Consider the following 115,343-nt stretch of genomic DNA (forward strand, 5'->3'; position numbering starts at 1 on the left):
CACGCTGCGGTTCGACGTCCGCGACGGTGCCGACACCGAACAGTGGCTGCTCCGGTTCCAGGACGGGCGGGTCGCCGCAGCGCCGTCGGCGGCGCCTGCCGACTGCGTGGTGGTCGTCGACCGCTACCTGTTCGACCGGATCCTGCAGGGGGCGGAGAGCATCGAACCGGCCTTCGTCCGGCATGCCTTCACCGTCGAAGGGCTGCTTCCGCTGCTGCTGTCGTTCCGGTGGCTGCTGCCTGACGCGGCCGGAGCGCGACGGCCCCGGGACCTGGCGTCGGGCTGGGCCAGAGCCCGATGAAACGCCTCGCCTACACCAGCATCTTCGACGGCAACCTGTTCATGCTCAGTGACGCCAACGGCGACATCCTGCCCTCGGCCGAGCTACCGACCGGGCTGTTCAACGACGACATGCGGTACCTGTCGCGGTGGAACCTCACCGTCGACGGTCAGCAGCTGCACGCGCTCTCCGTCGACGATCTGCAGTACTTCGAGTCCCGGTTCTTTCTCGTTCCGGGCGAGCCCACGCACTACGTCGACGCGAACCTCACCATCATCCGCCAGCGGTCGGTCAGCGGCGGGGTCTTCCTGGAGCACCTGACGGTGCTGAACCACCAGAACGTCCCGGTAGAGATCGCGATCCGCCTCGACATCGGCACCGACTTCGCGGACATCACCGAGCTCGGCGACGTCCGGAAGCTGGGCAAGATCCATACCGAGGTCGAGGACGGGACCCTCCGGCTGATCTACCGTCGGGAACGCATGCGCCGGGAGGCGGTCGTCTCCAGCAGCACGGCCGGCGTCGTGGACACGCACGGAATGACCTTCACCGTACGGATCGCGGCGCACGGTGCCTGGGAGACCACCGTCAAGGCGGTGTTCTGGACGAGAAGCACCGAGGGCCGGGACATCCGGGAAGCAGCGTCGGTCTACGACGCTCCCGGTGTGGTGGAACTGGGCCAGGTGCTCGACGAATGGCTGGCGTCCGCGCCCATCCTCACCTGTGACTCGGCGGCGCTGGCGCAGGCGTACCGGCGCAGTCTGATCGACCTGGAGGCGCTGCGGTTCATCGGCAACGCTCGCGGTGAACTGGTTCCGGCCGCCGGACTGCCCTGGCTGATGAACCTGTTCGGTCGGGACAGCATCATCACCTGCCTGCAGGCACTTCCGTTCACCCCGCAGATCGTCCCGGGCGTCCTGCACGCGCTCGCCGACCTGCAGGGGACCCGGTTCAACGACTTCGGCGAGGAGGAGCCGGGCAAGATCCTGCAGGAGTTCCGCTACAGCGAGCGGGCCGGCTTCGAGGACATCGCGGCCTGCCCGTACTACGGCGGAGCCGACACCACCCCGCTGTTCGTCGTGCTGCTCGACGAGTACCACCGGTGGACCGGCGACGACGAATCCGCCCGGGAGATGGAGTTCCATGCCCGGCGGGCACTCGACTGGATCGACGCATACGGCGACCTCATGGGCGACGGCTTCCTGTGGTACGCCCGGCGCAACGAACGACTGGGCCGGCCGAACCAGTGCTGGAAGGACTCGGCCGACGGCGTCTCCTACCGCGACGGCCGACTCCCGACCGGTCCCCGCGCGACCTGCGAACTGCAGGGCTACGCCTACGACGCCAAACGACGCGGGGCCCGGCTCGCCCGCGACGTGTGGGGCGACCCCGATCTGGCCGAGCGCCTGGAGCGGTCCGCCGACGCGCTGCGGCGGCGGTTCAACGACGAGTTCTGGATCGCCGAGCGGGGGTACTTCGCGCTCGGGATGGACGCCGACGGCGGACTGATCGACGCCTGCGCGTCGAACATGGGCCACCTGCTGTGGAGCGGGATCGTCGAGGAGGACAAGGCCGGCCAGGTGGTCGGCCACCTGATGGGGCCACGGCTCTTCTCCGGCTGGGGCATCCGCTCGCTGGCCGAGGGCGAGGGTCGGTACAGCCCGGTGGGATACCACAACGGGTCGGTGTGGCCGTTCGACAACTCGTTGATCGCGCTGGGCATGCGCCGGTACGGATTCGACGACGAGTCGGCCTGCCTGGCCGGTGCGATGATCGACGCCGCCAGCTTCTTCGAGGGCCGGCTGCCGGGTTCGTTCGCCGGCTACGACCGGAGCCTGACCAAGTATCCGGTGCAGTACCCCGCGGCGTGCAGTCCACAGTCGTGGTCGGCGGGTGCGGTGCTGATGCTGCTGCGTACCCTGCTCGGACTGCAACCGAAGGGCGACCGGCTGATCGTGCGTCCGCACCTGCCCGCCGGCATCGGTCGGATCGAGCTGCTGGACATCCCCGGCCGGTGGGGGCTGATCGACGCCTTCGGCCTCGGCCACGACGGCTGACCGGCGGGGTCCGGGGCGGTGCGGGCCCGCACCGCCCCGGACCCCGCGACTGTCAGGCCGGGCTGCCGGTGACCGTGGCGCCGGACTTCGTCAGCTGGTAGGCGATCTGCGTACCGCTCCAGAAATGGAAGGTGAGGGTGACCGTGCCGTCGGCGACCTCGGCGAAGAACTCCGGGGTGAGGAAGATGGTGTTCGCGCCGTAGTCGGGTCGGAAGCTGGACCAGAATTCCTTGTACGGGGTCCAGTTGGCCGGCCCGGCGGGACTGCCGTCGGCGTACGTGGCCGTCATCGTCGCGAGCTGGTCACCCCGGAACTGGGTGGGCACGGTCAGCCCGCTCGTGGTCCCGGTCGCTGCGGCCTGGACCGGTGGGTCGTAGCTGATGATGCTGATCTGCCAGGGCACCCCCTGGGAGAAGCGGGCTTCGATGGTGGCGTTGACACCGGTGGCCCGGTTGCCGGCCAACCGCGTCATGGCCGCCTGGGTCAGGGTGAGCGTGCTGCCGGAGACGGTGTAGTCCGTGCCGTTGGCCAGCCGGGTACTGCCCTGCCAGAGACCCCGCAACGACGTGCCGTTGAGGTTGAGGGTGAGCGACCTGCTGGTGACGCCGCCGGTCCGGGGCACGTAGATCTGGTCCGACGAGGCGGTGGCCGAGCGGGTGGTGAGGCTTGCCTTCATCATCTCGTAGATGCCCTGGTCGCGCCAGCGCAGCTCCGGCCGGTGCAGGAACGAGCCGGCGTCCCACAGCATCGTGGTGAGTTGCCGGGTACGCGCGTGGTGGCCGACGGCTTCGAAGAACTTGAGCAGTTCGCCCCGTTGGATGATCCCGGGACGGGTGTAGTCGTAGCTGAGCAGTGCCCATTCACCGATGATCACCGGGATGTCGCGGGACACGAAGGTGTCGTAGGCGCGGCCGAAGGTGTCGACGATGTCCTGCTCGACGTTGCTGTCGAAGTGCGTACCGCCGGCGATGTTGACGCTGAACGGCCACCAGCCGTAGAAGTGGATGGTGGCGACCAGGTACGGGTCGTCGAGTGCGTCGAAGGTGTTCAGCAGCGCGTCCATCCGGGCCTGCTCACCACTGGTGTGCAGGGTGGGCAGGACCAGCAGCCGGGTGCTGTTGTTCCCGCCGGAGCGGCGGACCAGCTCGACGAACTCCCGGTTGAGTTCGTCGAGTACCTGGTCGCTCTCGGCGTCACCGGACGTGCCGGTGAACTGCGGCTCGTTGATGCTCTCGAAGACGAGTTTCGCCGAGTGGTTGCGGAACGTGGTGGCGATCTGACTCCACAGCGCGGTGTACCGGGCCAGCACGGCCGTGCGGTCGGTGGGGTAGGTGTTGATCCACTGCCAGGAGTCGTGGTGCAGGTTGATCATCACGTAGAAACCCTCGGCCAGTGACCAGTCCACGACCTCCCGGACCCGGTTCAACCAGGTCGGGTCGAGGGTGTAGTCCGGTGCCGGGCCGTGATGGTTGCTCCAGGTGACCGGAATCCGGATGCTGTTGTATCCCTGGGACCGCAGGTGGTGCAGCATCTCCCGGGTGGTGAGCGGATTGCCCCAGGAGGTCTCGTCCGGGATGGCGTCGAAGGTGTTGCCGAGGTTCCAGCCGGGCTGCATCGCCGCCACCATCGCCATCCGGTCGCCCGGCGGCGGAGGCGTGGGTGAGACCGATGGCGACACCGACGGCGAGACCGACGGCGACACGGAAGGGGAGACGCTGGCGGTCGGGCTCACCGTGGGGCCGACGGCGCCGGTGCAGGTGACCCCGTTGAGCGCGAACGACGTCGGGGCGGTGTTGACCCCCGACCAGGATCCGTTGAATCCGAAGTTGACCGTCGCGTTGGTGCCGATGCTGCCGTTGTAGCTCATGTTCGTCGCGGTGACCTGGGCACCGGACGTGGCGACGGTGGCGTTCCAGGCCTGGGTGACCCGCTGGCCGGAGGGGAACGACCAGGTCAGGTTCCAGCCGCTGACCGGGTCGCCGAGGTTGGTCACGTCGACGTTGGCGGTGAAACCACCCGGCCATTGGGCAGCTACGGTGTAGGCCACCCGGCAGCCGGTGGCCGCCTGGGCGCTGGGCGCTGCCAGGCCGGCGGCCAGCAGCAGTGCGGCCATCCCGCCGGCGACCGTACCGATCCGCCAGCGCGTCGTGCGTGTCTTTCGCGAACTCATGGGCAACTCCTCGCCGTCGTGGCGCGTGTCGTCGACCAGCCGTCCGGCCGGGATGCGCCGCGCGGCCACGCGGGAACGGCGGGTGCCGGTGCGTGCCGGAGGCGCAGGTGGACGGTTGGCGGGGATGCGTGGACGCTGCCCGGGGCGTCCGCGTCGAGCTGTCGTGCTCCGCGTGGATACTTTCTGGCTCCCAGCCTGGAAAGTTTCTCGGTCGGATGCTATGACTTTCCATGATGGTCGTCAATGTGGTGTGCTGCGGACGGCGGCTATCCTTGCGGCCAGCAACGAGATCGCGGCGGCGGAAGGGGGGGCGGACCGGTTGACGCGTGCCGATCCGAGCGAGCCGGCCGTCGACCTGGCGTCACGTCGTGGTGATCCGTCGAGGCCGGTGACGATCGCCGCGATCGCCGAGTCGGCCGGGGTGTCGGTGCCGACCGTCTCGAAGGTCATCAACGGCCGGTCCGGGGTGGCCGCGCAGACCAGGGCCCGGGTCGAGGCGGCGATCAACCAGTACGGCTACCGTCGGCCGTCGCCAACCACCCGGACCAACCTGATGGAGCTCGTCTTCGACGAGATCGAGGACATGTGGGGGCTGCAGATCATCCGGGGCGTCGAGCGGGTGGCCCGACAACACGGCGTCGGCGTGGTCCTGACCGAGTTCGGGCCGGACCGCAACGCTATCCGGTACTGGATCGACGACACCCTCGCCCGCCGACCGGACTGCCTGGTGACGGTGGCCCAGTTGGACGCCGAGCAGCATCGTCAGTTGCGGGCGCGGGGTATCCCGTTCGTCGTCTTCGACCCCACCGTGGAGCTGCCCGACGACGTACCGTTCGTCGGCGCGACGAACTGGGCCGGCGGCCGGGCCGCAGCCCGCCACCTGATCGGGCTGGGCCACCGGCGGATGGCGATGATCGCCGCCGACGAACGGATTCTGTGCTGCGGAGCCAGGCTGGACGGCTACCGCTCCGGCTGCGAGGCCGCCGGTCTGACCCTCGAATCCGAGCTTGTCCGGCGCACCGGACTGACCCGCGAGGGTGGCGAGTCGGCCGCGCTGGAACTGCTGAGCCGCGCCGACCGTCCCACGGCGATCTTCGCGGCCAACGACCTGCAGGCGCTCGGGGTCTACCAGGCAGCCCGGCGGCTGGGGCTGCGGATCCCGGCGGACGTGAGCGTGGTGGGCTTCGACGACCTGCCGATCGCCGCCCTGGTCGAACCCGCGATGACCACGGTCCGTCAGCCGCTCGTCGAGATGGCGGTCTTCGCCACCGAGTTGGCGCTGTCGCTGAGTCGCGGCGAGCCGACGCCGCAGGTCGGGGTGGAGCTGGCCACGACCCTGACGGTCCGGCAGAGCACCGCACCGCCGTCGGTCTGAGCAACGGGGCGCGCCGGCCCGGGACCAGCGACGGGTGCCGACTCGGACCAGGGGACGCCCTGCGATGAAACCTGGCCGTAACACTCTTGACATCGAACGTCGTGCCCCGCCAGACTATCGATGCTAATTCGATTTAGCGTTTCCTGCGAATCCAACGGATTCGGGGACGGGGGCGACCTCCTCGCCGCAGGGCGGAGGTGTCCACGTGGGCCCCGGAGGAGGGCCGAGATCTTCCATCCGATTCAGACAGAACGATTCCCAGAGGCCACGAACAGTGGCTGCAGAGGAGTGCTCCCAGATGAGGAAGTCGACAGGAAGACACCGGATCAGGCGGGTGGTCTCGCTGCTCGCGGCGGTGTCACTCGGCGCAGGTGGCGCGATCGTCACCGCGCCGGCCGCCCTCGCCGGCCGGCACCGGACCGCGGAGGGCGCGACCGTCGTCGCCGACCGCGGCTCACCGACCGGCTACACCGTCAGGTTCGTCTACCGCAACCCCAACGCCACCCAGGTCCGTCTCGCCGGGGACCTGACCCTGCTCGACGTCGACACCGGCGCCACCCGGTACCAGCCGGAAGAGTGGCAGCCGGGCCGGTACCACGCTGGCGGAACCGAGTTCCTCAGGGACATGACCAGGGACTCGAAGGGCTACTGGTCGGTCTCGGTCCCACTGCACGCCGGCGGTCTCAGCTACTGGTACCGCGTCTGGGACCCCACCCAGGGCTGGGAGAACAAGCGGATCTGGGATCCGGCGTCGACGAACCCCCGACCCCCGGGCGATTCCTCGTTCCGGGTCCGCAACAACGACGTACTCGACACCGTGTACGTGCCGTACTCCCGGAAGCAGCACGATCCGGTGCTCAAGGAGCGGGCGGAGTACGAACTACCGGTGGCCGACCGGAAACAGCGGGGCACCGTCCAGTACGTCCCGTACACCACGATCCTCGGCGACGATGGCCACTACCTGGGGGTCTACCTGCCGGCCGGCTACGACCCCGACCGTCCCCAGCCGTACAAGGTGGCGTACCTCGCCCACGGCATCTTCGGCGACGAGACCGACTTCATGGTGCCGGCAAACGTACCGAACATCCTGGACAACATGACGGCCAACGGCGAGATCGAACCGACGGTCGTCGTCACCATGGGCAACCACTTCACCGGTACGGGACTCAACTTCGCCTCGTACAACCAGACCAACGCCGCCAACAACCTGGTGCAGACGATCCTGCCGCTCATCGAGACCAGGTACAACGTCTCGACCGAGCGCGACGGACGTGCCTACGCCGGCTTCTCCTACGGCGGGATGACCGGTGCCCACGTCATCAGGGGCTACCCGACGACGTTCGCGTTCTACGGCCACTTCTCCGGTAACCCGTCCCTGACGACGCAGGACTACGACGCCGTGGCGGCTGCGGTCGGCGACGACGACCTGTTCGTGTTCCTCGGCAACGGTGTCTTCGAGGGCAGTCTCGCCGCCCACGAAACCATCGCGAACAACTTCCGGACCCGGGGGTACACCGCCGAGACGACCCAGGTCCCCGGCGCGCACGACGGGATGACGGCGAGCCAGCTGTTCACCATCTTCGCCCGCGACCACCTGTGGTCGGGCGTGGACACCGTTTCGGTGACGCCAGCGTCCGCGACGCTGACGAAGGGCTGGAGCTGGGCCAGGCAGTTCGCCGCCCAGGTGACCACGAACGACGGGGTCAGCGACGCGGTGAACTGGTCGGTGACGGGAGCGGCGTCGGCGGGAACGACCATCTCCGCCGACGGTCTGCTCTCGGTGGCCGCCGACGAGACCGCGCCGTCGGTCACCGTCACCGCGACCTCGGTGGTCGATCCGACCAAGTCCAGCTCGGCGACGGTCACCCTGGTGGACCCGGGTACGGCACGCGTCAAGGTCACGGCGAAAGTCACCCCGGCCTCGGTCGAGCAGGGCCGTACGGTGACCCTGCGCGTCGACGTACGGGCGCAGTCGCGGCACAAGAAGCCACCGACGGTGACCGGCGAGATCGCCGTCACCATCGGCGGTGTCACCGAGGCGGTGGCGTTGGCCGACGGTAGGGCGGTGATGAAGCTGCCGACCGCCGATCTGTCGCCAGGGGTGTACCCGGTCCACGTCGCCTACTCCGGTGACCGGTCCTACGCACCGACCTCAGCGGTTCATCGGCACCTGCGGATCCGGTAGCCGAACGCCAGCGGAGCCCGGCACCAGTTCGGGTGCCGGGCTCCACCGATGCCTGCCACGTCCACCAGCGGTGGCGGACGCCAGCGGGTCAGGTCGCGGTGCAGGTCAGGGCCGGGGTGGCGTTACTGCCGTTCCAGGTACCGAGAAAACCGAAGGTGGTGCTGGCCCCGGCACCGAGCGCGCCGTTGAACGAGACGTTGGTCGCCGTCACCGCCGAACCACTGGCGTTGATCGTCGCGTTCCAGGACTGGCTGATCGTCTGGCCGTTGGCGAAGGTCCAGGTGACCCGCCAACCGTTGATCGCCGACGAGCCGGCGGTGACCCGTACGTCGCCCTGGAAGCCGCCCTGCCACTGGCCGACGACGGAGTAGGTCGCCGTACAGCCGCCACCACCCGGTGGTGGGGTCGTCGGGTTCGGCGGCGGGGTCGTCGGGTTCGGCGGCGGCGGGGTCGGCGTGGGCTGCGGCGGCGGGGGCCAGCCGGGGCCGGGCGGCCAGCCGACCAGGCCGCCACGGTACTGCCCGGCGGTGACGGTCATCAGCCGGGTGGCTCCCGCGATGCTGCCACCGGTGGTGGCCATGCCGGCGATCGTCGAGCCGGTCAGGCTGCCACCCAGATAGACCTCGTAGGTCTGGCCGTGCTGAATCCGGTTGGAGGAGAACACCACCTCCCGGAAGTTCTTGGGCGACCGGTACGAGGCGAGCACCTGGCCGCCGGAGACCAGGTGGAGCAGGGTGTTGGCCGGCTGACTGCTGGACAGCTGCGGAGCGACCCAGCCCTGACCCGACGTCGGCGGCAAACTCAGCACCGCCAGCGCGGTCGACCCGGCACCGAGCATCGTGCCGCCGGTGAAGTGGACCGCGCCGTTGGAGTCGATCGCACCCTCACCGGGGCTGCCACTGCTCGGGCCGCTGACCACGACGGTGCCGCCGGCGAAGGTCACCGTACCGTTGGAGTCGACGCCGTCGATGCTGGAGCTGACGATGGTGGTCCCGCCGGTGAACCGGACGAACGCGTTCGGCGCCACGTCGAAGTCGCCGTATCCGTCCTCGACGGCGTTGATCGCGTCGTCGCGGGCGGTGACGTTGACCGTGCCGCCGCTGATGGTGACCTGCCGGCTCTCGATCGCCTCGTAGGAGTTGGTGACGGTGACGGTGCCGCCGGAGATGTCGACGGTGTTCTCTCCCTTGATGGCGTCGTCGCCGGCGTCGACCCGTACGGTGCCGTTGGTGATGGTGAGCCGGCCCCGGTCGGCCTCGGTGTCGTCGGATTTGATGCCGTCGCCGCCGGCGGTGACGTCGAGGTTGCCGCCGGTGACGTCGAGGAAGTCCTTGCCCCGGATGCCGTCGTCGACCGCGTCGACGGTGATCGTGCCCGAGTCGATGACCAGCCCGTCCTTGCTGGTGATGCCGTCGTAGGCGTTGCCGCGCACGGTCAGTGCCCCGGAACCGGTGATCCGTAGGTCGGCGCGGCTGAACAGCGCGGCGTTCGGTTCGTCGGTGCTCGGATCCGGATAGACGTAGGTGGCCGCGTCGGTGAGCCGGCTGGTGGTGCCGGCGGCGAGCGTGATCACCGCCTCGTCGGCGTCGGTGACCTGTAGCGGCGCGTTGCTGGAGTTGGTGATGACGGCACCGTTGAGGATCAGGTTGACGATGCCTGAGGCGGAGGTGTCGACGTTCAGGTAGCCGTCGTTGAGGGTGCCGGTGATCTCGTAGGTACCCGGGGCGGTGATCGTCACGGCCCGTCCGGCGATGGTGACGTTGGCACTCGGACTGGTGGCGCTGGCGCCGGTCAGCGTGATCGGGACGGTCGCCTGCGCGACGGCTGGTGCCTGCAGCGGGCCGGCGATCAGGGCGATCGCGAGCCCGGCGGGCAGGACCGCTCTCAGCGGGATGCGTCTCATGGTCTGTCCTGACTCGGTGGATGGGACGGGACGCGCGCGTGAATACATCGACAACTATAGATGAACGTCGATGGTTCCGGCGACCGGCGAGCCCAGCGTCTGCGTCCCGCCCCGTCCCGCCCCGTCCTGGCTAGCGCGAACCCAGGCGCTCGGGAAGCTCCGGGTCGTCGAGCAGCACCGTCAGATCGGTGGCGAGATGCAGGCTCAGCCCGAGCAGGGTGAGGCCAGTGAGCACGTTGAGCGTACGGGCGGCCACCGGCTGCCGGAGGAAGCCGCCGGCCCGGTCGACCGTCACCGCCAGTGTCGGATACCAGATCACCGCCAGGAGCACGATCAACAGAGCCAACATGGCGGTGGGCGGTCCGACCGGCACTCCGGTGGGAACGAATTGTGGGATCAGGCTGGCGAAGAAGACGAACACCTTGGGATTCGTCACGTCGGTCACCAGCCCCTGCCGGTACGCCCGCCAGACGCCGCTACCTTGGATCCGTCGATGACTTCGTACATCGATTCGAGTGTGGACGGACTGGTCGGGCGACGGTTCGGTCCCCGGCCGACTGCACAGCAGTCGGATGCCCAGATAACAGAGATAGCCCATGCCGACGAACTGGATCACCCGGTAGGCGGTCCCCGACGCAATCATCAGCGCCGCGATTCCGAGTGCAGCCAGTGACGAGTGCAGAAGCAGCCCACTGACGACGCCACCGGCGGTGGCCAGCCCGAGCCTGCGGCCATCGAGTGCGTTGCGGACCACCATCGTGAAGTCCGCTCCGGGCAGGACGACCATCGCGGCCGCCACGCCGATGAACGTGACGAGTTCGCCGCTCAACAAACGCGGAGCCGCTCGGCCAATTTCGACAGGTGCATCGTGGGGGTGCCTCCTGATGGGTGCGGTCAGGCATGCATCGATCTGCGCGTGGGGACGAGTCGCATCCGGGTGTGCGACGCTCGCCGCACCAGACCCCGGGTAGAGATCAACATGACCATACACCGACCGGTGCATGCCCAGAAGAGGGAAAAGTCAGGTAATCGGATCCGGAGTGCGGCACCACTCGTCCGACCTATATGCACCCCGCACAGGCAGGTCGGCTGTCCACTGTCGCAATGCGAATCCGTCACCGCCCACGTCGGTCACGTACTCCGGTAGCGACGAACCCCCGCCGCGCCGCGGGGGGCCGTGCGTAGTCGTGGCGCATTGGTGTGATCACGGTATGTCGATGTCGTATCCGCTGGCGACGTCGCCGCATTCGATCGCGGTGACCCCGGCGGCATGCCGACGCAGGTAGGCCCGGGCGCCCTGATCGCCCCGGGCGGTCGCGACGATCTCCGGCCAATGGTCGCGACCCAGCACCACCGGGTGGCCCGGCTCGCCGTCGTAGCTGGCGCGGATCAGGCAACCCGGATGTGCCGGGGCCCGCAGCCGGGCCACCGCCGCCGCGGTGACCCCGGGCATGTCCACCAGATGCACCACCACGGCCGACACCTGCGGCAGGCGGGTGACGGTGGTGAGCCCGAGCCGGAGCGACGAACCCATGCCCTCGGCCCAGTCCGGGTTCTCGACGACGTCGACACCTGCCAGGTCGATGCTGGCGCGGACCTGGTGGGCGCCGGCGCCGAGAACCGCGACGACCGGATCGCAACCGCCGCCGCGAAGCGCGTCGAGCGCCTGCCCGAGAAACACCGGTGCCTTGGGGCCGCCGTATCGGCGTCCCGCGCCAGCGGCCAGGACCAGGCCGGCGACGCCGTGCCCGGCGGCATCGGGCGGGTTCATCTCGGCCTCCGACCGTGGCTGACCAGGACAGGGTACGGCCCGGTGCGATGCGCCACATGGTGGCACGCCGGCCACCGGGACCCCCGACGCGGTGCGGACTCCCGGTGGTCGTTCGTGACCGACCACCGGGAGCGCCGGTCAACTGGCGCGGTACGACAGGTAATAGCCCTCCGGCCAGCTGTGGAAGTTGTTGAGCTCGGACGCTGGACCGCTGCAGTCGGCGGTCCGGTAGCCGGGGACGGAGCGGAATCCGCCGCTCCAGGCGAGCAGCCACGTCGCGTCGGCCGGGACGGCTCGGCAGACGCCGTCCGGTGCGTCCTGCCTGCCGACGACCTCGGTCGGGTAGCTCGAGTAGAAGACCAGACCCTTGTCGGGGCTCTGGACGGGTTCGCCGGCTGCTGCGGGCGACGCCGGTAGGGCCACGGTCAGCGTAGCGATCAGAGCGGTGGCGAGACCTGCAGCGACGCTGCTGGCGGAAGTGCGCATGAGTGTCCTTCCGGGACGGCGTGCGAGGACGGGCCAGGGCTGGCTCCGGCCGGAGCAAGAGTGGCCTGCATCGATGTAACGATCGACCCGGAAAATTGCCGTGTCAACCAAATGGCGTCGGGGTCTAGGTATCAGCCCAAACCTCCCGATCGTTGGCCGGATCATTCCGGGTATCGGCTCCCAGTCCTGCTCCGCGAGGTTCGATGTCGATGAATGTCGATGTAGAGTCTCCTCATCGTGTAGTTGCGGGTCGCGGTTGACCGGCCGGGGCAACGCCGCCTCCACACCGTGGAACCGACGATGTCTGGGAGATCAGGACATGAATGAACACCAGGAGGGCTGGCTGCGGACGCGATGGCGGCGGGCAGCCCGGACCGCCCTCGCTGCGGTGGCCACCTTCGGAACTACCGTGGTGGCCGTCGGTGCCACGGCCGGCGCGGCGATGGCGGGCGTCAGCCCCGCTGTCGCGGGCATGCCGAACGGATCGTTCGCCGCCGCGCCGGTGTCCCAGGTCTCCGCAGGTGACCTGCACTCCTGTGCGGTCAGTACGGACGGGACGCTGTGGTGCTGGGGCAACAACTTCTACGGCCAGCTCGGCGACGGGACCAACACGAACCGGACCAGCCCGGTGCAGGTCGGCACCGCCACCACCTGGGCAAGTGTCGACGCCGGCAGCGGCACCACCTGTGCCACCCGTACGGACGGGACGCTCTGGTGCTGGGGCAACAACTCCGGCGGACAGGTCGGCGACGGCACGACCACGCGGCGGAACACCCCCGTGCAGGTCGGCTCCGCCGCCACCTGGGCCAGCGTCAGCGCCGGCAGCAACCACACCTGCGCGGTGCGGACCACCGGCACCCTGTGGTGCTGGGGCCTGAACCGGCACGCGCAGCTCGGCGTCGGCACGTCCGTCTACCAGGCGACCATCCCGGTGCAGGTGGGTACGGCGACCACCTGGGCGAGCGTCACGACCGGGTACGCGCACACCTGCGCCGTCCGGACCGACGGCACCCTGTGGTGCTGGGGCAGTAGTTCGGACGGGCAGCTCGGTCTCGGCATCCTCAGCTACCAGGCGACCCCGGCGCAGGTGGGCACCGCGACCACCTGGTCCGGTGTGACGGCCGGCTACGTGCACACCTGCGCGGTTCGCAGCAACGGGACCTTGTGGTGCTGGGGCGAGAACGGGTACGGCCAGGTAGGCGGTGGCACTGGTCACCAGACCACCCCGCTGCAGGTCGGCACCGCCACCACCTGGGCGCGCGTCCAGGCGAGCGTCGACTCCTCGTGCGGGACGCGGGCCGACGGCAGTCTGTGGTGCTGGGGGAGCAACGTGTTGGGGCAGCTGGGCGACGGCACCACCACCCACCGGTCGACCCCCACCCGGGTCGGGACCGCCACCGACTGGACGGCCGGCGTCGCCGTGTCGTACCACGGCTGCGCGCCGCGTGCCGACGGCAGTCTGTGGTGCTGGGGCAACAACTCGTTCGGGCAGCTGGGCGACGGCACCACCACCCAGCGGTCGATCCCGGCCCTGGTGAGCCTGCCGGCCTGACCCGCGTCGGGTGCGCATCGGGCCGCGTTGCTGATGGTCGGCGGCGCGGCCCGGTGCCGTGCGCGAGGGCCTCCCGGTGGCCCTTGCCGAAATCATCTTAGTCATTAAGATAATCGGATGAGCGTATCGACCGACTTCTCAGTGGCGATCGCCGGTGCCGGCCTGTCCGGACTCTGCCTCGCCCAGTACCTGGCGCGCGCCGGCATCGACGTGCACGTCTACGAACGCGATCCGGGCGCCTTCGTCAGACGGCAGGGTTACCGGATCATCCTCGACCGGTACGGGCTGGAGGCGCTTCGCGAGAGCCTGCCCCGCCCGCTGTACCGTCTGGCGCTGGCCACCGGCGACGAACCCGGCGGGCACCTGCGCTTCACCGACAGCCGACTACGGGACGCGTTCACCATCACCTTCAAGGACGAGCCGCACGCGACCCGCCAGGTCGACCGGCTCACCCTGCGGTCGATCCTGCAGTCCGGGATGGACGGTCGCATCCACTACGGCAGGTCCGCCGTCGCGGTCGACAACGGCGGCCCGACCGGGCTGCGGCTGCGGTTCGCCGACGGCGGAGCCGCCCCGGCGACCGTCGTCGTCGGCGCGGACGGTGTCCGCTCGGCGCTGCGCGGGCAGCTCATGCCGGACGCGGACCCGTCGACCACCCCGATGGTGGGCATCTACGGCCGGTCTCCCCTGCGGCGCGACGGCGGGAGCATCATCCCGGACGCGCTGCGTACCAGCGGGGTCCTGGCCATCGCCGACCGACCCGGCCGCGCATTCTTCTTCACCTCCATGCGGTTCGGCGAACGCCCACCGGAGGCGTTCGCCCGCCTGGCCCCGGGCAGCTACGCCCCCACCGGCGACGACTACGTCATGTGGGGCATGCTGCTGCGGCAGGAGGACGTACCCACCGTCGCCCGCGGACACCTCCTCGCGCTCTGGAAGCTGGCCGCGCGGGCGAGCGCCGACTTCCACCCGCTCATCCGGCGACTGGTCGACACGGCCGAGGTCGACGCCACGGTGCTCAACGTCTTCGCCACCGGCCGGCGCCCCCGCCGGTGGGCGGTGCCCCGAGCGACGATGATGGGCGACGCCGTACACGTCATGCCGCCGTTCGGCGCCCAGGGCGGCAACACCGCGCTACGCGACGCCGCCCTGCTCGGCCACCGACTCGTCCAGGCCCGGACGAACGGCACACCGGTGGAGGAGGCGATCGCCGCCTACCAGGACGAGATGGTGCCCTACGCCTTCCGCGCGGTGGACACCGCCGCCGCGCTGATGCGCCGCCTCACGGGGAGCGCGGCCGCCCCGCACTGGGTGCTGACCCGCCTGTTACCTCGGCTGCACCGGGTGACCGTACCGGAGGCATGATTGCGGGCATGTCCGACGAGCCTGCCCGTGCCTCCGCGATCGCCGACCTGATGCGCGCCGGCCGGGAGATGTCGCGGCTGTCCATGGTGTTCCGGTACGCCATCGCGGAGCGACTCGGCCTCACCGTGAGCGACCTGGAATGCCTCGACCACCTGGCGGACACCGGACCCGCCACCGCCGGACAGATCGCCGAGCGCACCAACCTCACCACCGGGGCGGTGACCAGCATGCTCCGCCGGCTCCAGCAGGCCGGCTACGTCAGCGCCGAACGCGATCCGACGGACCGGCGGCGGGTGATCGTCACCCTGCGGCCGGAGCGGGTCGCCGACCTGGAACGACCGTACGAACGGTTCGCCCAACGGACGGCGCAGCTCATCGAGGACTACACCGCCGAGGAGATCCGGCTGCTGGCCCGGCACTACGAGCGCATGCAGGCGATGTACCACGAAGAACTGGACCACCTCCGCGACAGCGACACCCCGCCGCGGTCGGCCTGAGGAGCCGTCGCGCCGCGGTCGGCCTGAGGAGCCGTCGCACCGCGGTCGGTTGACAGTGGCGTCGCACAGCGGTCGGCCGGACAGTGGTGTCGCATCCAGGCTCGGGCCCGGCTCGACCACTGCCATGGGCTTGGCCGATTTGGCGCGTTGTGGCCTGTCTGCACCGGGTGGGCTCAGGGAAATATATTGATGATCTTGACTATTGAGCAATGACTATCTAGTCTCTTGGTGTCTCGCGCTTCACGGCTGCGCAGGCCCGCCGGCCACGCGAACGACGGATCGGAGTGACCATGTCCAGACGGAGATCCGTTGCCGGATCTGTCGCGACAGTGGCGGCCATCACCCTCGCACTGGGTGCAGTGATGGTCGGCGGTGGCCTCGGTGCAACCGCCTCGGCCACCGATGTCGGCGTACTCGCCGCGAGTGCTGGTTGCGGCAAGAACCCGACGCTGACCAGCGGCACGCGGACGATTCAGAGCGGCGGCCGGACGCGCACCTTCACGCTGCGGCTCCCCGACGGGTACGACAGGAACCGCCAGTACCGGTTGATTTTCGGCTTCCACTGGCTCAACGGCTCCGCTGCAGACGTCGTCAACGGCAACTACTACGGATTGCTGCCGCTGTCGAACAACAGTGCCATCTTCGTTGCCCCCCACGGGCTCAACGCCGGCTGGGCCAACTCCGGCGGCGAAGACGTGACCTTCACCGACAACATGATCCAGACCATCGAGAACGATCTCTGCGTCGACACCTCGCAGCGCTTCTCGTTGGGCTTCAGCTACGGCGGGGGCATGAGCTACGCGCTCGCGTGTGCCCGGGCGAACGTCTTCCGTGCCGTCGCGGTCTACGCCGGTGGCGTCATCAGCGGATGCAGCGGCGGCAACGACCCGATCGGATACCTGCACGCCCACGGCATCAGCGACAACGTCCTGAGTATCGCCGGCGGGCGTTCCATGCGGGACAGGTTCGTCAGGAACAACGGCTGTAACGCCCAGAACGCTCCGGAACCGTCGCCGGGCAGTGGAAGGTACATCACCACCACCTACACCGGCTGTACGGCAGACCACCCGGTCGTCTGGCACGCGTTCGACGGCGGGCACACCCCCACCCCGGGGTCCTGGCTCCCGCAGGCGACGTGGCAGTTCTTCGCCCAGTTCCAGGGCGCCACTCCCGGTCCGACGACCCCTGGCCCGACGACCCCTGGCCCGACCACTCCTGGTCCGACGACCCCTGGCCCGACCACTGCTCCGCCGGGCGGCGGAGCCTGCCGGGTCACGGCGACCGTCAACGCGTGGAACACCGGCCTCACCGAGGACATCACCGTCACCAATACCGGTACGGCCACGATCAACGGCTGGTCGCTGGCCTTCACACTGCCCAGCGGGCAGAGCATCACCAACGGGTGGAACGCCACCTACTCGCCCAACTCCGGACAGGTGACGGCCAGAAACGTCTCCTACAACGGCACTATCGCACCCAACGCGTCAGTCAGCATCGGCTTCCAGGCCACCCACACCGGCAACACAGCCAAGCCGACATCCTTCAGCCTCAACGGCGCGCCCTGCACCGTGACGTGACCGTGCGGGTGCGGCAGCCGGGTCGGTGACCTGGCCGCCGAAGACTGGACCAGCTGATCACGGACAAGCAGTGGGTCGGATCTCGACAGGGATCCGGCCCACTGCTTGTCCGCCAGCATTCTCGGCAGGTCGACGGCCGACGACCGCCGTGAGACCGATTGCCGGCCCTGCCCTACGTCGACCGTTCACACCCCTGACGATCCTGGTACGGGCTGAAGGACCCGAGCCCTCATCGGCGGCCACCCGAGGCGGAGCGGTGCCACGACCTGCGTCCTCCCGGTCGGATCGGCGAAGCCGCAGGTCAACAGGGCGAAAGGCGATCTCACGCGCCCGAAGGGGCCCGAACCCCTGATGTCTGGGCTGTCACGTCAGTTCGTCTAGGTCGCGAACTCCGGCTTGGGTCCTGGTGGATCCGGGGTCCGGTTCCGACGTTCGAGCATCCGCCGAGCACCGCGCCCGCTGCGGCCGATGCTCGGCCAAACCGCTGAACTGCCCGCAGCCTCGTGTCTTCTGTCGGCGTCGGCGAGACTCCTTGCGATGCTGCTAGTCAGTGTTACTATGTACCGGTAGTCAGTGATGCTCAGTACCGATCGGTGGGGTGGTGGTCTGTGGGTAGGCAGATGACGGAAATGCTCAAGGGCACGCTGGAGGGCATCGTTCTCGCGGTCCTGTCCAGGCGGCCGGCATACGGGTACGAGATCACCGCGTGGCTCCGGGAGCAGGGCTTCTCCGACATCGCCGAGGGCACTGTCTACGCCCTGCTGGTCAGGGTCGAGCAGAAACGCCTCGTCGACGTGGAGAAGGTCCCGTCCGAGAAGGGGCCGCCGCGCAAGGTCTACTCGCTGAACGCCCAGGGGCGGGAGTACCTCGACGAGTTCTGGAAGACCTGGGCCTTCCTCGCCGAACGACTTGAAACACTTCACAAAGGAGGCAAGGAATGACGTTCGACACCGAGAACGGATTCCTCGGCAAGGTGATCGGCCCCAAGCGGCGCTGGCGCGCGTACAAGGCACGGGTGCGGAAACTCCCGCCGCCGTACCGTGCTGCGGTCGACGCCATCGAGCGGTACCTCATGCACTTCGGGGCGGTGGACGGCGACAGCGCGGCGTCGCTGTTCGAGGACGTCGCCGACCTGTTCGAGCGGGCTGCGGCGGACGGCACTCCGATCCGGGACGTCGTCGGAGACGACCCGGTGGAGTTCGTGGAGGCGTTGATCGCCAACTACGACAAGGGCGGCTATGTGGCCCGGGAACGCGGCCGGCTGGCCCGTGCCATCGCGCTCGCCGCCGGTGAGGACCCCGGGAACGCCGAGGAGCCACGATGACGGCACAGCAGGCCCCGGCGATCCGGGTACGCGGGCTGGAAAAGTCGTACCAGCAGCTGAAGGTGCTGCGGGGCGTGGACTTCGAGGTGGCACCAGGCAGCATCTTCGCCCTGCTCGGGTCGAACGGAGCTGGCAAGACGACGCTCGTGCGAGCCCTCGCCACGCTGCTCAAGGCGGACGCGGGCACGGCCACCGTCAATGGCTTCGACGTCGCTACCCAGGCCGGGCAGGTACGGGAGTCGATCAGCCTCACCGGACAGTTCGCGGCGGTCGACGAGGTTCTCAGCGGTCGGGAGAACCTTGTGCTGGTGGCCCGGCTGCGGCATCTGCGGAACCCGGGCAAGGTCGCCGACGAGCTGCTCGACCGTTTCGCACTGACTGATGCCGCGGCGCGGAAGGTGTCGACGTACTCCGGCGGTATGCGCCGTCGCCTCGACATCGCCATGAGCCTGGTCGGGCGCCCACCGGTCGTCTTCCTCGACGAGCCGACGACCGGACTCGACCCCCGGGCGCGCATCGAGGTGTGGCAGGCCGTCAAACAGCTCGCCGACCAGGGCACGACCGTACTGCTCACCACACAGTATCTGGACGAGGCCGAACAGCTGGCCGACCGGATCGCGATTCTCCACGAGGGCCGGATCATCGTCGACGGCACCCTCACCGAACTCAGGCAGCTGCTCCCGCCGACCAAGGTCGAGTACGTCGAGAAGCAGCCGACCCTCGAGGACGTCTTCTTCGCCATCGTCGGCGCCGGCACCGACGACCAGGCCGGGCCGCCAGCGACCGTACCGTCATCGCAGACAACCAGGAAGCAGCCATGAACCGACACTTCCCCGGCGACACCGCCGTCCTGCTGGGTCGCTCCCTGACGCACGTCAGACGTAGCGCGGACACCATCGTCACGACCGCGATCACGCCGATCGCCATGATGCTGCTGTTCGTCTACGTGTTCGGCGGTGCGATCGACACCGGGTCAGGTGCGTACGTCAACTACCTGCTTCCCGGGATCCTGCTGATCACGATCGCTTCCGGAGTCGCCTACACCGCGTTCCGGCTCTTCCAGGACATGAGGAGCGGCATTGTCGAGCGATTCCAGTCCATGCCGATCGCACGATCGTCGGTGTTGTGGGCGCACGTGCTGACCTCCGTGGTCGCCAACCTGGTCTCGCTCGCGGTCGTCGTGGGCGTCGCACTGCTCATGGGATTCCGCTCCGACGCGGGAGTGCTGGCCTGGCTCGCGGTCGCCGGCATCCTGATCCTGTTCACCCTCGCGCTGACCTGGCTCGCCGTCATCCCCGGGCTCACCGCGAAGAGCGTGGACGGCGCGAGCGGCTTCTCCTATCCGCTGATCTTCCTGCCGTTCGTCAGCTCGGCGTTCGTGCCCACCGACACGATGCCGGTCCCGGTACGCGCGTTCGCTGAGCATCAGCCGGTGACCGCCATCGTCGACGCGATCCGCAACCTGTTCACGCAGCAGCCGGTCGGCACCGACATCTGGATCGCCCTTGCCTGGTGCGTCGGCATCCTCGTCGTCGCGTACGCCCTCGCCATTCTCACCTACCGTCGCATGATCTCCTGAGCCGCATGCCGCAGGTCGATGGGGCCCGGGTTCGCCGTCTGGTCGCTGTCTCGCCGCTGGATCTGGAAATGCCCCCGGTGGCGGCGGGTCTACTTGGCGTTGCTGAAGGCTTCGCCGACGAGGCGTTCGACGTCGTCGGGTCGGGTGCCGCTGGCGCGGATGATGTCGCTGGCGGTGGCGCGGATCTGGGCTACCACGACGCTGTCGTTGAAGCCGAGTCCGGCCTCGTACGCAACGCTGGCGTGTCGGGCGGCGTCAAGGGCGTGGCGCCGGGCGCGTTTCGGCTCGGTGCCGGTGTCGAGTTCGTGGCGCATCGCGTGTACGGCTTCGCCGAGTTGTCGGACGGCCTGCGGCAGAGCTGCGGGTACGGGTTCGTCGTCGGCGAGCAGGGAGACCGCGCGACGGGTCAGGACCCGGGAGTTGCGAAGTGCGCGTGTGAGGTGTTCGGCGATGGCGGCGTACTGCGCGAGTGGGCCCCGGGTGCGCCACCGGACCGGCGCGAGGACTGCGGTTTCGTGGCCGGCGTCGACCCCGTCGCGGAACTCGGCGAGTTCGTCCTCGGCCTTGTGCAGGCGGCGTGCCGCCTTGCCTGCTCGGTGGCGGTCGCGGTCGGTGAGTGCCGCGCTGCTGAGGAAGAGCATGTCGGTGAGGACGTCGAGGGCCGGGTCGGCGGTGCGGCGGACGATGGCCAGTGGATTCAGTGGCAGGAGCAGGACCAGGACGATGAGGCCGACCAGCCCGCCGATCAGGGCGTCGATGAACCGTTGGGGGTAGAGGGCGCCGGTGGCGGGGGTCAGGGTGGCGACGAGGACGCCGGAGGAGGCGGCCTGGGTGACGAGCGCCGCGCCGCCGCAGAGGAAGACGGCGGCGATCACCGCGAGGGGCACGATCAACGCGAGTTGCCAGGTGCCGGTGCCGATGGTGAGGATGATGGCGTCGCCGATGGCGATGCCGAGGGCGACGCCGACGACGAGTTCGGCGGTGCGTTTGAGGCGTTGCCCGATCGAGGCGCTGAGGATGACGACGGCGGAGATCGGGGCGAAGATCGCGGGGGACCGGACCGCGCGGCTCCGTGGCGGCTCCCATGTGAAGACCTTACCGATTTGTCAGCCTTTATTGGCTGATTTGTACCGGCCGCGCCCTGCGATGAGCGCTCAGGAGTCCGTCCGGAGCCGTCGGAGCTGCGCACGCCGTCGGCGTACCCGCACCTGTCGGGGGGTCCTTGCTGGTGCACGGTAGGACCGGGGTGGCGATGGGAGCCCGCCAGTCGAGTGGAGTGGGATCCGTCCCGGTTCAGCGTGCGATGGCGCCGCTGGTGCGCGGGGGGACCGTCGGGGCGTCCAGCGCGTCGAGGTGTGCCGACAGGTCGGCGCTGAGTTCCCTGATGGTGGCCAGTTGCGCCTTCAGCACGGCGGCCCGCGCCTGTGCCGCCGCGTGGTACTCGCGCAGCTTGGCCAGCAGGACGGCCTGGTCCGCCTGGTCCGGCTGGTCGCCGTGATCGGTGAGCCGGTCGAGGATGCTCAGCAGTTCCCGGGTCTGCTCCAGGGTGAACTCCAGCGGCTTCATCCGCTTCACCACCCGCAGCCGCGCCACGTCCGCCTCGGTGTACAGCCGGAAGCCACCCTGACTCCGGGCGGACGGGACGACGATGCCGACCTCCTCGTAGTAGCGGATGGTCCGCAGGCTCAACCCGGTCCGCTCCGCCACCTCGCCGATCTGCATCAGCTCACGGGAACCCATCGCCGCAGGCCCGCCTCCTCCGTTACCGCCACGAACGTGATCCCACAAAGGGTATCGCTGCGCCGGACCGCCCGGTGATCGGTCGGGATCAGGGCCCTTTCTGCCACCACGGTCGCACCGTTGCTCACCATGCGCCGTTGGTGACGATTGCCACTCTGCGCCGTCTCTACCCTTCCGCGACGGTAGATTCACCCCTGCCGCCCGTGCCGGGCCGACCAGCACGGCGGGGGATGGTTTCCGAGGCGACGACGCCAGGAAACAACCAGGTCATCTTCTCGGGTCACCGTGATCGTGACGGATCGTGCCGTCACGGCCACCGGGATCGGTGCTGGTCCGCGAATCCCGACACGAGACCCAGCGCGCTACTGCGCGCCCTGATCGGAAAAGGCTGTATGTCTGCGTTCTCCCCTGCGGCGCTCCGGCCGCATCTGTCCCGCCCCTCGTGGTTGTCGCCGAAGGTGTTCCGCACCGAGGTCCTCGCCGGCCTGGTCGTGGCCCTCGCGCTGATCCCCGAGGCGATCTCCTTCTCGATCCTGGCCGGAGTCGACCCCCGGGTCGGGCTGTTCGCCTCGTTCACCATGGCCGTCACCATCGCGATCTGTGGCGGCCGGCCGGCGATGATCTCCGCCGCGACCGGCGCGATCGCGCTCATCGTCGCCCCCCTCGCGCGCGACCACGGGCTCGGCTACCTGCTGGCGGCCGTGATCCTCGGCGGGGTGCTGCGGGTGCTGCTCGCCGTGCTCGGCGTCGCCCGGCTGATGCGGTTCATCCCACGCAGCGTGATGGTCGGCTTCGTCAACGCCCTCGCGATTCTGATCTTCGCCGCCCAGGTTCCCTATCTGATCGGCGTGCCATGGCTGGTCTATCCGATGGTCGCCGTCGCATTGGTGATCATGGTCGGCCTGCCCCGGCTGACGAAGGCGGTGCCGGCACCACTGGTCGCTATCGTCGTACTGACCGTGGTCACCGTCGCTGCCGGGTTCGCCGTACCGACCGTCGGTGACCAGGGCGCGCTGCCGGACAGCCTGCCGTTCCTCGCGTGGCCGGAGATCCCGTACACCGTGGCCACCCTGCAGCTGATCGCCCCGTACGCACTGGGGATCGCGCTGGTCGGGTTGATGGAGTCGTTGATGACCGCCAAACTGGTCGACGACATCACCGACACCCGGTCGAACAAGACCCGCGAGTCGTGGGGTCAGGGTGTTGCCAACATCGTCACCGGCTTCTTCGGCGGCATGGGTGGCTGCGCGATGATCGGTCAGACCATGATCAACGTCAAGGCGGCGGGGGCCCGGACCCGGCTGTCGACCTTCCTGGCCGGCGTGTTCCTGCTGATCCTGGTCGTATCCCTCGGTGACATCGTCGCCCGCATTCCGATGGCCGCCCTCGTCGCCGTGATGATCATCGTCGCGGTGTCGACGTTCGACTGGCACAGCGTCGCTCCCGCCACTCTCAAGCGCATGCCGTGGGGTGAACTAGCGGTGATGACCCTCACCGTCGCCGCGGTGCTGATCACGCACAACCTGGCGATCGGCGTGATCTTCGGAGTGCTCACCGCGATGGTCATCTTCGCCCGACGGGTGGCGCACATGGTCGAGGTGACCAGTGTGCTCGACCCTGACGGCACCACCCGGATCTACTCGGTGCACGGAGAGCTCTTCTTCGCCTCCAGCAACGATCTCGTCTATCAGTTCGACTACTCCGGCGACCCCGACCGGGTGATCATCGACATGACCCACGCCCACGTCTGGGACGCCTCGTCCGTCGCCGCCCTCGACGCCATCACCACCAAGTACGCCAGCCGGGGCAAGACCGTCGAGATCATCGAACTCAACCAGCCCAGCGCCCGCATCCACGGGACACTCGCTGGTCAGCTCGGGGTAGGCCACTGACCTCTTTCCTCCCTGCGCCAAACGTCCCGTGCACCGGCTGCCCATCCTGGTCGGCGCTGGCCGCGTCGCCCAGAAACCCACAACGTATTCTGGGCTGGTTCGACCGCCACCTGAGCTGACCGCCAAGGACTCGGACCCTTGACCTGCTGATCCGCAGGCCGCCTGTTTCGTCCGGCGCGTTGGCTCGACAGGGAACGCCTCCCTCAGCACTATGGCGACAATGGAGCCGCTGACCAGAACACGCGTCCGACTGGGCCGAACGATGGGTGCCGCAGCCCTGATCGGGGTGGGACTGATGGCGGCGGTCGATGAGATCGTCTTCCACCAGATACTCGGCTGGCATCATTTCTATGATCGGTCCACCCCGGCGATCGGCTTGTTGTCCGATGGGCTGCTGCACGCGGGGGAGTTGGTCGCACTGGTCGCGGGGGTATTTCTGCTTGCAGATCTGGTACGGGAGGGCACGGTGACCCGGGTTGGCGCGGCCGCCGGCGTTCTGCTCGGCGCAGGTGGTTTCCAACTGCTCGACGGGCTTGTCAACCACAAGGTGCTACGGCTGCATCAGATTCGCTACGAGGTGGATCTGCTGCCGTACGATCTGATGTGGAATGCCGCCGGGGTCGTGCTGCTGGTCGCGGGGGCCGTATTGGCCGACATCGCTCGTCGCCGGCTGCCGTGACCGTCACGCACGGCATCGCCGGCGCGGGATACTGGTCCCTGCTGCTGTTGCTGCTGGGGGCGGTAGCCGTCGGCTACCTGGTGGCGGCGTCACGGACCAGGCACGGGTGGCATGACGGACGGGTCGCGGCGCTGCTCGCCGGTGTGCTGCTGGTCGCCATGGCCACCGGGCCTGGCCTGTCGGCGTGGGCGATGCACGACCCGCGTGGCCACATGGTGCAGCATCTGCTTGTCGGGATGTTCGCACCGTTGGTGCTGGTCTTCGCCGCGCCGGTCACCGTCCTGTTGCGTGCGGTGTCGCCGGTTCGGCGGCGCGGGCTTGCCCGGCTGCTGAGTAACCGGGTCGTGCACCTGATCGGGCATCCGGTGACCGCACTGGTTCTGGCCACCGGTGGCATGTATCTGGTCTACCTGACGCCGATCTACGCCCTGACGCACCGGATGCCGTTGCTGCAGCTCGCGCTGCACGCGCACTTTTTCATCGCTGGCTACCTGTTCGTCTGGTCGATCGCTGGACCGGATCCGGCACCGCGCCGGCCTCGGCTGTGGGTCCGGGTGACCGTACTGACCACGTCAGTCGCTGCCCACGCCTACCTGGCCAAGTTCCTGTACGCCCATCCTGACGTTCTCGCTTCGGGTTCGGGCGCTGATCTGGTGGCGGCCCGGCAGGCAGCTCAACTGATGTACTACGGCGGTGATGCCGCAGAGCTGCTGCTGGCCGTGGCGTTGTTCGTCGGCTGGTACCGGCGCAGGTCGCGGCGGGCCGGCGTCGGTGTCGGTGGCGCTGGCGGCCATCACCGCCAGGGTCGAGCCGAGACCGCTGCCGGGCGGGCCCGCACCGGCGCCGACGACGAGGCGCAACAGCGCCCCCGCGAGTGGGCTGAACGCGGCGTTCTCTGACGGTAGGCCGTCGACTTCACGGTCCGGGGCGATGTCCCTGGAAACATTCATACTCATCGGCGGTGTGGGGAGGCTGCTCCGGGGTATGCGGTCAGGCATGACGGACAAGGACGACGACGCTGTGCTGGTCGGTGGCCCACGGGACCGGACAACTCTGACGGCTGGTGACACCGCACTGGTCGAGCTGGACATCGACGGCCTGATACACCGCTACATTCGGACAACGAAGCAGCGCGACGGCGGACTGCGGGTCTACAACTACGACGGCGAGGTGGCCCCCGGCGGAGCGGAGTTCGGCACCGAAAACTCCGCAGAACGGGTGGCTTCTCCGCTGAGTTCCGGGCAGGCGGGCCGGCCCCGGGACAGCGGCGTCGAGGGGACGTCTGCTGTCGGTATGTCCTGATCTTTCTCCGCGTGTCCCCACCTCCATCTTCACCGCCCCGGGCGCGAGGTGGCCGGGGTGCTGTGGACGTGGCCGGGCTGCGTCGATCGGTATGGCGATCCGGGAGGCAGTTGATGCGAGCAATGGTGTACCGCGGACCGTACCGAATACGGATGGAGGAGAAGGAACGTCCCAGCATCGAGCATCCCAACGATGCGATAGTACGGGTGACCCGGGCCGCTATCTGCGGATCCGACCTGCATCTCTATCACGGCATGATGCCCGACACCCGGGTCGGTTCCACCTTCGGCCACGAGTTCATCGGCGTGGTCGAGGAGGTCGGTCCGTCGGTCCGCAACGTGCAGGCCAACGATCGGGTGATGGTCCCCTTCAACGTGTTCTGCGGGTCGTGCTTCTACTGCGCCCGAGGGCTGTTCAGCAACTGCCACAACGTCAACCCGAACGCCACGGCTGTGGGTGGGATCTACGGCTACTCGCACACCTGCGGCGGCTACGACGGCGGCCAGGCTGAGTACGTCCGGGTACCGTTCGCCGACGTAGGCCCGAGCCTCATCCCCGAATGGCTGGACGACGATGACGCCGTCCTGCTCACCGACGCGGTCGCGACCGGCTACTTCGGGGCACAACTTGGCGACATCGTCGAGGGTGACGTGGTGGTGGTCTTCGGGGCTGGACCGGTGGGCCTGTTCGCGGCGAAGTCGGCCTGGTTCATGGGAGCCGGGCGAGTCATCGTCGTCGACCATCTCGATTACCGGTTGGCGAAGGCTGCCTCGTTCGCCCATGCCGAGACGTACAACTTCACCGAGTACGACGACATCGTCGTGGAGCTGAAGCGGACGACCGGCCATCTCGGTGCCGACGTTGCCGTCGACGCGGTGGGCGCCGAGTCCGACGGCAACCGCCTGCAGCACGTGACCGCCACCAAACTGAAACTGCAGGGCGGCTCGCCGATCGCGCTCAACTGGGCCATCGACTCCGTACGCAAGGGCGGGACGATCTCGGTGGTAGGCGCCTACGGGCCGATGTTCAGCGCCGTCAAGTTCGGTGACGCCATGAACAAAGGGCTCACCTTACGGACCAATCAGTGTCCGGTGAAGCGGCAGTGGCCGCGGCTGCTGGAACACATCCGCGACGGATATCTGAAGCCGAGTGACATCGTCACCCACCGCGTGCCGTTGGAGCACATCGCCGAGGCCTACCACATGTTCTCCGCCAAGCTCGACGGCTGCATCAAGCCGTTGATCGTGCCGAACACCGCCTGACCGGTCGGGAGCCGAGCATGCCGTACACGCCGGACAAACCGCTGCTGCCGCGATCCAGCGACGAACTTCGAACCGACATTCCAGGGTGGGGGGTGGATCTTGATCCTAGAAATCGGCCGTCGGTGCCGAAAGAACGCTTCGACCCAGACCTCAACGGCGCGCACTGGCGGTTCCCTGAGCGGCAGACCGAGCGTTGGCCACGGGAGAGGTCCATCGAGCACAGATTTCTCACGCCGGTGTTCGGCACATCGTGCCCGCCCAGGGGGCTGTCCGGAAAGATCCGTCGGTACTCGTACGGCAAGTACAGCGAGGCACGCGCAGCCCACTGGTTGCTCCTGATCGCCGCCGACCGGATCGACACCGTCGAAAGCGCGCTCCGGTCATCCCTGACGAATCGCGCCAACCGCTCGATCATCGCCGTGGCGCCCTGGGTCCTGGCGCTAGGGATCGGCTACGCCGTCGGCTCGTGCTTCGTCAACGGCCGGGCGGGGTCGACGATGCCGTTGGCGACCAGCCGCAGCGGCTCGCGGATGCGCCTGCGACGGCGTCGATGACCTTGTCGACGCCGATTCGGTCAGCCTGCGGTCGGTATGTCGATTCGGCTGACGGGGGCGACGACGAGGTCATGCATCCGCCAGTCGAAGTCCCGGGCGAAGGCGCCCAGTTCCTCCAGTCGTTCGACGAGCCGGTCGGTGTCGGCGACCGGTACGACGAGCAGTTCGCCGACGAAGACGTGGCCTTCTTCCCTGATCCGTAGCCAGGCGTCGGCGACCCAGTCGTGGTCGCGTACGGCGGCGAGCAGGCGTTCGTGCAGGGGATGCGGTCGGCTACCGTCGACGACGCGAGGACGGTTGTCCATCAGGTTCGCGACCGCGCTGCGTGACGTCCGGGTGCCGTCGCGGACGATGTCGCCGCCGATGACCAGGGCAGCGACCGCGTCGGCCCACCACAGGCCGGCGCCGATGCCGAGAATGCCGAGGACCGCCGCGCCGGCGGTCAGCCAGTCGGCGCGGTTCATCTGCGCGTCGGCGTAGAGAACCTTGTCATGCAGCTGCCCGGCGATGCGTTGCTTCACCCGGCCGAGGAGGATCGCCGGCACCATGGTGACGATCAGTACGGCGATCATCAGCCAGCCCAACCATATCTGGTGACCGAACATCTCGATCAGCCCGATCGGGGGCCGTTCCCGGGCGATCAGCCTCGTGAGGGAGTCGTACACGACGTAGCCACCCAGGCCGAGCAGCGCTACCGAACCGGCCAGGAACGCCACGCTCACCGAACGGTGGTAGCCGTACGGGAACCGGTCGTTCGGCGCGCGGTTGCGGAACCGCGCGGCGACCAGAAACGCCACCGGCGGCACCAGGCTGAGCATGTCCTCGATCCAGGCGGCCTTCATTGCCTGGGACTGCCCGAGGGTGAGCGCCAGCGCGGCGATCGCCACCACGAAGAAGCCGATCGTCCACCACTCCAACCGGATCGCGCGCCGATGCAGCTGCGCCATGTCGGGCGGCAACTCGAACCGGTCGTACACCCTCACGCCGTACCCTCACCCCGCTCGGCCGCGACCAGCAGCGCTTCGATCTCACCGTGGGACAGGGCCAGCAGGAACCGTTCCACCTCGACCTGCCAGCCGTTCTCCCCGGGCGGCACGGCCCACACGTGGTCGTGCTTCGCGAGTTCGTGACCGGTGTCCCGCAGACCCAGCTCGGCCAGGCGCCACTGGCCGACGACCACCGGTAGACCTTCGCGGCCGGTCACCTCCGTCACCGGTACGGGCACCGCGTCTTTGCCGCGCAGCGCCGCGATCTGGACGGTGCCGGCCGGTACGGCGACCCGCGTTCGCGCCAGGTCGTCGAGGTGCGGTACGTCGGCCGGCACCGCCACGACCGTGCGCATCGTGACGTACGGGCGGGTAAGCGAGGCATGCTCGGTCCACGGCACCGACGCGTCGAGACCACCGATCACCAGGTCGAGAACCCGGTCCTTCAGAGCGGCCATCAGTGTCGATTCCGACCCGGGGTGCCACTCGACGCGTGCGTCCAACCGCTGCGCCAGGCGTCGTACCAGCATCGCCTCAGCCCCGCTCACGGTACCGTCATCGGCGATCCGGGTCCACGGTGGCGCTTCGCTCACGCCGACCCGCAGAACTCCGCCCTGGACGTCCCGCGCCGTGGTGCCCGCGTCCTGGGGCCACTGGCAGCCGGCCAGCAGCAGGAGAATCACCCCGGCCAGTAGAGCCGTTCGCCGCATCGATCTCCCCCCCAGGGGCGTCGCAACTGATGGACCCGGAATGCGTCGACCGACTACCCGACCTATGGGTACTCGCCTCGCCAACCCACCAGCTGTCAGGTCGCGGGATACGGCTGCTTCGCCAGCAGACGTGCCAGATGTGCCGCGTTGGCGGCAGCCGTCTTCGTCGCTCTACCGGTGGTCTGCGGCTTGGTGCCGGCGTCGCGGTAGTCGACGCCGCCCATCGCCTCGCCGACCCAGTAGGTGGACGCGGTGGCGGGGATGGTGAATCCGACGTCGCCGAGGGCCTGAAGCACCTCAGCGGTGACGTGGTGGGCGCCGTCCTCGTTGCCGACCACCGCCACCGTGGCGACCTTGCCGTAGGTGAGCGGCCGGCCCTGGTCGTCGGTCTGCGACAGTTCGGCGTCCAGGCGTTCCAGCACCATCTTGCAGATGCTCGACGGCTGACCTAGCCAGATCGGGGTTGCCACTACCAGGATCTGCGCGTCGAGCAGCTTGGCCCGGATGGCGGGCCACTCGTCGCCGTCGCCCTCGTCGACGGAGACCCCGAACCGCACCGTGTGGTCGGCGATGCGGATCACCTCGCCGTCCACGTCATGGTCGGCCAGCGCGGCGAGCACCTCCCGACCCAGCAGTTCCGCACTCGACGGGGCGGGAGAGGGCTTGAGTGTGCAGCACAGCACCAGCGCGCGGAGGGTTCCCACAGCTTCGCTCCTGATCATCGTCGATGTCGGTGACCCGGATGCTCCTACCCCGGCGTCTGCCAGCCGAACCGCGGCCGACGCCACCTCGGGTAGCCCGAGCCGGTGTGGCATGTCGTCGTTGACCGAACCGGTGTTGACGATGGAAGCGCCCGGCGTTGTCGACCAGCTTCGCGGACTCCCGGGCGTCGTCGTGCTCACCGACGTAGGTGATCGCCGCGTCCGCCCCTTCGCGCGTGGGTGCTGTCGCGATTCTGGGCTTGATGTGCACGCTCGTAGCGCTGGTGGCCACGTCGATGGCAGGGGCAAGTGACCGGCAGACACCACGGGTTGATCGTTTCCGGCTTCGCTCTTCGGTCGGCGTGGCTGTTTGTAATGTGCGGAGGGGCCGATCGCCGCCTGTACACGAGGAGGAGGTGGGGTATGCCTCGTGTGGTGACTGTCGCACTGCCGTCCGACCGGACCGAGGATCTCGTCGGCGAGCTGCAGGCCATCGAAGGGCTGCTGGCGCTGCGGGTGTTCCCTGGCGGATCACGTCAGCCGCCGGGCGACGTCGTGGATGCGGAGATGACCGACCGGTGCCTGCCGACAATGATGCACGTCATCGACCGATACGTCAGGGCGGCGGGCTCCGGCGTGTCGGTGACGATGAGCGAGCCGACGGGAATGGTCACGACGCCTGGCTCGGATGCGCTCGCACGTGATCCCGCCTCCTCAACGCTGGAGGAGATGGAGTTCATGATGGCCCGCGAAGCGACGATGGGCCTGAACAAGATGCTGGTGATGGCGATTTCCGGAGCTATGGCGGTCGTCGGTGTCGCTACCGACTCGCTGCACATCGTGATCGCCGCGATGGTGATCGCGCCCGGCTTCGAACCGCTGATGCGGTTGGCGTTGGCGACGGTGGCCAACCGCCGGGTCTGGTGGCGCGGGGCGTCGGACACGGGCAAGGGTTATGGTGCGCTGGTCGTCGGTGCTGGACTGGCCGGGCTCTTCCTGCCGGTCGTCGGCGTGGCGGTACCGGTCGGCGAGGGCGGCTACCTGGCAGCGGGGGCGCTTGCCGCGTACTGGGGCGGTGTGAGCGTGAGCGCGACGTTGGTCACCGTGCTGGGTGGATTGGCGGGAGCACTCCTGGTCGCGGCGAGCCGATCTGTCCTGACCGCCGGTGTCATGATCGCGCTGGCTCTCGTGCCGGCGGCCGCTCTGACCGGTGTCGGTGTAGTGGTCGGTGACTTCTCCATGGCGGGAGCGGCGGCGCTGCGGTGGCTGCACGATGCGGCCATCGTGTTCGTCTGCGGCGTCGCCGTGCTCGGTGGCAAGCGTGCCCACCGCCGACGCGGACTGAGTAGCTGACGAGGCCTGCCCGCGCCGGTCGGCTGCCCGGTGTCGACCAGTCCGTCGGACATGGCGGTAGACGGCCGTTCCGCGAAGTCTGCCGATCTTGGTGACGTTTCAGTAAGAGAGTCGGGTCCGGAGGTTACTCGTGGATGTTCCGGGTAGGAGGCACAGTGCCTCCCGACCGGAACGGAGAGATCATGTTCAATCCGCTGGACCACAAGGGCATCCCCTTGGAGAGTCAGATCCGCAACTGGGCCGAGCTGAACGTCACCCCGATCGACCCAGAGGCGGTCGATCCCTACACCCGCTGCCGGATCATCACGATGAACGGCATCGAGATCGAGGCCATCACCTTCCAACACCAGTTCGCCCGCAACTGTCCGGACCAGGACGTACGGCGGCAGCTCGCGTACGTGCGGTACGTCGAGAGCCAGCAGCAGCGGGTGGTGAACTGGCTGCTGCCCGGCGTGGCTAGTGTGCTGGAGACGACGCTCGGCTACGAACAGGTGGCGGTCGACCTCACCGCCTGGGTGGCCCGCCACGAACCCGATGCCTATCTGAAGCAGGCGTACGAGTTCGGGGTGCTTGAGGACTTCGATCACCTCTACCGGTACGCCAACCTCTACGAGATGGTCGAGCGGCGGAAGGCCGAGAAGATCGTGGACGGACTCACCGAGGTCATGCCTGGCCGTCCCACCGTCCGCGAGCACCGCCATCCGTTCGACGAGGTCCGCACCCCGTACGACCGCGACTCGGTGGATCCCCGGTCCAAGCTGAACGCGCTGACGATCCTCTCCGCAGAGCAACAGGTGATGTTCTACTACATGAACGTCGGTCCGCAGTACATGGAGCCGATCGCGCGTCAGCTCTACCAGGAGATCAGCCTGATCGAGCAGGAACACGTCACCCACTACGAGTCGCTGCTGGACCCTGGTGAGAACTGGTGGGAACGGCTGCTCACCCACGAGTACAACGAGTGCTGGCTCTACTACTCCTTCCTCCAGCAGGAGAGCGACCCTCGGATCAAGGCGATCTGGGAACTGCACCTGCAGATGGAACTGGCGCACCTCCAACAGGCCGCAGATCTACTGCGCCGACACGACGGCCGGGAGCCAGAGGAGATCGTCGGTAGCGCCGGCCTGCCCGAACCGCTGACCTTCGAACCCAACAAGGAGTACCTGCGGCACCTGTTGGCCACCCAGATCGACCTGACCAAGCTCGGCGAAGGGTACGTCACCGAAGCACACGAGCGCTTCGAGTGGATGCAGCAGCAACTGCACGACGGCCGGCAACCACCGAGCGAACAGGTCATCGACCTGCACCGGGAACGCTTCGGCGACGAGTACCGCATCGAGACCGAGGGCCCGCACCCGGTCGAAGGGCTACGTGCCAAGGGAGGCAGCCATGCCTGACGACACCGACGCCCCGGCCACACCCGGCCCCCAGGAGGACGTCGTCGACTTGCTGCTCGCCCAGCACGCCCGCATCGAGCAGCTTTTCCTGCTGGTCATCGGCGGCACCGGTGACACCCGACGCGACGCCTTCGACGAACTGGTCGAACTGCTGGCAGCGCATGAAACCGCCGAGGAGGAGATCATCCACCCCCTCGCTCGAACCCTGCCCGGCGGGGGCGGCGACGCCATGGTCGACGACCGCCTCGACGAGGAACGACAGGCCAAGGAGACACTCCAGACTCTGATCGCCGACGGCGTCGACGCCACCGGCTTCGGGACCGGCATCATTCTGCTCCGCGACGCGGTACTTGCCCACGCCCGCTACGAGGAGCGCTACGAGTTCCCTCGACTGCGCCAACACGTCCCGGCGCACCGGTTGCGTACGCTGGCCGGCGCCGTCCGCGCCGCCCAGGCTGCCGCACCGACGCGGCCGCACCCTGGTGCGCAGACAGCCAAAGGCAACCTGGCCGCCGGGCCCGCCCTCGCCGTCATCGACCGGGTACGCGACGCGATCCGAAAACCATCGAAGCGGTGACATGACCCTGGCGACCGACGCACCGGTTGCCAGGGTCACCGCCAGCCCGAACCGGCGCGGCCGCCCACCTCAGCAACGGGCCTGCTGGGGTGGGTACCGCGCGGCGAGGCGGGAACCCCGCCCGGACGCCGCGCGGTCCACCCGCAGCATGGAGGGAATCTCCGTCCATCAGGGCGGAGAGGAGGTCGACTTCGCCACCTACCGCTCGTGCTCGTCGTCAACCTGCTCGGTACGCCCGTCGCGCGTGACAGTCGGCTCCAGGTGCTCGTCCGGCTGAGGCGCCTGTGCCACAGTGTGATGCGGATCTCCGTCCGGCGAGAACAGCACCCGGTCCGTCTTCGGGCTCTTCTCCCGGCTCTCCTCCGGCTCAGTCACGGCGCTGCTCCCTCCAGGCGGATGTCATCTCCACGTTATGCCCCGAACCGGCGGCCCGAATCCCGTTCGCGGGAGTACGGTGCGACGGGATGACCAGGCCTGCCTCCCGCCGCCGACCGATTACCTCGTCGCTGTCGGGCGGGCCATCCACACCCTGACGTCGCCTTGTGCCGGGAGGGCGGCTGGTGGGTTTCGCCCAGCGGAGCCGTATCAGCAGTCGCCCAACGCCGGTGGGCCCTTGTGAGTCCACTGGTTGGGGCCGGGTACGCGCTCGTCGTGGTTCTCCGTCGCTGGTCGCTGCCGGCGGGCGAGGGACGAGTGGCTGGCCGTGACAGTGGCCGGCGGAGCTGCGGGCCAACAACCCGCAGCGGAACCGAATTTCACGGAGTGTGATGACACTCGGAGGGCGCATACGTGCATCCACCATCCGCACGGTTTGGACGGCGAACCGGGCCTGGCTGTCGTTTCGGCAGTTCAGGGCCCGGCTGATGGCGCGCTCCCGAAGGGACTCGAGCTCCTGGCATCCTGATCCGTATCGCCCCAATTGCGTCACCGCCCCGTGGGTACGGAAGAATGCTCCCATGACCGAGGACCGGGAGCTCCCCTCAGACTCCAAGCTGGACACGACGGTTCCGCACTCAGCGCGGATCTGGAACTACTGGCTCGGCGGCAAGGACAACTTCGCGGTCGACCGGGCCGTCGGTGATGAGGTGATCGCGCACATACCGGACATCCCCATCGGGGCGAAGTCCGAACGCGCGTTCCTCAAGCGCGTGGTCAGATTCCTCGTCGAGGACGCCGGCATCCGTCAATTTCTCGACGTCGGCACCGGGCTCCCTACAGCGGACAACACCCACGAGGTCGCGCAGTCCTTCGACCCACGCTGCCGGGTGGTCTACATCGACAACGACCCGCTGGTCATGGTGCATGCGCGTGCGCTCCTGACCAGCACGGCGGAAGGTAGCTGCGACTACGTCGAAGCCGATCTGCGGCAGCCGGACACCATACTCGCGTCAGCGCGGCAGACGCTTGACTTCTCCCAGCCGACCGCTCTCATGCTCCTCGGCGTCGTCAACCACATCATGGACGACGACGTGGCGTACGGCTCCGTCGCGCAGCTGGTGCAGGCGATGCCCACCGGTAGCTACCTGGTGCTCACCCATTCCACCGCAGAGATACACGGCGAGCCGATGCTGCGCGTGATGCGGGAAACCACCGAGCGCGGCGGCACGCCGATCCGAGCCAGGACCAAGATCGAGTTGGAACGCTTCTTCGACGGATTGGATCTGCTGGAGCCCGGTGTCGTTACCTGCTCGCGCTGGCGCCCCGACCCGAACTCCGACGAGCCGGAGGTATATCTGTTCGGCGGCGTCGGCCGCATCGGCTGAGTCGAGCCGCTCGACGTCGGTCAGCATGAGGGCAACCTGCTCACGGCGAAAACCTCGTCCGTTCGCCTGGTAGAGCTGCGAATCCGCTGCGACCGGCACCGGCACCCGGACGGTCTTCGACCAGGCACGTGCCGGCATAGCGGGTTGGAACCCCTCGAGTTGGCGGCTTACGGAGAACCGGCCGACGACAGTTGTATTACCATCTGAAGTGGCCCCGCTGGCAGGTATCTCTGGTGCTGATAGTGGCGGCAAGTAGCGGTCCTATGCCGATGGTCACCTAGTTCAGCCACTCTCGCTTCGAGGCTCTGATGAATGGCGGCGGTGCGGATGTAACGCATGCGTGACCGTACGATGATCGCCGAGCCGTGTGGAGCCTTTTCCAACCAGGTCACCTCGTCGCTGTTGACACCATCACTGGCGGCAGGTTCGAGCTCGCGTTTCTGGTTGTCGGTGAGACTCAGAATTTCAGGAGCTATCCGTTCTGGAGTCCACAACCAGCGGTTATTGGACCCCGAGGACCGCTCCTCTGAGAGTGGAGTACTTGTGGTACTGCATGCTTGGTCTCTATTCTGGAAGATGTAGTCACCGGCCTGTATGTAGAAATTGAAGCTGTCGGGTGCAAAGAGTGAGGAGAGGTCATGCCGGAGTACGAGAAGGCGATGCGGCCCGAGGACATCACCAGGCTCTTCGTCGAGCGATCCAACGCGGGTGACGCGGCCGGCGTCGCCGCGCTGTACGAGGAGGACGCCGTGATGGCTTATCCTCCCGGCGGTCGTACGGTTGGCCGTGAGGCGATCCGGGAGCTGTGGGAGAAGGTGCTGGCCAACCGGCCGCACTTTGAGCCCGAGGAGCCGCTGCCGACGTTGGTCAGCGGAGACATCGCGCTCACCTCGACGCCGCCGAAGGACGGAGCCGGGGCGCGCGCCCAGGTCGTCCGGCGGCAACCGGACGGCAGCTGGTTGCGCCTGCTCGACCAGCCCGAGTTCGTCCAGCCGGGCACCTGACCGAGGTCGTCTGCGGCGGCGTGCGGGTACCGAACTCAACGGAGTGTGTTGACCCCTGAGTGGTACCCACGTGCACCCGCCGTCCACACCGACCGAACAGCAAGAAGGGCCTGACCGCCGGTTCGGCAGGTCAGACCCTCGTTGATCTCGCGCGCCCGACTCGAACCCTAACCTTCCGATTCGTAGCTACGACCGTAGGATGTTCTTGACCTCGCTGGCGGCTTTGTCCACGCCGTGCATCACCTTCTGCGCCGAACCGCTGTTGAGCTGCAGGAGCATGCTGGCGCTCAGCGCCTTCTCGACCTCGGACAGGCCCTTCTCCGCGGTCGAGGTGAGTCGCATCGCCGCCGCCTGCAGGACCTGCTTGGCCTGACCGTCGTCGGCCTTCTCGGCGCAGTTCGTCAGCGACTGGGCGTTGAGCACGTCGAGTGACAGGGTGGCGAAGGCGGCGTTGAGACCGGCTGTTTCGAAGGTCAGTTCGTCTCCCGAGCCGCTCAGCAGGAACGAAGAGATGATTTTCCCGTCCATGCCGCCGGTCATCCGGGCCGTCGGGCTGACGTACTTGGGATTGCCGCCGAGATCGCCGATCAGCTCCTCCCATGTCTTCATCTGCTCGGTGGCCGACGCCCTGAGCCTGTCGTACAGTCCTGCCAGGATCGGATTCGGGGTGCGTCGGGACAACATGCTGAACAGGCAGACCCCCATCAGGTCATGTGTCATCCACCCGGAGAGCTGATCGGCCAGGAAAGACCCGTTGAATCCGCTGCCAGCGGCGAAGACGGCGAGCTGGTCGTCGTCGACCGTCCGTTCGGGCACCGCCGTCACCATCGGGCCGGGTTTGATCATCGCGCCGGTCTCGGCGCGGACGGCACTGCGTGTCATCGCGACAGCTCCTCTCGGACTTTCTCGTGGGCGTACTGCTCGGCCGGGTACGGGCCGTCGGTCAAGCTGCGGTACTCCTTGCCGTTGCGCAGCGCGTTCTCTTCGATGACCCGCTCACTCGGCGCGCCGTCAGCGTTGACCGTGGCCATGTGCTTGATGTATCGCTCCGGCCACTCGGCGACGAACCCGGTGCCGAAGGTGGTGATGTCCACCTGTTCGGCGATCACCTCGCGGATGTAGTCCTTGTTCGGCTGGAACTTCGTCGGTTGCGGCATCTCGGCGGGGAGTATCTGCTCCGGCTCCCGGCCGTCGTAGCGGCGTAGCAGGTCGGCGGCTACCTTGAGCTGCTCGATCTCCATCGCCAGGTGCAGCTCCCAGACCTGTTTGATCCGCCGGTCGTCCTCGTCCTGGGCGAACGACCAGTACATGTAGCACTCGTTGTACTCGTGGTGGACGAGCTGCTCCAGCCAGCTTTCCGCCGGGTCGAGCATCGACTCGTACTGCGTGACGTGCTCCTCCTCCACCATCGCGATCTCCAGGTAGAGGCTCCGGGCGATCGGTTCGACGAACTCCGGCCCCACGTTCATGTAGTAGTTCATCGTCTGTTGCTCGGCGGCCGTGATGGTGATGGCGTGCATCCGTGACAGCGGGTCCACGGTGTGCTTGTCGTAGTGCTTGCGGATGTTGTCCGCCGGATGGCGGTGGTGGTGCGACGTCGGCCGTCCCGGCATGACCTCGGTCAGGTAGTCGACGATCGCCTGCGCCTTCTTGCCCTGGGTCAGCTCGTACAGGTTCGAGTAGCGGTAGAGGTGGTCGAAGTCCTCCAGCAGTCCGAACTTGTAGTTCTGCCGCAGGTACGGGTCGGGCTCGTTGCGGGCCACCCAGGCGGTGATGTCGGTCGCCACCTGCTCGTACCCGAGCACGACCTCCAGCACCGATTCCTGGCCGGGAATCAGCCAGTTGACGGCCTTCTGCTGCTGTTGCTCGATGTAGCGCAGGTAGGCGAGCTTCTGCCGTAGCTCGAGGTCGTCGATGTGCCGGTTCATCTGGTGGCTGAACATGATCGCCTCCACCTCGATCCCGTTCATCACGATGACCCGGCACCGGGTGTACGGATCGACCCCGTGTGGCTCGTACGGCTCGACGTTCAGCTCCGACCAGTTCCGCAGCTGCTTCTCCAGTGGGATGCCGGTTTCTTCGAGCGGGTTGAAACGCACTACCTCTCCTCTCGGACATCAGGCGCCGCGCCGTCAGCCCGGATCGGACACGCGCGAATGCCGCCTAACTGAATAAATCACACCATTTCTTACCCGCCGTCGCAGCGGATCCGCGAGACGGCTGAGACCTGTGTGTCGATCAGGTGCCGGAGTTGCCGACGCGGCAGACCGGTACGTGAGCGGTTCGGCTTGCTCGCCGACCCCACCGCTCCTTCGCCCGGGACCGGTTCCAGCCGATGCTCTTCGACGTGCTCTCCCGTTGGCGCCGCCGGCGCTGTTCAGTGGCGGGCACCCAGCGTCACGTAGGGTGGTGCGGCCGGTGCGGTCGCGAGTCATGACGGTGAAGTTCGATCAGGCGGGCCGCTTCGGACAGAGTTTGGGCCAGGCCGCACAGGCACTCGAGGTGCGCCTCGACCGGCTCGGTGTAGGAGCGTCCGTTTACGGGATCATCGTCCACGAGCCGGGCGATTGCCGCTCGAACCCTCGTGGCGTAGCCGCCGTCACCGACCGGCGGGCGTTGGTGTCGGACGACTGAAGATGAGCTACATACGCATCGCCAGGTCCGTTGGGCGCACGAAGGGCTGAGGTCAGTCCCCTTCGCCGTAAGATTCAGTGTTCTCGATTCTGATGATCGGCGGTGGTGGTTCGACGGCCACCAGAGGAGCAGCGACCGGCGCTGGGCCGGTGATGCGTTGTCCGTTACCGAAGTCGAATGTGATGAACGCGTTCTGCCCTGAACGTAACGACTCGTCCAGGCCGCGGAGTTGGAGATACCGGCCGGCTTGTTCGTTGAACCGGACAAAACTCAGCGGGGGGAGGAGTATACGCACGGGCTCGGGCTCTGTCGCCGGTTCTTGAGGGGATGGGGATGCGCCTGCGGAGGTGTCCTCCGGGACAGGCGGGATCTGGTCGGCGCTCACGATTGCGATGTCGCGGGCGTCCTCGGTGGTGACGGTCACCGTGACGGAGCGCTTCGAGTCGTTGTAGATGACGGCGCTGAGCGGGGCGTTCCCGCCAGCTCGGTAGCCGGTGGCACCCGGAAATCTGATCGTCAGGTCCCGTACCTTGTACTCGCCGCTGTCGGTCTTGAGGTTGACGCCCTGGATGGAGGGTTCCTTCTCGGCCGTCTCAGCGATCTGGCCCGCACCGCAGCTGAGCAGCAGCAGGTTCGCCAGCGCCGCTCCAGACAGAATCGCGGATCGCTGGAAGCCCTTGGACGATCGTGCCACGCTAACCTCCACGCCGCTTGTCCCGTGCGGCCTCAGCGCTCCTCAAGATGCGATCCTTCGGCTCTCACACCAGCTCGGGGGAAGAACCACGGCTCGGGACCGCAGTGCAAGAACAGGGCGGTGAACGCGGCTGGATGTTCGCCGTATCGGCAGGGCTTTCGAGGCAAGGGCAATGAAGGCTTCACGGGCGCTCCCAGAAGTCGGGGCCGATGGGGGCGTGGTAGTCGGAGGTGGCGACGAAGAACCTTCGTCGTCGACCTCGATGGGTAGTTGCGGCAGCGGCCTGCTTGCGGGCCCGAAGACGGGCCGGGCGTTGTCAGTGATGAGGAACTGGGACTGGTGGCACGGACAGAGCAGCAGGTTGGTTTGTTGCTCGTAGAGGCTGGCGGGGCAGCCGGCGTGCGTACAGATTTTGGAGTAGGCGATGAAGTCCCCCCACATCCAGTCCTGCTTGCCGGCTTCCTGGTTGTTCTTCCGGGCATCGAGGGCGTCCTGGGCGCGTAGCCGGATGAGCAGAGTGACCGAGTCGGCGTACTGGTTGCTGACTCCGTGCGGGATCCCCGGGAAGACGGTGACCTGACCGCCGGGCAGGACATCCAGCGGCCGTACCGGTCGTCCGTCTTCCCTGACGAGGCGGATCTTGGTGATGGCGCCGTTGTCGTCGGCGGGGGCGAAGCCGGTGCGGAAGAGCTCCCCGTTGTCGTGGGGGTCCCTGATGAGACCGCCGATCAGGGGTGCGACGGCCACCGCCCCGACCGGAACCAGGCCCGCGAGCAGAGACACCCCGAGCAGGGGACGCCGTTTGACACCGAGTTCGTCGGCCATGTGTAGCAGGGTTTGACCGGTGATACGTCGGTCAGCGGCGGAGGAAGGCTGGTCATGCCGTTCCTGGACCGACACCTCTCTCGGTAGAAGCTTCTTGCCCCAGGTCAGTATGCCGAACCCCATCGCGAGCAGCGCGATGCCGAGAGTCAGGCCGAGCAGCGGAGTGTAGTACTCTTCGATGCCGCCGACCAGCTGGTAGCGCCACGGCCACCAGATGAACACGACCAGGAATCCGGTCGCGGACAGTCCGGCGATCAGGAAGCACGCCGCCACGACGCGGGCCAGTCGCCGTTCAGCCTTGGAACCGACGGCGACCTGCGGCTCGTAGTAGACGATCTCGATGTCGTCGCGGCGTGCCCCCTCTCGGATCACGTCGAAGCGGTTCAGCTGCTGGCCGTTGACGTCCACCGGCTCCCGACCCTGCTGCTCGATGTCCGGGCGATCCTGCTGCTCGATGTCCGGGCGATCCTGCTGCTCGGTGTCCGGGCTCACGACTTACCCGCGATCCACAGGCTGGCGAACACCAACGCGACGACGCCAACCAGGAAGATCGCCAGCCCCTCGGTGGATGGGCCGTAGCGGCCGAGGTTCAGGCCGCCTGGATCGCGGTCGTCCTGCACCACCTGCTGGATGTAGGCGATGATGTCCGCCTTTTCCTGCGGGGTGAGCTGACTGTCGCCGAACACCGGCATGCTCTGCGGGCCGCTGAGCATCGCCGCGTAGATCGTTCGCTCCGACGCCGAACGCAGTCCCGGCGCGTACTTGCCGGAGGACAAGGCTCCCCCGCCGCCACCGAAAGCATGGCACTGCGCGCAGTTGAGCCGGAACAGCCTCCCACCCAGGGCCAGATCCGCATCCGCCAGCGGGCCTTCAAGGGCGGGAACCACCGGTCCTCCACCAAGTTCCTGGACGTACGCCGCTAGGAGAAGGATCTCCTCGTCGCTGTACTGCGGCGGCTTGGGCAACGCCTGCGCCTCCTGCCGCGCCAGAGGCATCCGCCCGGTGCCGACCTGGAACTCGACCGACGCCGCGCCCACCCCCACCAGGCTCGGGCCCCGCCCCTCGACGCCACCGGCGTTGCGCCCATGGCAACTGATGCAACCGACCTCGAACAGCTCCTCGCCCGCTGCGGCTGCCCCGCTGAACCGAGGTTCATCCTCCTGTGCCCGCGCGGAGGGCACGAAGGCCGCGTAGAACCCGCCGGCCAGTACCAGCGCCGCCAGCAGCCTGGCAGCGGTGCCCAGCCGGCGCCGAACCCTGCTCCCCGCACCTGCCGACGGTCGGCCCCGCAGCGTTCCAGGGTCGAGTCGGCGACGGCGTTCAGAAGCCATACGGTCTCCTCGTGTCCTGCGTGTGGGGTGACAGGCGCATGCGGTTCTCAACCGATGTATCCGCGCGGGCGGCGCCCGTCCAACCGCAGCCTATGAACTCGACAGGAGCTATGCGGCAGATTCTTCTAATCCAAGCCATATGCTTGTATGAACCGACATAGCGGGTTGCCTGGCAGCTGAACCGCTTTCCGTGCTGACACCCTGAAGGGGTGGAGCAGTACCCGGATGCAGGTGCGTACCAGAGTCGGCCGTGGGCAGGCGACGAGGCGGCACGACCTGACCGACCCGCAGTGGGTGGTCCTGGAAGCCTCTCCTGCCACCGCGCGGAGGCCAGGCCGACCGTCCGCATCAACGAAACGGCAGCTCATCGACGCGATCCGGGTGGCGGGCCCGGACCGGCACGCCCTGGCGGGACATCCCGGACCACTACGGCTCCTGGGCGGCGGCGTACGCCCTGTTCCGCCGATGGCAGCGCGACGGCACCTGGGTGCCACTCCTGACCAGGCGGCAGGCCATGGCCGACGCGGCGGGCGCATCGTCTGGTAGGTGTCCGTGGACTCCGCGATCATTCGAGTGCACCGGCACGCCGCGCGGACACCGACCCTCTACATCGGCTGGACAGTAGGCCGGGCCTGACCGTCGGTTCTGCATCGGACCCTCGTTGATCTTGCGCGTCCGAGGGGACTCGAAGCCCTCAACCCTTGTCTGCAGCTACGTCTGTCGATTCATGCAGTGTTCACCTGTGGGTCAGTTTGATCGCCCGTGTTCCACATTGTGCGCATCTAGCCTGCGACAGGTCCACATCGATCGGACGACGCATCCATCCTGAGCACGCGTGGCGAGTTTGTCTTGGGGCAAGGCTGAGAAGGTTGGTGGCCAAATGGGCATGTCGACCAGGATTCGCGGCCGGGCGTTCATGGGGGTGGCCCTGGGCCTGGTCGCGATGGTGACCCTGACCGCCTCGTTGGCACCCAGCCCGGCCGATGCGAGGGAACCACTACCCGGCACCCCGATCTCCGACGCCGATGTCCAACTGCTGACAGAGGCAGCCGACTCATGCCCTACCTTGACCCCGGCGCGGCTGGCCGGTCAGGTGATGGCCGCGTCCCGGTTCTCGGCGACTCCGGTCGAGGCAGTGCAGGCCGTCGGTGGGCAGGGCACCGCCGGGCTGGTGCCGACCGTGTGGCAGAAGTGGGCTCCGTGGGACGGGGCGCGGCCGGGCGACAAGCAGGCCAGCGTCACCGCGCTCGCCCACCACATGTGCCAACTGGTCGGCCAACTCCGGGTGCTCGAGCTCGACGGCGACCGGTGGCAGCTGGCCTTGGCGGCGCATCGGGTCGGCGTCGAGCCGGTCGTCGAGGCCGGCGACGTGCCGGCCGGTGCCCTGGAGTACGTCGACACCGTGGAGCGGTACACCATCTGGTATGCGTCGCAGCCGGCCTTCGGCGGGAGCGGAGAGGCCGCACCCGAGGCCACCGAACCGGCGGTTGCGCAGCGGATCACCCGGGCCGCGCCGTTGCCGGTGCCCGACGCGTACCTCGAGCTGATCCTGGCCGCAGGCGCAGTCTGCCCGCAGATGCCGCCGGCTCGGGTGGCCGCGCAGCTCATGGCCACCTCCGAGTTCGACCCGCAGCGGCTCGGCCCGACCGGCGAGCAGGGCATCGCGCAGTTCCTACCCGAGGTGTGGGTGGCCTACGTACGGCCGTCGGCGGAGGCCTCACCATGGACCCCGGCCTCGGCGGTGCCGGCCCTCGGCGAGACCATGTGCGCGCTGCTGGAAGCCGTGCCCGGCACCGGCCCGGACGACTACCCGCTCGCGCTGGCCGCGTTTCTGCGCGGCGACCCGACGATCCGGTCGCTGGCCGACGTGCCGGGCGGTGAACGGATCGTCGCCCTGACCGAGCAGGTGGGCCACTTCGAGACCGAGTACGCCAAGGATTCTCGGTTGGCCCCGCCGGCCGGTCCGTCGCCGTCGGCCGCTCCGTCGACGAGCCCGACCACCGGGCCCGAACAGTCACCGGAGGCGAGCACCGCCCCGACGACCGCACCACCCACGCGACCTTCGCCGACGGCGACGAAGCCGAGCACCCCGGCGCAGACCGACTCGGACCAGCCGCCGGTCAAGGCCGCGGACGCCGATGGAACCAACCGTTCGTACGGGCCCTACTTCATCTACAACCTCGGCACGAAGTTGTGCGTGGATGTTCCAGGGGCCGGGGCCGGGCCGCGCGACGGGCCGGTCAACCAGCACCGCTGTTACCCGGACACCCCGGACAACCAGGAGTACGCATTCGTCCCGCGGCGGGTCGACAGCTCGGGGAACCAGCTGTACTGGATTCGCAGCGTCACCTCCCAGTACTGCCTGGACCTGCCTGGCAAGGGCTCGGTGTCGCCGGCGACGCCGCTGAACGAGACCGGCTGTTTCGACGACGAGAACCAGTACTGGCGGCTGCAGCCCACGGTGAAGTCCGGGGACGTCCAGTACTACTGGATCGTCAACACCGCCTCGAACCTCTGTCTCGACGTTCCCGGCTACGCGACCGGTGGCCTGGGCGTACGCCTCGAAGTGTTCGGCTGCCGGTCCAAGGACGATCACGACTGGGCACTGGTCCGGAAGGCCAACTGGTGACCGGGCCTCGGGCCAGGGCGGCCCTGGCCGGTCTGGTGACGCTCCTGGCGGTGACGGCGGCGACCACGGACGTGGTCACCGAGCGTCGGCCCGCGCAGGCCGCGCAGGCCGACCCGCAGGAGCAACCGTACGTCCTCTACTACACGGTGATGGCGTCGTACCAGGGCAAGCCGGAGACCCTCTGGTCGATCGCCGAGCGATTCCTCGGCGACGCCGAGCGAGCCGGCGAGATTCTGGAACTCAACACCGGGCGGCGGCAGCCGGACGGCGGCTGGCTGACCGATCCCAGGCAGCTGAACGAGGGCTGGCACCTCGTGCTGCCCTGGGACGGGATCGGCACCGGTCTGCGGCACGGCCCGCTACCCACCGCGACGGCGGCTGTGACACCCGGCGCGACCTCATCACCCGAGCCGACAAACCCGGTCGTCGCCGGAGCGGATCCCGCCAACGGCGACGCGGACCCGGCCAGCGAACCGGCGCGCAGGGGTGTGCCCCTCGCCGGTCAGCCGGCGGGTTCCGGCTCTGCGGCTTCCGACCGCTCTGCCTGCCGGCCGACCTCCGTCGCAGCCCCACCAGCCGATTCGAACTGGGGGCAGCGCCTGGTGGCGCCGCAGCGGGCGTGGCGGACCACCACCGGTGCCGGCGTCCGGGTGGCCGTCGTCGACTCGGGTGTCGCTGGGGGTCGACCGGAACTCGACGACCGGCTCGGCCGAGGCGCCGACATCGTCTCCGGGAACGGCCTGGGCGACACCGACTGCGTCGGCTCGGGCACCGCGCTGGCCGGTATCGTCGCCGCCGACGACGGGAAGGACGGCGAACTGGTCGGGGTGGCGCCGGAAGCCGTGATCATCCCGGTGCGACTGGTGGACCGGGCCCTTCCGGCCAGCCCGCCGGCGGCCGTGACCGCCATCGAGGTCGCCGTGGCCACCGGCGCGAAGGTGATTCTGCTCGGTGCCTCCGTCGACGTCACCGACCAGACGATTCGTTCGGCGGTCGACGAGGCGGTCGGCTGGGGCGTGCTCGTGGTGGCGCCGGCACCGTCCGCCGGACCGACGATCGCCCCGGGGGACGGCCTGCTCCGCGTCGGCGGCCTCGGCCCCGACCAGCGACCGGTCAGCGACTACCCGACCGGCTCGGTGGACCTGCTCGCGCCAGCGACCGGGATCCGCAGCATCGGCGCCGCCGACGCGGGGGCCTACGTCGGCACCGGTACGGAGTACGCCGCCGCGTTCGTCGCGGGCGCGGCTGCCCTGGTGCGATCGGCCATGCCGGGACTGTCCCCGGGACAGGTCGGCCAGCAGCTCACCGCGACCGCCGCCGATCGGGCGACCGACGGCCGGGAGAGCGTCGGGCGGCTCGATCCGTACGCGGCGGTCACCAGCCGGCTGGTCGACGGCGGGCCGCCCGCAACGGTAGCCGAGCCGGTGCAGCGGCCCCAGCCGGTCTCCTGGCCGGTGGTGCTGGCGGTGTTGACCGCGCTCGGGGCGCTGCTTGCCGGCGGACGCCTCTGGAGCGGGTACCGGGCGAGGAGCCGGCGTCGCCGGTCGGCGGTGGAGCAGGCGGACGATCCGTTCGGCGACCGCGCCGAGGGCGCAGACCAACTCGTGCACAGCGGAAAGCCGTGAGCACCGGGACCGACCGTGCCCGGCGAGGGTGAAGATGGTACGACTCAGAGGCCGCCGGGCGGGTGCCGACTCGGACGTCGTCCGGGTGGCACCTGGCGAACGGGGTACCGCACAGAGCATCGCGGCCGGCTTGCGGGCAGCCTCGGCCGGGCAGACCGTGCTGGTGGCACCCGGCCGGTACGACGAGGAACTGCTCATCGACACCGCAGTGCGGGTCCGGGCCGAGCGAGGACCGGGCACGGTGTCCTTGGTGCCGCGGACCCCGGTGCGGATCGCCGCTGAGGTGACGCTGACCGACCTGATGCTGGCCGGTGCCGACTCCGGTGAACCGCTGCTCCGGGTCGAGGACGGCAGCGCCGAATTCGTCGGCTGCGACCTGCGTGGCGGCAGGATCGAAGTCAGCGGGCAGGCCCGCTCGGTGCTGCGCGACTGCCGGCTGACCGGTGCCCGGCTGGCCGGCCTCTACGCCACCGGCGGCGCGATGGTCCTGCTCGAACGCTGCGTCATCACCGATGTCGACGGCATCGGCGTGGTGGCCGGCGAGTCGGCGCAGGCCACTCTGCGCGACACCTGGATCGACTCGGTCACCGGATCCGGCGTACGGGCACGTGGCACCGCCCGGATCGAGCTGGCCCGCTGTACGGTCGTCGCAGCTGGACGCAACGGTGTACGGGTCGAAGAGTCGGCGACGGTCATCGGGCTGGACGTCACCGTGAGCCGCAGCGGCGGAGACTCGGTGTTCGCCGTCGGGGCGGCGCGGATGGAACTGACCGGGTGCCGGCTGATCGATCCGGCCGCCGCAGGCGTGGTCGCCGCCGACCGGTCGCAGCTGGTCCTGACCCGTTGCGACGTGGACCGGGCAGGCGCGACCGGCGTGGTGTGCCGGGACGAGGCCGAGGTCGGCATCTCCGCCGGATCGGTGCGCGGCTGTGCCGGCAACGGGATCTTCGTCACCGATCGCGGTGCGGTGACCCTCACCGACACCGTCCTGGCTGATTCGACGTACAGCGTGCTGCACGTCGGCGGCACCGGCCGGCTGATCGCTACCGGGGCCCTGGTGGGGCCGTCGGCGGAGCACGGGCTGCACGCCATCGGGGCAAGTAGCGTCGAGCTGACCGGCGGCTGGGTGCGCGGCTGCGGGCTCGCCGGTGTGAGTACTGCCGACAGCGCCGGGGTGACGGCCACGAGCACCGTGCTGGCCGCCAACCGCAACGGGGTGGTCGTCGGTTCGGACCGGCCGGTGCGACTGACCGGATGCGTGGTCGACGCCAGCGGCCGGGCCGGCGTTCAGGTCGGCGCCGGTGCCACGGTGGAGCTGACCGACTGCCGTATCGACCGGGCCGGCACCGCCGGGATCGTCTTCGAGCAGGACAGCAGGGGCACCGTGGAGCGGTGCGCGGTGCGCGACGCCGAGGGCTCCGGCATCGTGGTGTGGACGGGTGCCAGCCCGCAGGTAACGGCCACGTCGTGCGCGGCGGGCGCGAAGAACGCGCTCTTCGTCGCCGAGGGCGGTGGCGGCCGGTACGTCGACTGCGTCTTCACCGACAGCGCGTATCCGGCGATCCACGTCGGTGCCGGGGCGACACCGGCAATCGTGCGCGCCCGGATCCGCGACACCGAACTCGACGTCGATGTGGACCCGCAGGCCAAGCCGGTCTTCGAGGAGATCCGGCTGACTGAGGTGGCCAGGTCGTTGTTGCCGCCGGCTGCGCTCGCCGCCGGCGGCGGACCCGGTGTCCCGGCGATGGCCGGCGCTTCCGTGGCCGACGAAGCCCCGATCGAGGAGGCTCGACCTACCGAGGCGGACCTGCCGGATCTGCTTGCCGAGTTGGACGCGCTGGTCGGCCTGGAGCGGGTCAAACAGGATGTGCAGGCTCAGATCAAACTCATGCAGACGGTACGCCGTCGCCGAGAGGCCGGGTTGGCGGCGCCGCCACTGAGCCGACACCTGGTCTTTGCCGGCAACCCCGGTACCGGCAAGACCACGGTGGCCCGCCTCTACGGCCGGCTGCTCGCCGCGCTGGGCATGCTGGAACGCGGCCATCTCGTCGAGGCCGATCGGACCATGATGGTTGGCGAGTACGTCGGGCACACCGGACCGCGTACCCAGGCCGTCTTCCGCCGGGCACTCGGCGGCGTGCTTTTCATCGACGAGGCCTACTCGCTGGTTCCGCCCGGGCACAGCAACGACTTCGGGCAGGAGGCCATCGCGACCCTGGTCAAGCTGATGGAGGACTACCGCGACGAGGTGGTGGTGATCGTGGCCGGTTACCCGCTTGAGATGAGCCGCTTCGTCGCCTCGAACCCGGGCCTGGCGTCCCGGTTCTCCCGGACGCTGACCTTCGAGGACTACGGGTCCGCCGAGCTGACCGACATCGTAGAGGCCCAGTGCCGGCAGCACGAGTACCAGCTCGCCGACGACGCACGTGTCGCCGTACACGATCTGTTCGCCGCGACCGCCCACGGTCACGGTTTCGGCAACGGTCGCGCCGCCCGCCAGGTCTTTCAGCGGATGACCGAACACCAGGCGCAGCGGGTGGCGGATCTCGCCGACCCATCGACCGACGACCTGCTGCGGCTCACCGCGGCCGACGTGGCCGCCGCCGGTTCGGTTGCCTGACCGGTTCGTACGGCCAGAGATGAGGTATCCGATGGAGACCCTCGAGTGCGATCCTCAGCTGAACCAGGCCGATCTGGTCAGCTGGTACGAGCGGGTGCTGGTGCCGCAGAGCCGGCCCGCGCTGCACCGGTACGCCCGGCGCCTGGTGCCCGGTGACCCGCACCGCGCCGAGGACCTGGTCCAGGAGACGCTGCTGCGGGCCTGGCGCAACCTGGACTCGGTGGCCAGCTCCCGGTCGCCGCAGGCCTGGCTGTCGCGGGTCGCCCACAACCTCAGCATCGACCAGGCCCGACGGGTGGCGGCCCGCCCCACCGAGGTCGCCGAGGATGTCACGGCCATGGTCTGGCAGCCGGCGGAGAGCCTGTACGACGCCGCTCTGGACTGGGCCGTGCTGGAGCCGGCGCTGCGTAGCCTCTCGGCGGTGCACCGTGAGGCCCTGCTCCTGGTCTACTACCAGGACCGTACCCACCGCGAGGTTGCCACGCTGCTGGGCGTACCCCCAGGGACCGTCAAGTCACGCACCCACAACGCCACCCGGGAACTGCAACGGGCGTTGAGCCGGTACGGCGTGACCGGCAACGCCGTGTCCTGACCCGCAGGTCCGGCGGGCCCACCGCCTGGTCCAGCATGCCGGCGAACCCGGTGCCGGTCCGTTCCCCGATGACCTGGACCGGGAGCGCACCTCGTGGAGCGGGGCCACACCTCATGCCTGCGGGGCGTCGCGGATCGACGCCATCGGCGTGCCCAGGGTGATCTCCATCGGCGTGTCCAGGGTGATGCGGTCGGCTCGTCGCCGGTGCAGCGCGGCGAGGCCCTCCGCGAAGCGACCAGCCAGGTCAGGGTCGACCGGCTCGTCGACCACCGGAACGAGCCGGATCCAGGCCCCCTCGCCGAGGTGTCGGCCCAGCATGCTGCCGAGCTGCGCCAGCAGCGCCGGGCCGGTCGGGACCCGGGCGTGCGCCGGGGAGCCGGCCGGTGGCAGCGGTAGCAGGTCTGGCCCGGCCCGGTAGACGACGACCAGTTCGTCGGTGGCGGCGGGCAGGACCGGGCTCAGGCCGGCGCCGCCCATCGACCAGACACCTGCCGCCCGGTCGATCGGCTGGAGATCACGTAGCCAGATCAACAGCCACATGTCATCCCGTTCGACGAGATCTTCCAGGTCGTCCCTGTCCAGGCGACCGTTCTGGTTCAGCTCCAGCAGCCGTTGCAGCCGCGTCGGATCGACGTCGCCGTACCAGTCGGAGTTGACGCTCCGTAGCAGTTGTTTCAGCGCGGTCTCTCCGAGGAGGAACCGGCCGTCGTCGTGGTATGCCGCCAGCACCCGGTACGCCGCCTCCAGACGCTGCGGCGTCAGCTCGAACACCCCGTGCGCGCGGGCCACCAGGTAGCCGGCGGCAAGCAGGTTGTGCCGGGCGGCCTGCTCGCCCACCTCGGCCATCGCCGGAGCGACCGTCGCGAGCCGCGCAGCCAGCCCGTCCAGCGCCGTGACCAGGACCGACGGATTCTGCTCGACCGCTGCGGCACCAGCCACGTCCAGCAGCCCGGCAACCAGGTCGTGACCGGTGAAACCGAGGTCGGGCCCGCTCGTCTCCGCTGGTACGTAGCCGACCTCGTCCGTTATCGCCGTAGCGCCGAAGGCCGCCACGACGGTCCGACGCTCGACGTCGCTGACCGGATGCAGCAGGTCGCCGGTGGCCTCCGGCAGTACCACGGGTCGAGGCTCCGGCCGATGCACCCGTACGAATCCCGATTCGGTCGTGGCGCCGACGTGGCTGGCCAGGGCGCGGCCGATCCACGTCCCGAGCACCCATACCGGCCACGGGGTCTGCTGGGACGGCAGCCCGATCACCACTGGTGGGTCGTCGTCGCGTACGGCCGGCGACTCGTCCGCCGGCCCGATCCACACCCGTTGGCCGACCGTCTGCACATGCCAACCCGGCATCAGCTGGTACCGGCCCGGGCCGATGCGGTGCAGAGCGACCATTTCGAAGTCCAGTACGGACTGCTGCTGCGGTTCGGTGTGCACCGTGTAGTAGCGGGCCCCGGGGCCGAGGGAGGGACGGTGATCTCGACTGCGGGCCACGAAGTGATCCGCCACCGCCCCGGTCGGCTCGACCAGGTCGACGTCGAGCGCGAGCACACTGTCGCCGCCCAACACCCGGGCGAGTTCCACCGCCCGCAGGGCGCTGACCGGCGCGGCGGTCAGCAGCTCCACCATGGTTCCCGCAGGTAGGTCGTCCCGCAGCCGGCGCAGCACGCGTTCGGCCTGGGCGGCGTCGGTGACCTGAACCAACAGCAGCATGCCCTCCCGTCGTGGCAGCCGGGACGGCGCCTGCGTCGTCGAGGACGACGGACGGAGGAAGACCCCTGCGGCCCCGGCCGGCATGTGGGGGTACCTCTCCGGGGTGCCCAGCGGGATGCTGTCGTACCCGTCGGCCGGGGGCAGTTGAGCGGCCGCCGCGCCCCAACGGTGCACCGACCCGGCCTCCTGGATCCACAGGCCCAGGAGGAAAGCCTGGGCCTCATGCAACAGGCTCAGGTACAGGGCCCATGCCGTGTGCTCGAGTGTTCCGACCTGGCTCACCGCACGTTTCACGCGTTCCCGGAGCCGCTCTCCGGCCGCGCTGTCCGCTGCCGCCGCCGACCACCGCCGCATCTGGGCCATCAGATCGCTTCGCTGCGCGAGAAGCTGGTAGATCGCGGCCCGGTCGGGGTGATTCAGCCCGTGCCGCGACAGCAGCTCCGCCACCTCCCGCTGCGAAGCGTCGAGCTGGCTCGCCGGCCCCTCCAGTAGCTCGCGGTGCACCTCCGGATCCTTGATCAGCCCAGCCAGCACTCCCGGGTCGCCGGTCTCGGCTACCCGCCACCGTGCCACGGTTGCTTCCTGCTTCGAGTGGAACTTCTCGTGGACCAGCACATCCCGCGAACGGTCGGCGTTCAGGTCGTACCGAAGCCGCAACTGCCAGCGCCAGCGCTCGAAGGAGGCATCGGCGTGATGCCCGGCGGGCATCTGCACCAGCCGTTCGTATCCGCGCGGCCTCGGCGTGTGCAGCAGCCAACTCATCCGGCGGTCGAGGCGCCGCCAGGCGTCCATCACGCTGCCCATTTCGTTGTCGACAAGTCGTCTGTTGTCCTGCTCCACCAACGTCGGCACCTCAGTGACGAGTGCCTCCGCCCCCAGAACACGGTTGGTGTAGGCCAGGTGGATGGCGCCGAGCGAATCGGTGGCGATCTGGTGGATGTCGCGCAGCGCCGAGTGCACCTGCGCGTCGGTGGGGTCGAGGCGCACCAGTTGGGCGTCAGGGTCGATGGTGGTGCCGCCGGCACCGGCCACCACTGTCCATCCGGCCTGTACGAGGGCCGCCACGTGGGTGTCGAGCGGCAACGGTGGTTGAGCACGCACCACCCGTACCACCCGACCCGCCGGATCCTCCTCCACACTGGCCCGGACCTGGATGGTCTGTCCGTGCACCTCCGCCTGGAAGAGATGCGAGTCGTCGATGACGATGTCGGGTTGAACGGGCGTACCCGTAGTGACGACATGCCAGACGAACTCCCGGGCCTTGTCCTGCGCCGACCGCAGCCCGGTCTGCCGCCCCAGCCTGTGCAGAGCTTGCGCGACGCGGTCGTCGCCCGCTGAGTTCCAGCCGATCCGCTTTGCCTCTTCGTAGAAATGGACGGCGTCCGGGGCAGTGAACATCCCGCTACGTGCCCGCGCGCCCGAGACCAGGCCCATCAGGGTCGGCAGCGACCCGCCCGAGCCGCCGCCTCGCAGCCTCAGCGTCGGTTCGCTACCCGAGCCCTGCTGGTTCGCCGGACCGGTCTGCGCGGTGTCCTGCGTCACCGCCGGCGTCGTGTCGTCGACCCGATCACCATCTGGCTGGCTCGGGGCGGAGCCGTCGCCGGTCGACGGATGTGCGGGATCCGGGACGTCTGCCAGCTCGGACCCGTCGGTCGCGGCGACCACCTTGTTGGAAGCGGTGGACGGAACGGGGTGCCGGACATGACCGCCCTCCGTCGCCGGCTCCACGTCCTGTGCCGCCGCGGTGATCCCGGTCTGCCGCGCCTGCGGGAGGGCCTCCTGCTCGACCTGCATCCCGGCCGCCGGCTGCTGGCTTCCGGCGATCGCCGTGGGCTCGGGATCGGGGGCGGTACCGACCGTTTCGGGTACGTCGTCCGCGACCGTTGCCGAGTGTTCCATGGCGGCGCGCGACGGCACCTCCTTGTCCCCGGCAACTGGTGCGGAGCTGGCCTGCCCGTCAGGGTTGTCGCTCGTCGGTACCAGCGACGAGTCGTGCGTTGCGGGCAAGATGCTCTGAGAGAGCGTATCCGCTGGTCCGTGTGACGCGGCTTTGGTGGCCGGTGGTGGTGGCGCGGTGTGTTCGTGGGGGTGGGCCTGCTCCGTCGCCAGATCGGCCAGCATCGTGTCGCGGTCGGCCGTCAATCCGTTGGCGAGGATCGCGGACGCGACCGGGTCGGTGCCTTCGGCCTGCATACGCTGCGCCTTGAACTTTACCCATCGCGTGCGCAGATCGTCGGCTGGCGGGGCGGCGGCGTCGGTTGTCTTGGCGGCAGTGGTGTGGACAACCGTCGGTGGGTCAGTCACTTGTGCCGGCGGTGCCGTCACTTGTGCCGGCGGTGCTGGTGGTGGTGCGGTGGTTTGGGTGGCTGTTGGTGCGGTGGTGGTGTGTTTGTAAGGGCGGGCTTCGACGGGTACGCCCATCTGCTTGCTCAGTCTTGTGGCAACGTCGTCGAGCCAGCGTCTGACGTCGGCGGGGTCGAGTCCGGGGCGGATTTTTTCGCTCATGTAGTGGCCGGACTTGTCGTCGACGATCCATCGGCCGGTGGCCGGGTCACGGTGTAGTTCGCCGCTGATTCGTTCCTTGCCCACGTAGGCGCGGCCCTCGTTGTCGAAGCGTACGCCGATGGTCGGGTGGCCTTGCTGGTTGATGCTCTCCTTGAGCTGGTCGACGGTGAGGTCGGGGTTCTTCGTGCGCATCGCGGCGTGGAGGTCGTCGAGCTGTCTGGCGGAGACGACGGTGAGAATCTCCTCACTGCCGATCATGATGTCGTCCGACTCCGTGACGACGTAGTGCCAGTGGGCGTCTGGTCGGCCGGCGTAGATCTCCGGGGTGAAGTCGGACAGCGGCATCCAGGCCGGGTTGACGCGTATCTGCTGAGTGCGCAGCGCGTCTCCGCTGATGGTCTGCCCGTCGGCCGGACCGGGCGGATCGATTTCGAACGGCTTGACGCCCTTCGCATCGACGGCAGGACCTCTCAGCTGGTCCAAGTCGGCTACCGGCTGCTCGCTCGGCGGTGTCGACTCCGCCGGAGCAGTTTCCTGGTCGACCATCGCCTGGTAATGGTCGCTGCGCCGGTACACGTCGAACAGGGGCGCGGAGTCGCGGCCGATCGTCTGGGTGTGTTCGGGTGCGTGGATACGTATCCGGGCGTCCAACGCGGCCGCCAACAGCCCGGCGAACGCCTCGCCGACCGGGTCCTGCCAGCGAGATTCCCAGTGTCGGACCGCCTCGGTGAGGGTGGAGAACTCGCTGGCGTCGGCCGGTCGGAGCGGGTGGAGCAGATGTGTCATTAGCTGGTCGCGCAGCGTCTCATCGGAGAGTGCTCGCAGTTCGACCGGATGGCCGCTGGCGGTGAGGTAGTCGAACATGGCCCGCATCGAGAGTGCCTCGTCGGCCAGGTCGCGGGGCGGTGAGCCGTCCGTGGTGGGTGTGAGGGGCACCTGACCTTCCGCGTGGGCGCGGGCCGCCGCCGGGTCCCATCCGGCGGCGACCAGGTCGGCGGTTCGCTGGTCGAGGTAGAGATCGCGCATCTGCGTGGCCGGTGGCAGGCTGGGGTCGCGCAGCCTCGTGATGCCCGCGTCCTGCAGCCGGCCCAGCAAGGTGTCGCGGTTCATCGCGTCCACCTCGGCGCGCAACTGCAGTACGCGGTTGTCCCGGTACCCCTGTAGAGCTGCCGCTGGCACGCCGTCCGGGCCCACGGTCTCCAGGTGGCGTTCGACCAGGCGCCGCAGCAGCTCCGCCGCCTGACCGAGTTGGCTGGTCGATGGCACCAACCCACCTGCGTGGGCGGCCCAGGCGGTGATCTGGGCGCGGACGGCCTCGGGACTACCGAGCCAGGCGTGTAGGGCAGGCGAGCCCAGGCCTGCGGCGGCCAGCCGAGCGCTGACCAGCTCGGGGGCACTGCCGACAGTGGAGTAGAGCTGGCAGTACCCGCCTCCTGGCGTCGGTAGCACCTGTGGCCCGCTCGTCGAGGTCCCGGTGGTGTCGGCTGGGAGTTGGTGTGTGGTGGTGTCGGTCGGGGTGCGGCGGCTGCTGTCGGTCTGGATGTGCTTGGCGAGTGCGGCCGCGTCGGTGTCCGGGGTGCCCTTGGGGACCCCGACGTACCGGTGCCGGAAGTCGTCGAGCAGTTCGTGATGCCGTTGCAGCAGATCCCACCAGGCATTTCCGGCCCGATCCCAGTCCTGGTGCAGCTCGGCCAACTTGGCCTCGGCGGCGACGCGTGCGGCGCTGCCTTCCTGGGCCATGTACGCGTCGTAGCGGGCCTGGTCGAGATTGTCTGCCGCCGCGACGAAGCTCTCCGCCGCCTTGGCCAGCTTCGCCTCATGATCGACGATCTCGTCGAAGGCGGCGACCCGGCCGGGCGAGTCCTTGGCCAGGGCTGTGCTGTCCTTCGGGATGTGCAGCGCCGTCCGGGCGTCATGCAGGCCCATCCGCAACGATACGTTCACCAACTCGCCCGGCAGGCTGGCGCTCGTCACCGTCCTGGCTGGCAGCAGCGAGTACGACAGCGAGACGGTGACCTCGACCCGGCTGAGGTAGTCGACGGCGGCCGAGCGGCTTTCCGGCTTGACGTTGCCCAGGTCGCTCGTGGCGGTGCCGCCGCTCTCGGCGGCGGCCTGGGTGTCACCGGCGGCGACGCCGGGCCCGCCGGCCTCCAACGCCTGGTACGGGTCGTCGGCGAAGCCGCGCCCGATCAGGGGGATGCGGGGAATCCGCAGGCTCTGGGTGATGACGCTGGTGCCGGTGCTGTAGCCACCGCTCTGTTGCGGCGCGTGTTCGCGGTAGACGCCGGAGCTGACGCCGCCGAGCGAGGCGCTCTCGGGCAGCAGCCTGATGTTGATCGTCGCCTTCTGTCCGAAGATCTGGGCGCTGACCGCCGGTGGCAGGTCGAACCCCGCTTCGGTCAGCAGCTTCGGCAGGCCGGGAAGCAGGATTTCCGGGGTGAGGCTCTGGTGGATCTGATGCGTGCCGGCGTACCCCGTTGTCTTGAGCCGTTTGGCGGCGTCGCCCAGCAGGTTCGCGACGAGTTGTTGCACCTGGGCGACCGGGTTGAGGTCCTCGGCGCTGAATCGCGGCGGCAGCGGCATTCCGTTGAGAGTCCGCCAGCCGGGTGCCAACTTCTCCGGCACGACGATCTGGTAGGGCACGGCCGTGACCGCCGGCATGGACCGTGGCGGCCGAAGGTCGTCGGCCCACCGGTCCTGGACCACCTTGTCGTGGACGACCAGCAGGTCGCCGTCGACGCGCTTGCCCTTGTCGAAGATGGCCAGGGTGTATTTGACGCGGGTCTCCAGCTTGGCCTTGACCCCACGACCGGAGCTGAGGTTCGTGTCGATCGTGGTCAATCCGTCGCTCTGTGCGTTCAGTACCTGGGACACTTGCCCGACGGTGTCTCCCATGCCGACCGCGAGGTTCTCGCCCTGGTGGTTGGAGACCCCGGTGCCGGCGACGCCGATGGTGGAGGTGCTGCCATGCATTCGCTGGGTGGTGACACCCTGTTCGCTGGTGTGGGTGGTTTTGATGTCCAGGTCGTCGTGGTCGGCGACGAAGCCCAGGACCTTCGGTTCGCCGACGGGCTCGGCGATCAGCCGCACGTCCCGGGAGTGCTGTGTCATCCGGCCTGGCTTCGTGTGCAGCACCGACACCCCGCCGTCGACCATGGCGGACCAGTGCTGCGCCTGCCCCTCGGGTGTGAGGAGGTAGAGCAGGCGACGGCGGTTCAGCATCGGATCGTCGAGCCCCGGGCCGGAGAGCGAGTCGGAGACCTTGCCGATCGACCGGTTGGTGATCCGGCCCTGCACCATGTCGAGCAGGCTCTTGACCATGCCCTTGTCAGGGCCGAGCTTGGCCGCCTCGGACCGGAGCGCGGTGGTCATCGACTCGGTCAGGGTCGGGGTGTCGTCGAAGGTGTAGAGACCCAGGCCGAGGCTGCGTCCGGGCGGTAGGGTCAGCGCCGGAGGCATCGTCGGCAGCCACGGTTGGCTGATCATGCCGGGGTCCCCGGCCAGCTTCGGCAGCAGGCCGAGCTTCACCATGGTGGCGGCGGACAGCCGCAGGAAGATCGCATTGGTGATGGTGCCGTGCCGGGCCACCGACTTGTGATGATGCAGCCATTCGCCGCTGCGCAACGACTGTGGGATGACGGCGTACCGGTCCGGATCGTTGGTGATCTCTACCGCCGCGGATACCCGCATGTCGAAAGCGACCAGGAACGACCGCTGTTTCCCCTTGCGGTTGTTGGCGTTGCGTTCGATCGCGCCACTGACACTCTTGGTGTCGCGCCTGGAACCGGCGTAGAGCACCTTCTCGTACGTGGCCGGGAACACCGCGCCGCCACCGTGGGTGGTGCCGGTGCTGGTGCCGACGCGGCGGACGTTCGCCGAGAAGTTGGCGCGCAACGCGAGCTGTTTCTCGATGGTCCGGGCGGCGCTGATCTCGACCGATCCGACCGAGGCGGATTCGTTGGTGATGTTGGCGTACGCCGGCAGTATGGTCGGATTGGTCAACGCGACCGCGATGGCCAGGTCGGTGGCCGCGCCGTCCTCGGCGGAGGTGATCTTGTCCACGTGCCAGACGCCGCCGAGCATCAGACCGAGGCCGTGGATCTGCCGCGACTCGCCGAGCCGGTCGATCATGCTGGCCCAGACCGGCATCCCCTCGGCCAACCCGTCGGTGCCGCGCAGACCGCCCAGCTTGGTACGCGACACCGTGTCGGTGTAGTGCTGGGCAGCGTAGAGCGCATCCCTGGCCAGCGCGGTGATCAGGGCGCTACCCGGGAAGTCCTCCACCGACAACCAGCGGTCGACTGCCGACTTCGGTCCCGCGTCGACCCAGTCGCGCAACCCGTTCAACTCGAGCTGGGTCCGCCGGTCGACCGCCAGCGGATCGGGCCGTGGCGTCAACGTGGCGGGCAGACTGATCGGCTGCGCGAGCACCGAGGCGTTGTCGAACTGCACGGTGACCGGACGGGTCTCGACCAGTCGGAATCGGGTGAACTTCTTTCCGCCGACCAGGGCGGCCGGCTCGTGGGTCGGGTTCACCACCCTGGTCGAGTCGGTGGCCGGCCGAGGCAGCCGCTGGCGCATCACCCGTCCGAACTTGACGCGGGACTTCGGGTCCGGGCCGAGGTGCTTCGTGTACGCGTACACCTGCACCGTGATCTGCAGGTCGTTGCCGAATGCCTGGGAGTCCGGAGTGCCACCGTTGAGTCGGCTCTCCTGACCGCCGAGCTGCGCGCTGCTCTGCCGATCGAATCGGCCACGCAGTTCCACCGCGCCCCCGGGTACGAACGCGCCGGCGGTGTTGCCGGTGAGCCGGAAGACGCCACCGCCCTCGAACGCTACGGCACCTCGCCACTGGCTGCCGGCGCTGATCTTCTCCTGGAAGGCGTCGGTGTGGGTGGTCCGTACGGCGTCGCCCTTGCTGATGCCAAGGTGCTGGAAGGCCTTGGTGTAGCTGGCGGTCACGTGCACGACGACGTGCCGGGTGCCGAACTTCTTGGTGCGACTGAGCTCGGCGATCAGACCGGTCTTGAGCAGATTGCCCTTGCCCTGACGCAGCCCGGCCATGGACAGCACCCGGTCCAACGCGTCCTGGTTGGCCTGCCGTTCGACCGCCGCGCGGCTGGTGGCCATTCGTTTGACCTTGCCGGACTTGCCGAACTCGGGCAGGAAGCCGCCCTCGATGCGTCGGATCAGCCCGGCCACATCCAGATAGAGCTGTTGGAACCCGCTGAGTCCGTACAGCACGGACCGCCCACCGCCGCTGAGTGCGTACGGCGGCACGTACCACTGCGTCGGGGACGGGATCAGCACGCTGCTGTCATTGAGTAGCTGGGCGACCCGGACCGCCGGTAGGTGGCCGAGCACCACCAGATCCACGGTGATCGGCGCGACCGTGCCCTCGCCGAACACCCGGCTGCCCGGCACCTCGCGTAGCCCGGCGTCAACGGTGACCCGGAAGTGCGCCTCCACCAGGACGTTGGCGATGTCCTTGAACTCGGTGCCGGTCCGGGACGTGCCGCCCTGGCTGACCGAGGCGGTCATCGAGCGCAGGAAGCCCCCGAAGAGCCGGGCCTGCACGTATCCGGGGCCGAACGCCCAGCGGGCGGGGACCAGGGACAGACCCATGCCGACCCGGCTGGAGTGGGCCAGCTTCGTCGCCTCACTCTGCCCCGGCTGCCAACGGAAGGAGGTCTTGGCGACGTCGGCCAGGATGGACAGCTTCGGCATGCTCGCCGTGAGTTCCAGTGACAGCGCGTGCGCGCCGTGGGCGCTGGTGATCGTCGGTGGGTGGACCACGGTGTCCAGGGCCGGCATGAGATTGCCGACCATGGCGGACTCCTTGAACAGGCCACGGGCCTGCCCTGCCCCCAGCGTGCCCGGTCCGACGGCCTTGGTGGGCTGAAGCAGGACGAGTACGTCCTCGATCACGTCGTTCCAGGTCCCCGTCGGGTCGGTGCCCTCGGCCAGACCGACGCCAGCGCGCAGGATCCGTATCGGCGTGAAGTTCTCGACCAGCATCGACGTGTGTCTGCTCGGGTCGATGGTGAGCCAGTCGGGGTCACGGGGCGTGGCCTTGGCGATGTCGTCGACGCTACGGAACGTCACGTCGGCCCGGACCGGCTCGCCGACGTGCCGCTCGGCGGCCTTCGGACCGGTCAGCGGCCTGGCCGGGTCTGTCACGACGACTTCGAAGCCGACCGGCGCGGCCACCAGGTGAGAGCCTGACCCACTGCGGACGTTGTGCGAGTCGGTCAGCTTGACGCCGTCCTCGAACGACTCCAGCGGCCGGGAGAGGGCGACTTCGATGGAGCCACCGGCACCGTAACCGACCCGTTGCGGGAACATCGTACCGGCGCCGAGGGACCCGGAGCCGCCGCTGGTGGACGCATGCTTGGTCCCACCGGACTGGTCACTGCGGGTGTCGAACTTCGCCTTGTCCTCGGACTGGTCGATGACCTTGGCCTCGGCCGGCGACCAGGTCGGCGTGACGGTGACCCGGTGCCAACCGAGCAGCCCGTCACGGACGTCGAAGCTCCGGCCACCGGTGGTGAAGAACGACTTTCCGTCGTCGCGGAGCGCCTGGCCGATCTCGTCGGTCTGCACGGAGAGCTTGGACAGCCCCGGCACCAGCGGCAGTTTCCCGGCCACCCGGGTGCGTACCGCGTCGGCGACACTCTGGTCGAGGCCACGGATCAGGCCGTCAAGGTCGTCGATGGTGTCAGGCGTGTACAGCAGGTCGGGCCGGGTCTTGTAGAGGCCGGGCAGTGGGCTGTCGATCGTCGTCACCGGCTCCAGGACCGTCAGCTGGATGTCCTCACCCGGCGCGGTCACGGTGATCCTGGGCGTGGTGCTGCTCTTGACGACGGCGGCCAGCGGCGCCGGTGCGGTGCCTGACGTGGTGGACGCCGTCGTGGCCGGGGCATGCACCGTGGCTTCTTCGGCACCGACCTTGGGCGGGATGTCCACACCGGAGGCCCAGAATTCCTCGGCGATGTTGCCTGTGACGGTGTCCGGCACCGGACGCGGGGCGGTGGAGCCCGAGAAGTACGGTGCCAGCACGTCGGCGATCTGGCCGAGGGCCCGAGGGGTCAGCACGAACTCGTCGGCGTCGTGCGGGTGGCTGCCCATCAGGTCGCCGTGCTCCGGCTGGTGGGTGTCGTGCAGCAACGCGTTCGGCGGCGCAGTGCTGTCTTTCACGCCGAGCTGGTGCACGATCTCGTGGGCGTACTTGGCGGGCGACGCGCCGGCCGCCCAGGTCTGCTGGGACATCTGCGTGCCGGCCGGGACGACCGTGATGGTGCCGCGTGCCTTGGCCGGGTCGTCGACGAAGTCCACTGTCACCCGGATCGGGACGTCCCACCCGGACAGTCGGTGTTCGGCAGAGTTGACGTACCGCTGCAGCCCTTCGACGGTGCGGGTCTTCACCTCGGCGATCTCCTGCGCCGTGACGCCGGGCGCGGCGTCGAGGCGCAGCTTGAACGCGAAGTGCATGTCCTGGTCGGTGACGGTGAGCCGATAGCCGACGCCGACCCGCTCGCCGCTGGCCGGGGGCCGGGTCACCTTCGGCGGCTGGCCGGGGGTGGTCGGCTCGAAGCGGAAAGCGTCCTTGAACGGTGTCCACCGCTCGGCGTCCACCTCGATCACCCGGGCCGGGCCGGCGGGTCGGCCGTCGCCGAGCAGATCGCGTGGCGGCATCGCGAGCTTGTCGGCCGGCTTGGCGGAGACATCGTCGGCGACGCGGCCCGGTTCCGGTAGTTCGAGGACCTCGTCGCCAGCCGTCGGCGTCGGCCGCGCCGGTGCGTCCGGCGTCGGCCGCGCCGGCGTCGCCGTCAGGTTTCCCGCCGGGGTGTCCGCCGGCTTGGTGACTCCCGGCTTGGTGACCTCCGGCTTGGTGACCGCCGGGGTTTCCGCCGGCTTCGTCCCCGGCGGCACGTCCGCTGCCGAGGTGCCGGGGCTGGTCGTCGGCAGGTCGCGGGGCGGGCTCGGCAACTCATCGAGCCGGTGGCCGATCGTCGGGTCGGCAGGCCGGGGCCTGGGCGTCGGTAGCTCGTCTGCGGCCCGGCCGGACGCCGCAGTGGCGTCCGCCCCGCGTAGCTGGGCCAGCCGGTCGCCGAGGGTGGTGTAGCGGGCCGCGGTGTCGTTCCGCAGGCCCTGGGACAGCCCGCCGAGGGCCTCGTCCAAACGGGAGTCGAGCGGGCGGAGGTGGTCCGGGGAAGTGAGCGCGGCGTTGATCTGGGCGGTGGTGTCCAGCCGGTGCTCGTCGAGCCGGGCGGCGTAGCGGGAGAGCACATGGTCGATGCCGGCGTGATCGTCGCCAGCCCGGACGAGCGCGTCCTGCCAGGTCCGGTACTCGTCGGCGGAGAGCGGGCCGGTGCCGTCGCGCAGCTCCGCGAGTCGGGCCTCGCGCTCCAGCGCCGTGATGCGTGTTTCGTACCGGGCCAGCACGGCCGCGTCGGCGGCCTCGTCACCGGCCCGGGCGAACTCGGCATTCCATTCGGCCCGCTCGGCCGGTGGCATGCCGAGTGTTTCTTCCCGGTAGGCGCGCAGGTCGGCGAGCCGATCGGTCAGGTCGTCGAGGGCGCCGGGCGGCGTCGTCGGTACGTCGGGCAGGTCCTCGAGCCTGACCGGTGGGGTGTCCGGGTCGGTTCCGCGTAGCGCGTCCAGCCGGTGGCGCAGTTCCAGGCCGGCGAGGTCCAGGTCCGGCGTACCACTGTCCCCGCGCAACGCGTCCAGGCGCTTCTGCAGGTCGTCGATGCCGCCGGGCGGCAACGTCGGTGGCTCCGGAAGCTGGGGGAGCGGTACGTCGGGGCCGTCGGTGCCGCGCAGGTTGGCGAAGCGCAGCTCCAGCTCCAGGTCGGCGAGCCCCGGGTCGGGGGTGTGATCGCCACGCAGCGCGTCGAGGCGGGCCTGCAACTCGTCGAGGTCGCCCGTCGACCCGGCCCCGTCGGGGGAGCGGCCCGGGGCGGCATCGGGTACGACCTGGTCGTGCAGCTTCTGTTCGGCCAGTTTGCCGGCGAGGCTGTTCTCGTAGGCGTCGAGCAGCCGGTGCAGTTCGTCGGTGCGCCCAGCGGCGGTCGCCCGCTCGATGTCGATGGCGTGCTGCAACCAGGTCGACTTGTCCATGCCCAGCTGCGCTGCGCGGTGGTGCCCGGCGTCGACATGTGCCCGGTAGGAGTCGAGCCGCTGGAACAGGGCCTGCCGGTCGATCCGGTCGTGCAGGGTGTTGAGTCCTCGGGCCGCGTCACCGTGCCGGCCCTGCTCGATCGCGGTACGGACCTCGGTGCTCAGCACCCTCAGCTCCTGATCGGGCAGGTCGACACTCCGCGCGTCGGAGACGAGTTCGGTCAACCGCTGGCTGAGCGCGGCCGGGTCGGGAGTGGCCGCCGGATCGGTGCGCGGCACGGCCGGCAGGTCCAGGAGATCGTCGCCGGCACCCGTACCGTTCGCCCCGTCAGCTCGGCCCGGCGTAGCGATCTGGTCGGGGGTCTGCGGTCGGCCCAGAGTGTCGACCTGCGGCGTGGACGCAGCCCCGGCGTCGTCGAGTCGCGTCGGACCGACGCCGGTGGGAGTCTCCTCGGCGCGGGCGGCGACCAACTGCGCTTCCAGGTCGGCGAGGCGTTCGACGGCGGTGGCGCGGGCGGTGGCCTCCGCCGGGGAGATGGTCGGGACGTCCGGGAACATCGCCGGATCGACCGGGCGGGTTTCGGCTGCCCCACCCGGACGGAGCTGGTTGAGGCGGTGTTCGAGCTCCAACTGGCGGGCCGCCGGGGACGGCAGATCGGTGCCGCGCAGCGCGGCCAGCCGGCTCTCCAATTCTGCCGTGCTGGTGCCGGGCTGGTGGGTGGGGACCGCAGGCAGGTCAGCGAGGTCGGCCGGCGTCGTCGGGCGTAGTTGCGCGAACCGGTGCTCGAGTTCCAGCGCGGCCAGGTCGGTACGGGGGGCGTCGGGGCCGCGTAGGTTGTCCAGCCGGTCCTGCAGCGCCTGCACCGATTCGTCCACCGTCGTGGCTGGTCTGGCCGCCGCGAGGTCGGGTGCAGTGGTCGGGTTGGCCGCCGCGAGGTCTGGCGCGACCGTACCGGTCGGATAGGCCGGTGGGGGATCGACGGTACGGGAGACCTCGCGGGCTTCGATCTTCACTCCGTCGGCGGTCCTGCGGACCAGCGCCTCGGCGACCCGGACGTCCCTTTCGGCGCGGGCCACGGCCAACGCGTCCCCGGAGACGTTGGCCAGCGCGTGCTGTGCCTGTTTGAGCTGCTCCACCGCGTGCAGGTGAGTGAGCTGCTGCGGCGACGGGCCGCCGGCCTGATCCAGGCGGGGCGGTGCGGGCACCGAGAGGTCACGGCCGAGGCTGGTAGGCGCGGCGACCGTCGGCGGATCCATCCGGTGCAGAGCGGTGAGCGCCGCCGTACCAGGCTCATCGAGCAGGTTCAACGCCTGGTGGACGGTGGTCGCGTCAGCGGCCTTGCCGAGCTGCACGGGGTTGGGCGCGAGGGCGTCGACCCGGGTGGTGCCCGTCGGGGCCGCCGACGAGATCGAACCCGTCGGGGTGGGGGTGAACGTGGAGGTGGGCGTGAACGTGGAGGTGGGCGTGGGCGAGGCAGGGCTGACGTCACCGAACGCCTTTTCCGGCGCGCCGAGGTTGAACGCCACCCCGGTCTCCGAGACCCGGATCGCGCTGACCTCGCCCATGTGCAGGTTGCGCAGCTCGGCGCGACCGAAATCCGCCAGCCCGTCGACGCCGCCGACAGCCCGGTTGAGCGTGGTGCTGAGGTTGCCGATCTGCATGTTCGGCAGGGTCACCGCGCCCGGCGTGGCCACCGTGGGCATGGTGACCTGATTCATCCCCGCGACCGTGCCGACTGTCGGTACTTCGAGTCTGGAGATGTGGCCCAGGTCGAGCGCGTGCGCGGCACCGGGCAGATTGGTCGCGGGGATCGGGGTGACCGTACCGGCCGTCCCCGGCACGGGCACGGACACGTCCAGGTTCTGCACGCCGCGTAGCCCCGCGAGGTCATGCAGGCCGAGCGCGCCACGTGCCGCGGACAGGTCGAGACTGCGGGCCGAGAAGCTGAGCTGCTGCGTCGACGGAGCGCCGATCATCGGCTTCTCGATGAGGTCGGGAAGGTGCAGCCCGCTCGGACTGAAGTTGATCCCACCGGCGGGTGGCGGCGCTCCGCCGGGCTTGACGACGTGCACCGTGGTGAGGCCGTTGGCGAGCCGGACGCCACCGCCGAGCGCCGCGAGTCCGTCGAACCGGGTCAGTCCGAGCCCGCGACCCAGCACTCCGAGCTTGAACGCCCCGGACACTCCGACGGCGCGGATCTCATGACCAGCCAGGGGCAGGAAGATCCGTAGCCATTGCCAGCCGCCGAACTCCCGCGCCATCAGGTTGCCGAACCTGACGGCGTTGACGGCGATGAACCGGCCCGCGTCGGCTGTCACACCGGCGAGCTTGACCAGACCCTGCTGTCCGATGTTGCCCATTCTGACGACCGTCGCCGGGACGGTGACCAGGGTGAACTTCTCCAGGGTCACGAATCCCCGGGCGGCCAGTCCGTCCATCGGGCCGACGATCCGGGGGATCATCAGCGCGCCGACCTTCACCGAGTTGGCCAGGGTGACCCCGATGTCGCCGATTCCGCGCATGGCCACGCTGAGGCTCAGCGTCGACACCGTACGCCAGAAGTCGTTGATGCCGGTGCGCGCCAGAGTGAAGCTGTTCCGGCTGAACTGGGTGATGTTGCGCCACGCGGTGGTGGCCAGTTTGGTGAGGTCGCCGAGGGCGATCAGCGGTCGGGTACTGGGACCGAGTAGTCCGAGCAGCCCGAGCGCCAGACCCAGCGCGTTCGTCTTGCCCATCGCGAAGTCCAGGGTCGCCTTCACCGCCAGGGCGGCGTTCATCGCGAAGGCGATCAGGCCGAGCGGGCCACCGACGAAGACGGCGACCACGGTGACGATGAGGGTCAGCCAAGTGAAGATCTCCCAGAACACCTCGCAGGCCGACTTGGGAGTCACAGGCGACTTGATGTGACTTGTGGCGTCGAGAAGGGACTGCCGGGCCGTCCCCGCCGCAGTTCTCACGTCGGCCGCGGCGTTCTCCGCGTCCGCCTTGAGCGCGTTGATGCGTTCCTCGTCGTCGCCGGCCCCGGCCGCATCGCGCAGTGCCTGGTCCGCCTTGGACTGCGCCTCGCGCAGCGCCTCGGCGTACGTGCGGATGGCCGGCCCGGCGGCGGAGAAGGCCGTGCGTACCCCGGCGATGAACCCGCTCATCTCCTTGCTGATCTGTTCGCGCAGCCAGTCTGCGGTCTTGCCGACGAACGCCCCGTCGCCGCTCTGTCGCAGCACCGCGGCGAGCCCGTCGTCGGCGGTCTTGGCGTGGTCGGCCATGACGTCCATGTAGCTGGCGACGCGCAGCAGCACGTCCGGATCGCCAGGTGTGGGGTCACCCGACAGTGTGAGCGGTGACCAGTCACCAGGCCGTACCCCCACCGGACCCTCCCGCTGCCCCGGACGCCGTCGTCCTGTTCGACGTGGCGCACCCGCGTGGAGGTTCACGGTGAACCGCTGGCGGCCCTGGCCGCGTCGAACCACACAGACGGCGTACGCCGACGAGCCGGAGGAAGGGGCGCAGGGTGGCTGACCTGGTGCTCGACTACGCGCTGCTACACAGCCTCGCGGGCAGCCTGCGTGAGTTGAAAAGCAAGATCCAGTTCGACGTGGAGACCGGCTCCCGCCGGGCAGTGGTCACCTCCGACGGGACCGTCGTCGACTCCAGCCAGGTCGGCAATTCGACCCTGTACGGGACGCTGAGCGCCTTCTTCTCCGCCTGCCATACCCCGTTCAAGGACTCGATGGAGCTGCTCGACGAGCTGGCGAACACCTTCGACAGCATCGCCAAGGCCTACTTCGATCTGGACGCGGACGTCGCCGGCAAGGTGAACCTGGACCGGCTGCGGTCCAGCGTCAGCGGCTGGCAGGCCGACACCGCCGCGTACGAGCGCTACCTCGACCTGAAGGACCGGGAGATCACCTTCCAGTACTACGACAAGGACGGGAACCTGGTCGACGGTTCAGTGCCGGTGTGGAGTGGCGATCCGGTGCCCGAGCCGGGGGATGCGCCCACCTCCATCGACGGCACCTCGCCGGTGGGCAGCAACAACACCACGGCGGTCCTGGACGACGACGGCAACGTCATCTCCGAGACGACCACGGTCACCTCCGGCGACGGACTGACCTACACCGAGACGACCCAGTTCACCTACCGCGACACCGACGGCGACGGGGAGATCGACGTCGTCGACTACACCTCCACCATCACCCACTCCGACGGCATGGAGGAGAAGATCGAGAAAAGGACCAACGACGACGGCTCGTTCGTGGTGACCTCCACCACCAGCGAGGGCACCACCACCAGCACGGTCACCCCAAAGGCCGACGGCGGATCGCACCAGGTGACCGTCGACCATGAAGGGGAGACCACCACGACCGACATCGTGGTGACCGGACCGGACACCGGCACCAAGACGGTCGTGGATTCGGACGGCACCAAGACGTACACCGGCAATCCGAAGACCGGGGAATGGACGCTCGTCTCCGAGGAGCCAGCCGAGGACGACTACATCCCCTACACCACTGTCACCATCTGACCCAGTCACCCTTGGAGCAAAGCCATGCCGAACATCACCGTCGACTTCAGCAAGGTGCAGGCGGTCAACGACCAGCTCAACTCCGCCGTGACGCAGACCGTACCGCGCCTGGAGAATCTGCTCGCCGCGGTGTCCCAGCTGCTCACCAGCGACGGTGGCCTGTGGTTGCAGAAGTCGAGTCCCACCCTCAGCGGGCAGTACCAGACCTTCAACACCGAGCTGACCGCGGCGATCGAGAGCATCCGGTCCTTCGCCCAGCAGTTCCACAACATCACCGTTCAGCTGAGCACGATGGACGAACAGATCGCCACCTCCAGCAGCGCCAGCTGAACCGTCCAACCGGAGGCATCCGATGGCAGAAGTAAACGTCGACTACGCCCTGGTCAACACCGTCGCCGGGCGGCTGACCACCGAGGGCGCGGAGATCGCCAGCGTACTGACAAACCTGCAGACCAGCGTCAGTGAGCTGCTGACCAGCCAGGGCGGCCTCTGGCTACAGCAGTCCAGCCCGGTGATGAGCACGCAGTACACCGAGTTCACCAATTCGTTGACCAAGGCCGTCAGCAACCTGGAGACCTTCGCGTCGAGCTTCTCGATGATCGCGAAGAACCTGAGCGACATGGATCAGACACTGTCCCAGCCGCCACCCGCGAGCTGACCCCTCGACCTGCGCGGCACGCGGCCCGGTCGCCGGTGACGGTGACCGGGCCGCACCCCATTGCGGACCGGTGACCGCGCGCCGGTCAGGCTCAGCGGAGAACGGTGTGCGGGATCGTCACCGTGCTCAGTACGCCGGTCGCTGGGTCCGGGACATAGCCGCGACCCGGTCGGCTACCCGAACGCAGCAGCCCTGGAGGCACCCGAGCACCCACCAGGTCACCCTCGATCGCTGACTGCGGTGCCAGCAGCACGCCTTGACGCGACCGCCGGGCCTCGGCGATCCAGCCGCCCAACGACTGGGTGAGGGTCTCGGCCGTTCCCGCGTAGGCCAGGCCGAGCGCCCGGTCCCGGCCGGTGCCCACCACCTGGCGCAGCACCGCGTCCACCGGGTTGGCGAAGCCCAACAGGTCGACGTCGTCGACCAGTACCACCAACGGCCCGCCCAGCTCCTCCACCGCGGCGCCCACCTGCGTCGGGTCCGGCGCGGGCCCCTCGATCGCCCGCACCCGGCCGTGCGCCGCCAACCGGCGCAACACCGACTCGCGGGGCGTCAGGATCACCAGCGCGGTACCCCCGGCCAGCAGCGACACCGCGAGCGTGGCCAGGGTGTTGCTGCGGCCCGAACCGGGCGGGCCGGCGACCAGGAACGTCGCCTGCCGGCCGGTGAAGTCCACATAGCTCGGCTCGGTGGCATCGCCGCCGACTCCGAGCAGTGCGTGCAGCGGACGCCGCTGCTCGTCCGGGACCTGTGCGAACGCCTCGGCGAAGGTGACCGCAGCGGGCAGTCCGGCCACCGGGAACGGCCGGCGGTGCGCCGGCACCCCGCTGTCGCGGGCGGTGGCCTTGGCGGCGATCCGACGTATCGCCTCGACCTGTGCCGGGCCGGACGGATCCGGGTCCAGAAGGGCGATCTGGATCTCAGCCTGGTCCGCGGAGTGCCATCCGCGTCCGGGTGGCACCACCTCCGGCACCCGACGGTGGTTGACGCCGATCGCCGAGTAGTCGGTCCGGTCGGTCATCCGCAGCATGATCCGGTGGTCGTTCAGGTTGGCCACCCGCCCGGTCAACAGCGACCGTTCCGAGGACATCACGATGTGCAGCCCGGCGGCCGGTCCCTCCCGCAACAGGCCGAGGAACTGGTCCATCAGCCGTCCACCGTCGTGGTCGTTGAGGACCGCGGCAAGCGAATCCCAGCCGTCCACCAGCAGCATCAGATGCGCTGGACGCTGCGTCGGCGGTAGCGCCGCCCGCAATTCGTCGAGTCCCGCGCACGAGTGCTGGGCCAGCAACTCGTGTCGGCGGGCCAGTTCGCCCTGCAGTCGAGCGAACAGGCGTTCCAGGCGTTCCAGGTCGGCCCGGGGCACCACCGCGCCGCAGTGCGGAAGCTCCGACAGCGCCATCATCGATCCGCCGGCCGCGTCGACGGCGTACAGGTGCAGATCGGCGGTGGACAGCGACCGGGCCAGCGACGCGGTCAGCGTGCGCAGCAGCTGTGACCGGCCCGAACGGGAGGCACCCAGCACGTAGAGATGTCCGAGCGCGGCGAGGTCGCAGGCCAGCACCGGCTGGCGCTGCTGCTGCGGCAGGTCGGCCAGCGCGTACGGCACCGGCGGCAGACCGGGACCGGTACGCGGCTGCGGGAGGGTGAGATCGTCCAGCAGCACGACCGGCGGCAGCGGCGGCAGCCACGGGCTCGGCTGCCGCTCGCAGCCCACCTCCCGAGCCGCGGCGTCGATCGCGTCGACCAGCACGTCCAGGTCGGTGGCGGCCAACTCGTCCGGCGCGGCACCGTCACGGGTCGGCTCCACCGGCGGCGGCAGCGCCCGACCCAGCCGAGGCCAGGGAAGCTCCGCGCCGTACACCGGCGCGGCCGGCCGGGACTCCGACGCGTCCGGGCCGGCACCCTGGTACACCCCGCCGACGTACCCGGTCTGAAAGGGCAGGGTGGACCGGTGGGCGAGCCGGGCCAGCGCCCGGCCCGGGGTGGCCACCGGGATCATCGCGGCGTCCGGCACGTCGATGACGTCCGTACTCTCCATCGGATCGGTGACTCGCAGCGCGATGCGCAGGTTGGTGTTGGCGCGGATGTCGGTGGTCACCACGCCAGCCGGGCGTTGGGTGGCCAGAATCAGATGGATTCCCAGCGACCGGCCTCGCTGGGCGATGCTGACCAGCCCGGGGATGAAGTCCGGAACCTCCCGGACGAGCGTGGCGAACTCGTCGATGACCAGCACCAGCCGGGGGACCGCCGGAAGCGAGGGATCGCGGCCACGCATCGTCCGGTACTGGACGAGGTCCTTTACGGCGACTCCGGCCAGGATCTCCTCGCGGCGGCGCAACTCCGCGCCGAGCGACTCCAGCGCCCGGACCACCAGAGCGCTGTCCAGGTCGGTGACCATGCCGAGGGTGTGCGGCAGCCGCACGCAACTGTGGAACGCGCTACCGCCCTTGTAGTCGACCAGTACGAAGGTCAACTCGTCCGGCCGGTTCACCGCAGCCATGGAGACCACCATGGACTGCAGTAGTTCGGACTTGCCTGCGCCGGTGGTTCCGGCGATCAACGCGTGCGGCCCGTCGCGTACCAGGTCGAGCGCGACCGTTCCGTCGAAACCACTACCGATCACGAAACTCGTCGACGCGGGTCGTCGCGACCAGCGGTCGGCCAGGTCGACGCTGTCCGGCGGATCGGCGTCCAGTAGTTCCAGCAGCCTGCTGCGGTCGGGCAGCCCGGCCGTCTCGTCCGGAGTGACATCCCGCAGCGGGGCCATCGCCCGGGCCACCCGCTCGCACCACTGGGCGGTGACGACGTCAGGACGTACTCCGGTTGCCTCGGGCACGCCGGTCTGCCGCACTGTCAGCCCGTCCGCGTCCGCGCGTAGCACGGCGGTGCACTCCTCCGGCAGCAGCCGCTCCTCAGCGTCGATACAGATCGCGAAGACCCGTACCGCCGGCCCGTCGGTGAGCACCTGCACCATGCCGGGCACGTCGCGCAACCGTCGCGCGCCGTCGACGACCAGCAGCACGTCGGGTTCGCTGAACAGGACCTGGCCGAGCTGCGAACCCCGGGCCTTGGTCCGCGCGGCGACCAGCGACACCAGCTCACCAACCCGGTTCGCCACGGTCTCCGGGTCGTTGCCGACCAGGGTGTAGGGCCGAGCGGTCGGGACACCCTCCTCGGCCGGCCGGGTGTGCGGCAGCCAGCGCACCCAGCTCCACCGCTCCTCGCCAGCGGGTTCGGTCAACACATGGATCCGCAGGTCACGCGGACTATGGAGTGCTGCGGCCTGAAGGACGAGCCAGCGTGCCGTCGCGTACGTCGTCTCCGCCGCGCCGGCCAGGCCGACCACCTTGCGGTCGACCACGTCCACGGTGACCGGAACGTCCGGCACGATCCAGCGCAGCTGCCGGTCGGGCTCGGCGCGGGCCGGGTCCTCCACCTCGATCAGCGACGGCTGATCCATCGTGCCGACCCGCAGCACAAGATGGTCGGGGTCGCGGCGGCGTCGTTCCCACAGCCGCCGTCCGGGGCCGACGGCTGTGTACAGAACCGTCGCCGGGTCGGGCGACGCCTCGCACCGGGCCGACCGTTCCTCGGCGACCGCCGCCGTCAGCTCCCGCATGATCCGGCTGCGTTTACGGAGGTACTCGGCGAGATCCCTGCGGTACCGCTTACGGCCGCTGCGTCGGTCGGTGTACCAGTTCGCCAACGCCAGCACCGGACTGAGCGCCATGATCAGCAGAAAGAAGTACGACCGGAAGAGAAAGACGAAAGCCAGGCCCATCACCATCGGGGCGAGGATCATCAGCAGCGGGATCGGGCGGCTGTTCGGCTTGACCGGCGGGCTGGGCAGCCGTCGCCGCGCGAAGAGCAGCGGCGGCACGATCCGTGGCGGCCGGTTGAAGTCCAGCATCGGCACGTCTACGGCCGGCGTCACTGCGGCGTCCGGTGCCGGGCGCCGCACCAGCCGCAGCAGGCTGCCGCCCACCGCCAGGTCCACACCGGTCGGCCAGCGTCGGGATCCGTCGCGCCTGGCTCCTGAGGCGTCGGGTTGGTCCGCGTGCTCCTGCCCCTGTTCGGCCCGAGGATCCGGCACGTGCTGGGCAGAATGGCTCGGGTACCTGGCCGCAGGCATCGGATCGGTCTGGGGTGGGGGCTGCGGCACCGCCAGCCGTACCTCGGAGCCACTGGTGGCCACCCAGGCGCGACCCTGTTCGTCGATGGTGAGCCGGGCGGCGTGCGCGGGCACCCCGCTACCGCCTGGATCGATCGCGGACCCGGGTGCCGAGCCGATGTCGTGACAGCCCAGACCGACCGGCCAGACCTGCCCGGCGCTCGGGCCGCCGACGCCGTGCACCTCCAGCCAGTGGGTTCGGGAGTCGCCCGGCAGGTACCGCACCCCGCCACCGGGTACCGGCGCTCCGTCGCCCAGCCGGACCCCGGCGACCAGCCCTGCCCGGTTCACCGTCCAGGTCGGATCCAGCCGCGTCCCGTCGAGATACCAGTCGCCCGGGGAGCCGTCCTGCTCGATGAGCGCACCTACCGGGGTGTCCGCCTCGACGTCGATCGCGATGTCCCGGTCGGCAGCGCCGGAGACGACGGTCAGCAGCAGGCGCACTATCGGTCTCCAGTCCGGCCGACAGACTCGACGCCGGAGTACGCCGTCGGTCGCTGCCCGTCATGCGCCTGTTCGATCAGGTCGTCGTTGGCGGTGGGCGGAACCGGCGGTCCGGGCGGTGGATGGGCGGCCGGCAGCGTGGCCGCCGCCGGGGCGGGGGGCCGAGGGCTCACGGGTACGGCCGGTTCTGCTGGCGCGGAGGATGCTGCGCCGAGGGCGGTGGGCCCGGGAGACTCCTCCTCGGCCCAGGCGGGTGCCGGTGGGGCGGGGGGCGCAGTCCGGCGGCGGGGCAGCAGGCACCGGACGAGTGGCGTGGAGTCCACGTCGAGCAGCAACTCCGGTGCGGTCACCCGACCGGCCAGGTCGACCCGCAACCGCCACCGCGATCCGGGTAGGTAGCCGGCTACCAGGACCAGCAGCCCGGGATCACCGGCGACCAGGGTGGCGAGCCGCGCCACCGTCTGCGGATCGGGCCGCCGGCAGACCAGGACGGTACGCCCGTTCGGTGCCGTACGGGTCGCGAGATCTGTCACGGCCTCGGACAGTGACATCCGGTCGACGCCGGGCATCCCGGAGCCGTAGCCGGTTTCCGCCGCGACGATCAGGCGGTCCACGCCGTGCCCGCCGGTCAGCGCGGCCAACTGGAGGCCCAACGCGGAGACCAGTCGCTGCGCCGGTGTCGGGGCACCGTGCACCGACACGATGCCGGGGCAGCGGGCGAGATCCAGCAGGACCATCGTCCTGTCCTTCACCCCTACGGCGATCGGCAGTGCGTCGCTGGCGGTCGGTGCGGAACCCGGGGGCAGTTGGCCGCGGGTCCGCCAGTGGCGCGGCGTGGTGACCTGCCACGGAGATTCCGCCGACGGAGTCGGCACGTCCGCTCCCGCGCCGGCGAGCCGCACGCTGAGCTCGCTACGGCCCAGCAAGACCAGGTACGGCCAGAAATCGTTCCGATCGCCCAGTGCCGATCGAGCGGATCCGATCCAGGCTCGGGCAGCCGGCACTGGGCCCGACCCGGCGAAGCTCTCGGCGACCACCCGCATCCCTCGCCGAAGTCGGACGAAGTTGACGATCGGTGCCGCCAGATCCCGCGCCGCGGCACCGATGCCGCGCCGGATGCGCCGCCCGGTGCCCCGCATGCCGTACCGGCGGTCGAACCACCGCAGCAGGACCACCAGCAGGATCAACAGCTCCAGCACGGTGAGTACGGTGAGTAGCGTCTGCCGGTTGGTGTCCAGGAACCGGCCGAGATCGCTGAAGGACGGCGTGTTCAACCGTGCTCCTCCTCCGCCCGTAGCCGGCCCGGGTACGGCGCCACCGCGCCCCGATGGTAACCGCGCACGGTGGTCGGCCCGTGGCGGTCGCAGCCCACTCCGGAGGGGCGAATTCGCAGCTCAAGCCCGGCCGGCGAGGCCCGGTCCGCCGGCCGGCGCGAGTAGATGAACTCTTGATGACGACTGGGCTCTGGTGGCTTCCGGCGCTGCCGGGACATGGGCGCTGGCCGTACCCCTCGACATTGCGGTTCGCGCACCGAACCCGGATGGAATCGATCAGGTAGGCGGGGCGTGTCAACGCCGCCCCAATCGTGACCACCGTGGTCCGGCTGAAACTGGACCACCCCGGTTTGGTTGATCTTCAGTCGTTGGTCTTGGTCGCTGCCGGGACGCGGCCGAGGTCGCGGTCCTTGAGCCGGTAGCTGTCGCCCTTCATCGAGATGACCTCGGCGTGGTGAACAAGCCGGTCGATCATGGCCGCGGCGACGACGTCATCACCGAAGACCTCTCCCCACCGGCCGAAGGGCTTGTTACTGGTGACAATCAGCGAGGCACGTTCGTAGCGGTTCGAAACCAACTGGAAGAACAGGTTCGCCGCTTCGGCTTCGAAGGGGATGTAGCCGACCTCGTCGACGATCACCAGCGGGATCCGGCCGAGTTTGACGAGCTCGTCCTGCAGCCGGCCGGCGTGGTGGGCGTCAGCGAGACGGGACACCCACTGAGCGGCGGTGGCGAACGCGACCCGGTGTCCGGCCTGGCAGGCCCGGATACCGAGACCGATGGACAGGTGGGTCTTGCCGGTGCCGGGCGGCCCCAGGAACACGACGTTCTCCTTCGACGCCACGAAGTCCAGAGTGCCCAGGTGGGCGATCGTCTCCCGCTTCAACGACCGCTGGTGTTCGAAGTCGAACTCCTCCAGGCTCTTGCGTGCCGGGAACCTCGCCGCCCGGATACGTCCCTCACCGCCGTGGGCCTCCCGGGCCGCCACTTCGCGTTGCAGACAGGCGGCGAGGAACTCCTCGTGCGTCCACGACTCCGCCCGGGCCCGCTCCGCGAGCCGGTCCACCGACGCCGCCAACGAGGGCGCCTTCAACGCACGGGTGAGGAAAGCGATCTCGGAGGAGACGTTGCGGTTGCCGGTCGTTCTGGAGGCCATCACGCGGCCGCCTCGGCATCGACACCGAACATGCGGTCGTAGTCGGCCAACCTGCGGTGCTCCACCTCGGCCGTGACCGCCGGTGCCGGCGCCTGCCGCGCGGCGGTCCGCAGATCGGCGGCGGCCTGACGGTGAGCCGGGTCGGTGATGCTCTGATGCCGCGCCCAGCACCGGTCGTGCCGGGCGACGAGACGGCCCTCGCAGAGCACCTGCACCCGGTCGGCGTCAGCGACCACGTCGACCCGGCGGCCCACCACCATCGGGTGCACCGAGTAGTCGTTGCCGTCCAGCCGGACGTAGTGGTCGCGGGGCAGACGGGTGCTCCGCCGCCAGCCGACCACCGGCGCGACCGGCGGCAGCGTCAGCATCGCCGCTCGGTCGGCCTCCCACCGGTCCACCGGCCGGCAGCCCAGCACCCGGTGCCGACGCTGGTTCGCCCGTACCAGCCATTCGGCAAGCTGGGCGTTGAAGTCCCGGGGCGAGCTGAACCGGCGCCCGGGCAGGAACGACGTCTCCAGATAGCCGTTCGCCCGCTCCACCAGGCCTTTGGCTTCCGGGTCCGCCGGCCGGCACTGGAGCACGCGGATCCCGAGAGTGCCACGGAAGCCGTTCATCGCCTCGGTCAACTGCGGCCTGCCGGCACGCCACTGGCCGACCGCGGACTCGTTGTCCCATACCAACGTCCTGGGCACCCGACCCCACCCGGAGATCAACGTCCAGTGTCCGACCAGCAGATCCGCCGACTGCCGGGACGGGATCATCACCGCCGTCAGCCACCGCGAGTACCCGGACACCATCACCATCACCGGCGGCCGTCCGACCTGACCGAACCCCAGGGGCACGTCCGCCGGCGGGAACCACAGATCACACTGCGCCAGCTCACCCGGCAGGTACTCGGTGCGCTGCGCCGGGTCAGGCCGGCGGAACAACGGCCGCAGCCGCTGCACCCGGTCACAGAACACCGTCTTCCCACGGGTCCACCCGACCCGTTCCATGATCACCGTCGAGGGCATGTCCGGGAACTCCGCCAACAACGCCCTGATCTGCGGCTCGACCGCGTCCACGATCGAGCCCTTCGCAGCCCGTCGGTACCGCGGCGGCTCATCACTGGCCAACGCCTTCTTCACGGTGTTGCGAGACATCCTCAACCGCCGTGCGATGGCCTGAATCGCCATACCCTCCGACCGCCGCAGCCGCCGGATCTCCGCCCAGTCCTCCACGCTCAGCACCTCCCGATGCTTCAGGAGGTGGTCCCGATTCAGCCGGAACCACGTGGTCAGTTTTCACGCGGAGCTGACAGGGCGGTCGCTTCGGCCTTTCGCTGCATCCAGGTCCTTGCCTGGTCGACCAGTTGTTGCGGCGCGTCGGGGGCGAAGCTGGCGACGAGATTGTCCGCCGAGGCCCGGCCGGCTGCCTCGGCGCGGGAGAACATCGCTGTTTCGTACGCGGCAAGCGCGGATTCCACGTCGGAGTGTTCCGCCAACGCGGCACCGAGGTCCGCGGCGTCGAGCAGCGCGAGGTTCGCTCCCTGCCCGGCGAACGGGGACATCACATGCGCCGCGTCGCCGAGCAGGGTCACCCCGGCGGTCCGCGCCCACCTCAGCCCCACCGGAAGAGCGTGGATCGGGCGCGGAACCAGGGGTCCTTCACCCTCGCCGATCAGCGCACGGAGGCCGGGCGCGAAGTCGTGGAAGATCTCCAGCAGCCGTCGACGAGTGCCGCCCGGGTCGGTGGGATCCACGAGCCTGCGGGCCCAGTTCTCATCGCTCTGGACCGCGTAATAGATTCTGATCACGCCGCCACCGTTGCGCTGGGCGATGATCCCGTGGCCTTCCGTGAAGGCGTACATCGACCCCGGCCCGACCAGGTCCGCCGCCTCGCGATGCGTCGCATCGACATCAGACAGAAGATCCTCGACGAAGGACACGCCGGAATAGAGAGGGACCGCGTCCGTCAGCAGCGAGCGCACTTTCGACCAGGAGCCGTCTGCGCCCACCAGGACCTCGGCCTCTACGATCTCACCGTTACCCATGGTGAGCTCCGTGCGCCCGCCGCCCGGCCTTGTCACCGAGGTCACCTTCGTGTTCCAGCGGACGACACCCTCGGGTAGCGATTCGACCAGCAGGCGCCTCAGGTCGCCGCGATCCACCTCGGGCCGCACGCCGGCACCACCCTCGTACGCCAGGTCGAAATGTACGGTCCCGAACCTGTCGACAAGGCGTGTCGTCTCCCCTGTGTCCCGCGAGATCGAGCGGAACTCCTCGAACAGGCCGGCATCGGCGAGTGCCCGCTGGCCCGAGTCCGCGTTCAGGCCGAGCGTGCCGCCCGCGTCACGGGCCCGCGACGACGCGTCAAGCTCGTAAACCGTCGACGGGATCCCGCGTAGGTGCAGGATGCGGGCCAGAGCCAGGCCGCCCAGCCCACCCCCGACAATCGTCACGTGTCTTGTGGCCGCCAATTCCCACCTTCCTTCGTCGCCGGCTGGCTTGCCTGCCAAACCTAGGAGCACACACCCTGCGTCGCTTGGACAGGCGAGCCAGCCGATGGGACTTACGGGACAGGTGGTTCGATGGGTGAATGAATGCCTCCCGCCAGCGTGCGGCACGACCCGGGCAGGTCGGCGAGACGGCGCGATCCAGCTGCGCGCCGCCCCCAGCGGGCGATCAGGGCGCGGCCGTCGGCGCGCGTGTTCGTGCCCGTGACGCCCGGGCACGGGATGTCGTGGTCACGGACTTCCACACCCCGACGGGAGTGCGGGCGCAGACCTCTCCGGAGGACGAAACGGAGCTCCGGTTGTACGCGGTGCGGCGCGGTACCTGGACGTTGCGCTACGACAGTGCGGTGCTCCCGGTCCGGGGAGGCGAGTTCATGATCCATCGTGCCGGTGGCCTGGCCGGCTTCGACGCGGAGCCAAGGACCGTCGGGCGGACGATCGGGATCCCGATCGCCGAGATCGGCGGCTACCACGGTGACGCTCCGGTGGCCAGGCCGGCCACCGCACCCGAGGTGCGGCTCCTGCTGGCGCACGCGAGCCTGCTGCACGACACGGTCGAAGACCTCGAGGCCGCCGGCTTGTTGGCGGCCCGGAACGCGTTGATCGAGCTGGCTCGGGGTGTGGTGCGCCAATACGTCGACGACACCGAGCCCACCCTGTCATCCGCCCTGGCACGGGCTGCCCGCGAGCTTGCCGACCACCGGCTCACCGACCACGAGCTGACGCCCAGGCTGCTGGCACGCGAGTTGCACGTCTCCGTACGCACGCTGAGCCGCGCCTTCGCTGCCACCGGGGAGACGACGGCCGGCTACATCCGGCGCCGTCGCCTGGAGGAGGCACGCAGAGCCTTGACTGCCGGCTACACGGTTTCCGAGATCGCGGCCCGATGGCAGTTCGCCGACAGCAGCCACTTCATCCGTGCCTTCCGCAAGCGCTACGACCAAACCCCTACCCAGTACGTCTCCACCTCAGGCGACGTCTGACGCACCAAATTGCCGGTAATGCGGTTTTAGTCGTATCGCCGGTTGGGGACTGCGTGATTTCCGTGTTCGACCTGGGTGTGCTCCCCTGGACGGGACGTCGGTGCTGTCCAGAAAGGACCAGATCGTGGAAGACAAGAGCCCGGTTCAGCTTCCGGGACCGACGACAGCGGAGCGTGAGTTCGCCCAGCAACCGGTCGAGCGAGCCAAAGCCGACGGAGTGTAGTTGGTCGGGCCGGTAGGCACCCCACCAGCGCGTTCAGCGCCGCAGCAGGTCCATGTGCACGGCCCGCAGCCGCGCCAGCGCCGGGTCGCTGGCTGACGGGATCCGCCGGTCAAGCTCGGCCCAGACCTCCGCGAGGGCGTCGGTCAACACCCGCAGGTTGCTGGCATGCTGGCGGGCGCTGCGCTGTCGTGTCTGCTCCAACCGGCGCGCCCAGCCGGCGGTGACCTCGGCGATCCGCCCCGCATCGGCGCGTGCCTGCGCGACGCTCCGCGCGGCGGCTGCCGGCACGATGGCGGCGACGGGACGGGCGTCGCGGTCGTGCTCGATCACCGTGACGGTGTCGGCCAACTCGGCGAGTGCGACGAGTTGGGCCAGCCGGGTGCGGGCCTCACGCAACGACAGGGCCTGCGGCCGGACGTGCTCCGGCTGAAGATCGGGGACAGCCATACGGTCATGGTGCCCGCCGGGTACGACATTCGATGCGTACCCGGGTCCGGGTTCTTGCGTCGAGCCCGCTTCACGCCGCGCCCCCGATACCCTCGTGGGGAGGTGCGGCAGCGAGGTGATGGTTTGCATGGGTAGGTCCGGCGAGAGCGGTCACCTGCTGGTGGCCACCAACAAGAGGGCGCGGCACGACTACCAGATCCTGCGCACCTACGAGGCGGGGATAGTCCTGGTCGGCACCGAGGTGAAGTCGCTGCGGGCTGGTCGGGTGTCGCTGGTGGACGCCTTCGCGCAGCAAGGGGACCGCGAGATCATGCTGCACGGGCTGCACATCGCCGAGTACGGCTTCGGGAGTTGGACGAACCACCAGCCCCGGCGTATCCGGAAGCTGCTCCTGCGTCGGGTGGAGATCGATCGGATTCTGGAACGCCTCAGGGAGGGCGGCCTGACGCTGGTGCCGCTGTCGCTGTACTTCGAGAACGGCTGGGCGAAGGTCGAACTCGGGCTTGCGAAGGGCCGGCGTAGTTTCGACAAGCGGCAGGCCATCGCCGAACGGGAGGCGAACCGGGAGATCGCCCGGGAGTTCAGCCGTCGACTCAAGGGCAGGCCCCGCCACCAGGGTTGACCAACCACGCCGACCGCAGCCAGTGAGTATCGTCGGTACTCACCCCCCCAGTCACCTTCTGATCCGTAGCCCGGTCCAGGCGCAGGACCTGCGCATCAGTGGTCCCGGCCCGCCAGTTCGAGCACGGACACCCGGGAGACGCGGAACGCGGGCCACGCTGCAGCGACGACGCCGGCTGCGACCGCAACGACGAGCGTTACCGCGAGGCGGGTCCACGGTACGACGACGGATGGGATCTCCGCGCCACCGGTGACGTCGATCAGCGCCCAGCCGAAGCCTACTGCGACGGCGATACCGATCGATGCTGCCATGAACGATAGGAGTGCCGCCTCGAGCCGCACGATTCGACGCAGCTCTCGGCGAGTCGCGCCGACCGCTCGCAGCAGCCCGAGCTCTTTGGCGCGTTCATTGATCGCGAGCGCCGTGGTGTTGGCGACTCCGAGGAGTGCGATGAAGCTCGCGAGGAGGAGCATCCCGTCGATGAAGTTCCGGAACGCGGCGATTTCGCTTCCGCTGTTGGCGATGTGTTCTGCCCGGGTCGCGAAGAACGACCCGGGCGTGGCTCGGACCAGCGCCCTCACGTCTTCTTCGGCGTCTGCGGCGACTCCGTCGGCGAGGTCGACGAACAACAGGGCGTCGAGCAGTCGGCCAACCAGAGTGTCGAGTGTCGCACGGTCGACGAAGTACAGAGGGGCTTCGAAACCGCCGGTGCTCCTCGCGACCACGGCAACGATCGGCGCCTCGAGTGTCGAGCGTTCGAACTCGATCGCGAGGGTGCCGCCGAGCAGGGTCGGGTCGTCGCCGACCACGGCCACACCCCCCTCGCTCAGGTCGGCGAGGTCGCCGGCGATCGGGTCGAGGTCGAACATGGTGGGCAGTGCCGTCGGGTCGATGCCGCCGACCGCCTCGGCTTTCCCTGCCACGATCCCCTCGGCGATCGACAGCGCGGCGACTGCGTCGACGTCGGGCAGTTCTGCGATCCGGCCGGCCAGGGTGGGGTCGATCGTCGGGAAGTCGGCGGTCGCCGACGTGACCACCAGGTCCGCCTGTAGTCCTTCACGAACGTCCGTCCCGACCGCGCTCGTCAGTGAGCTTGCGAAGATCGCGAACATCGTCACCATCGCGGTGCCGAGCACGAGCGCGAGCGCCGTCGACGCCGATCGACGGGGGCTGGCAGCCAGGTTGCCGGCTGCGATGGAGCCACACACACCGGCGGCGCGGCGGGCCACCTGAGCGCTCCCACGCGCTGCGGCGGTCACGATCGCCGGGCCGCACAGCACGAGCGCCGGGACGATGGCAGCGACGAGCAGGACCCATGCCGCGCTCGATCGCACCACAGCCACGGTTCCTCCGGCGACCGCCGCCGCGGCGAGCACGAGCCCGCTCGCAGTTCGCGCCGGGCTCACCACCCGGGGTTCCGCCGCGCTCTCGCGCAGCGCCTCGATCGGCGGTGTCGCCGCCGCCCGGCGAGCCGGGATCCATGCCGAGAGGATCGTTGCGCCGATACCGACGGTCGCGGCGACCGCGATCGAGGTCGTACTCACGATCGACGGCGCGGTGAGCAACGTGACCCCGGCAAGTCCGACGAGCCAGCGCAGCGCGCCAACTCCCGTGATCCCGCACACGAGGCCGACGAGCGTGGCGACCGTCCCGACGAGCGCCGCCTCGATCACCACTCCGCCGAGCAGTTGGCGTCGTTCCGCACCGATCGCACGCAGCAGCCCCGACTCCCGCCTGCGGCGGGCGACGGTGAGCGCGAACGTGTTGAAGATGATCGTCACACCGATCACCACCGCGACCACGGCGAATGCCAGGAGGAACACCGTCAGGAACTGCAGCGGCGACGTCGCGGCGTCCTGCATCGTCCGGATGTGGTCGGGCCCGTCGATGACCTCGGCATCAGTCAGCGCCGACAATCGGTCGAGTACCTCGGCGCGGTCAGCGCCCTCCGCGACCTTGACGAGCACCTCCGTCGGCGCCGCAGTGTCGAGCCAGCCGGACACCGCTCCGTCGGGCAAGAGCACCGTTCGCTGCAGCGGCGCCGCGTCTGCCGACGCGAACGTCGCGACACCGGTGATGGTCGCGTCGTGTATCCCCGTCGTGGTCAGGACCTGTACGACGTCACCCGGAGCCAAGCCTGCGTCACCGGCGAGTGATCGATCGATCACGACCTCGCCGACCTCGGTCGGGGGTTGCCCGCTCGTGAGCCGGAACGGATTGAGCGCCGGGTCGGCGACCCAGTTGCGACCGACGTCGCTCGCCGTGCCGGTTCCGACTGACGATCCGTGGACGACCAGCTTCGCGAAGCCGACCCATTGCGAGGCGGCCCCGTCGACGCCATCGACCATAGCCACGCGCTCGGCAACGTCGGGCTCCAGCGATCGCCGAACCGACCTTTCCGGATCTCCCGGCCCTCCGCCAGGCTCGCCGAGGACGACGCCCTGCACCACGGCGTCCGTCCCGGCCAACGCTTCGGCGATGTCATCGGCCGCCCGGCCACGCATCGAGTCGGACAACACCAGCGTCGCGACGAGGAACGCCACCGACAGCGCGATCGCCGTACCCGTCAGCACGAACCGACCCCGACTCGCGAGCACGCTCCGAGCCGCACTCCGTAGCATCCGGCTCACCGCGCCAGCCCCTTCATCACGTCGATCACCGAATCGGCCGACGGGTGATCCATGACGTCGTGCACTCGGCCGTCGACGACGAACACGACGTGGTCCGCCCGGGCAGCGGCGTTGGGATCGTGCGTGACCATCACGATCGACTGGTGATGCAGATCGACCGCTGATCGCAGGAATCCGAGGATCTCCTGCCCGGACCGGGTGTCGAGGTTGCCGGTGGGTTCGTCGGCGAAGACCACCTGCGGCTGGGCGACCAGTGCTCGGGCGACGGCGACTCGCTGTTGTTGGCCGCCTGAGAGCTCCGTCGGCCGATGACGCATGCGATCACCGAGGCGCAGCAGCGACACGACCTGATCGAGCACTGCGGCACTCGGCCGGCGCCCCGACAACGTCAACGGCAGGCAGATGTTCTCCTCGGCCGTGAGTGTCGCCACGAGATTGAACGTCTGGAACACGAACCCGATCCGTTCTCGGCGCAGCCTGGTCAACTCGCGGTCGTTGAGGGTCGACAGATCCGTGTTGCCGACGAGTGCACGGCCCGACGTCAGTTGATCCAGTCCGGCGGCGCAGTGCATCATCGTCGATTTTCCCGAACCCGACGGGCCCATCACCGCCGTGAACTTCCCCGTGGGGAACGCGATGGTGACGTCGTCGAGCGCCACGACGGCCGACCGGCCGGAGCCGTATCGCTTGACGGCGCCGACGAGCATGGCCGCCGCGTCATCAGCGTTCGCTGACAGCGCGCTCCCGGACTGTCGATTGACGACGGCTGAACCTGGACGTGAGGACACGAGATCTCCGAGGAGTGGTTGGTCGACGGGTTACGTCGCTTGTCCGACGCCTGATTCGTACCGAGCGAATCTGAGGCGACCGTTAATGCGCTGCTCGGACCGGGTGGCCGACTGGTGCCGGAAGGAAAGATCGTCGCGGTCACCCGGACGGGTGGGAGTACGACGCCGACGGCATGCGCACCGTACGTCACTGGCTCTAACCGTCGTCTCAGATTCGCTCGGTACGAAGTGAGCATCGCCGGGCGATGCGGGTCTCGGCCTCGGCGGCATGGCCGAATTCGCCGCGCTCTACGGCGGCACGGTCAGTGCCGGCCTCGCACCGGACGGCGGCTGGATCGTTCACGCGACCCGGAAAGGCAGTCATCTGTGATCACTGTGCTAGTGGTGGACGCCCAGCCGCTGCAGCGCTTCGCGTTTCGCATGCTGCTGGAGAGCACTCCCGACACCGAGGTCCTCGGCGAGGCCGAGAACGGCGCCGAGGCAGTTCGGCGGACCACCGAGCTGCATCCCGACGTCGTGCTGATGGACATCCGCATGCCGGGCGTCGACGGGATCGAGGCCACCCGGCGTATCGTCGCCGCCGGTGGACGTTCGCGGATCCTGATGCTGACGACGTTCGACGTGGACCGGTACGCGTTCGCCGCGCTGCGGGCCGGGGCGAGCGGATTCCTGCTCAAGACCAGCCGCCCGGAGGAGCTGCTCGCCGGCATCCGAGCCGTCGCCGCCGGGGACGCGGTGATCGCGCCGCCGCTGACTCGGCGGCTGCTCGACGCGTTCGCCGACCGGCTCGACGATGACCTCTGCGGGCCCACGCGGGAGGATCCCCGGCTGAATTCTCTGACCGACCGGGAGCGCGAGGTCCTCGTCGCCATCGGCCACGGCCTCACCAACGGCGAGATCGCGCAACGGTTCACGCTGTCGGAGTCGACAGTGAAGACCCACGTCGGGCGGGTCCTCGCCAAGATCGGCGCACGGGACCGGATCCAGGCCGTCACCCTCGCGTACGACCTGAGACTCACCCGGCCGAACTAGCGCTTCATCTCGCGCGTCCGTCGAAGGTACGGCCGTCGTTCCCAGCCGCACCGCTCCGGGTCGATCCGCTCCGCGTGATCGGCCGCTCCGCTGCCGGATCCGCCTGCAGCCGTCCACGTCACCGCACGTCCGACCGCCACGGTGCCGTGTTCAGTGCGGACGTGTGTGAGCTCACAGGTGCCTCTTCGGCTCGTTGACCTCAGGTAGCTCACACACGTTCGACACCTCCTCAGGACTTGCGGGGGGAGACCGTCATGATGCCAATGCACATCTCGTCGCTGGTGCCGTCGCCCCACACCACGTAGCGCGGCGGCAGCTTGCTCAGCTGCGGCACTCGTTTGCGCAGCCCGGCGTCGTGCGTGCACGTCACCCGCAGCGTGTCCCCCGGGCCGATCTCCACCGGCGACGGCAGCTTCATCAGCCGCTGGTTGTCGAAGTCGAACCGCGGCACGTCCAGCACGACCTTGGCGTTCGGCGTGTCCGGGTTGAGTTCGACCTTCATGGCCCGCCCGAGCATGTGCATGTGGCCGAACCCGGCGAAGAGCGTCATCGGCGCCTCCACCTTGTGGTCGCAGGTCTGGGTGTCACCCGGCTTCGGCACGCCGCCCTGGTTGCACTCCTCCACTTGACGGTCCGCCATCTCGCCGACGTCCGACCCGAACCGCTTCGTCACGTCCGCGATCGAGGCCGCCCGGTCACACAGCGGCCCCGACTCGTCGGCGGCACAGGGCAGGTCGATCGGCGCGTCGAGTGACAACGTCTCGAGTTCCCGGGTCTGCGGCGTGCCGTCCGTCAGCCGCAGCCGTACCGCCGAGCGGTCCGACCCGGTCGGCTTGCCGTCGGTCGCGAGCAGGTTGTAGTGGATCTGGAGGACGACCAGGCTGCCCGGCTCCAGCTTGTGGCCGGCGTCCTGGTCGAGCAGCGTCTCCGTCGCGCCCGGCGCCCAGGTGTCCACCCACGCCGCGTCCCCCTCTTCGACCTCGGCGCCGGCGACGCCGGTCCCGCCGAAACACCGCCAGCCGAGACCAGGGGTCTTCGCGTCGTGCTCGCGCACTGCGGCAGCGCGGGCCGGCGGCACCACGTACACGATGGCGTGGTGCGCGATGGCGATGTTGTCCGGCGTGAACTGGGTCCCGGTGAGGAACGCCGTCTTGGTCAGGCCCGGATCGATGATCTGGCACCGGTACTCGTCCGTGCCGCCCTCCGGCGGCGCGGGCGTGTAGGCCTCGGGCATCTTCAGGTCGACGAACCGCTCGCCGGCGCGCAGCGGCTGCGGGGGAGCCGACGACCCGCCCGCGTGCGCGCTGTGCGGGCCGGCCCCGGCGGGCGCCGAGCTGTTGTCGGCATCCGACCCGCAGGCGACGACGGCGAACGCCGTCGCCAGCGCCATGATGGCCGTGGTGAACCTCCACCGTGGATTTTCAGAATTCCTCATGGCCTGAAAGCTAGGACCGATTCCGTGCTGTTCCGTCGTACTGCGGTCGTCAATCTCGGGAGGAAGGTGGTACTGCGGTACTACGCCCCCTTCACCACCCGTACGGCGATTAATCGTCGTCTCAGCTTCGCTCGGTACGAAGTCGGCATCGAACAAGCGATGTAGCTCGTACCTGGGAGGCTGTCGATGGCGGTCGACGCGGCGCCGTCCGGGGAGGCGCCGCCTGGTCGGTTGGCCGGCCCCTGGGTGCCGCTGCTGGTGGTCGTCGCGGTCGGGCTCGGGTTCGGGCTGCTGGTGCTCCTCGTCCGGCTGCACCTCGAACCGGTGATGAGCGTCGATCGCGGTGTCGCCCGGGAACTCAACGAGGTCGTGTCGCCCCGGCCGTATCTGGTGAACACGCTCGACGGGATTTCCCGGCTGGGCGGGCGGCCGATCATGCTCTGGCTGGTCGGCGTCGCCGCAGTGCTGCTGCTGGTGCGCCGGCGGTTCCGCCTCGCGGTCTACCTGCTGGCCGCCGTCGCCGGTGCGCTACTGCTCGACCCGTCGGTGAAGTCGCTGGTCGGCCGGCTGCGCCCGGTGGTGGAGGTGCCGGTGGCGGCCGCGACCGGCAACAGCTTCCCGAGCGGGCACGCGCTCGGCTCGATGGTCGTCTACGGTGCCGTGCTGCTGGTGTTCCTGCCCGCGGTGCGCTACCGCAAGCTGTTCATCTCGGCGGTCGGGCTGATCGTGTTCGCCATCGGCGTCACCCGGATCGCGCTCGGCGTGCACTACCTGACCGACGTGCTGTCCGGCTGGCTGCTCGGCGTGCTGTGGCTGAGTGTCACGGCGTACGCGTTCCGGCTGTGGCGGCGGGAGGCGGGACACCCAGTGGCGCCGCTCGACGAGGGCCTGGGGCACGAGGCCGCCGAGGCGATCAAGTCGGCGACCGACTCCAACCGCCCGATCCCTCACCGGTGGGTCAAGGCGACCGAGATCCTAACCGGCTGGGTGTTCACGTTCGGCATCCTGTACGTCGTCGGCTACCTGCTGAAGAACTACACCGAGGGCACCTGGCTGGGGCGTTTCGACGACGGCGTCGTCCGATGGCTGCAGACGTTGCGCACTCCCACCCTGGACGACGTGAGCTGGGTGGGGAGCAAGGCCGGCGACACCTACGCTGTTCTGGCCATCTCGCTGGTCTTCTGCCCCATCGTGCTGGCCGTGTGGCGGCAGTGGCAGCCAGTGGTGTTCGTGGCGCTTACCGTGCTCGGCGAGCTCACCTTGTTCCTGTGCACCGAGGCCGCCGTCCAGCGGGACCGCCCGCCGGTGGCGCAACTCGACGGCCCCACGCCCACGTCGTCGTTCCCGGCGGAGCACATCGCCGCCGCGATGTGCGTCTGGGTGGCGATCGCGATCCTGGTCGTGGGCCGGACGCACAGCCGGTGGCGCTGGCTCGCCGGAGTGCTCGCGGTGGTCGTGCCGGCCGGCGTCGCGCTGTCCCGGATGTACCGCGGCATGCACCACCCGACCGACCTGCTCGGTGCCGCGATCCTGACCGCGCTCTGGATCGGCCTGCTGTGGTGGGTGCTACGGCCCCACAGGCGCGCGGCGCCGGCCGAGGTGCACAGGTGACGCTGCGCTTCGTCGACTGGAACAAGACCGGCGGGATCGACCGCGGCCGCGTGGACCGTACGGGTCAAACACCGTCACCGCCCGTACGGGCTGGGTGGACGTCGACCGCGTTGCTCATCCGGCCCGACGGCTGTGTCGTCCGGGCCTTGCCTGCCGGGCAGTACCTCGACGCCACCACGCTGGTGGCTGCGCCGGGCACCTGGTTCGGCCACCCGGTCCGAGCAGCGCATTAACGGTCGCCTCAGATTCGCTCGGTACCAATCAGGCGTCGGACAAGCGACGTAACCCGTATGTAGGGGGCTAGTGATGGCAGTCAACGCAGCGCCGCCCGGGCCGGCGTCGGTCGGTCGGTCGGCCGGCTCGTGGGTGTCGTGGTTGGTGATCGGACCCCGTACCACGGAGCTACATCGGTCGGCCCGGCGTAGGGACGACCGGTGCGGAACCTTCGGCCGAAGCCTCCCGGCATGGATCTGACACCGGCCGTGCTCGAGCACCCCTACCTCGTGCTCGGTCTCTTCGTGCTGATCGAGGGGCCGGCCGCGACGATCACCGCAGGCACCCTGGTCGGCGCCGGCGCTGCGGCTTTCTGGCCGATCTGGGTGATCGTCGCGCTGGCCGAGGTGGTGGGCGACAGCCTGCTCTACCTCGTCGGCCGGGCGGCCCGGCGGCCCTGGGTGGCGTCCCTGCTGAGCAGGCTCAAGGCGACGGCGCTGCTCGACCGGCTGGCCGGGATGTCACTGCCCCGGCTGGTGATCACCGCCAAGCTCGTCGACGTCTTCGCCCTCCCTGCGTTCGTGTCGGTGGGGCTCGCCGGGCTCCCGTACCGGAGATTCGCCGCCTGGGCGGGTGCCACCGCCGCCGTACGGGGCCTGGTGCTGATCGGTGTCGGCGCTCTGCTCGGCAGCCAGCTGTCCGGCCTGCTCGCACTGCCCGGCGGCATCTTCCTGCTCACTGCGGCCGTCGCCGTGCCGGTCGCTGTCTTCCACCTCGTCATGAAGCGCTACCACCTACGAAAGGTAGTTGTCCCATGCGCATCCTCATCGGTGCCGACACCTACGCCCCTCACGTCAACGGGGCGGCCTACTTCGCCCAGCGTCTGGCCGTGGCACTGACCGCCCGGCACGAGGTGCACGTGGCCGCGCCGTCGACGGACATCCGCAACCATGCCGGCATGTCCAGTGACGGCGTCGTCGAGCACCGCGTACGTTCCTTGCCGGTGCCGGGTCACTCACGTTTCCGGTTCTGCCCGCCACTGGGGCTGCGCGCGGCAGCCCGCCGGATCCTCGACGAGGTCCAGCCCGACGTGGTGCACGTGCAGAGCCACTTCCCGCTGTGCCGGGCGCTGGTCGACGCGGCGCGTGAGCGCGGCCTGTTCGTTGTCGCCACCAACCACTTCATGCCCGAGAACCTGATCCACTACCTGCCCATCGGCAACGCCGGCCGGACGAGGGCCCACGAGTGGGCATGGCGCGACGCCGCCCGGGTGTTCGCCAAGGCAGACATCGTCACGGCCCCGACCCCGTACGCCGCCGCGCTCGCCGTGTTCTCCGGTGTGTCCGGGCCGGTCCTGCCCATCTCGTGCGGCATCGACCTCACCCGCTTCCGCGAACAGGCGCCGGTGGCCGAGTTCCGATGGGCCTACAGCCTCGCGCACAAGCCCACCATCACGTACGTGGGTCGGCTCGACGCCGAGAAGAACCTCGACGTCGTGATGCGGGCGTTCGCGCTGGTGCGCCGATCCCTCGACGCCCAGCTGCTCCTGGTCGGCACCGGGTCCGAGGACCGGGCGCTGCGGTCGCTCGCCGGGGAACTGGGCGTCGCCGAGCATGTCACGTTCACCGGGTTCGTCCCTGACGAGGACCTGCCCTCCGCGTACGCGGCGTCGACGGTCTTCGTCAACGCGGGCACCGCCGAGCTGCAGAGCCTGGTCACGCTCGAGGCGATGGCCAGTGGAAGGCCCGTGATCGGCGCCGATGCCGCAGCCCTGCCCCACCTCGTACGGAACGAGGAGACCGGCTACCTGTTCCCGCCCGGCGACGCTGTCGTCCTCGCCGAGCGACTGCTAAGGGTGCTCTGCGACCCGGAGCACGCGGAAGAGCTGGGGCGCCGGGCTCGTGCCGTGGCCGAGCAGCACGACCAGACCCGTACGGTGTCCGCGTTCGAGCAGCTCTACCGGATCCGTCCGGCCCGTGAGGCGCCCGCGCCCGTCGAGGTCACCGCATGACAGCGACGATCGTCCGCGCGGGCACCTCCCGCTGGTATCGCAACGTCCAGCTGAGCCTGGGCGTGGGTACGGCGGCCGGGGCGGGCCTGCTGCTGGTCGGCGACGTCGACCCGGTGGACGAGATGGTCAGCGAATCGATCCGGACCGTGCCGGGCGCCGTCCTGCTGGCCCTGGCGGCGTGTGGGCTCGCGGCAGCCGGCGCATGGCTCCTGGCCGGTGCCCGGCGTGTGCTGCCCCCGGCCTGGCCCCTCACCGTGCTGCTGTCGGTGTGGTGCGTGTCCCTGGTCGCGGTGGTGGTGTTCCCCACGAACCTGCCGGGGACCGAACCGGGCGTCGCCGCCGTGGTGCATCGGTTCGGCGCGGCGCTGATGGCGGCGCTGCCACCGCTCTTCGCCCTGCTCATCGCCAAGCGTGCCGGGCGTGGGGCCGACCCGGCCCGGGTCCGCTGGCTGCGCGCGGCCGGGTGGTCCGCGCTCGCCGCGTGCGTCGCGTTCGCGGCGGTGAACGGCCCGGCGGTGCTGCTCGGCCAAGGTTCACTCCCGTTCGCGGGCCTGGCCGAACGGGTTCTGCTGGCGCTCGTGCTCGTTGTAGTTGGGCTCTGCGCCTGGGTGCTCGAAGACGAGGAGCGGTCCCGATGGACCTGATGGCCATGATCGAGAACGCGATGGCCTCTCCGGTCATCTATCTGGCGATCCTCGCGCTGGCGATCCTCGACGCGTTCCTGCCGTTCCTGCCGTCGGAGTCGGTCGTCATCGCGGCGGCGGTCTTCGCCGGGTCGGGCATCCCGTCGCTTCCGCTGATCATCGTGTTCGCCGCGCTGGGTGCCTTCGTCGGTGATCACATCGGCTACCTCATCGGGCGCTTGTTGCGCGAGCGCCGTCCGGGCAGCCGCCTGATCGCCGCCGACAGGATCGCCCCGCACCTGCACCGCCGGGGCGGTGCCCTGATCATCGCGGGCCGGTTCGTCCCCGGCGGTCGCACCGCGATCGTGACCGCCAGCGGTGCCACCGGCTACCCGCTTGCCCGCTTCACCCTGTTCACCGCCATCGCCGCCGTCACCTGGGCCGGCTATTCCGGCCTGATCGGCTACCTCGGCGGTGCCGCCGTCGAATCCAACCCGACGCTGGGACTGGCGGTCGGCCTCGGTCTCGCCCTGTCCATCACCGCGCTCGGCGAACTGGTCCGCTACGTGTTGCGCCGCCACCGCCACCGCCACCGCCACCGCCACCTCCACCGCCGCCACCGCCGCCGAGCGGCGACCGCGGCCTGATGACGTCGTCGGGCGTCGATTGCGGCAGACAACGTTCGTACCCGAGCCGTGCGCCTGCGTGCGGGCAGGCTCAGCTGCCCGCCCCGAGTCTGCGGTGCTACAGAGGTTGAGATGCTGACGTCTGTGGTCTGGGTGGCTCGGGGTCGGGGGTCGTACCGGGTCTGAGTGAGGGAGCCGGCGATGGGGTCGGTCTGGTGCTGGCCGGCGCCTACCCGCTGTCGGACCAGGTCGGGGAGGTGGTCGGCGCCATGGATCGCGCTGTTGGTGACGCCGCCTTTCATCCAGGCCGGACGCCCTCGGTCGACGGTCGCCGCCCTTTGATCCTGCGCCACGCCGCCGGGGCGGGTCAGCGCATCGCGCTGTCCTCCCCGGCGGCGAGCCGCGTGATCGGGGCGGGCGGGGCCACAGCCGGAAGGTCGACCCGGAGCAGCGCGCCACCGCGTGTGGAGCGGGCGACGGTGGCCCGGCCGCCGTGGGCGTCGACGACCCGCTGCACGATCGACAGCCCGAGACCGGATCCCGGCAACGCCCGGGCGCTGTCGGCACGGTAGAACCGGTCGAACACCCGCGGCACGTCGGCGGCGTCGATGCCGGGCCCGGCATCGTCGACCTCGAGCACCGCCGACGCGCCCTCGGCCCGGAGCCGGACCTGGACCGGCTGGTCCGCCGGGGACCACTTGCCGGCGTTGTCGATGAGGTTGAGCACCGCCCGCTGGAGCGCAGCGGGACGCCCGCTCACCCACAAGGAGGTCACGTCGAGCGCGACCTCGATGTCGGGCATGCGGGAACGCGCCCGGGTCGCGGCCGCCATCACCACGTCGGCGAGGTCGAGCGACTCGGTGCTCTCGTCGCTGACGTCACCGCGCGCCAGGTCGGCCAGCTCGGCGGCAAGAGTGCTCAACTCGGCCACCTGGGCACCGAGATCGTCGAGCAGCCGGGTCCGGCTCTCCGCCGGCAGAGCGCTGTCCAGGGTGCCGCGCCGATCGAGCCGGATCAGCAACTCGACGTTGAGACGCAGGCTGGTGAGCGGGGTCTTGAGCTCGTGGGCGGCGTCCTCGGCGAGCAGCCGCTGAGCCTGCCGGGAGTCCCGGAGCGCGGCGAGCATGTCGTTGATCGACTGGGTCAGCCGCCGGATCTCCCCACCGCCCTCATCCGGGATGTCGGCGTCGAGATCCCGGGTGTGCGCGACACGTACCGCGGCGGCGGTCAGCCGGTCGATCGGTGCCAACCCGGTCCGCGCCACGGCCCGCCCGACAAGGGCACCGCCGACCACGCAGAGCAGCCCGATCAGCAGCATACCGAACCCGAACCGGTTGACCGGGCTGTCGTCGACGACGCGGGCCACCTGGACCGCGCCGTCGCCCGCCCGCAGCGTGTAGACGAGGTATCCGTCCTCGTCGCTGTCGTCCGACTCCATCAGGTCGGCCAGGCCGCCCTGCGCCACGCGCCCGGCGTGCTCGCTGACCGGGGGCAGCGCGGGTTGGCCGGCCGGCGTCCGGGTCGAGCCGTCGGGCAGGACGACCCGCACCAGCTGACCGGATCCGAGGTACGGCGATAGCGGTACCTGCGCCAGACCGGCGCGCTCCGCGTTCGTCGCCAAGACGCGGGAGTCAGCGCGCAGCTGATTCTCAGCGGAGTCCCGCAGCTGCCAGTCCAGCAGCTCGCTGGCCACCTGGAAGGCCATGAACACGCTGACGGCGATGGCCGTCGCCGCGATCACCGTCAGCCTGGTCCGCAGGGACCGCCGCCGCCACCATCGGGTCAGCCGGCGCGGTTCCCGGCCTGCGGGCCTGCTCACGGAGGAGTCTCCCGCAACGTGTACCCCAGGCCGCGCAGCGTGTAGATCAATCGCGGCTCACCCTCGGCCTCCATCTTGCGGCGCAGGTAGCTCACATACACCTGGAGGTTGTTGGCGGTGGCGCTCATGTCGAAGCCCCAGATCGCCTCGAACAGCGCGTCGCGGGTCAACACCCGGGTCGCGTTGCGTACAAGGACCTGCAGGAGAGAGAACTCGGTCCGGGTCAGGCGCAGCGGCCGCCCGCCCCGCCACGCCTCGAACCTGTCGGGATCGAGCCGGACGTCGGCGAACGACAGGATCTGCGACTCCCCGTCGGTCGGCGTACGCCGGCGCAGCAGAGCCCGCACCCGGGCCAGCAACTCCTCGGTGGCGAACGGCTTGGGTAGATAGTCGTCGGCGCCCGCGTCCAGCCCCGCGACCCGGTCCGAGACCTGGTCACGGGCGGTCAGCATCAGCACCGGCAGATCCCGACCCGCGGCCCGCAACCGCCGGCACGTCTCCAACCCGCCGAGGCGGGGCATCATCACGTCGAGAATCAGCAGATCCAGCGTGTCACCGCCGGCACCACCGACCCTGTCGAGCACGGCGAGACCGTTGGCGACGGTGCTGGTGTCGTAACCCTCGACCTGTAGCACCCGCTCCAGCGACTCACGGATAGCCGCGTCATCATCCGCGATCATGATCCGCACGCTGGCCGCCCCCTCCCAGTCGATGCTTTCGCCACCCATTTTCCCCGATCAACCTGAGGCCAGGATTAGCGCGTCGTGCGGTCGAGCTGCTCCATGAGCACGACGGGCAGCCGGATGCTCACCAGCATCATCGGTGCCCCCCGGTGCGGCACCGGTCGCCGGCACCGCGGTCATCGACTGATCACCGGCGCCAGGCCCCGTTCGCGTTCTGGTGGCTCACCGGGGCCGGGTCTGTCGAGTTCTTACAGATCCGGGCGAGGAGGCGACCATCGAACCCGCAGCCGGCACCGTGGTGGTGGTCTCGCGGGTCGGCGGTACGCCGATGGTCGGAAGACGCGGCCGGCGAGTATCTGCCGACAGGCCCGCCCCGGCAGACAGGTCGACATCGGTGGACAGGATGAGTCCGTGAGGAAGAGGGTCGGTCATGGCGATGTCGGATGTGATCTTCAAGCGCTGCGGGTGTCGGGACCTGGGTCGACTCCGGGTACGTATTCGCCCGCTCCGACGGCAGCCCGCTGCACCCCGGCTACGCCAGCGGCCGGTTCCGGCTCCTGGTCGAACGGACCGGCGTGCCGCCGGTACGGCTACACGACCTGCGTTACGGGGCCGCATCGCTCGGCCACGAGGCCGGTGCCGATCTCAAGACCGTGCAGGACCTGCTCGGCCACTCCAGCATCCTGGTCACCGCCGACACCTACACCAGCGTCCTGCCCCAGGCGCAGAGAGACGAAGCGCCGACGCCACGCCCACCTCGTCCTCTCCACCGCGCACCGCATCCGCGCCAAGATACGCAACGAGGGCCGGGGTAACCGCCGTCGACCCCGACCCGCGACAGGTACGCCGGTCCTACCGGCACCCGCGAAGCAGGAGAAGCCGCAGGTCGGCGCTCCGCAGCGGAACCGGCTGTCACAGAGTGTGATGACACCCTGGCCAATGCTCGCTCAACGATGTCGGTGTCGGTGAGGCGACCGAGGCGTTGTATGCCCCGTCGGGTCTGCGTCATGAGCGGGTGGTCAGGAACCTGCTGCTTATCGTCATGGGGTTGGCCGACAGTGGCCGGGTCATCGCCGTGTTGTGTGACCGGATCGGTGGCACGGGGACGTACAAGATCATGGGGGTTCGTGCATTGGGTGGCGCGGACCTGGATGAGTGGAGGAGGCGGGTCCTGTGAGTGAGCCGGATTTCGATCGGATGAGCCATTGCCTGGTTTCAGAAAACTGACAGCCTGGCGCCGGTGATCAGGTCGATGACGGCGGTGCCGGCGACGGGTGGCGTACCGGAGGCGCCGATGATGCTGGTGAGTATCCGGCTGCCCGTGGCGCTCGTCGAGCAGCTCGACCGTATCGCCGGGGAGTCGGTGACCCGCCGGTCCGACGTCATCCGCGACGCCTTGACTGGGTACGTGGCGGCCCGAACCGCGCCGGTCGGCCAGCACGAGGCCGAGCAGGCCCTCGACGTGCTCCGCCGCATCGTCACCGCGCACACCGGCGAGGGCCACGCCGACGCGGCCCGACCGCATCGGCGGGAAACAGGCGGACAATACGATCGACGCACTTCAGGGTGGGCGTACGGCCATGTGGCGGTAGCGGACGTCGGGAAGCGGATTGCTGGCGGTCTGGCGTGATCGGACTCGGCACCGATATCTGGACTCCGGCGGGCATGGTCCCTGCGGTGGGGAACACCCTGATGCGGTCCGGTGTCTGTGCCGCCGGGCTGCGACGAGAAGAGAGCCAGGCTGGTGGACGGTGGCGGGTATGCCTGAGCGGTCGGTGGTGTTGCGGGGTGTGGGCTGGGCCTCGCTTGAGGACGCCTACGGTGCGGCCGGGGACGTTCCGGGGCTGTTGCACATGTTGTGGTCGGGTGATGCGGCGGTCCGCCGTGAGGCGTACCGGGCGTTGGCGGGGCGTCTGGTGCATCAGGGTTCGCGGTACGAGGCGAGTGCCGTCGCGGCGGGGTTTCTGATCGATGTCGTGGCGGATCCTGCGGCGCCTGACCGGTTTGCCGCCTGCCAGGTGCTGCGGATGATCGCGATCGGCGACGAGAGCTACTGGTTGACGGAGTCGCCGGACATTGCTGCGGTTCGGCGTGAGGTGGCCCGGCAGGCGACGCTGACGCTGGCGGAGCTGGAACATGAGCAGAGGATGTGGATCGCTGCGGCCGGCGATGAGGATGAGCGGCGGGGCCGGGAGTCGGCTGCCCGCTACCGGGATGTGGAGGCCGATCGGTGTGCGGCGCGGTGGGATCTGGAGGCGTACGACGCGGTCCGGTCGGGTGTCGCGGTGTTTGTGGCGGCGTTGGGGTCGCCGGATCCGGCGGTGCGGTTGCACACGGCGCATCTGTTGGCTTGGTTTCCTGAGGAGCGTGACCTGGTCGTTCCCGCGTTGACGCGGGTGATCGACGGGGATCCGGAGCCGGTGGTGGCGGCGACAGCCTGCGTGGCGGCGGGTCTGTGTGGTGCGACGGAGGCGGATGCGGGGCTGGTGGAGGCGTTGTCGCGGCGGCTGGCCGGCCCGAACCGTGCGGAGCGGTGGTCGGCGGTGTTGGGGTTGGCGCGGCTGACCGGTCGGCCGTCGCGGGAGCTCATCGAGGAGCTGTACGCCTGTCTGGTGGGCGCAACCGAACCGGTGCCGAACTGGCCGTTCCTGGACGGTGACATGTCGGGGCTGGCGGCGTTGACACTGGCGCGGCTGGACCCTGACACCGCTGTGGATCGGGTCGATATCTTGGCACGGGGGCTGGCCGGCACGGTGCCCGGCGCTGACCGGTTCACGCTGGTGGGTGCGTTGTTGGACGCGGCCTTCCCGGAACACGACGCCGCCGGGCGGGGCCGCGGTGCCGGGGCGACGGGACCAGGCCGGATCGTCGAGGCCCAGCAGGCGGCGGTGCGTGCGTTGGTGGACAGCGCGGTCTGGGAGGACGGGCCGATGGTGGCGATGCTGCTCGGCCGGTACGGTCTGCCGTCAGCGCCGGCGTCGCTGCAGGGCTGGCTGGCTGGGGACCGGTAGCACCACCCCACCGGCGGGGTCGTGTCGTGCCCGGACCGGACGGGTTCTCGCGGTGTCGGCCTGGTGGTGGCCTGGAACCTGCTGCCCCTTTGGTTGGCGATGGTGCTGTCGTGGCTTGGTCTGCTGGCATCGCGTTCGACTCGGCACGTTTCGCTAGGAGTCCCGGACCCCACAGGCCAACTGCTTCATCGAACGCTGGGGACGCAGTCTCCGCGACGAGTGCACCGACCACATGCTGATCTACAACGAACGCCACACGCACGCCGTAGTCGGCGAGTACGTCGACCACTTCAACGACCACCGGCCACACCAAGGGCGCCAGCAGCGGCCACCAACCATGATCCGTCCGTTGTCATCCCCATCGACAAGCCCATACGCCGCCGACAACGCCTCAGCGGAGTGATCAACGAGTACCACCGGGCAGCCTGAACTGATCATCAAAACACCAGAAGACCGCCGCTGAACCAGTTTTGGCACGGCACACCGCCCGCAACCTGGCGATGGATCTCGAAGACACCTGCTGCCGGGTGAAATACGTGATCCGCGACCGGGACGGCAAGTATCCGGGCACTGTTCGACACCGTCCTCGCCGACGCTGGGATCGTCGCGATACTCAGCGGTGTCCGCATGCCCCGGATGAACGCGATCATGGAACGGTGGGTACGGACCTGCCGACGTGAACTCCTCGACCGGACCCTGATCCTCAACCAGCGACACCTGCTACACGCGCTCCGCGAGTACGAGAACTTCTACAACGAACACCGCCCTCATCAAGGCATCGCCAACGTCCGGCCACTCGCCCCGCTACCCGAACCGATCACCGACCCAGACCGACTCACCCACCTGACCATCCACCGGCGGGACCGCCTCGGCGGCATCCTCCACGAGTACGAACGTGCCGCCTGAACTGCCCGGATGACATTTCGGCAGGTACAGGGTCGCCGCTGGACGGGCTGGGACGTGAGGGATGCTCGTCGCACGAGCACCCACCGAGCACCAACCGACCACAAGGGATGGAAATGAGAAGGGGCCTGGCTGCCGTGTCGGCAGGTCAGGCCCCTATCGATCTTGTGCCCGAAGGGACTCGAACCCCTAACCTTCTGATCCGTAGTCCGAAGTGGATAAAAAGACTCTTCTAAAGTCGACTCTATCGCTAGTTCTGTCCAATAGCAACTATTACAGTCCGGCTGTGTCCTGCGGCGTCCGTGCAGGTCCTGGGCTCGCAAGCGCTATGCATACAGGCCAATCAATGGATTGACCCATCTTGCGGGAGGCCCGGAATCCGGCTGCGTCCCCGTAGCGCGTGTGTCAGTTCCCCGACGTCCGAGCACCCAAGGAGCACCCACCACCCGGCGTACCGTCTCGGTCCCCAATACAACCGGACGCATGGACGCTCGCGAGAAGGGCAACGCGGCCTCGTCGACCGCGGCTGCCGCCCCGGTTACATGGCCGTTGACGGTGGTCGTCGCGGCCACCGCCGGTGTGAGCGCGGTGATGGTCTCCTGCGGCGACGGCTGCTGCGCCACGGCGCCCACCGACCGCGATGCCTCACCCAGAATTCCACCAGCCTCCGTCAGTTGGGACCGGGCCTGCCCGAGTACCTGTACGGTGCCAATATCTGTCGCACGCGCTGTGAGCTGGTCCATCGCCAACTTGAGACACCTTCATGGTCATGGCGTTCCAGTGGATCTATCTGTACGCGATCCGCGTGTTCGACGGCCTTCTCGCTGCGGCCCGCAGTGACAGTGCCGTGCTCGCGGAGCTGCTGGCGCTGCGCCACGAGGTCGCGGTGCTCCGCCGCCAAGTCCACAGCCGACCACGGCTGTCCTGGCCAGACGGGCAATCCTGTCCGCGCTCGCCCGATTCCTACCCCGTCCGGTCCGCGCCCACCGAATCGTGACCCCGGCGACCCCGCTGGCCTGGCACCGCCGGCTGGTGCGACGTTGCTGGACCTACCCAAGCCGTGGTGGCCGCCCACCGGTCAGCCCCGAGATCCGGGAGTACCGATCGGCTGCCACCCAACCACGACCCGAAGGTACTTGTACCGATCGACGGCGTCGTTCAACGCCGACGACGGCTGGGAGGAACCATCAACGAGTACCACCGAGCCGCCTCAACGAATCCTCGAACCGCAGGTCAGCAGCCGGAATCTAGTTTGGCACCCTACAGGCTGGAAGGCGGCGAAGACGCGGTACTGCCCGGCGGGTACCGCGAGGGGGATGGACCAGGTGCCGTCGCTGTCGAGTTCGGGGTGCACGTGCTGGAAGCCGGACAGGTCCCGGCGGACCACGATCAGGTGCAGGTCCTTGTCATGGCTGGTCGTGTAGGCGGTGACCGGCCGGTTGTCCGGGCCGGTGACCTGGAACCGGAACGGCTGCGGCGCACCGGTCGACAGGTTGCCGCTGAGTGGGGTGAGCCGGTAGGTGTCCTGGCTGATCTGTAGCCCGGCCGGCAGCACCGCTGCCGGGGCGCTCTGCTCGGATGGTGTGCCGGTGTGGCCGCCGTGCGCGGCCGGGGTGGCGGGTGCGGATGCCGGGAAAAGGCCGCCGAGGCCGAGGGTGGCCGTGAACACGGCCGCCAGCCCGATCCCGAAGCCGCCCAGCTTGATGGCGGTGTTCATGACTACCTCGCGAGTTCGTAGCCGGCCTCGTCGACGGCCGCGGCCACCGCGGTCTCGTCGACGGGCTGGTCACTGGTGACGGTTACCGTGCCGGATGCGAGGTCGACCTGGACATCGGTGACATCGGTGACACCGGGGATCGCGCCGGCTTCGGCGCTGACGGAGTTGACGCAGTGCGAGCAGGTCATGCCGGTCACGGTGTGGGTCTGGGTAGCCATCACGATCTCCTTGCCGTCGGACGTCAGCGGCGCAACGTCGCCGCCCACCAACAGCCATACCCATACCCCCCCGGGGGTACGAAGGGCTGGGGTGGTGACGCGCTGCACGCCTTCGGCGGCAGCACCCACGGCGGTGCCCGTCTTGACGATTCCCGCCTGTATGACCGCTAACCGGCGATGCCTCGATGCGGCTCCACCGTTGTCGGTGCGACGGTCAGCTGTGCCCGTCGCCGTTGACCGTCACGTGGCCACGACGGGGTAGCCAGGCAGGTCGATCACGCAAACGGTGTCGTCGTGGATGTCGGTGGGTCGGTGCCTGACGGCCGGGCTTCGACGGGCACGCAGTGGCGGGCCGTATCCAATCGTGATCACCTCGTCTGGCGCCATGTCCGGGGCCGATCGTGGTGACCGTTGGGCCGGGCCGGTCCCGATGGACGGCCCCGACCCGGTCGACGTCAGGGGCTGGACGGTCAGTCATCGGCGCCGGCGACGAGCTCGCCGGCAAGGGAAGTCTGCCGGGCCGGTGCCGGACCGAGGCCATCGGCCGCCGTGGTCAGGCCAGTCGTAGGGTGGTCAGGCAGGTCGGGGCATCGTCGCTGGTGCTGATCTTCGACTCGGCGGTCTTGCCGTCGGAGGTAATCTGCAGGGTGCCGGTGATGTTGCGCGGTAGCCACAACCCGACGAAGCCGTTGGCGAAGGTGGTGCGCGACTCGTCCATCAGGACTGTGCCGTCGGCATCGTTCACGACTTTGACCTGTACCTGTTTGCCTGCCAGTTCGCCCTTGCAGCCGGTGGGTGCGTGGAAGAAGCAGTCGTGGGTCTGCTGCAGGTAGGGGCCGACCGACAGGTAGAACCGGTCTGCGGGAATGGGCAGGCTGTGCTCCTGTCCGCCGTCGGAGATCAGCAGTTCACCGGCCCGCACGGACGCCTTAAGTTCGGCGGGGCGCTGCTGCAGGCCCAACCGGTCGAGCCGGTCGATGACCTCGACTGTGCTCTTACCCGCCAAGCCGTAGCGGGCCAGCAGCAGCTGCGCCTCGGCCGACGCCGCCGCAGTCGCGGGAGCCGGGCCCGCGACGCGCGCCGGATCGCCGGTGCCGGTGCAGCCTGCCATCGTCAGGACCGACACCGCACCGACAAGAAAAAGTCGTCTCATACTCACGATTCTCCATCTGTAGTCATTCACGTGGTCGATCGGGTGCGCAGGTCAGGACCAGGACAGGTCATCTTCCCGCCCTGGGACAGCGCCCCGGCAGTCAGGCGCCGGAGGTTTGGCCCTTGCCGGGTGAGCGATGCGCCGGGCGGAAGGCGGCGTCACTTCGGTTGGGAAGCAGATCACTGCGCGGCTTCTCCTGGGGAGCAGCAGTTGCCTTGTCTCGGGTGGGGCGCCGGCATGACGGCCCACCCGAGACTCGGCGGTCAGCGTGTCGCGCTGTTGCGGTGTCGCGCCGGGTGGGCGGCCGCTGCGCCGGGCGCGGTCGCCAGGTGCCCGGCACGGGACAGGTAGCCGACGGCTGCGGTGCACAGCAGTCCGGTGGCGGTCAGCAGCAGCCAGGGCAAGGCGGTCCAGCCATGCCGGGAGCCGGCGTCGAGGGCCGCACCGGTCAGCAGGTTCCCCGCGGCGATGCCGACACCGGCGAGAGTGTTGTACAGGCCGTAGTAGGTGCCGACCAGGCGTTGCCCGGCGAACTCTACGATGGTGGCCATCTCGAACGGGTACACGATCATCGTCGCGACCGTCAGCAGCACCGTACTCAGCAGTACGGGAGCCAGGGCCAGCGTCGTGCGCCACGGCCCTGCCCCGACCGCGGGAGTGAACCCGGCGGTGGCGGCGAGCGGCAGGAACGCGACCGCCATCAGCGCCAGGCCGCGGATGATGGCCTGCGGCGGGTTCCACCGGCGTGTAGCCCAGGCGGTGGTACGGACCTGCCCGGCCACGGTGAGCAGCCCGGAGACAGCGAACAGGATCGCCACCCCGGTCTCCGAGCCGGTCACGCGCCGGACCTCGATGGGCAGACTGAGATAGACCTGAAAGTTCAGCACGTAGGAGCCGATCATCGCGGTGGAGAACAGCAGGAAACCGCGGTGCCGCAGCACCTGCCGCCAATCCGCCGCAGCTTCGCGTTCCTCGGGGCCGGTCGGGGGGTGCCGGGCGTGCCGGGTGGGCAGGGCGCGGGCCTGGGCGATCAGCAGCAGCAGGAACAGCAGCGCGGCAACCGCACATACCCACCTGAATGATGCGGCCAGCAGTGCGAGGCCGATCATGGGCCCGGCGAGGATGCCGGCCTGGTAGAAGACGTTGAACACGGCGAACGCCTCGGTCTTGCGCTCGCCTGATTCGGCGGCCAGATACGCGCGGACCGCCGGATTGAACAGGGCGCCGGCCAGCCCGGTCAGCACCGACGCGACGATCAGGACGGGCAGACTCGCCGCAATGCCGAGCAGGCCGAACCCGGCCACGCGCAGGCCGAGTCCGGCCAGGATCAGCGGTTTGTAGCCGTACCGGTCGGCGAGGGTGCCACCGAGCAGGAACATGCCTTGCTGGCTGAGGTTGCGCACGCCCAAGACGAGGCCGACCGCCCATGCGGCCATGGCCAGGTCGCCGGTGAGGTAGCCGGCCAGGTACGGCATGAGCATGTAGAAACCGATGTTGATGGTCAGCTGGTTCACCAACAGCAGCTGCACCGGCCGGTTGAACGACCGGATCTGAGCCAGGGTGCCGGTCACGGGACGTCCCCGGCGGTGGGGTCGATGACGTGGGTGCAGCGTGTCCAGCGCAGCACTTCGCGTTCGCGGGGATGCCGGATCTCATCGGGGTCGGCAGCCGGTTGCGGACCGAGCAGGTCGTGGTGGCGGCAGTAGTCGTCGCTGTAGACGGTGTCGGCGTAGCGGTGTGGCCCGTCGGGGAAGATCGCCGCGATCCGGGTGTCGTCGGGCAGGGTGCGGGCCAGCCAGGACGCGGCGAGGGCTACCGCGCCGACGCTCCAGCCGCCGCTGACGTAGTGGCCGCCGGCCAGTCTGCGGCAGGCCCACACGGCTTCGGCTGCGGCGACCCAGTGGACCTCGTCGAAGGCCGGATAGTCGACGTTACGAGGGTGGATGCTGCTGCCGAGCCCGCGCATGAGCCGGGTCCGGGCCGGCTGGCCGAAGATGGTGGAGCCGCACGCGTCGACGCCGACCAGACGCAGGCCGGGGAAGAACTCGCGTAGCACGCGGGCGGTGCCGGCGCTGTGCCCGCCGGTGCCGACGCTGCACACCAGCACGTCGACGCGGCCGAGCTGGGCGGCCAACTCCAGGGCGAGGCTCTGGTAGGCGTCGACGTTGTCGGGGTTGTTGTACTGGTCCGGGCAGAAGCCGTCGTGGTCGGCGAGGAGCTGGGTGACGCGGTCGCGGCGGGCCTGCTGCCAGCCGCCGGTCGGATGCGGGGTGTCGACCAGGTCGATGCGGGCGCCGTAGGCGGTCAGCAGGTTTCGTAGCGGTGGTTCCATGCCGGGGTCGGTGACCAGGGTGACCGGGTGGCCGTGGATCAGTCCGGCCAACGCCAGTCCGAGGCCGAGGGTGCCGGAGGTGGACTCTACGATCGGGGCGCCTTCGGGCAGGTCACCGCGGTCGTGGGCGCACTGGATCAGGTGCAGGCCGGGCCGGTCCTTGATGCCGCCGGGGTTGTGGCCTTCGAGTTTGGCCCAGAACCCGCGGTCGGTGGTGGTGGTGATGTCGCGGGTCCACAGGACCGGGGTGTTGCCGACGAGCTGGTCGAGGTGATGGCAGGTGGAGCTGGAGACGAGCTGGGCGGGAAGAGGCCGGCGGTGCGGCCGGGGAAAAGTCACGTCGATCATGTGCGTAGCCGCTTTCGCAGATGTGGCCCGCCGCCCGGCGCCACCATGTGGCGTCGGTTGCGGGAATGAGCAGAGGTCGCAGAGGCAGGTCGCCGGTCCCGGACCGCGCCTGCCGGGGCAGGGCGGGGCTTGAGTCGGCGGCGTGCGGGACCTGTCAGCTCCGGTACACGCTCGTCAGCGACAGCACGCTGTGGTGGTGTCTGCCGGGCGGGTGGGCGGCGTCAGCCGCGGTGGCGGCAGCAATCGAGTGGTCGTCGGCGGGAGGCGGGACCGCGGCCAAGGGCAGGTCGACGTCGCCGGTCATGGGCTGCTGCGGTAGCGCCGCCGGTGTGCACGGATGCCCCTGATGCGCCTGGTCGGCCGATACCGCGGCACCGTCGCATGCGGGCGGCGCTGCCGGGTGCGCCCCGGCTGCGGCGGCAGGATGGCTGTGGTGAGGGTGCTGAGGCGCGTGATCGAGCATGGCGCCGCAGAGCAGCAGCAGCGCCACGGTGGCCATCCGCACGATCAGCTGGAGCATGGACCCTTTCCGATCAGCACCCCGACATGCCGAACGTCAAATGTAACAAAGATCCGGTTCATCCCGCCGGATTTCGCGGATGTGCCACGCCGGTCACCGGACGGTGCGCGGCCAAAGGCGCCTGCCGGTGTACAGCGGGCAGCGGGCGGCCAAGCCTGTTGTGCTTGGCCGCCCGACGGCGCGTTACGAGGTCAGAGGCGTTCGAGAATGGTCTTCATCGTGGCGATCTCGGCCTGCTGATCGGTGATGATCTTCTGCGCGAGGGCCTTGGCCTCCGGGTTGGAGCCCTGCGCCACCTCGGTCTGGGCCATCTCGATGGCACCCTCGTGGTGACTGATCATCATGGTCAGGAAGTGCTTGTCGAACGCCGCACCTTTGGCGTCCATGAGCTCTTTCATGTCGGCGTCGGTCATCATGCCGGGCATCGAGCCGTGCTCCATGCCGGAGCCCACGCTCATGTGCGGTTCCGGGACCGGCCTGCCCCAAGCGATCAGCCAGCCGGTCAGGGTGTCGATTTCGGGCTGCTGCGCGGCCTGGATCTTGCCGGCGAGTTGCTTGACCTCGGCGTCGGCGGCGCGACCGTCGGCCATGTCGGCCATCTGCACCGCCTGCTGGTGGTGCGGGATCATCGCCTGGGCGAAGGTGACGTCGGCGTCGTTGAACGTGCCGACCGCCGACGCGGCCGGCGAGGCGGTGGCGGTGGCGCCGTGGTTCACGCCGGTGTCACTCGAGGATTGATCGCTACCGCCGCAGGCCGACAGTACGAGAGTGGTGGTGACGGCGGCGCCGGCGAGGAGGCCGCGGCGCAGCACGGTAGTGGGCAGCTGGGAAGTACGCATCATTGCGGGTCGTAACCTTTCGGCAGGATGTCGGGTACGCGCGAACGCCTCGACACGACCGCAGGCGGGTCGCCGTCGAGGTGGCGTTGCTATATGCGCAGTACCGCTGCCGAGGCGAGCATGAGCCCGGTGGTCCGATCTGGTGGCGCTCGCGGGGACACGGCCCCCAGCTCGGCGGGCACGGACACCAGGCGATGGCCTCGGACTGTGGTGAGAAGCCAGAGCAGCATCACGATCACGGCCAAGCCGCTCAGGATCGCCAGACAGGCGCTCCAGACGCCGGAACTGTGCCCACCGTGGCCGTCGCAGTGCCCGTCCGGGCACGGCTGCGCCGCGGTGACCACGGCCCCCATCATCCCGGCGGCACCCGCCGTCATCGTGGGCATGCCGGCCATCGCCGGGTGCGGGTCAGCGCGGACACCAGTGTGTCCGAGGGTGTGCATCAGCGCCAGCCCGAGGGCGGTCGCCAGCAGCAGCGCAAGGCGGGCCGTGTGGCCCACCCCAGTCGCTGCTTTCCTCGTCACGGCGTCCACGGTAGCGCGCGACGTGACCATCCTTGCCGATGACCGGTCAGGCCCCCGTGTTCGCCGCTGGGCCGACCAGCTCAGGCGGTGTCCCGCTAGGGTTAGCCCTCGGGGGTTTGACACCGACAGCGCCAGCGCGATCAGCAGCAGGATCACCGCCGGCCGCGTGCACCAGCGGAGACGCGGTGGCCGTCACCGGCGGCCCGCCGTCCGACGCGGCACGCAGCGCTGCCGGATGCCGACAGCCGCGAGCGCTTGATCGAGGTCACCTGGGCCGGACTACTACCGCCGCGGTGCACCACCGTGCCCGAGCATGGCCCGGCTGGCCGGTCCTACGCTGGGCACGGTCAGGTGCCGGGCCGGCGTCCGAAGGTGCGCACACGAGCACCCATCTGCTGCTGGTCCCACGTGGCCATCCGTCGAATCCTGGCACAAGGCCGCCCCGCACCCCGCGACACCCGACACCTCCGGCGGAGATCCCTGCGTACCCAGGCCACCGGGCTGCTCGCCGCCGACTTGGTCCCCGTTGCCCGGCGCGCGGCTGCGGGTGCCGTGGACCGAGGTCGGGGCCTTCGACGCGTTGATGTCGAACTGGCAACGCATCGGCGACTCCAGCCTCAATGACATCGAGGAGGCCTGCGTCGAGGAGATCTTCCTCCTCCTGATCGCCCCGGACGTGGCCGAACTGCTGTGGTCCCCGGTGTCCTGCGCCACCGACATCCACGACAGGTCCCGCCTGGGCGAGATCATCAGCGGCCCGATCGACGACATCCTCGCTACGGCCGAATGGTTCGACCACGACGGCCGGACCATCCTGTCGCCGGCCGGCACCCTCTACCTGGTCGAGGCCGCGTGCCGCGCCCATGCGACCCAGGTCCTCGACCTGGTCATCGAGCAGGAAGCCGAGTCCCGCCACAGTGCAAGTTCGGCGGCCCGAACACCACCGGTCGGGGCCGGGACGACCGGACCACGTCACCGCAATGGGAGTACGACTGGTACCGCAGCCATGTCCGGCCCCGGCACGAACTGCTACGCCAGTGGTGCGGCCACCGGGCAGTCACCCACCATGAACGGTTCCTCGCTGCCGAGGCCGAGACTCACCGCCTCGACATCCTGGTGACCGACCTGCTGAAGGCCCTGGACAGCCTCGGCGCGCACGAGCAGGCCGCCTGGTTCGCCGAGGAGCACGAACGCGACCGCGTCACTCCCCACACGATCCGCCCCGTCGTCGAACGCCCCCTGCAACCCTCCGGGATACCGGTTCGCGAGGTCGCGGTCAGGCGGCGCTGGTGGTGAAGACGGGCCAGGAGGGTGTCCGCCAGGTAGCGAAACCTGCTGCCCGTAGGCGCAGGTGGGGGCCGCCCCATCCTCCTCGACCCTCGGGAACTTGGGACTGGGCCAGCAGCGAAACGGCAGGCCAACAAGCCGGGACGCGAGGGGAAACCGTCGGCGGGCGTGGCACCCACGTGTCACGCGCCGTTCACGCCGGCCGCACAACAAGAAAGGTTCAACCTGCATCCCGCAGCTCGGACTGCTGTTGATCTTGCGATCCTGAAGGGGAATCGAAGCTAACCTTTCGATTCGTAGGGCGCAAGGTGAGCGCCGCGATCTGGCACATTCCGCACAACAAAGACGGGCGCCACCGACCTCGAAGCTTCCTCCTTCACGAAGCGTGACCCCGAACGCGGCATCAGGTGGGAGATCCGTGAGGTCGACGGTCTGGGATCGGACGTCCGCTTCAACCCTTTTGTGGAGCGGCCCAGCGCGGCTACGAATCGCGCTCGACCGCCTGGGCTCCCCTGTCCGGCCTGGCTGACGAATCACGGCCGGCCCGCCTGTCTGTCAAGGATCGCGCCAGCCGAGACATTCGGCGCGGCCAACCCGTTGAACCAGATGAGCTGCACTCGGTGGGCGGTGAATCACTCAGAGTGAGCTGTTGTGATCGACTGTGCTCCGATGGGATCCATCATGGACCGGCGGCCAGGTTCCGAATACGCCGGTAGAATCGCCGGATGTGGAGTTGAGGCAACTCGAGTACTTCGTGGCCGTGGCCGAGGAGGGGAACTTCACCCGCGCAGCAGAGCGGGTGAGGATCAGCCAGTCCGGGGTGAGCTCACAGATCCGCCAACTCGAACATGACCTGGGTGCGGCGTTGATCGACCGGTCAGGGCGGCGGGCCACCCTGACTACGGCGGGTGCCGCCGCGCTGGAGCATGCCCGGGCCGTCCTCGCCTCGGCTGACGCGTTGCGTCAATCGGTCGACGAGGTGAACGGGCTGATCCGTGGCCGGCTCGTGGTGGGGATGGTGATGGCATGCACCGTCGCCTCCTTCTTCGACGCGCTCGCGGCGTTCCATCGGGCTCACCCCGGCATTGAGATCGTGCTCTTCGAGGGGAACTCGGACCGGCTCATCGAGAGTGTCCGGGTGGGAGACGCACATGTGGCCTTGGTGGGCACAGCCGAAGTCGCCCCGGCCGGGGTGCGGGCGATGCCGATCATCAGCGAAGGACTGGTCGCGATCGTGGCCAACGACCACCCGTTGGCCAAGCGCGGCAGCGCCGACTTGGCCGACATCACTGATTTTCCGATCGTGTGCCTGCCGACCGGCACCGGCACCCGGACGGTTTTCGACCAGGCATGTGCCGCCGCCGGGCTGCAACCCGAGATCGCCCTGCAGGCCAGCGCTCCGACCGCTGTGGTGAGCCTGGCCTCCAGGGGGCTCGGTGTCGCCATCCTCAGTGAGTCGATGGGCGCGCCACATCGGGGGGACCTGACCGTGCTGCCGATCCACGACGCGCCGGCGCCCGCCCTGCTGAGCCTCGTCTGGCCGGTCGCTACCAGCCCGGCGCTGCGCGAGTTCATCCGGTGCGCGCGGGCCGCGTTCCAGGTGCCGCCGCCACCTCGCGAGCCGGAGGAACTGGTACTGACCTGAACTTCCTCCCCCCACGATCCATCTCTGATGGCTATGTATGCCTATGCTCTGAGCGGTCTGCCGGCGTAGCGCGTTGGAACCCCTCGAGTTGGCGGCTTACGGACAACCGGCCGACCACAGCTAGATTGTTAATGCCGATCTTGAAAGCGTCTTGTCAACCTTCATATCCCATCCTGATAGCGGTGGCAAGTAATTGTTCTAGATCGACGACGCCTGGGGCCAAGCTGTTCTTGCCGTGCGTCTCGAATGTGAGAGCGGGTATTGACACTCAGCTTGCCTGCGGGTAGAAATGAGGACGAGATCGACGAGCGTCGTCCAGGGAGGCGTGTCCGGTCGAGGGCTTTTGAGGGTGGAGCAAATTCGTTTCTGGTCGTTGTTAGTATTATTGGCTACCACGCTATGGGCCCTGCTCTGTTTGCGCCTTGGTGGGTCTGCTTATTGGGCGTGCACCTGTTCACTGCATTCTAGTGGTGGCCGACCAAGGCTCTCGGAATGCGCGTACGGTGTCAAGATGGCTCTATCGTAAACCGGGTTGGTGAGAACCGGGAGGAAGATGTGACGCCGAAAGTCTGGTTCATTACCGGTGCATCGCGGGGGTTTGGCCGAGTCTGGACCGAGGCCGCACTGGAGCGCGGCGACTGGGTTGCGGCGACCGCGCGAGATGCCTTGGTGCTCGACGCCCTTGTCGACCGGTATGGGGGCCGGATTCTTCCGCTCGACCTAGACGTTCGAGACCGCGCCGCTGTGCGCGCCGCCGTCTGGGCTGCTCACGAGCGATTTGGTCGACTCGACGTCGTGGTCAACAATGCGGGATACGCACTCTTCGGTTCGGTCGAGGATGTGACCGAGAACGAGGCTCGAGCCCAGTTGGACACGAATTTCTTCGGTCCGCTCTGGGTGGTCCAAGCCGCGTTGCCGATTCTGAGGGCGCAGAGGAGCGGCCATATCGTGCAGGTATCCAGTATCGCCGGGATCGCCTCGTGGCCGATGCTCGGGCTTTACCACGCCTCGAAATATGCGCTGGAAGGGCTCTCCGATTCGCTGGCGCAGGAGGTTGTCCGTTTCGGAATACGAGTTACCATTCTGGAGCCCGGACCGTATCGTACCGACTGGCGCGGAAAATCCGCCGTATGGGCGGTGCCGAGTTCGCCCTACGCCGAGTCCGCTGCACCCTCTTCGGGCTACCCACCGGGCGATCCGATATCCACGGTCACGCCGTTGATGCACATCGTTGACAGTCCGGAACCGCCACTACGAGCGGTATTCGACGATGCTGTGTTGAGTCTCCTAAAAACCGTTTACCAGGATCGTATCCGTGCCTGGGAGGATTGGACTGTAGTCGGCGCGCAAGAGTCGGCGGCGACACAGACCTGACACGGAACCGGATGATCTGTGGCCGATGAGATGACGCAGACGGCCATCCCGAACGTCTCCACAACGACTGAAACGAGAGGAGGCGGGAATGCCCATGGACACCGCCACCCGCACGTCGGCGGCCGAGGTCGCGACCCACTCCGACCTGGTCACCCGGGCCACGAACCTGTGCGAGCTACTACGCGAGGACGCGGCCGAGAACGACCAGACGCGCCGGCTCACCGACCGGGTCGTCAAGGAGCTGGTCAACTCCGGGCTCCTGCGGCTGATGACCCCTCGACGCTGGGGCGGACACCAGGCCGACCTACGGACACTGCTCGACGTCTCGATCGAAATCGGCCGCAGATGCTGCGCCACCGCGTGGGTCACCGGAGTACTCAATGTCGGAAACTTCGTCGTCTCGCTCTTCTCCGAGAGAGCGCAGCAGGAGATGTGGGGCGACAACCCGAATGCCAGCAGCGCCCTGGTGCTGGGCCGGCCCGCCCCCGACACCGAAGTGGTCGGAGGCGGGGTCCGGATCAGCGGACGGTGGCCGTACGCGTCGGGCAGTCTGCACGCAGACTGGATGGGGATGCTGGTCCTGGTCGACCGCGGCGAAAGGCCTACTCCCTACTTTGCCCTGGTACCCATGGAACAGCTCACCGTGACTGACGCGTGGCACTTCGTCGGCATGCGAGGCACCGGCAGCAACACAGTGGTCGGCGATCGGATCTTCGTCCCAGAGCACCGGCTGCTGCCGTACCTGCCGGTACTACACGGCGAGACGGATGGCCTGATCGATCCAGAACACCGCTACCGCAACAGCCTGACCGGTGTCTTCGCGATCGGCCTGCTCGGGTCGCTGATCGGAGCCGCCGACGCCGCACTACGCTACGTCCAAGACAACGCCGAATCCCGGCCGGTGGCCGGCTCCACGTACCGGACCCAGGCGGACTCGCCGACGCTCCAGCTCGACCTGGCCACCGCCGCCACCATGATCGACACAGCGAAGCTGCTCGCCCAGGGGATCATCGACCGGATCGAATCAGCGGCAGCGGCCAATGCCAACCCGGACATTCAGACCCGCGCCCGCGCCCGCATGGACTCGACCGAGGTGACTCGGCTCTGCCGCGAGGCGATGGATGTGCTGATCACCGCGTACGGATCCGGGGCCTTCCACGAGTCGAACCCGTTGCAGCGGCTCTGGCGGGACGTTCACGTTGGCAGCCGGCACGCCGGCTTCGGCATGGGAATCCCCCAGCAGGTCTACGGCCGGGCACTGGTCGGCAGAGACCCCCGCGACGTGAGCATGCTGCTGTGAGAAAGGCCCCGGCCCATCGCCCACCCGAAAGTACCCCCGTCGGAGGGAGAACCCCTGATGGTCGGCCTACAGGACATCGAATCCTATCCCCTCCCGACCGAGGAGGCCTTGCCGAAGAACGTCGTGTGTTGGCCGCTCGCCCCGCAGCGTGCGGTGCTGCTGGTACACGACATGCAGCGCTACTTCGTCGGCGCTCTGCCTGAGCCGCTCCGAACCGATCTGGTCATCAACGCGGTCCGGCTGCGCGACCGCTGCGTGCGACTCGGTGTGCCGGTCGCGTACACCGCCCAGCCCGGCGGGATGAGTCAGCAGCAACGTGGGCTGCTACACGACTTCTGGGGTGGCGGCATGCGCGGCGAGCCAGCCGAGCGTGACGTCGTGCCCGAGTTGGAGCCGGGCGTCGCCGATCGGATCTTCGTGAAGTGGCGGTACAGCGCCTTCCACCGTTCGGGCCTGCTGGAGTGGATGCGTGCCGACGGCCGCGACCAGATCGTCCTCTGCGGGGTATTCGGGCACATCGGCGTGCTCGCGACCGCGATCGATGCCTTCACCAACGACATTCAACCCTTCGTCGCAGCCGACGCCATCGGCGATTTCACCGCGTTGCACCACCGATTCGCCTTGGACTACGTCGCGCAACGGTGCGGGCAGGTCGTCGTCACGGAGAGGGTCTTTGCGTGAACACTCCGACGAGGCAGGGCGCAGGCCGATTGCTCGACCGGATCCTCGCCGGGGAACCGCAGGCCTTCGCCTTGCTGCATCGTCCGGGCAGCGGCGTCGACACCACCGACGCGCTGATCGGCGAGGTCTCGTACCCGGCTACCCTCGCCGAGGTCGTGCTGCCTGCCCGGCCCGCCGGTCCGCTTGGCCCAGCGCACGAGACGCTGCTGCTGGTGCCGTACCGGCAGATCATCGAACGGGGCTTCGCCGCCCGCGACGACCGCGCGCCACTGGTCGCCTTGGCGATCAGTGAGCAGGAGACCCTGGCCAGGGACGAGCTGTTGACGGCGGTGCCAAAGCGGGCAGTCCGGCTCAGCGGTGGCCGGTTCGACCTGGCCGACAGCGAGTACGCCGAGATTATCAGGCGGATCGTGGAGCATGAGATCGGCACCGGCACGGGCGCCAACTTCGTCATCAAGCGATCCTTCACTGCCCGGATCGCCAACTATTCACCGAGCGACGCTGTCGCGCTCTTCTGCCGACTGCTCGAAAGGGAACAGGGCGCGTACTGGACCTTCGTCGTTCACACCCCGACAGGCACGCTCGTCGGTGCCACCCCGGAGCGGCACGTATCCCTCGACGCCGGCCGAGTCTCGATGAACCCCATCAGCGGAACGTACCGATACCCCACCACCGGCCCCACTCTCGACGGCATCACCCGGTTCCTTGGCGATCAGAAGGAGATCGACGAGCTTTACATGGTGCTCGACGAGGAGCTGAAGATGATGGCACGGATCTGCGACGGCGGAGGTCGGGTCGTCGGTCCTTACCTACGGGAGATGGCACGGCTGGCGCACACCGAGTACTTCATCGACGGGTACACCGTCCGCGACGTGCGGGAGATACTGCGCGAGACGCTCTTCGCGCCGACCGTGACGGGAAGCCCACTGGAAAGCGCAGCCCGAGTGATCGAACGGTACGAGCCGCAGGGACGGCGGTACTACGGCGGCATCGCAGCGCTCGTCGGCCGAGACGCCACCGGGGAGCGCACCCTGGACTCGGCCATCCTCATCCGTACCGCCGACATCGCCCCAGACGGGCGGCTTCAGATCGGGGTCGGTGCAACCCTGGTGCGGCACTCGGAACCGGACGCCGAGGTCGCCGAGACCCATGCCAAGGCCGCCGGGCTGCTCGGTGTCCTGCAGGAACAACCGCCGACAGCATTCGGATCGCACCCGAAGGTCCGCTCCGCGCTGCGCCGCCGCAACGACCGAATCGCGGATTTCTGGCTGCGCGACCACGCTGCCCGGCGGACCGACGCTGCCGGACTGGCCCAGTTGCGGGTGCTAGTGGTCGACGAGGAAGACACCTTCACCGCGATGATCGGCCAACAGCTGAGCGCGCTGGGACTCGTCGTGACGGTGATCCGCTTTGACCAGCCACACGAGCTCACTGGCCACGACCTGGTGCTGCTTGGCCCTGGTCCGGGTGATCCCCGGGACACTAGCGACCCCCGCATCGCAGGGCTGCACAGCAGCGTGGACCTCCTGCTGGCGGTGAGACAGCCCTTCGTCGCCGTCTGCCTGAGTCACCAGGTACTCGGGCAACGCCTCGGCCTCGATCTGGTCCGCCGACGCAACCCGTACCAGGGTACCCAGCGTGAGATCGACCTGTTCGGTGCCCGCGAGCGAGTGGGCTTCTACAACACGTACGTGCTGCACGGGGACCAAGACGACCTGGCGGTCGACGGGATCGGCCCTGTGCGGCTGAGCCGCGAGCGGAGGACCGGCGAGGTGCACGCGCTGCGCGGCCCCGGTTTCGCCTCAATGCAGTTTCATCCCGAATCAGTGCTGACCCTCGACGGGCTACGGATCACCGCCGAGGCCTTGCGCTGGGCGCTCGACGCCCGGGTGCCGGACGACGCGATGGTCCAGCCAGCCCCGGGACGACAGTGAGGAGTCGGCGGTGCACGAGTACATGGTGGTGGACGCCTTCGCGAGCAGGCCGCTGGAAGGAAACCCGGTAGCGGTCTTCTTCGACGCCGCAGACCTCAGCGGCGCGACAATGCAGCGGATCGCCCGGGAAATGAACCTCTCCGAGGTGACGTTCGTACTGCCGGCGGAAGGGGCAGCGGACGCCCAGATCAGGATATTTACACCGGTCAACGAGTTGCCCTTCGCTGGACACCCGATCCTCGGGACGGCGGTGGCCCTCGGCCATACTCTGGGCCGACGCGAACTACGGCTGGAAACCCGGATGGGTGTCACCCCGGTCGAGATCTCCGGCGTGATGACTGACGGCTTCATGACGATCCGGATGCGTCAGCCGACCCCGACCTGGCGTGGCTACGAGCATCCGACCGAGGTGCTGGCGGCACTCGGCGTAGAGGTAGCCACAACCCCAGTCGAAGTCTACCACAACGGGCCGCGTCACGTCCTCGTCGGACTGGAGAGCGTCGCCGCGCTCTCCGCGCTGCGTCCGGACCACCGCGCCCTGGCGGCCCTGCCGGACATGGCTGCCAACTGCTTTGCCGGCTGCGGTACCCGCTGGCGCAGTCGGATGTTCTCCCCGGCGTACGGGGTGGTCGAGGACGCCGCGACCGGTTCGGCGGCCGGCCCTCTGGCGATCTACCTCGCTCGGCACGGCCTCGCCCTGTACGGCCAAGAGATCGAGATCCTGCAGGGGGTGGAGATCGGCCGACCCTCGCTGATGCGCGCCGTCGCGCAGGGTGCCGGCGAACGGGTCAGTTCGGTATATGTCAGCGGCCACGGGGCGGTCGTCGCCCGCGGCACGATCATGGTTTAGGTCAGGCAACCGTGGACAGCAGCAGCTTCGAATCGCTTACTGCGGAGATCGACCTCGCCTTCCCCGAGTACTACACCCCGCCGGCCGAGCCGCTGAGCATCGCCGAGCGGTGGCTCGCCACGGCGGTCCGGCTGGGGGTGCGTGAGCCCCAGTCGATGGCACTGGCCACAGCCGACAAAGCCGGCCGGGTCTCCAACCGGATCGTCGCCGTGTTGAAGAACGGTGCCGAGGGGGTGCTCTTCACCAGCCACCGGTGCAGCCGCAAGGGGCGCGACATTGCCGCCACCGGTTGGGCCTCCGGCTTGTTCTACTGGCGGGAGCTCGGCCGTCAGCTGGTCATCTCCGGCCCTGTCAGGCAGGTACCCGACGCGGAGTCCGACGCGCTCTGGGCGGCTCGCGCGGTGCCCCTGCACGCCATGTCGGTGGCCTCCCAGCAGAGCCTGCCGTTGCCCGACCCGGCCGCGCTGGGGGCGGCTGCTCAGCAGTTGGCCGAGGCCGGGGTAGCGCTTCTGCGGCCGGACCGGTTCGTCGGCTACCGCCTCGAACCAGCCGAGGTGGAGTTCTGGTCGGCCAGCCCGGACCGCCTGCACCGCCGGCTGCACTACCACCGCGACGGCGACGACTGGCGCCCCACCCGCCTGCAACCCTGACCGCCCCGAACGGCTCCACCGCGCCACCTGAGGAGGGCCACCATGACCTTCACCGTCAATCCGAACGTCTCCGTCGTCTACTACTCCGCCACCGGCACGGTAGCCGAAATAGCGCGGGAGATCGCGCTGTGGGCGGAGAAGGCCGGCGCGGCGGTCCGGCTGCGCAGGATCAACGAACTCGCCCCCCGATCGGTGATCGAGGCGAACCCGAGATGGTCGGCTCACGCCGCAGCCACTGTCGACGTCCCAGTCGCCACCGCCGAGGACCTGCTCTGGGCCGACGCGGTGTTGATGGGGACACCGACTCGGTTCGGCAACATGGCCACCGAGCTCAAACACTTCATCGACTCGCTCGGCGGGGCCTGGCGGCGAGGACTGCTGGCGGACAAGGTCTACAGCGCATTCACCGCCAGCAGCAGCCCGCACGGCGGCCAGGAGTCGACGCTGCTGGCGCTCACCACCTCCTTCTACCACTTTGGCGGAATCGTCGTAGCGCCTGGATACACCGATGCACACAAGCACGCCGACGGCAATCCGTACGGTACGTCGTACTGCACGCAGGGCGGGCGACGCTCGATCGACGACGTCACCCGGCAGGCGGCTCGAGTGCAGGCCGAGCGGGTGGTGACGATGTCCCGCCGACTCTGCCTATCGAACCCCGTCGCGCCCTGCCAAGGGGAGGGCACGCGATGAGTGCCGAACCGGTTGGGGCACCGGTCAACCTCGTTGACGTTTTCGCCCGCACGGTCGCCGCGTACCCGCAGCGGACCGCGCTGGTGGCGGGAGGCGAGTCGCTGTCGTACAGCGAACTCGACGCCTGGGCCGAGACGGCCCGGCGGGCGCTGCATGCGCGCGGGGTACGGCGAGACGACCGTGTAGCGCTGCGGATGCCGCCGAGTGCCGAGGCGATCGTGGCCATCCTCGGCATCCTGCGGGCCGGCGCCGCGTACGTACCGCTCGACGTGCGCAACCCCGCCGCCCGTAACCGCTTGATCGTCGAGGACAGCGAGGTGGCCGCCCTGGTCGGTGACCCGGACGCTTGCCCCGTCGACGGCCGCCCAGTGCTCACCGGGGCAGAGCTGCGGCGGCTACGGGACGAGCCGTTGGCGCGGCTGCGGCACTCGTCACCCGCACCAGGGGAGACGGCGTACGTCATCTATACCTCCGGCACCACCGGCACTCCCAAGGGGGTACGCATCCAGCACAGCGCGGTGACCGCGCTACTGGCCGCCGCTGGACAGCGTTTCGCGTTCACCGCT

The 115,343-nt window shown here is 69.2% G+C and carries 91 protein-coding genes and 3 pseudogenes (2 of these 94 cut by a window edge); 57 read left to right on the forward strand and 37 right to left on the reverse strand.

The genetic code is table 11. From position 1 onward, the window contains the following. Positions 1-301 carry the 3' portion of an SCP2 sterol-binding domain-containing protein gene (locus tag O7623_RS22075; protein WP_282224919.1) on the forward strand. The gene continues 74 nt to the left of window position 1, outside the view, so only the last 301 of its 375 coding nucleotides appear in the window; its start codon lies beyond the left edge, outside the window; its stop codon occupies positions 299-301. Further along, positions 298-2,337, forward strand: coding sequence for a glycogen debranching N-terminal domain-containing protein (locus tag O7623_RS22080; RefSeq protein ID WP_282224920.1), 2,040 nt, complete (start codon positions 298-300; stop codon positions 2,335-2,337). The genes O7623_RS22075 and O7623_RS22080 overlap by 4 nt, the downstream gene beginning before the upstream one ends. A gap of 52 nt (positions 2,338-2,389) precedes the next feature. Here the strand turns inward: O7623_RS22080 and O7623_RS22085 are convergent, their stop codons facing one another. Continuing rightward, positions 2,390-4,507 carry a cellulase family glycosylhydrolase gene (locus O7623_RS22085; RefSeq protein WP_282224921.1) on the reverse strand — a complete coding sequence of 706 codons (2,118 nt, stop codon included), beginning with the start codon at positions 4,505-4,507 and terminating at the stop codon, positions 2,390-2,392. 388 nt (positions 4,508-4,895) lie between these two features. Between O7623_RS22085 and O7623_RS22090 the strand changes: the two genes are divergently transcribed. Beyond that, positions 4,896-5,882, forward strand: coding sequence for a LacI family DNA-binding transcriptional regulator (locus tag O7623_RS22090; RefSeq protein WP_282224922.1), 987 nt, complete (start codon positions 4,896-4,898; stop codon positions 5,880-5,882). A gap of 298 nt (positions 5,883-6,180) precedes the next feature. Continuing rightward, complete coding sequence (locus O7623_RS22095; RefSeq protein WP_282224923.1) at positions 6,181-8,067, forward strand: Ig-like domain repeat protein; 1,887 nt, start codon at positions 6,181-6,183, stop codon at positions 8,065-8,067. Between the two features lie 88 nt (positions 8,068-8,155). Here O7623_RS22095 and O7623_RS22100 read toward each other — a convergent pair whose 3' ends face one another. The 4 genes from O7623_RS22100 to O7623_RS22115 form a co-directional block, all read right to left on the reverse strand. Beyond that, the gene (locus O7623_RS22100; RefSeq protein WP_282224924.1) at positions 8,156-9,970 is read right to left on the reverse strand and encodes a carbohydrate-binding domain-containing protein; all 1,815 of its coding nucleotides are present in this window, start codon (positions 9,968-9,970) and stop codon (positions 8,156-8,158) included. Positions 9,971-10,100: 130 nt separating this feature from the next. Continuing rightward, positions 10,101-10,973: a LysE family translocator gene (locus tag O7623_RS22105; protein ID WP_282224925.1), complete on the reverse strand. Its 873-nt coding sequence runs from the start codon at positions 10,971-10,973 to the stop codon at positions 10,101-10,103. A 201-nt stretch (positions 10,974-11,174) separates the two neighbouring features. After that, positions 11,175-11,741: a nucleotidyltransferase family protein gene (locus O7623_RS22110; protein ID WP_282224926.1), complete on the reverse strand. Its 567-nt coding sequence runs from the start codon at positions 11,739-11,741 to the stop codon at positions 11,175-11,177. Between the two features lie 138 nt (positions 11,742-11,879). Further along, entirely contained in the window at positions 11,880-12,227 is a 348-nt protein-coding gene (locus O7623_RS22115) for a hypothetical protein (RefSeq protein WP_282224927.1), read from the reverse strand. 319 nt (positions 12,228-12,546) lie between these two features. Here O7623_RS22115 and O7623_RS22120 point away from each other — a divergent pair, with 319 nt between their 5' ends. The 8 genes from O7623_RS22120 to O7623_RS22155 all read left to right on the forward strand — a co-directional run bounded on the left by O7623_RS22120 (position 12,547) and on the right by O7623_RS22155 (position 20,121). Further along, a complete protein-coding gene (locus O7623_RS22120) occupies positions 12,547-13,779 on the forward strand; it encodes a hypothetical protein (RefSeq protein ID WP_282224928.1) in 1,233 nt (410 codons plus the stop codon). Positions 13,780-13,896: 117 nt separating this feature from the next. Further along, on the forward strand, positions 13,897-15,144 hold the full coding sequence (locus O7623_RS22125; protein WP_282224929.1) for an NAD(P)/FAD-dependent oxidoreductase: 1,248 nt from the start codon (positions 13,897-13,899) through the stop codon (positions 15,142-15,144). An 8-nt stretch (positions 15,145-15,152) separates the two neighbouring features. After that, the gene (locus tag O7623_RS22130) at positions 15,153-15,641 is read left to right on the forward strand and encodes a MarR family transcriptional regulator (protein WP_282224930.1); all 489 of its coding nucleotides are present in this window, start codon (positions 15,153-15,155) and stop codon (positions 15,639-15,641) included. Positions 15,642-15,931: 290 nt separating this feature from the next. Beyond that, positions 15,932-17,218 carry a cellulose binding domain-containing protein gene (locus O7623_RS22135; protein WP_282224931.1) on the forward strand — a complete coding sequence of 429 codons (1,287 nt, stop codon included), beginning with the start codon at positions 15,932-15,934 and terminating at the stop codon, positions 17,216-17,218. A gap of 608 nt (positions 17,219-17,826) precedes the next feature. Next, complete coding sequence (locus O7623_RS22140; RefSeq protein WP_348775102.1) at positions 17,827-18,159, forward strand: PadR family transcriptional regulator; 333 nt, start codon at positions 17,827-17,829, stop codon at positions 18,157-18,159. Next, on the forward strand, positions 18,156-18,542 hold the full coding sequence (locus O7623_RS22145; RefSeq protein ID WP_282224933.1) for a DUF1048 domain-containing protein: 387 nt from the start codon (positions 18,156-18,158) through the stop codon (positions 18,540-18,542). The genes O7623_RS22140 and O7623_RS22145 overlap by 4 nt, the downstream gene beginning before the upstream one ends. Further along, entirely contained in the window at positions 18,539-19,363 is an 825-nt protein-coding gene (locus tag O7623_RS22150; protein WP_282224934.1) for an ABC transporter ATP-binding protein, read from the forward strand. Before O7623_RS22145 ends, O7623_RS22150 begins: the two co-directional genes overlap by 4 nt. Next, positions 19,360-20,121, forward strand: coding sequence for an ABC transporter permease (locus O7623_RS22155; protein ID WP_282224935.1), 762 nt, complete (start codon positions 19,360-19,362; stop codon positions 20,119-20,121). The genes O7623_RS22150 and O7623_RS22155 overlap by 4 nt, the downstream gene beginning before the upstream one ends. Before the next feature lie 89 nt (positions 20,122-20,210). Here O7623_RS22155 and O7623_RS22160 read toward each other — a convergent pair whose 3' ends face one another. Together O7623_RS22160 and O7623_RS22165 are read right to left on the reverse strand one after the other, a co-directional pair. After that, the gene (locus tag O7623_RS22160) at positions 20,211-21,224 is read right to left on the reverse strand and encodes an FUSC family protein (RefSeq protein ID WP_348775169.1); all 1,014 of its coding nucleotides are present in this window, start codon (positions 21,222-21,224) and stop codon (positions 20,211-20,213) included. A 190-nt stretch (positions 21,225-21,414) separates the two neighbouring features. Continuing rightward, positions 21,415-21,861 carry a MerR family transcriptional regulator gene (locus tag O7623_RS22165; protein WP_282224936.1) on the reverse strand — a complete coding sequence of 149 codons (447 nt, stop codon included), beginning with the start codon at positions 21,859-21,861 and terminating at the stop codon, positions 21,415-21,417. A gap of 392 nt (positions 21,862-22,253) precedes the next feature. Between O7623_RS22165 and O7623_RS22170 the strand changes: the two genes are divergently transcribed. From O7623_RS22170 to O7623_RS22195, 6 genes are all read left to right on the forward strand, one after another. Beyond that, positions 22,254-23,753: a SulP family inorganic anion transporter gene (locus O7623_RS22170; RefSeq protein ID WP_282224937.1), complete on the forward strand. Its 1,500-nt coding sequence runs from the start codon at positions 22,254-22,256 to the stop codon at positions 23,751-23,753. A gap of 220 nt (positions 23,754-23,973) precedes the next feature. Further along, positions 23,974-24,432, forward strand: a complete 459-nt coding sequence (locus O7623_RS22175) for a DUF2243 domain-containing protein (RefSeq protein ID WP_282224938.1) — start codon at positions 23,974-23,976, stop codon at positions 24,430-24,432. Further along, a complete protein-coding gene (locus O7623_RS22180; protein ID WP_282224939.1) occupies positions 24,429-25,331 on the forward strand; it encodes a cytochrome c oxidase assembly protein in 903 nt (300 codons plus the stop codon). Before O7623_RS22175 ends, O7623_RS22180 begins: the two co-directional genes overlap by 4 nt. A gap of 31 nt (positions 25,332-25,362) precedes the next feature. After that, a complete protein-coding gene (locus O7623_RS22185; protein ID WP_282224940.1) occupies positions 25,363-25,734 on the forward strand; it encodes a hypothetical protein in 372 nt (123 codons plus the stop codon). Between the two features lie 152 nt (positions 25,735-25,886). Next, positions 25,887-26,996, forward strand: coding sequence for a zinc-dependent alcohol dehydrogenase (locus tag O7623_RS22190; RefSeq protein WP_282224941.1), 1,110 nt, complete (start codon positions 25,887-25,889; stop codon positions 26,994-26,996). A 17-nt stretch (positions 26,997-27,013) separates the two neighbouring features. Further along, a complete protein-coding gene (locus O7623_RS22195) occupies positions 27,014-27,550 on the forward strand; it encodes a hypothetical protein (RefSeq protein WP_282224942.1) in 537 nt (178 codons plus the stop codon). 20 nt (positions 27,551-27,570) lie between these two features. Here the strand turns inward: O7623_RS22195 and O7623_RS22200 are convergent, their stop codons facing one another. From O7623_RS22200 to O7623_RS22210, 3 genes are all read right to left on the reverse strand, one after another. Continuing rightward, a complete protein-coding gene (locus O7623_RS22200; RefSeq protein ID WP_282224943.1) occupies positions 27,571-28,533 on the reverse strand; it encodes a cation diffusion facilitator family transporter in 963 nt (320 codons plus the stop codon). Then, a complete protein-coding gene (locus O7623_RS22205; protein WP_282224944.1) occupies positions 28,530-29,246 on the reverse strand; it encodes a transporter substrate-binding domain-containing protein in 717 nt (238 codons plus the stop codon). Before O7623_RS22205 ends, O7623_RS22200 begins: the two co-directional genes overlap by 4 nt. 95 nt (positions 29,247-29,341) lie before the next feature. Further along, positions 29,342-29,950 (reverse strand): NAD(P)H-dependent oxidoreductase, encoded by a 609-nt coding sequence (locus O7623_RS22210; protein ID WP_282224945.1) that lies wholly within the window; start codon positions 29,948-29,950, stop codon positions 29,342-29,344. Between the two features lie 420 nt (positions 29,951-30,370). On the opposite strand from O7623_RS22210, the gene O7623_RS22215 reads away from it, so the two are divergent. From O7623_RS22215 to O7623_RS22225, 3 genes are all read left to right on the forward strand, one after another. Continuing rightward, a complete protein-coding gene (locus O7623_RS22215) occupies positions 30,371-31,300 on the forward strand; it encodes a DUF389 domain-containing protein (protein WP_282224946.1) in 930 nt (309 codons plus the stop codon). 182 nt (positions 31,301-31,482) lie between these two features. After that, positions 31,483-32,697, forward strand: coding sequence for a hypothetical protein (locus O7623_RS22220; RefSeq protein ID WP_282224947.1), 1,215 nt, complete (start codon positions 31,483-31,485; stop codon positions 32,695-32,697). Beyond that, on the forward strand, positions 32,690-33,274 hold the full coding sequence (locus O7623_RS22225; protein ID WP_282224948.1) for a hemerythrin domain-containing protein: 585 nt from the start codon (positions 32,690-32,692) through the stop codon (positions 33,272-33,274). Before O7623_RS22220 ends, O7623_RS22225 begins: the two co-directional genes overlap by 8 nt. A 198-nt stretch (positions 33,275-33,472) precedes the next feature. On the opposite strand, the gene O7623_RS22230 is transcribed toward O7623_RS22225, so the two are convergent. Beyond that, positions 33,473-33,649 (reverse strand): hypothetical protein, encoded by a 177-nt coding sequence (locus O7623_RS22230; RefSeq protein WP_282224949.1) that lies wholly within the window; start codon positions 33,647-33,649, stop codon positions 33,473-33,475. A gap of 581 nt (positions 33,650-34,230) precedes the next feature. Between O7623_RS22230 and O7623_RS22235 the strand changes: the two genes are divergently transcribed. Beyond that, complete coding sequence (locus O7623_RS22235; protein ID WP_282224950.1) at positions 34,231-35,037, forward strand: SAM-dependent methyltransferase; 807 nt, start codon at positions 34,231-34,233, stop codon at positions 35,035-35,037. Positions 35,038-35,696: 659 nt separating this feature from the next. Beyond that, positions 35,697-36,041 (forward strand): nuclear transport factor 2 family protein, encoded by a 345-nt coding sequence (locus tag O7623_RS22240; RefSeq protein WP_282229511.1) that lies wholly within the window; start codon positions 35,697-35,699, stop codon positions 36,039-36,041. Between the two features lie 186 nt (positions 36,042-36,227). On the opposite strand, the gene O7623_RS22245 is transcribed toward O7623_RS22240, so the two are convergent. After that, on the reverse strand, positions 36,228-36,923 hold the full coding sequence (locus O7623_RS22245) for a hypothetical protein (RefSeq protein ID WP_282224951.1): 696 nt from the start codon (positions 36,921-36,923) through the stop codon (positions 36,228-36,230). Next, positions 36,920-38,140: a hypothetical protein gene (locus tag O7623_RS22250; RefSeq protein ID WP_282224952.1), complete on the reverse strand. Its 1,221-nt coding sequence runs from the start codon at positions 38,138-38,140 to the stop codon at positions 36,920-36,922. The genes O7623_RS22245 and O7623_RS22250 overlap by 4 nt, the downstream gene beginning before the upstream one ends. A gap of 334 nt (positions 38,141-38,474) precedes the next feature. On the opposite strand from O7623_RS22250, the gene O7623_RS22255 reads away from it, so the two are divergent. Continuing rightward, on the forward strand, positions 38,475-38,675 hold the full coding sequence (locus tag O7623_RS22255; protein ID WP_282224953.1) for a hypothetical protein: 201 nt from the start codon (positions 38,475-38,477) through the stop codon (positions 38,673-38,675). A 52-nt stretch (positions 38,676-38,727) separates the two neighbouring features. On the opposite strand, the gene O7623_RS22260 is transcribed toward O7623_RS22255, so the two are convergent. The 3 genes and pseudogenes from O7623_RS22260 to O7623_RS22270 all read right to left on the reverse strand — a co-directional run bounded on the left by O7623_RS22260 (position 38,728) and on the right by O7623_RS22270 (position 41,525). Further along, on the reverse strand, positions 38,728-39,369 hold the full coding sequence (locus O7623_RS22260; RefSeq protein WP_282224954.1) for a hypothetical protein: 642 nt from the start codon (positions 39,367-39,369) through the stop codon (positions 38,728-38,730). Positions 39,370-39,550: 181 nt separating this feature from the next. Further along, positions 39,551-40,626 (reverse strand): annotated as a pseudogene (locus O7623_RS22265) (Rieske 2Fe-2S domain-containing protein). Between the two features lie 56 nt (positions 40,627-40,682). Continuing rightward, a complete protein-coding gene (locus tag O7623_RS22270; RefSeq protein WP_282224955.1) occupies positions 40,683-41,525 on the reverse strand; it encodes a c-type cytochrome in 843 nt (280 codons plus the stop codon). Between the two features lie 225 nt (positions 41,526-41,750). Between O7623_RS22270 and O7623_RS22275 the strand changes: the two are divergent. The 5 genes and pseudogenes from O7623_RS22275 to O7623_RS22295 all read left to right on the forward strand — a co-directional run. Next, a pseudogene (locus tag O7623_RS22275) lies at positions 41,751-42,068 on the forward strand (transposase); the annotation flags it as partial. 343 nt (positions 42,069-42,411) lie between these two features. Beyond that, the gene (locus O7623_RS22280) at positions 42,412-44,154 is read left to right on the forward strand and encodes an RICIN domain-containing protein (RefSeq protein ID WP_282224956.1); all 1,743 of its coding nucleotides are present in this window, start codon (positions 42,412-42,414) and stop codon (positions 44,152-44,154) included. Next, positions 44,151-45,779, forward strand: a complete 1,629-nt coding sequence (locus O7623_RS22285) for a S8 family serine peptidase (protein ID WP_282224957.1) — start codon at positions 44,151-44,153, stop codon at positions 45,777-45,779. The genes O7623_RS22280 and O7623_RS22285 overlap by 4 nt, the downstream gene beginning before the upstream one ends. Before the next feature lie 34 nt (positions 45,780-45,813). Beyond that, entirely contained in the window at positions 45,814-48,399 is a 2,586-nt protein-coding gene (locus O7623_RS22290) for a right-handed parallel beta-helix repeat-containing protein (protein WP_282224958.1), read from the forward strand. A 31-nt stretch (positions 48,400-48,430) separates the two neighbouring features. Further along, positions 48,431-48,991, forward strand: coding sequence for a sigma-70 family RNA polymerase sigma factor (locus O7623_RS22295; RefSeq protein WP_282224959.1), 561 nt, complete (start codon positions 48,431-48,433; stop codon positions 48,989-48,991). A gap of 111 nt (positions 48,992-49,102) precedes the next feature. On the opposite strand, the gene O7623_RS22300 is transcribed toward O7623_RS22295, so the two are convergent. Then, positions 49,103-65,695, reverse strand: coding sequence for a hypothetical protein (locus O7623_RS22300; RefSeq protein ID WP_282224960.1), 16,593 nt, complete (start codon positions 65,693-65,695; stop codon positions 49,103-49,105). Positions 65,696-65,838: 143 nt separating this feature from the next. Here O7623_RS22300 and O7623_RS22305 point away from each other — a divergent pair, with 143 nt between their 5' ends. Genes O7623_RS22305 through O7623_RS22315 form a run of 3 tightly spaced genes read left to right on the forward strand, consistent with a single transcriptional unit; the run spans position 65,839 to position 67,510 of the window. Beyond that, positions 65,839-66,852 (forward strand): hypothetical protein, encoded by a 1,014-nt coding sequence (locus O7623_RS22305; RefSeq protein ID WP_282224961.1) that lies wholly within the window; start codon positions 65,839-65,841, stop codon positions 66,850-66,852. A 24-nt stretch (positions 66,853-66,876) separates the two neighbouring features. Continuing rightward, positions 66,877-67,182 (forward strand): hypothetical protein, encoded by a 306-nt coding sequence (locus O7623_RS22310; protein ID WP_282224962.1) that lies wholly within the window; start codon positions 66,877-66,879, stop codon positions 67,180-67,182. A 22-nt stretch (positions 67,183-67,204) separates the two neighbouring features. After that, the gene (locus O7623_RS22315) at positions 67,205-67,510 is read left to right on the forward strand and encodes a WXG100 family type VII secretion target (protein WP_282224963.1); all 306 of its coding nucleotides are present in this window, start codon (positions 67,205-67,207) and stop codon (positions 67,508-67,510) included. Between the two features lie 91 nt (positions 67,511-67,601). Here the strand turns inward: O7623_RS22315 and O7623_RS22320 are convergent, their stop codons facing one another. From O7623_RS22320 to O7623_RS22340, 5 genes are all read right to left on the reverse strand, one after another. After that, positions 67,602-72,128, reverse strand: coding sequence for an FtsK/SpoIIIE domain-containing protein (locus O7623_RS22320; RefSeq protein WP_282224964.1), 4,527 nt, complete (start codon positions 72,126-72,128; stop codon positions 67,602-67,604). Then, positions 72,128-73,402, reverse strand: a complete 1,275-nt coding sequence (locus O7623_RS22325) for a hypothetical protein (RefSeq protein ID WP_282224965.1) — start codon at positions 73,400-73,402, stop codon at positions 72,128-72,130. The genes O7623_RS22320 and O7623_RS22325 overlap by 1 nt, the downstream gene beginning before the upstream one ends. 361 nt (positions 73,403-73,763) lie before the next feature. Further along, positions 73,764-74,558, reverse strand: coding sequence for an IS21-like element helper ATPase IstB (istB, locus tag O7623_RS22330; RefSeq protein WP_282224672.1), 795 nt, complete (start codon positions 74,556-74,558; stop codon positions 73,764-73,766). Beyond that, positions 74,558-75,787 (reverse strand): IS21 family transposase, encoded by a 1,230-nt coding sequence (gene istA / locus O7623_RS22335; RefSeq protein WP_282224673.1) that lies wholly within the window; start codon positions 75,785-75,787, stop codon positions 74,558-74,560. The genes istB and istA overlap by 1 nt, the downstream gene beginning before the upstream one ends. A 47-nt stretch (positions 75,788-75,834) precedes the next feature. Further along, positions 75,835-76,998 (reverse strand): FAD-dependent monooxygenase, encoded by a 1,164-nt coding sequence (locus O7623_RS22340; protein WP_282224966.1) that lies wholly within the window; start codon positions 76,996-76,998, stop codon positions 75,835-75,837. A gap of 362 nt (positions 76,999-77,360) precedes the next feature. Between O7623_RS22340 and O7623_RS22345 the strand changes: the two genes are divergently transcribed. Beyond that, positions 77,361-78,035, forward strand: coding sequence for a helix-turn-helix domain-containing protein (locus O7623_RS22345; protein WP_282224967.1), 675 nt, complete (start codon positions 77,361-77,363; stop codon positions 78,033-78,035). Positions 78,036-78,291: 256 nt separating this feature from the next. Here O7623_RS22345 and O7623_RS22350 read toward each other — a convergent pair whose 3' ends face one another. Further along, positions 78,292-78,705: a type II toxin-antitoxin system Phd/YefM family antitoxin gene (locus O7623_RS22350; RefSeq protein ID WP_282224968.1), complete on the reverse strand. Its 414-nt coding sequence runs from the start codon at positions 78,703-78,705 to the stop codon at positions 78,292-78,294. Between the two features lie 127 nt (positions 78,706-78,832). On the opposite strand from O7623_RS22350, the gene smpB reads away from it, so the two are divergent. Further along, the gene (smpB, locus tag O7623_RS22355; protein ID WP_282224969.1) at positions 78,833-79,327 is read left to right on the forward strand and encodes an SsrA-binding protein SmpB; all 495 of its coding nucleotides are present in this window, start codon (positions 78,833-78,835) and stop codon (positions 79,325-79,327) included. A 95-nt stretch (positions 79,328-79,422) separates the two neighbouring features. On the opposite strand, the gene O7623_RS22360 is transcribed toward smpB, so the two are convergent. Further along, positions 79,423-81,900, reverse strand: coding sequence for an FtsX family ABC transporter permease (locus O7623_RS22360; protein WP_282224970.1), 2,478 nt, complete (start codon positions 81,898-81,900; stop codon positions 79,423-79,425). Between the two features lie 53 nt (positions 81,901-81,953). After that, positions 81,954-82,664: an ABC transporter ATP-binding protein gene (locus O7623_RS22365; RefSeq protein ID WP_282224971.1), complete on the reverse strand. Its 711-nt coding sequence runs from the start codon at positions 82,662-82,664 to the stop codon at positions 81,954-81,956. 447 nt (positions 82,665-83,111) lie between these two features. Here O7623_RS22365 and O7623_RS22370 point away from each other — a divergent pair, with 447 nt between their 5' ends. Next, on the forward strand, positions 83,112-83,777 hold the full coding sequence (locus O7623_RS22370) for a response regulator transcription factor (RefSeq protein WP_282224972.1): 666 nt from the start codon (positions 83,112-83,114) through the stop codon (positions 83,775-83,777). A gap of 229 nt (positions 83,778-84,006) precedes the next feature. On the opposite strand, the gene O7623_RS22375 is transcribed toward O7623_RS22370, so the two are convergent. Beyond that, a complete protein-coding gene (locus tag O7623_RS22375; protein WP_282224973.1) occupies positions 84,007-85,368 on the reverse strand; it encodes a monooxygenase in 1,362 nt (453 codons plus the stop codon). 30 nt (positions 85,369-85,398) lie between these two features. Between O7623_RS22375 and O7623_RS22380 the strand changes: the two genes are divergently transcribed. The 5 genes from O7623_RS22380 (at position 85,399) to O7623_RS22400 (ending at position 90,317) form a co-directional block, all read left to right on the forward strand. Next, complete coding sequence (locus tag O7623_RS22380; protein ID WP_282224974.1) at positions 85,399-86,823, forward strand: phosphatase PAP2 family protein; 1,425 nt, start codon at positions 85,399-85,401, stop codon at positions 86,821-86,823. A gap of 464 nt (positions 86,824-87,287) precedes the next feature. Next, complete coding sequence (locus O7623_RS22385; protein ID WP_282224975.1) at positions 87,288-87,935, forward strand: hypothetical protein; 648 nt, start codon at positions 87,288-87,290, stop codon at positions 87,933-87,935. Further along, on the forward strand, positions 87,851-89,047 hold the full coding sequence (locus tag O7623_RS22390) for a glycosyltransferase (protein ID WP_282224976.1): 1,197 nt from the start codon (positions 87,851-87,853) through the stop codon (positions 89,045-89,047). The genes O7623_RS22385 and O7623_RS22390 overlap by 85 nt, the downstream gene beginning before the upstream one ends. Then, positions 89,044-89,691 (forward strand): DUF998 domain-containing protein, encoded by a 648-nt coding sequence (locus O7623_RS22395; protein WP_282224977.1) that lies wholly within the window; start codon positions 89,044-89,046, stop codon positions 89,689-89,691. The genes O7623_RS22390 and O7623_RS22395 overlap by 4 nt, the downstream gene beginning before the upstream one ends. Next, positions 89,682-90,317 carry a DedA family protein gene (locus O7623_RS22400; RefSeq protein ID WP_282224978.1) on the forward strand — a complete coding sequence of 212 codons (636 nt, stop codon included), beginning with the start codon at positions 89,682-89,684 and terminating at the stop codon, positions 90,315-90,317. Before O7623_RS22395 ends, O7623_RS22400 begins: the two co-directional genes overlap by 10 nt. 346 nt (positions 90,318-90,663) lie before the next feature. Here O7623_RS22400 and O7623_RS22405 read toward each other — a convergent pair whose 3' ends face one another. Further along, positions 90,664-92,115: a HAMP domain-containing sensor histidine kinase gene (locus tag O7623_RS22405; RefSeq protein WP_282224979.1), complete on the reverse strand. Its 1,452-nt coding sequence runs from the start codon at positions 92,113-92,115 to the stop codon at positions 90,664-90,666. Then, positions 92,112-92,804, reverse strand: a complete 693-nt coding sequence (locus tag O7623_RS22410; RefSeq protein ID WP_348775170.1) for a response regulator transcription factor — start codon at positions 92,802-92,804, stop codon at positions 92,112-92,114. Before O7623_RS22410 ends, O7623_RS22405 begins: the two co-directional genes overlap by 4 nt. Positions 92,805-93,250: 446 nt before the next feature. On the opposite strand from O7623_RS22410, the pseudogene O7623_RS22415 reads away from it, so the two are divergent. From O7623_RS22415 to O7623_RS22430, 4 genes and pseudogenes are all read left to right on the forward strand, one after another. Then, positions 93,251-93,767, forward strand: a pseudogene (locus O7623_RS22415) (tyrosine-type recombinase/integrase); the annotation flags it as partial. A 271-nt stretch (positions 93,768-94,038) separates the two neighbouring features. After that, positions 94,039-94,428, forward strand: coding sequence for a ribbon-helix-helix domain-containing protein (locus O7623_RS22420; RefSeq protein ID WP_282224981.1), 390 nt, complete (start codon positions 94,039-94,041; stop codon positions 94,426-94,428). A 130-nt stretch (positions 94,429-94,558) separates the two neighbouring features. Continuing rightward, positions 94,559-95,809: a HEAT repeat domain-containing protein gene (locus tag O7623_RS22425; protein WP_282224982.1), complete on the forward strand. Its 1,251-nt coding sequence runs from the start codon at positions 94,559-94,561 to the stop codon at positions 95,807-95,809. Positions 95,810-95,996: 187 nt separating this feature from the next. Next, a complete protein-coding gene (locus O7623_RS22430; protein ID WP_282229512.1) occupies positions 95,997-96,212 on the forward strand; it encodes an integrase core domain-containing protein in 216 nt (71 codons plus the stop codon). Positions 96,213-96,246: 34 nt separating this feature from the next. On the opposite strand, the gene O7623_RS22435 is transcribed toward O7623_RS22430, so the two are convergent. Beyond that, positions 96,247-96,459, reverse strand: a complete 213-nt coding sequence (locus O7623_RS22435; protein WP_282224983.1) for a hypothetical protein — start codon at positions 96,457-96,459, stop codon at positions 96,247-96,249. Between O7623_RS22435 and O7623_RS22440 the strand changes: the two genes are divergently transcribed. Both O7623_RS22440 and O7623_RS22445 read left to right on the forward strand, forming a co-directional pair. Then, positions 96,446-96,715, forward strand: coding sequence for an integrase core domain-containing protein (locus tag O7623_RS22440; RefSeq protein ID WP_282224984.1), 270 nt, complete (start codon positions 96,446-96,448; stop codon positions 96,713-96,715). The genes O7623_RS22435 and O7623_RS22440 overlap by 14 nt on opposite strands. Positions 96,716-97,481: 766 nt before the next feature. Next, a complete protein-coding gene (locus O7623_RS22445; RefSeq protein ID WP_282224985.1) occupies positions 97,482-97,709 on the forward strand; it encodes a hypothetical protein in 228 nt (75 codons plus the stop codon). A 213-nt stretch (positions 97,710-97,922) separates the two neighbouring features. On the opposite strand, the gene O7623_RS22450 is transcribed toward O7623_RS22445, so the two are convergent. The 8 genes from O7623_RS22450 to O7623_RS22485 all read right to left on the reverse strand — a co-directional run bounded on the left by O7623_RS22450 (position 97,923) and on the right by O7623_RS22485 (position 104,363). Then, positions 97,923-98,429 carry a hypothetical protein gene (locus O7623_RS22450; RefSeq protein WP_282224986.1) on the reverse strand — a complete coding sequence of 169 codons (507 nt, stop codon included), beginning with the start codon at positions 98,427-98,429 and terminating at the stop codon, positions 97,923-97,925. 2 nt (positions 98,430-98,431) lie between these two features. Then, positions 98,432-98,647, reverse strand: a complete 216-nt coding sequence (locus O7623_RS22455) for a heavy-metal-associated domain-containing protein (RefSeq protein WP_282229513.1) — start codon at positions 98,645-98,647, stop codon at positions 98,432-98,434. A 553-nt stretch (positions 98,648-99,200) separates the two neighbouring features. Beyond that, positions 99,201-99,773 carry a CueP family metal-binding protein gene (locus tag O7623_RS22460; protein WP_282224987.1) on the reverse strand — a complete coding sequence of 191 codons (573 nt, stop codon included), beginning with the start codon at positions 99,771-99,773 and terminating at the stop codon, positions 99,201-99,203. A 290-nt stretch (positions 99,774-100,063) separates the two neighbouring features. Beyond that, on the reverse strand, positions 100,064-101,371 hold the full coding sequence (locus O7623_RS22465; protein WP_282224988.1) for an MFS transporter: 1,308 nt from the start codon (positions 101,369-101,371) through the stop codon (positions 100,064-100,066). Next, positions 101,368-102,480 carry a PLP-dependent cysteine synthase family protein gene (locus O7623_RS22470; RefSeq protein WP_282224989.1) on the reverse strand — a complete coding sequence of 371 codons (1,113 nt, stop codon included), beginning with the start codon at positions 102,478-102,480 and terminating at the stop codon, positions 101,368-101,370. The genes O7623_RS22465 and O7623_RS22470 overlap by 4 nt, the downstream gene beginning before the upstream one ends. A gap of 154 nt (positions 102,481-102,634) precedes the next feature. Beyond that, on the reverse strand, positions 102,635-103,000 hold the full coding sequence (locus tag O7623_RS22475; protein WP_282224990.1) for a hypothetical protein: 366 nt from the start codon (positions 102,998-103,000) through the stop codon (positions 102,635-102,637). A 191-nt stretch (positions 103,001-103,191) separates the two neighbouring features. Continuing rightward, entirely contained in the window at positions 103,192-103,812 is a 621-nt protein-coding gene (locus O7623_RS22480) for a DUF305 domain-containing protein (protein WP_348775103.1), read from the reverse strand. Positions 103,813-103,928: 116 nt separating this feature from the next. Further along, a complete protein-coding gene (locus O7623_RS22485; protein WP_282224992.1) occupies positions 103,929-104,363 on the reverse strand; it encodes a DUF6153 family protein in 435 nt (144 codons plus the stop codon). A 526-nt stretch (positions 104,364-104,889) separates the two neighbouring features. Here O7623_RS22485 and O7623_RS22490 point away from each other — a divergent pair. The 11 genes from O7623_RS22490 to O7623_RS22540 all read left to right on the forward strand — a co-directional run. Continuing rightward, positions 104,890-105,483 carry a hypothetical protein gene (locus O7623_RS22490; protein ID WP_282224993.1) on the forward strand — a complete coding sequence of 198 codons (594 nt, stop codon included), beginning with the start codon at positions 104,890-104,892 and terminating at the stop codon, positions 105,481-105,483. Beyond that, positions 105,480-105,659 carry a hypothetical protein gene (locus O7623_RS22495; protein WP_282224994.1) on the forward strand — a complete coding sequence of 60 codons (180 nt, stop codon included), beginning with the start codon at positions 105,480-105,482 and terminating at the stop codon, positions 105,657-105,659. The genes O7623_RS22490 and O7623_RS22495 overlap by 4 nt, the downstream gene beginning before the upstream one ends. Positions 105,660-106,377: 718 nt before the next feature. Continuing rightward, positions 106,378-107,295, forward strand: coding sequence for a LysR family transcriptional regulator (locus tag O7623_RS22500; protein WP_282224995.1), 918 nt, complete (start codon positions 106,378-106,380; stop codon positions 107,293-107,295). A gap of 555 nt (positions 107,296-107,850) precedes the next feature. Further along, positions 107,851-108,669: an SDR family NAD(P)-dependent oxidoreductase gene (locus tag O7623_RS22505; protein WP_282224996.1), complete on the forward strand. Its 819-nt coding sequence runs from the start codon at positions 107,851-107,853 to the stop codon at positions 108,667-108,669. Positions 108,670-108,757: 88 nt separating this feature from the next. Beyond that, positions 108,758-109,969, forward strand: a complete 1,212-nt coding sequence (locus O7623_RS22510; protein ID WP_282224997.1) for an acyl-CoA dehydrogenase family protein — start codon at positions 108,758-108,760, stop codon at positions 109,967-109,969. A gap of 57 nt (positions 109,970-110,026) precedes the next feature. Next, a complete protein-coding gene (locus O7623_RS22515; RefSeq protein ID WP_282224998.1) occupies positions 110,027-110,650 on the forward strand; it encodes an isochorismatase family protein in 624 nt (207 codons plus the stop codon). Further along, the gene (locus tag O7623_RS22520) at positions 110,647-112,584 is read left to right on the forward strand and encodes an anthranilate synthase family protein (protein ID WP_282224999.1); all 1,938 of its coding nucleotides are present in this window, start codon (positions 110,647-110,649) and stop codon (positions 112,582-112,584) included. Before O7623_RS22515 ends, O7623_RS22520 begins: the two co-directional genes overlap by 4 nt. Before the next feature lie 10 nt (positions 112,585-112,594). Beyond that, positions 112,595-113,434 carry a PhzF family phenazine biosynthesis isomerase gene (locus O7623_RS22525; protein WP_282225000.1) on the forward strand — a complete coding sequence of 280 codons (840 nt, stop codon included), beginning with the start codon at positions 112,595-112,597 and terminating at the stop codon, positions 113,432-113,434. A gap of 11 nt (positions 113,435-113,445) precedes the next feature. Continuing rightward, positions 113,446-114,084 carry a phenazine biosynthesis FMN-dependent oxidase PhzG gene (gene phzG, locus O7623_RS22530; protein ID WP_282225001.1) on the forward strand — a complete coding sequence of 213 codons (639 nt, stop codon included), beginning with the start codon at positions 113,446-113,448 and terminating at the stop codon, positions 114,082-114,084. Positions 114,085-114,126: 42 nt separating this feature from the next. Next, positions 114,127-114,777 (forward strand): NAD(P)H:quinone oxidoreductase, encoded by a 651-nt coding sequence (gene wrbA / locus O7623_RS22535; RefSeq protein ID WP_282225002.1) that lies wholly within the window; start codon positions 114,127-114,129, stop codon positions 114,775-114,777. Beyond that, on the forward strand, positions 114,774-115,343 hold the start of the coding sequence (locus tag O7623_RS22540; protein WP_282225003.1) for an amino acid adenylation domain-containing protein. 993 nt of this gene lie beyond the right edge of the window; the window shows 570 of its 1,563 coding nt (coding positions 1-570); its start codon is at positions 114,774-114,776; the stop codon falls past the right edge of the window. Before wrbA ends, O7623_RS22540 begins: the two co-directional genes overlap by 4 nt.

Origin of the sequence: Solwaraspora sp. WMMD791 (genome assembly GCF_029581195.1) — a bacterium.
Lineage (GTDB): Bacteria > Actinomycetota > Actinomycetes > Mycobacteriales > Micromonosporaceae > Micromonospora_E.

Excerpts from the sequence above, each read along its gene's own strand:
- O7623_RS22155 (WP_282224935.1), top strand. The coding sequence starts at position 19,360 with ATGAACCGACACTTCCCCGGCGACACCGCCGTCCTGCTGGGTCGCTCC.
- O7623_RS22195 (WP_282224942.1), top strand. The coding sequence starts at position 27,014 with ATGCCGTACACGCCGGACAAACCGCTGCTGCCGCGATCCAGCGACGAA.
- O7623_RS22190 (WP_282224941.1), top strand. The coding sequence starts at position 25,887 with ATGGAGGAGAAGGAACGTCCCAGCATCGAGCATCCCAACGATGCGATA.
- O7623_RS22435 (WP_282224983.1), bottom strand. The coding sequence starts at position 96,459 with ATGATCGCGTTCATCCGGGGCATGCGGACACCGCTGAGTATCGCGACG.
- O7623_RS22295 (WP_282224959.1), top strand. The coding sequence starts at position 48,431 with ATGGAGACCCTCGAGTGCGATCCTCAGCTGAACCAGGCCGATCTGGTC.
- O7623_RS22450 (WP_282224986.1), bottom strand. The coding sequence starts at position 98,429 with ATGAACACCGCCATCAAGCTGGGCGGCTTCGGGATCGGGCTGGCGGCC.
- O7623_RS22365 (WP_282224971.1), bottom strand. The coding sequence starts at position 82,664 with ATGCTCGTCGGCGCCGTCAAGCGATACGGCTCCGGCCGGTCGGCCGTC.
- O7623_RS22290 (WP_282224958.1), top strand. The coding sequence starts at position 45,814 with ATGGTACGACTCAGAGGCCGCCGGGCGGGTGCCGACTCGGACGTCGTC.
- O7623_RS22150 (WP_282224934.1), top strand. The coding sequence starts at position 18,539 with ATGACGGCACAGCAGGCCCCGGCGATCCGGGTACGCGGGCTGGAAAAG.
- O7623_RS22280 (WP_282224956.1), top strand. The coding sequence starts at position 42,412 with ATGTCGACCAGGATTCGCGGCCGGGCGTTCATGGGGGTGGCCCTGGGC.
- O7623_RS22470 (WP_282224989.1), bottom strand. The coding sequence starts at position 102,480 with ATGATCGACGTGACTTTTCCCCGGCCGCACCGCCGGCCTCTTCCCGCC.
- O7623_RS22380 (WP_282224974.1), top strand. The coding sequence starts at position 85,399 with ATGGCGGTCGACGCGGCGCCGTCCGGGGAGGCGCCGCCTGGTCGGTTG.
- O7623_RS22475 (WP_282224990.1), bottom strand. The coding sequence starts at position 103,000 with ATGCTCCAGCTGATCGTGCGGATGGCCACCGTGGCGCTGCTGCTGCTC.
- O7623_RS22455 (WP_282229513.1), bottom strand. The coding sequence starts at position 98,647 with ATGGCTACCCAGACCCACACCGTGACCGGCATGACCTGCTCGCACTGC.
- O7623_RS22100 (WP_282224924.1), bottom strand. The coding sequence starts at position 9,970 with ATGAGACGCATCCCGCTGAGAGCGGTCCTGCCCGCCGGGCTCGCGATC.
- O7623_RS22510 (WP_282224997.1), top strand. The coding sequence starts at position 108,758 with ATGCCCATGGACACCGCCACCCGCACGTCGGCGGCCGAGGTCGCGACC.
- O7623_RS22245 (WP_282224951.1), bottom strand. The coding sequence starts at position 36,923 with ATGACACGCAGTGCCGTCCGCGCCGAGACCGGCGCGATGATCAAACCC.
- O7623_RS22135 (WP_282224931.1), top strand. The coding sequence starts at position 15,932 with ATGTCCAGACGGAGATCCGTTGCCGGATCTGTCGCGACAGTGGCGGCC.
- O7623_RS22165 (WP_282224936.1), bottom strand. The coding sequence starts at position 21,861 with ATGGGTTCCCGTGAGCTGATGCAGATCGGCGAGGTGGCGGAGCGGACC.
- O7623_RS22170 (WP_282224937.1), top strand. The coding sequence starts at position 22,254 with ATGTCTGCGTTCTCCCCTGCGGCGCTCCGGCCGCATCTGTCCCGCCCC.
- O7623_RS22235 (WP_282224950.1), top strand. The coding sequence starts at position 34,231 with ATGACCGAGGACCGGGAGCTCCCCTCAGACTCCAAGCTGGACACGACG.
- wrbA (WP_282225002.1), top strand. The coding sequence starts at position 114,127 with ATGACCTTCACCGTCAATCCGAACGTCTCCGTCGTCTACTACTCCGCC.
- O7623_RS22390 (WP_282224976.1), top strand. The coding sequence starts at position 87,851 with ATGCGCATCCTCATCGGTGCCGACACCTACGCCCCTCACGTCAACGGG.
- O7623_RS22105 (WP_282224925.1), bottom strand. The coding sequence starts at position 10,973 with ATGCACCGGTCGGTGTATGGTCATGTTGATCTCTACCCGGGGTCTGGT.
- O7623_RS22240 (WP_282229511.1), top strand. The coding sequence starts at position 35,697 with ATGCGGCCCGAGGACATCACCAGGCTCTTCGTCGAGCGATCCAACGCG.
- O7623_RS22225 (WP_282224948.1), top strand. The coding sequence starts at position 32,690 with ATGCCTGACGACACCGACGCCCCGGCCACACCCGGCCCCCAGGAGGAC.
- O7623_RS22395 (WP_282224977.1), top strand. The coding sequence starts at position 89,044 with ATGACAGCGACGATCGTCCGCGCGGGCACCTCCCGCTGGTATCGCAAC.
- O7623_RS22220 (WP_282224947.1), top strand. The coding sequence starts at position 31,483 with ATGTTCAATCCGCTGGACCACAAGGGCATCCCCTTGGAGAGTCAGATC.
- O7623_RS22130 (WP_282224930.1), top strand. The coding sequence starts at position 15,153 with ATGTCCGACGAGCCTGCCCGTGCCTCCGCGATCGCCGACCTGATGCGC.
- O7623_RS22175 (WP_282224938.1), top strand. The coding sequence starts at position 23,974 with ATGGAGCCGCTGACCAGAACACGCGTCCGACTGGGCCGAACGATGGGT.
- O7623_RS22255 (WP_282224953.1), top strand. The coding sequence starts at position 38,475 with ATGACGGTGAAGTTCGATCAGGCGGGCCGCTTCGGACAGAGTTTGGGC.
- O7623_RS22185 (WP_282224940.1), top strand. The coding sequence starts at position 25,363 with ATGTCCCTGGAAACATTCATACTCATCGGCGGTGTGGGGAGGCTGCTC.
- O7623_RS22085 (WP_282224921.1), bottom strand. The coding sequence starts at position 4,507 with ATGAGTTCGCGAAAGACACGCACGACGCGCTGGCGGATCGGTACGGTC.
- O7623_RS22095 (WP_282224923.1), top strand. The coding sequence starts at position 6,181 with ATGAGGAAGTCGACAGGAAGACACCGGATCAGGCGGGTGGTCTCGCTG.
- istB (WP_282224672.1), bottom strand. The coding sequence starts at position 74,558 with ATGGCCTCCAGAACGACCGGCAACCGCAACGTCTCCTCCGAGATCGCT.
- O7623_RS22445 (WP_282224985.1), top strand. The coding sequence starts at position 97,482 with ATGGCGTTCCAGTGGATCTATCTGTACGCGATCCGCGTGTTCGACGGC.
- O7623_RS22205 (WP_282224944.1), bottom strand. The coding sequence starts at position 29,246 with ATGCGGCGAACGGCTCTACTGGCCGGGGTGATTCTCCTGCTGCTGGCC.
- O7623_RS22215 (WP_282224946.1), top strand. The coding sequence starts at position 30,371 with ATGCCTCGTGTGGTGACTGTCGCACTGCCGTCCGACCGGACCGAGGAT.
- O7623_RS22425 (WP_282224982.1), top strand. The coding sequence starts at position 94,559 with ATGCCTGAGCGGTCGGTGGTGTTGCGGGGTGTGGGCTGGGCCTCGCTT.
- O7623_RS22115 (WP_282224927.1), bottom strand. The coding sequence starts at position 12,227 with ATGCGCACTTCCGCCAGCAGCGTCGCTGCAGGTCTCGCCACCGCTCTG.
- O7623_RS22515 (WP_282224998.1), top strand. The coding sequence starts at position 110,027 with ATGGTCGGCCTACAGGACATCGAATCCTATCCCCTCCCGACCGAGGAG.
- O7623_RS22145 (WP_282224933.1), top strand. The coding sequence starts at position 18,156 with ATGACGTTCGACACCGAGAACGGATTCCTCGGCAAGGTGATCGGCCCC.
- O7623_RS22310 (WP_282224962.1), top strand. The coding sequence starts at position 66,877 with ATGCCGAACATCACCGTCGACTTCAGCAAGGTGCAGGCGGTCAACGAC.
- O7623_RS22125 (WP_282224929.1), top strand. The coding sequence starts at position 13,897 with ATGAGCGTATCGACCGACTTCTCAGTGGCGATCGCCGGTGCCGGCCTG.
- O7623_RS22400 (WP_282224978.1), top strand. The coding sequence starts at position 89,682 with ATGGACCTGATGGCCATGATCGAGAACGCGATGGCCTCTCCGGTCATC.
- O7623_RS22385 (WP_282224975.1), top strand. The coding sequence starts at position 87,288 with ATGGATCTGACACCGGCCGTGCTCGAGCACCCCTACCTCGTGCTCGGT.
- O7623_RS22315 (WP_282224963.1), top strand. The coding sequence starts at position 67,205 with ATGGCAGAAGTAAACGTCGACTACGCCCTGGTCAACACCGTCGCCGGG.
- O7623_RS22110 (WP_282224926.1), bottom strand. The coding sequence starts at position 11,741 with ATGAACCCGCCCGATGCCGCCGGGCACGGCGTCGCCGGCCTGGTCCTG.
- O7623_RS22080 (WP_282224920.1), top strand. The coding sequence starts at position 298 with ATGAAACGCCTCGCCTACACCAGCATCTTCGACGGCAACCTGTTCATG.
- smpB (WP_282224969.1), top strand. The coding sequence starts at position 78,833 with ATGGGTAGGTCCGGCGAGAGCGGTCACCTGCTGGTGGCCACCAACAAG.
- O7623_RS22350 (WP_282224968.1), bottom strand. The coding sequence starts at position 78,705 with ATGGCTGTCCCCGATCTTCAGCCGGAGCACGTCCGGCCGCAGGCCCTG.
- O7623_RS22270 (WP_282224955.1), bottom strand. The coding sequence starts at position 41,525 with ATGGCTTCTGAACGCCGTCGCCGACTCGACCCTGGAACGCTGCGGGGC.
- O7623_RS22120 (WP_282224928.1), top strand. The coding sequence starts at position 12,547 with ATGAATGAACACCAGGAGGGCTGGCTGCGGACGCGATGGCGGCGGGCA.
- O7623_RS22440 (WP_282224984.1), top strand. The coding sequence starts at position 96,446 with ATGAACGCGATCATGGAACGGTGGGTACGGACCTGCCGACGTGAACTC.